Origin of the sequence: Aeromonas sp. NJAU223, from assembly GCF_051125555.1 — a bacterium.
Taxonomy (GTDB): domain Bacteria; phylum Pseudomonadota; class Gammaproteobacteria; order Enterobacterales; family Aeromonadaceae; genus Aeromonas; species Aeromonas veronii_G.
The window spans coordinates 1,637,532-1,752,874 of record NZ_CP144204.1; the positions used below are offsets into that span (position 1 = coordinate 1,637,532).

General features: G+C 61.2%; 90 protein-coding genes, 4 tRNA genes, 2 pseudogenes and 1 riboswitch (2 of these 97 cut by a window edge). Of the genes and pseudogenes, 48 read left to right on the top strand and 48 right to left on the bottom strand.

Going from position 1 to position 115,343, the window contains the following annotated elements; all coding sequences use genetic code 11:
- The 3 genes in view from rsxC to rsxA are tightly spaced (at most 4 nt apart) and all read right to left on the bottom strand, a layout consistent with a single transcriptional unit that may run on beyond the window.
- Nucleotides 1-1,142, bottom strand: the 5' portion of a protein-coding gene (rsxC, locus tag VZC39_RS07650; protein ID WP_434667198.1) for an electron transport complex subunit RsxC. Its footprint begins 1,354 nt before the window's first position; only the first 1,142 of its 2,496 coding nucleotides appear in the window; its start codon is at nucleotides 1,140-1,142; the stop codon falls past the left edge of the window.
- Nucleotides 1,143-1,144: 2 nt separating this feature from the next.
- Nucleotides 1,145-1,711 carry an electron transport complex subunit RsxB gene (rsxB, locus tag VZC39_RS07655; protein WP_434667201.1) on the bottom strand — a complete coding sequence of 189 codons (567 nt, stop codon included), beginning with the start codon at nucleotides 1,709-1,711 and terminating at the stop codon, nucleotides 1,145-1,147.
- Between the two features lie 4 nt (nucleotides 1,712-1,715).
- A complete protein-coding gene (gene rsxA, locus VZC39_RS07660; protein WP_349921806.1) occupies nucleotides 1,716-2,297 on the bottom strand; it encodes an electron transport complex subunit RsxA in 582 nt (193 codons plus the stop codon).
- 112 nt (nucleotides 2,298-2,409) lie between these two features.
- Between rsxA and VZC39_RS07665 the strand changes: the two genes are divergently transcribed.
- Both VZC39_RS07665 and VZC39_RS07670 read left to right on the top strand, forming a co-directional pair.
- Nucleotides 2,410-3,306 carry a DMT family transporter gene (locus tag VZC39_RS07665; RefSeq protein ID WP_434667205.1) on the top strand — a complete coding sequence of 299 codons (897 nt, stop codon included), beginning with the start codon at nucleotides 2,410-2,412 and terminating at the stop codon, nucleotides 3,304-3,306.
- Nucleotides 3,307-3,359: 53 nt separating this feature from the next.
- On the top strand, nucleotides 3,360-3,557 hold the full coding sequence (locus tag VZC39_RS07670; protein WP_349921808.1) for a hypothetical protein: 198 nt from the start codon (nucleotides 3,360-3,362) through the stop codon (nucleotides 3,555-3,557).
- A 69-nt stretch (nucleotides 3,558-3,626) separates the two neighbouring features.
- Here VZC39_RS07670 and VZC39_RS07675 read toward each other — a convergent pair whose 3' ends face one another.
- Nucleotides 3,627-4,925 (bottom strand): methyl-accepting chemotaxis protein, encoded by a 1,299-nt coding sequence (locus tag VZC39_RS07675; RefSeq protein ID WP_349921809.1) that lies wholly within the window; start codon nucleotides 4,923-4,925, stop codon nucleotides 3,627-3,629.
- A gap of 264 nt (nucleotides 4,926-5,189) precedes the next feature.
- A complete protein-coding gene (locus VZC39_RS07680) occupies nucleotides 5,190-6,242 on the bottom strand; it encodes a helix-turn-helix domain-containing protein (RefSeq protein ID WP_434667209.1) in 1,053 nt (350 codons plus the stop codon).
- Nucleotides 6,243-6,565: 323 nt separating this feature from the next.
- Here VZC39_RS07680 and VZC39_RS07685 point away from each other — a divergent pair, with 323 nt between their 5' ends.
- Nucleotides 6,566-8,986 carry a beta-glucosidase gene (locus VZC39_RS07685; protein WP_434667212.1) on the top strand — a complete coding sequence of 807 codons (2,421 nt, stop codon included), beginning with the start codon at nucleotides 6,566-6,568 and terminating at the stop codon, nucleotides 8,984-8,986.
- 80 nt (nucleotides 8,987-9,066) lie between these two features.
- Here VZC39_RS07685 and VZC39_RS07690 read toward each other — a convergent pair whose 3' ends face one another.
- Complete coding sequence (locus VZC39_RS07690; protein ID WP_434667215.1) at nucleotides 9,067-9,519, bottom strand: DUF4124 domain-containing protein; 453 nt, start codon at nucleotides 9,517-9,519, stop codon at nucleotides 9,067-9,069.
- A 466-nt stretch (nucleotides 9,520-9,985) separates the two neighbouring features.
- Between VZC39_RS07690 and fabV the strand changes: the two genes are divergently transcribed.
- Nucleotides 9,986-11,179 carry an enoyl-ACP reductase FabV gene (fabV, locus tag VZC39_RS07695; RefSeq protein WP_349921813.1) on the top strand — a complete coding sequence of 398 codons (1,194 nt, stop codon included), beginning with the start codon at nucleotides 9,986-9,988 and terminating at the stop codon, nucleotides 11,177-11,179.
- Nucleotides 11,180-11,337: 158 nt separating this feature from the next.
- Nucleotides 11,338-12,813, top strand: coding sequence for a YfcC family protein (locus VZC39_RS07700; RefSeq protein WP_434667220.1), 1,476 nt, complete (start codon nucleotides 11,338-11,340; stop codon nucleotides 12,811-12,813).
- A gap of 61 nt (nucleotides 12,814-12,874) precedes the next feature.
- Here VZC39_RS07700 and VZC39_RS07705 read toward each other — a convergent pair whose 3' ends face one another.
- On the bottom strand, nucleotides 12,875-14,089 hold the full coding sequence (locus VZC39_RS07705) for a pyridoxal phosphate-dependent aminotransferase (RefSeq protein WP_349921815.1): 1,215 nt from the start codon (nucleotides 14,087-14,089) through the stop codon (nucleotides 12,875-12,877).
- 344 nt (nucleotides 14,090-14,433) lie between these two features.
- On the opposite strand from VZC39_RS07705, the gene VZC39_RS07710 reads away from it, so the two are divergent.
- Nucleotides 14,434-14,643, top strand: a complete 210-nt coding sequence (locus VZC39_RS07710) for a DUF1653 domain-containing protein (RefSeq protein WP_434667224.1) — start codon at nucleotides 14,434-14,436, stop codon at nucleotides 14,641-14,643.
- 62 nt (nucleotides 14,644-14,705) lie between these two features.
- Here the strand turns inward: VZC39_RS07710 and VZC39_RS07715 are convergent, their stop codons facing one another.
- The 5 genes from VZC39_RS07715 to VZC39_RS07735 form a co-directional block, all read right to left on the bottom strand.
- Nucleotides 14,706-14,963 (bottom strand): GrxA family glutaredoxin, encoded by a 258-nt coding sequence (locus tag VZC39_RS07715; RefSeq protein ID WP_349921817.1) that lies wholly within the window; start codon nucleotides 14,961-14,963, stop codon nucleotides 14,706-14,708.
- 144 nt (nucleotides 14,964-15,107) lie between these two features.
- Nucleotides 15,108-16,553: a D-alanyl-D-alanine carboxypeptidase/D-alanyl-D-alanine endopeptidase gene (dacB, locus tag VZC39_RS07720; RefSeq protein WP_434667227.1), complete on the bottom strand. Its 1,446-nt coding sequence runs from the start codon at nucleotides 16,551-16,553 to the stop codon at nucleotides 15,108-15,110.
- Nucleotides 16,554-16,636: 83 nt separating this feature from the next.
- A complete protein-coding gene (locus VZC39_RS07725) occupies nucleotides 16,637-18,397 on the bottom strand; it encodes a DEAD/DEAH box helicase (protein ID WP_434667230.1) in 1,761 nt (586 codons plus the stop codon).
- A 132-nt stretch (nucleotides 18,398-18,529) separates the two neighbouring features.
- Nucleotides 18,530-19,567 (bottom strand): HlyD family secretion protein, encoded by a 1,038-nt coding sequence (locus VZC39_RS07730; protein ID WP_349921820.1) that lies wholly within the window; start codon nucleotides 19,565-19,567, stop codon nucleotides 18,530-18,532.
- Between the two features lie 10 nt (nucleotides 19,568-19,577).
- Complete coding sequence (locus tag VZC39_RS07735; RefSeq protein ID WP_349921821.1) at nucleotides 19,578-19,910, bottom strand: DUF3302 domain-containing protein; 333 nt, start codon at nucleotides 19,908-19,910, stop codon at nucleotides 19,578-19,580.
- A 222-nt stretch (nucleotides 19,911-20,132) separates the two neighbouring features.
- Here VZC39_RS07735 and VZC39_RS07740 point away from each other — a divergent pair, with 222 nt between their 5' ends.
- Nucleotides 20,133-21,803, top strand: coding sequence for a mechanosensitive ion channel family protein (locus VZC39_RS07740; protein ID WP_434667234.1), 1,671 nt, complete (start codon nucleotides 20,133-20,135; stop codon nucleotides 21,801-21,803).
- A 62-nt stretch (nucleotides 21,804-21,865) separates the two neighbouring features.
- On the opposite strand, the gene VZC39_RS07745 is transcribed toward VZC39_RS07740, so the two are convergent.
- The 5 genes from VZC39_RS07745 to adhE form a co-directional block, all read right to left on the bottom strand.
- Nucleotides 21,866-23,290: a carbon starvation CstA family protein gene (locus VZC39_RS07745; protein ID WP_349921823.1), complete on the bottom strand. Its 1,425-nt coding sequence runs from the start codon at nucleotides 23,288-23,290 to the stop codon at nucleotides 21,866-21,868.
- A 143-nt stretch (nucleotides 23,291-23,433) separates the two neighbouring features.
- Complete coding sequence (btsR, locus tag VZC39_RS07750) at nucleotides 23,434-24,138, bottom strand: two-component system response regulator BtsR (RefSeq protein ID WP_434667238.1); 705 nt, start codon at nucleotides 24,136-24,138, stop codon at nucleotides 23,434-23,436.
- On the bottom strand, nucleotides 24,135-25,826 hold the full coding sequence (locus VZC39_RS07755; RefSeq protein WP_434667241.1) for a LytS/YhcK type 5TM receptor domain-containing protein: 1,692 nt from the start codon (nucleotides 25,824-25,826) through the stop codon (nucleotides 24,135-24,137). Before VZC39_RS07755 ends, btsR begins: the two co-directional genes overlap by 4 nt.
- 352 nt (nucleotides 25,827-26,178) lie before the next feature.
- The gene (locus tag VZC39_RS07760; protein WP_434667245.1) at nucleotides 26,179-27,411 is read right to left on the bottom strand and encodes an HD-GYP domain-containing protein; all 1,233 of its coding nucleotides are present in this window, start codon (nucleotides 27,409-27,411) and stop codon (nucleotides 26,179-26,181) included.
- A 110-nt stretch (nucleotides 27,412-27,521) separates the two neighbouring features.
- Nucleotides 27,522-30,197, bottom strand: a complete 2,676-nt coding sequence (adhE, locus tag VZC39_RS07765; protein WP_349921827.1) for a bifunctional acetaldehyde-CoA/alcohol dehydrogenase — start codon at nucleotides 30,195-30,197, stop codon at nucleotides 27,522-27,524.
- 1,009 nt (nucleotides 30,198-31,206) lie between these two features.
- Here adhE and VZC39_RS07770 point away from each other — a divergent pair.
- The 7 genes from VZC39_RS07770 (at nucleotide 31,207) to VZC39_RS07800 (ending at nucleotide 38,964) form a co-directional block, all read left to right on the top strand.
- Nucleotides 31,207-31,842: a YchE family NAAT transporter gene (locus tag VZC39_RS07770; protein ID WP_349921828.1), complete on the top strand. Its 636-nt coding sequence runs from the start codon at nucleotides 31,207-31,209 to the stop codon at nucleotides 31,840-31,842.
- 280 nt (nucleotides 31,843-32,122) lie between these two features.
- Nucleotides 32,123-33,742: an ABC transporter substrate-binding protein gene (locus VZC39_RS07775; protein ID WP_434667249.1), complete on the top strand. Its 1,620-nt coding sequence runs from the start codon at nucleotides 32,123-32,125 to the stop codon at nucleotides 33,740-33,742.
- 97 nt (nucleotides 33,743-33,839) lie between these two features.
- Nucleotides 33,840-34,760 carry an oligopeptide ABC transporter permease OppB gene (gene oppB / locus VZC39_RS07780; RefSeq protein ID WP_434667252.1) on the top strand — a complete coding sequence of 307 codons (921 nt, stop codon included), beginning with the start codon at nucleotides 33,840-33,842 and terminating at the stop codon, nucleotides 34,758-34,760.
- 14 nt (nucleotides 34,761-34,774) lie between these two features.
- Entirely contained in the window at nucleotides 34,775-35,686 is a 912-nt protein-coding gene (gene oppC, locus VZC39_RS07785) for an oligopeptide ABC transporter permease OppC (RefSeq protein ID WP_434667255.1), read from the top strand.
- Between the two features lie 54 nt (nucleotides 35,687-35,740).
- Nucleotides 35,741-36,721 carry an ABC transporter ATP-binding protein gene (locus tag VZC39_RS07790; protein ID WP_434667258.1) on the top strand — a complete coding sequence of 327 codons (981 nt, stop codon included), beginning with the start codon at nucleotides 35,741-35,743 and terminating at the stop codon, nucleotides 36,719-36,721.
- Nucleotides 36,722-37,717 (top strand): murein tripeptide/oligopeptide ABC transporter ATP binding protein OppF, encoded by a 996-nt coding sequence (gene oppF, locus VZC39_RS07795; RefSeq protein ID WP_434667261.1) that lies wholly within the window; start codon nucleotides 36,722-36,724, stop codon nucleotides 37,715-37,717.
- Between the two features lie 290 nt (nucleotides 37,718-38,007).
- Nucleotides 38,008-38,964 (top strand): TerC family protein, encoded by a 957-nt coding sequence (locus VZC39_RS07800; RefSeq protein WP_349921834.1) that lies wholly within the window; start codon nucleotides 38,008-38,010, stop codon nucleotides 38,962-38,964.
- 56 nt (nucleotides 38,965-39,020) lie between these two features.
- Here VZC39_RS07800 and alr read toward each other — a convergent pair whose 3' ends face one another.
- Nucleotides 39,021-40,247, bottom strand: coding sequence for an alanine racemase (alr, locus tag VZC39_RS07805; RefSeq protein WP_349921835.1), 1,227 nt, complete (start codon nucleotides 40,245-40,247; stop codon nucleotides 39,021-39,023).
- 172 nt (nucleotides 40,248-40,419) lie between these two features.
- Here alr and VZC39_RS07810 point away from each other — a divergent pair, with 172 nt between their 5' ends.
- Nucleotides 40,420-40,866 (top strand): methyltransferase family protein, encoded by a 447-nt coding sequence (locus tag VZC39_RS07810; RefSeq protein WP_434667265.1) that lies wholly within the window; start codon nucleotides 40,420-40,422, stop codon nucleotides 40,864-40,866.
- A 56-nt stretch (nucleotides 40,867-40,922) separates the two neighbouring features.
- On the opposite strand, the gene VZC39_RS07815 is transcribed toward VZC39_RS07810, so the two are convergent.
- From VZC39_RS07815 to VZC39_RS07830, 4 genes are all read right to left on the bottom strand, one after another.
- On the bottom strand, nucleotides 40,923-42,188 hold the full coding sequence (locus VZC39_RS07815) for a dicarboxylate/amino acid:cation symporter (protein ID WP_434667268.1): 1,266 nt from the start codon (nucleotides 42,186-42,188) through the stop codon (nucleotides 40,923-40,925).
- Between the two features lie 203 nt (nucleotides 42,189-42,391).
- The gene (locus VZC39_RS07820; RefSeq protein ID WP_434667271.1) at nucleotides 42,392-42,868 is read right to left on the bottom strand and encodes a CC0125/CC1285 family lipoprotein; all 477 of its coding nucleotides are present in this window, start codon (nucleotides 42,866-42,868) and stop codon (nucleotides 42,392-42,394) included.
- A 125-nt stretch (nucleotides 42,869-42,993) separates the two neighbouring features.
- Nucleotides 42,994-43,070 (bottom strand) — tRNA-Pro (locus VZC39_RS07825).
- A gap of 351 nt (nucleotides 43,071-43,421) precedes the next feature.
- On the bottom strand, nucleotides 43,422-44,765 hold the full coding sequence (locus VZC39_RS07830; protein WP_434667274.1) for a dihydroorotase: 1,344 nt from the start codon (nucleotides 44,763-44,765) through the stop codon (nucleotides 43,422-43,424).
- A 79-nt stretch (nucleotides 44,766-44,844) separates the two neighbouring features.
- Here VZC39_RS07830 and VZC39_RS07835 point away from each other — a divergent pair, with 79 nt between their 5' ends.
- On the top strand, nucleotides 44,845-45,720 hold the full coding sequence (locus VZC39_RS07835) for a 6-carboxytetrahydropterin synthase (RefSeq protein ID WP_434667277.1): 876 nt from the start codon (nucleotides 44,845-44,847) through the stop codon (nucleotides 45,718-45,720).
- Between the two features lie 74 nt (nucleotides 45,721-45,794).
- Here VZC39_RS07835 and VZC39_RS07840 read toward each other — a convergent pair whose 3' ends face one another.
- Nucleotides 45,795-46,427 carry a LysE family translocator gene (locus VZC39_RS07840; protein ID WP_434667280.1) on the bottom strand — a complete coding sequence of 211 codons (633 nt, stop codon included), beginning with the start codon at nucleotides 46,425-46,427 and terminating at the stop codon, nucleotides 45,795-45,797.
- Nucleotides 46,428-46,585: 158 nt separating this feature from the next.
- Nucleotides 46,586-48,598 carry a methyl-accepting chemotaxis protein gene (locus tag VZC39_RS07845; RefSeq protein WP_349921842.1) on the bottom strand — a complete coding sequence of 671 codons (2,013 nt, stop codon included), beginning with the start codon at nucleotides 48,596-48,598 and terminating at the stop codon, nucleotides 46,586-46,588.
- Between the two features lie 254 nt (nucleotides 48,599-48,852).
- On the opposite strand from VZC39_RS07845, the gene hinT reads away from it, so the two are divergent.
- The 9 genes from hinT (at nucleotide 48,853) to secF (ending at nucleotide 57,023) form a co-directional block, all read left to right on the top strand.
- Entirely contained in the window at nucleotides 48,853-49,203 is a 351-nt protein-coding gene (gene hinT / locus VZC39_RS07850) for a purine nucleoside phosphoramidase (RefSeq protein ID WP_042883127.1), read from the top strand.
- A 44-nt stretch (nucleotides 49,204-49,247) separates the two neighbouring features.
- Nucleotides 49,248-50,624 carry a COG3014 family protein gene (locus VZC39_RS07855; RefSeq protein ID WP_434668412.1) on the top strand — a complete coding sequence of 459 codons (1,377 nt, stop codon included), beginning with the start codon at nucleotides 49,248-49,250 and terminating at the stop codon, nucleotides 50,622-50,624.
- A 70-nt stretch (nucleotides 50,625-50,694) separates the two neighbouring features.
- Nucleotides 50,695-51,096: a YcfL family protein gene (locus VZC39_RS07860; protein ID WP_349921843.1), complete on the top strand. Its 402-nt coding sequence runs from the start codon at nucleotides 50,695-50,697 to the stop codon at nucleotides 51,094-51,096.
- On the top strand, nucleotides 51,096-51,692 hold the full coding sequence (lpoB, locus tag VZC39_RS07865; RefSeq protein ID WP_434667286.1) for a penicillin-binding protein activator LpoB: 597 nt from the start codon (nucleotides 51,096-51,098) through the stop codon (nucleotides 51,690-51,692). The genes VZC39_RS07860 and lpoB overlap by 1 nt, the downstream gene beginning before the upstream one ends.
- Before the next feature lie 52 nt (nucleotides 51,693-51,744).
- On the top strand, nucleotides 51,745-52,581 hold the full coding sequence (locus VZC39_RS07870; protein WP_434668415.1) for a phosphotransferase: 837 nt from the start codon (nucleotides 51,745-51,747) through the stop codon (nucleotides 52,579-52,581).
- Between the two features lie 80 nt (nucleotides 52,582-52,661).
- Nucleotides 52,662-53,522, top strand: a complete 861-nt coding sequence (locus tag VZC39_RS07875) for a DUF6279 family lipoprotein (protein WP_434667289.1) — start codon at nucleotides 52,662-52,664, stop codon at nucleotides 53,520-53,522.
- 108 nt (nucleotides 53,523-53,630) lie between these two features.
- Entirely contained in the window at nucleotides 53,631-54,059 is a 429-nt protein-coding gene (locus VZC39_RS07880) for a hypothetical protein (protein WP_434667292.1), read from the top strand.
- A 146-nt stretch (nucleotides 54,060-54,205) separates the two neighbouring features.
- Entirely contained in the window at nucleotides 54,206-56,008 is a 1,803-nt protein-coding gene (secD, locus tag VZC39_RS07885; RefSeq protein ID WP_434667295.1) for a protein translocase subunit SecD, read from the top strand.
- A 97-nt stretch (nucleotides 56,009-56,105) separates the two neighbouring features.
- Nucleotides 56,106-57,023 (top strand): protein translocase subunit SecF, encoded by a 918-nt coding sequence (secF, locus tag VZC39_RS07890; RefSeq protein WP_349921848.1) that lies wholly within the window; start codon nucleotides 56,106-56,108, stop codon nucleotides 57,021-57,023.
- A gap of 58 nt (nucleotides 57,024-57,081) precedes the next feature.
- Here the strand turns inward: secF and VZC39_RS07895 are convergent, their stop codons facing one another.
- Entirely contained in the window at nucleotides 57,082-57,684 is a 603-nt protein-coding gene (locus tag VZC39_RS07895; RefSeq protein WP_434667298.1) for a DUF924 family protein, read from the bottom strand.
- Between the two features lie 210 nt (nucleotides 57,685-57,894).
- On the opposite strand from VZC39_RS07895, the gene VZC39_RS07900 reads away from it, so the two are divergent.
- The 6 genes from VZC39_RS07900 (at nucleotide 57,895) to VZC39_RS07925 (ending at nucleotide 65,551) form a co-directional block, all read left to right on the top strand.
- Nucleotides 57,895-58,806 (top strand): DUF808 domain-containing protein, encoded by a 912-nt coding sequence (locus tag VZC39_RS07900; RefSeq protein WP_434667301.1) that lies wholly within the window; start codon nucleotides 57,895-57,897, stop codon nucleotides 58,804-58,806.
- 136 nt (nucleotides 58,807-58,942) lie between these two features.
- Entirely contained in the window at nucleotides 58,943-60,721 is a 1,779-nt protein-coding gene (locus tag VZC39_RS07905; RefSeq protein ID WP_434667304.1) for a M3 family oligoendopeptidase, read from the top strand.
- 152 nt (nucleotides 60,722-60,873) lie between these two features.
- Entirely contained in the window at nucleotides 60,874-62,682 is a 1,809-nt protein-coding gene (locus VZC39_RS07910; protein ID WP_434667307.1) for a M3 family oligoendopeptidase, read from the top strand.
- 216 nt (nucleotides 62,683-62,898) lie between these two features.
- Nucleotides 62,899-63,438, top strand: a complete 540-nt coding sequence (gene ycfP / locus VZC39_RS07915; protein ID WP_349921853.1) for an alpha/beta hydrolase YcfP — start codon at nucleotides 62,899-62,901, stop codon at nucleotides 63,436-63,438.
- Between the two features lie 81 nt (nucleotides 63,439-63,519).
- Nucleotides 63,520-64,812: an NAD(P)/FAD-dependent oxidoreductase gene (locus VZC39_RS07920; protein WP_349921854.1), complete on the top strand. Its 1,293-nt coding sequence runs from the start codon at nucleotides 63,520-63,522 to the stop codon at nucleotides 64,810-64,812.
- A gap of 64 nt (nucleotides 64,813-64,876) precedes the next feature.
- Nucleotides 64,877-65,551 (top strand): hypothetical protein, encoded by a 675-nt coding sequence (locus VZC39_RS07925; protein WP_434667312.1) that lies wholly within the window; start codon nucleotides 64,877-64,879, stop codon nucleotides 65,549-65,551.
- Nucleotides 65,552-65,590: 39 nt separating this feature from the next.
- Here the strand turns inward: VZC39_RS07925 and VZC39_RS07930 are convergent, their stop codons facing one another.
- Nucleotides 65,591-66,799 carry an OmpP1/FadL family transporter gene (locus VZC39_RS07930; RefSeq protein WP_434667315.1) on the bottom strand — a complete coding sequence of 403 codons (1,209 nt, stop codon included), beginning with the start codon at nucleotides 66,797-66,799 and terminating at the stop codon, nucleotides 65,591-65,593.
- Nucleotides 66,800-66,982: 183 nt separating this feature from the next.
- Between VZC39_RS07930 and VZC39_RS07935 the strand changes: the two genes are divergently transcribed.
- Both VZC39_RS07935 and VZC39_RS07940 read left to right on the top strand, forming a co-directional pair.
- Complete coding sequence (locus tag VZC39_RS07935) at nucleotides 66,983-67,300, top strand: heavy metal-binding domain-containing protein (RefSeq protein ID WP_349921857.1); 318 nt, start codon at nucleotides 66,983-66,985, stop codon at nucleotides 67,298-67,300.
- A 335-nt stretch (nucleotides 67,301-67,635) separates the two neighbouring features.
- On the top strand, nucleotides 67,636-68,646 hold the full coding sequence (locus VZC39_RS07940; protein ID WP_434667318.1) for a S66 family peptidase: 1,011 nt from the start codon (nucleotides 67,636-67,638) through the stop codon (nucleotides 68,644-68,646).
- A 202-nt stretch (nucleotides 68,647-68,848) separates the two neighbouring features.
- Here the strand turns inward: VZC39_RS07940 and VZC39_RS07945 are convergent, their stop codons facing one another.
- Nucleotides 68,849-71,113, bottom strand: coding sequence for an LTA synthase family protein (locus tag VZC39_RS07945; RefSeq protein ID WP_434667321.1), 2,265 nt, complete (start codon nucleotides 71,111-71,113; stop codon nucleotides 68,849-68,851).
- A gap of 251 nt (nucleotides 71,114-71,364) precedes the next feature.
- On the opposite strand from VZC39_RS07945, the gene VZC39_RS07950 reads away from it, so the two are divergent.
- Nucleotides 71,365-72,450 (top strand): hypothetical protein, encoded by a 1,086-nt coding sequence (locus VZC39_RS07950; RefSeq protein WP_434667324.1) that lies wholly within the window; start codon nucleotides 71,365-71,367, stop codon nucleotides 72,448-72,450.
- A gap of 100 nt (nucleotides 72,451-72,550) precedes the next feature.
- Here the strand turns inward: VZC39_RS07950 and lysC are convergent, their stop codons facing one another.
- Both lysC and argA read right to left on the bottom strand, forming a co-directional pair.
- Entirely contained in the window at nucleotides 72,551-73,903 is a 1,353-nt protein-coding gene (gene lysC, locus VZC39_RS07955; protein ID WP_434667327.1) for a lysine-sensitive aspartokinase 3, read from the bottom strand.
- Between the two features lie 86 nt (nucleotides 73,904-73,989).
- Nucleotides 73,990-74,211, bottom strand: a riboswitch (Lysine riboswitch).
- 131 nt (nucleotides 74,212-74,342) lie between these two features.
- Nucleotides 74,343-75,671 (bottom strand): amino-acid N-acetyltransferase, encoded by a 1,329-nt coding sequence (argA, locus tag VZC39_RS07960; RefSeq protein ID WP_349921861.1) that lies wholly within the window; start codon nucleotides 75,669-75,671, stop codon nucleotides 74,343-74,345.
- A gap of 248 nt (nucleotides 75,672-75,919) precedes the next feature.
- Between argA and msrA the strand changes: the two genes are divergently transcribed.
- Nucleotides 75,920-76,552 carry a peptide-methionine (S)-S-oxide reductase MsrA gene (gene msrA, locus VZC39_RS07965; RefSeq protein WP_434667330.1) on the top strand — a complete coding sequence of 211 codons (633 nt, stop codon included), beginning with the start codon at nucleotides 75,920-75,922 and terminating at the stop codon, nucleotides 76,550-76,552.
- A 352-nt stretch (nucleotides 76,553-76,904) separates the two neighbouring features.
- Here msrA and VZC39_RS07970 read toward each other — a convergent pair whose 3' ends face one another.
- From VZC39_RS07970 to VZC39_RS07980, 3 genes and pseudogenes are all read right to left on the bottom strand, one after another.
- Nucleotides 76,905-77,240, bottom strand: coding sequence for a DUF3802 family protein (locus VZC39_RS07970; RefSeq protein ID WP_349922424.1), 336 nt, complete (start codon nucleotides 77,238-77,240; stop codon nucleotides 76,905-76,907).
- 48 nt (nucleotides 77,241-77,288) lie between these two features.
- Nucleotides 77,289-77,840 carry a GNAT family N-acetyltransferase gene (locus VZC39_RS07975; protein ID WP_434667333.1) on the bottom strand — a complete coding sequence of 184 codons (552 nt, stop codon included), beginning with the start codon at nucleotides 77,838-77,840 and terminating at the stop codon, nucleotides 77,289-77,291.
- 8 nt (nucleotides 77,841-77,848) lie between these two features.
- Nucleotides 77,849-78,004, bottom strand: a pseudogene (locus tag VZC39_RS07980) (MmcQ/YjbR family DNA-binding protein); the annotation flags it as partial.
- 239 nt (nucleotides 78,005-78,243) lie between these two features.
- On the opposite strand from VZC39_RS07980, the gene VZC39_RS07985 reads away from it, so the two are divergent.
- Complete coding sequence (locus tag VZC39_RS07985; RefSeq protein WP_434667336.1) at nucleotides 78,244-79,278, top strand: hypothetical protein; 1,035 nt, start codon at nucleotides 78,244-78,246, stop codon at nucleotides 79,276-79,278.
- A 23-nt stretch (nucleotides 79,279-79,301) separates the two neighbouring features.
- On the opposite strand, the pseudogene VZC39_RS07990 reads toward VZC39_RS07985, so the two are convergent.
- Nucleotides 79,302-79,526, bottom strand: a pseudogene (locus tag VZC39_RS07990) (MmcQ/YjbR family DNA-binding protein); the annotation flags it as partial.
- A gap of 109 nt (nucleotides 79,527-79,635) precedes the next feature.
- On the opposite strand from VZC39_RS07990, the gene VZC39_RS07995 reads away from it, so the two are divergent.
- On the top strand, nucleotides 79,636-80,424 hold the full coding sequence (locus VZC39_RS07995; RefSeq protein ID WP_434667339.1) for an alpha/beta fold hydrolase: 789 nt from the start codon (nucleotides 79,636-79,638) through the stop codon (nucleotides 80,422-80,424).
- A 26-nt stretch (nucleotides 80,425-80,450) separates the two neighbouring features.
- Here VZC39_RS07995 and VZC39_RS08000 read toward each other — a convergent pair whose 3' ends face one another.
- The 4 genes from VZC39_RS08000 to VZC39_RS08015 all read right to left on the bottom strand — a co-directional run bounded on the left by VZC39_RS08000 (nucleotide 80,451) and on the right by VZC39_RS08015 (nucleotide 85,899).
- A complete protein-coding gene (locus tag VZC39_RS08000) occupies nucleotides 80,451-81,404 on the bottom strand; it encodes a hypothetical protein (protein ID WP_434667342.1) in 954 nt (317 codons plus the stop codon).
- Between the two features lie 269 nt (nucleotides 81,405-81,673).
- Nucleotides 81,674-82,774, bottom strand: a complete 1,101-nt coding sequence (locus VZC39_RS08005) for a lipocalin-like domain-containing protein (protein WP_434667345.1) — start codon at nucleotides 82,772-82,774, stop codon at nucleotides 81,674-81,676.
- On the bottom strand, nucleotides 82,771-85,173 hold the full coding sequence (locus tag VZC39_RS08010; RefSeq protein WP_434667348.1) for an ABC transporter permease: 2,403 nt from the start codon (nucleotides 85,171-85,173) through the stop codon (nucleotides 82,771-82,773). Before VZC39_RS08010 ends, VZC39_RS08005 begins: the two co-directional genes overlap by 4 nt.
- A gap of 45 nt (nucleotides 85,174-85,218) precedes the next feature.
- A complete protein-coding gene (locus tag VZC39_RS08015; RefSeq protein ID WP_434667351.1) occupies nucleotides 85,219-85,899 on the bottom strand; it encodes an ABC transporter ATP-binding protein in 681 nt (226 codons plus the stop codon).
- A 152-nt stretch (nucleotides 85,900-86,051) separates the two neighbouring features.
- Here VZC39_RS08015 and VZC39_RS08020 point away from each other — a divergent pair, with 152 nt between their 5' ends.
- Entirely contained in the window at nucleotides 86,052-86,519 is a 468-nt protein-coding gene (locus VZC39_RS08020; RefSeq protein WP_349921869.1) for a DUF4357 domain-containing protein, read from the top strand.
- 204 nt (nucleotides 86,520-86,723) lie between these two features.
- Here VZC39_RS08020 and VZC39_RS08025 read toward each other — a convergent pair whose 3' ends face one another.
- From VZC39_RS08025 to VZC39_RS08065, 9 genes are all read right to left on the bottom strand, one after another.
- Entirely contained in the window at nucleotides 86,724-87,923 is a 1,200-nt protein-coding gene (locus VZC39_RS08025) for a Bcr/CflA family multidrug efflux MFS transporter (protein WP_349921870.1), read from the bottom strand.
- A 148-nt stretch (nucleotides 87,924-88,071) separates the two neighbouring features.
- On the bottom strand, nucleotides 88,072-89,739 hold the full coding sequence (locus VZC39_RS08030) for a hypothetical protein (RefSeq protein ID WP_434667355.1): 1,668 nt from the start codon (nucleotides 89,737-89,739) through the stop codon (nucleotides 88,072-88,074).
- 96 nt (nucleotides 89,740-89,835) lie between these two features.
- A complete protein-coding gene (locus VZC39_RS08035) occupies nucleotides 89,836-91,101 on the bottom strand; it encodes a hypothetical protein (protein ID WP_434668418.1) in 1,266 nt (421 codons plus the stop codon).
- A 122-nt stretch (nucleotides 91,102-91,223) separates the two neighbouring features.
- Nucleotides 91,224-91,781: a hypothetical protein gene (locus VZC39_RS08040; RefSeq protein WP_434667358.1), complete on the bottom strand. Its 558-nt coding sequence runs from the start codon at nucleotides 91,779-91,781 to the stop codon at nucleotides 91,224-91,226.
- Nucleotides 91,782-91,895: 114 nt separating this feature from the next.
- On the bottom strand, nucleotides 91,896-93,320 hold the full coding sequence (locus tag VZC39_RS08045) for an FAD-dependent oxidoreductase (protein ID WP_434667361.1): 1,425 nt from the start codon (nucleotides 93,318-93,320) through the stop codon (nucleotides 91,896-91,898).
- A 63-nt stretch (nucleotides 93,321-93,383) separates the two neighbouring features.
- Complete coding sequence (locus VZC39_RS08050; protein WP_434667364.1) at nucleotides 93,384-94,220, bottom strand: FTR1 family iron permease; 837 nt, start codon at nucleotides 94,218-94,220, stop codon at nucleotides 93,384-93,386.
- Nucleotides 94,220-97,228: a YncE family protein gene (locus VZC39_RS08055; protein ID WP_434667367.1), complete on the bottom strand. Its 3,009-nt coding sequence runs from the start codon at nucleotides 97,226-97,228 to the stop codon at nucleotides 94,220-94,222. Before VZC39_RS08055 ends, VZC39_RS08050 begins: the two co-directional genes overlap by 1 nt.
- Nucleotides 97,229-97,231: 3 nt before the next feature.
- The gene (locus VZC39_RS08060) at nucleotides 97,232-97,681 is read right to left on the bottom strand and encodes a hypothetical protein (RefSeq protein ID WP_349921876.1); all 450 of its coding nucleotides are present in this window, start codon (nucleotides 97,679-97,681) and stop codon (nucleotides 97,232-97,234) included.
- Between the two features lie 117 nt (nucleotides 97,682-97,798).
- On the bottom strand, nucleotides 97,799-98,284 hold the full coding sequence (locus tag VZC39_RS08065) for a YqhA family protein (RefSeq protein WP_349921877.1): 486 nt from the start codon (nucleotides 98,282-98,284) through the stop codon (nucleotides 97,799-97,801).
- 933 nt (nucleotides 98,285-99,217) lie between these two features.
- On the opposite strand from VZC39_RS08065, the gene VZC39_RS08070 reads away from it, so the two are divergent.
- Entirely contained in the window at nucleotides 99,218-101,149 is a 1,932-nt protein-coding gene (locus VZC39_RS08070) for a Cache 3/Cache 2 fusion domain-containing protein (protein ID WP_434667371.1), read from the top strand.
- A gap of 97 nt (nucleotides 101,150-101,246) precedes the next feature.
- On the opposite strand, the gene VZC39_RS08075 is transcribed toward VZC39_RS08070, so the two are convergent.
- Nucleotides 101,247-101,322 (bottom strand) — tRNA-Asn (locus tag VZC39_RS08075).
- 2 nt (nucleotides 101,323-101,324) lie between these two features.
- Nucleotides 101,325-101,400: transfer RNA gene (locus VZC39_RS08080), tRNA-Asn, on the bottom strand.
- Between the two features lie 514 nt (nucleotides 101,401-101,914).
- On the opposite strand from VZC39_RS08080, the gene dauA reads away from it, so the two are divergent.
- From dauA to VZC39_RS08125, 9 genes are all read left to right on the top strand, one after another.
- Complete coding sequence (gene dauA, locus VZC39_RS08085) at nucleotides 101,915-103,651, top strand: C4-dicarboxylic acid transporter DauA (protein WP_434667374.1); 1,737 nt, start codon at nucleotides 101,915-101,917, stop codon at nucleotides 103,649-103,651.
- A 182-nt stretch (nucleotides 103,652-103,833) separates the two neighbouring features.
- Nucleotides 103,834-103,921: transfer RNA gene (locus VZC39_RS08090), tRNA-Ser, on the top strand.
- An 827-nt stretch (nucleotides 103,922-104,748) separates the two neighbouring features.
- Nucleotides 104,749-105,267, top strand: coding sequence for a type VI secretion system effector Hcp1 (gene hcp1 / locus VZC39_RS08095; protein ID WP_349921309.1), 519 nt, complete (start codon nucleotides 104,749-104,751; stop codon nucleotides 105,265-105,267).
- Nucleotides 105,268-105,552: 285 nt separating this feature from the next.
- Nucleotides 105,553-107,598: a type VI secretion system tip protein TssI/VgrG gene (gene tssI / locus VZC39_RS08100; protein ID WP_434667377.1), complete on the top strand. Its 2,046-nt coding sequence runs from the start codon at nucleotides 105,553-105,555 to the stop codon at nucleotides 107,596-107,598.
- On the top strand, nucleotides 107,588-108,319 hold the full coding sequence (locus VZC39_RS08105; RefSeq protein WP_349921886.1) for a DUF4123 domain-containing protein: 732 nt from the start codon (nucleotides 107,588-107,590) through the stop codon (nucleotides 108,317-108,319). Before tssI ends, VZC39_RS08105 begins: the two co-directional genes overlap by 11 nt.
- Nucleotides 108,316-113,175 (top strand): RHS repeat-associated core domain-containing protein, encoded by a 4,860-nt coding sequence (locus VZC39_RS08110; protein ID WP_434667380.1) that lies wholly within the window; start codon nucleotides 108,316-108,318, stop codon nucleotides 113,173-113,175. The genes VZC39_RS08105 and VZC39_RS08110 overlap by 4 nt, the downstream gene beginning before the upstream one ends.
- 1 nt (nucleotide 113,176) lies before the next feature.
- Nucleotides 113,177-113,395, top strand: coding sequence for a hypothetical protein (locus tag VZC39_RS08115; protein ID WP_100861745.1), 219 nt, complete (start codon nucleotides 113,177-113,179; stop codon nucleotides 113,393-113,395).
- A gap of 236 nt (nucleotides 113,396-113,631) precedes the next feature.
- On the top strand, nucleotides 113,632-114,006 hold the full coding sequence (locus tag VZC39_RS08120; protein ID WP_349921888.1) for a hypothetical protein: 375 nt from the start codon (nucleotides 113,632-113,634) through the stop codon (nucleotides 114,004-114,006).
- A 524-nt stretch (nucleotides 114,007-114,530) separates the two neighbouring features.
- Nucleotides 114,531-115,343: the 5' portion of a tetratricopeptide repeat protein gene (locus tag VZC39_RS08125; protein ID WP_349921889.1), read on the top strand. Its footprint extends 558 nt past the window's final position; only the first 813 of its 1,371 coding nucleotides appear in the window; its start codon is at nucleotides 114,531-114,533; the stop codon falls past the right edge of the window.

Here is a 115,343-nt window from a genome sequence, read left to right on the forward strand (position 1 = left end):
CTGCAACGGATGCAGGCCTGCTCGGGGCCGGGTGGCGGCAGCTCGGCCCGGGTGGGGGAGAGCAGGCAGTTGGTGGCCTTGACCACGGGTACCATGGCGTGGGGCAGGGTGAAGCCCATCATGGGGCCCCCCATGATGACCCGCTGATCCGCCTCCGGCTGCAGTTCGAAGCGCTGCAACAGCCAGCGTACCGGGGTGCCGAGGCGCACCCAGGCATTGCCCGGTTGCTTGAAGGCATCGCCGGTGAGGGTAACGATGCGCTCGATCAAGGGCTCACCGTCGATGATGGCGCGCTTGATGGCAAACACGGTGGCGACATTGAGCACCATGATGCCCATGTCCACGGCGCGCCCGCCCTTGGGCACCTGGCGACCGGTGAGCAGCTCTATGGTTTGCTTGGCGCCGCCGGAGGGGTATTTGGTGGGCACCGACTTGACCAGCACGTCCTCATCGGTGGCGTGCGATGTCAAGGCTGCGATGGCGGCGGGCTTGTTGTCCTCCACCCCGATCAGGGTGAGTTTGGGCTTGAGCAGGTGCTTGAGCACCCGGATACCGTCCAGGATCTCGTCCGCGTACTCCTGCATCAGCCGGTCATCGGTGGTGATGTAGGGCTCACACTCCAGGCCGTTGACGATGAGGATCTCGGTGAGCTGACCGCGGCCATCGAGCTTGCTGTGGGTCGGGAACACGGCGCCGCCGAGGCCCGCGATGCCGGCCTGCTGGATGCGCTCGAGCAACTCGCCACGCTCCAGGTTCCAGTAATCGGGACGCCCGTCCCGTGGCCCCCAGGCATCCTCGCCATCCGGGGTGAGCAGCACGCAAAGATCGTCGAGCCCCGAGGGGTGCGCCACCGTATGGGGTTCGATGGCGGTGACGGTCCCCGAGGTGGAGGCGTGCACCGGCACGATGCGGCCCTTGTCATAACGGGTCAGGGGCTGGCCCTTCTTGACCCTGTCACCCACCTTGACCAGCAGATCGCCGGCGGGGCCCGCGTGCTGGCGCACCGGTATGATGAGCTGGGGCGGCAGGCCCGCCTGGACCACAGGGGTCAGGCTGGACTGGTGTTTGTTCTCGGGAGGATGAATGCCGCCGTGAAAATCCCAGAGGGAACCGGCTTTGATACGTTCGAGCAAGGAATGCATGGTTACTCCACTATCTTGACCGGAATGGTGACCTTGGCCAGATCCCATTTCCAGTTATCGACCGTGGTCGGAACCGGGATCATTTCGATACAGTCGGTCGGGCAGGGGTCGACGCAGAGATCGCAACCCGTGCACTCGCTGGTGATGACGGTGTGCATCGCCTTGGTGGCGCCGAGGATGGCGTCGACCGGGCAGGCCTGGATGCACTTGGTGCAACCGATGCACATGTCCTCGTGAATGAAGGCAACCTTCTTGACGGGCACGGCGGCCTCGTCACCGCCGCCAAGGGGTAGGGGCTCGACCCCCATCAGATCCGCTATCTTGCGCATGGTGGCATCGCCACCAGGCACGCACTTGTTGATCTGATCGCCGTTCGCCAGTGCCTCGGCGTAGGGCTTGCAGCCCGGGTAGCCACACTGGCCGCACTGGGTCTGGGGCAGCAGGGCATCGAGCTGATCGACGATGGGATCGGCTTCCACATGAAACTTGACGGCGGCAAATCCCAGAATGATGCCGAAGGCCAGGGCCAGCAGGGCCAGCACCAGAATGGCAAAGAGTATATGAGTCATAGGGCTAGATCTTGATGAGGCCGGTAAAGCCCATGAAGGCAAGCGACATCAGGCCGGCGGTGACCATGGCGATGGAGACGCCGCGAAATGGGGCCGGCACGTCGGCGGCCACCAGGCGCTCACGCATGGCGGCAAACAGGATCAATACCAGGGAGAAGCCGCAGGCGGCGCCGAAGCCGTAGATGATGCTCTGCATGAAGTTGTGGTGTTCGTTGATGCTGAGCAGGGCCACGCCGAGGACGGCGCAGTTGGTGGTGATGAGGGGCAGGAAGATGCCGAGCAGGCGATAGAGGGTGGGGCTGCTCTTGCGGATAACCATCTCGGTGAACTGCACCACCACGGCGATCACCAGGATGAAACCCAGGGTACGCAGATAGGCGATATTCAGCGGGATCAGGATATAGTGCTCCATCAGATAGGAGCAGGCGCTGGCCAGCGTCATGACGAAGGTGGTGGCCAGACCCATGCCGATGGCGGTTTCCAGTTTGCCAGAGACCCCCATGAAGGGGCAGAGGCCGAGAAACTTCACCAGCACGAAGTTGTTGATCAGCACGGTGCCGACCAGTAAAAGCAGGTACTCAGTCATTGAAGATGGGTTATCCGGTGTGAAGGCGGCCGTATTATCTGATTTTAGGTGCCTTTAGACAACCGCAAGGCGGCATGGTTATTATTCAAAATGCCAGTTCATGGAGGAAGTGGTGCGTCCTTTACCTATTTTTGCCCTGACCCTGGCCATGTTGCTCTGGTCCAGTTCCTTCATCGCGCTCAAGCATGTGCTGGAGGTCTGGTCATTCGGCCAGGTGTTGTTCATGCGGATGCTGGTGGCCGCCTGCTGCTGGCTCCTGTGCTACCGCTGGCTCGGTGATTTTCATTATCAAAAAGGGGATTGGCGCTGGCTGGCGCTGATGGGGGCGCTCGAACCCTGCCTTTATTTCTTGCTGGAGGTCAATGCTTTGCGCTACACCAGCGCCGGTCAGGCGGGCATGGTGTGCGCCCTCCTGCCACTGATGGTGGCTCTGGTGGCGTTCGTGCTGCTCAAAGAGCGGGTGAGTCGGCGCCAGTTGCTCGGCTTTGGCATCGCCATCTTCGGCATCGCCCTGCTGGGGCTGGGCGGTGAAGCAGATGAATTTGCTGCCAATGCCTTGCTCGGCAACAGTCTTGAGATGGGAGCCATGCTCTGCGCCGCCACTTATTCTGTGGTGTTCAAGAAACTCTCCAGCCGTTACGGCGTCATGACGCTCACCGCCCTGCAGGCCTTCGTCGGTACCCTCTTCTTCGCGCCCTTCGCCTTTTCTGCCCCCTGGCCCGCCGACTGGGCCTGGCAGGGCATGGCGGTGATCCTCTTCCTCGGCGCCTTCGTGACGCTCGGCGCCTATCTGCTCTACAACTGGTCGGTGACCCAGGTGAAAGTGACCCTGGCGGCGGCTTACGTGAACCTCATCCCGGTCTTCACCCTGCTGCTCGCCTACCTGTTGCTGGGGGAGACCCTGAACGCCCTGCAATGGGTCGCCTGCGCCGCCGTGCTGGTCGGCATCGGGGTGGGCCAGCTACCGGTACGGCGTCCTCAAGGGGCTGTGGTCACCACAGATCCCTGAGCGCTGACATCGGCTACAGTCTGAGGCAGGCGCTGATCTGTGAGGAGTCGATGATGAGCGAGATGAGGTTACTGGCGAGGGCACAGGCGCTGCTCGGCCACCATCCCTTCACCTTGGCCGATGCCAGAGCGCTGGAGGCATTGGAAGAGGAGGCCGTGGGGGAGGAGGGGCTCTGCATCGCCGGGCTGTGGGACGCCGCCTTGCAACAGGCCGATGAGGAGGCCAGGCACTATCTGTCGGGGGAGGATTGAGCGTTCTTCGCCATCTGCATGAAAAAGAGACGGGGCCAGGCCCCGTCTCTTTTTTAAAAGGCCAGCCCCTTAGATGGAGAGGCTCTTGACGGTGTCGGAGACAGAGTTGGCATCCTCGATGATCTCCTTGATGACCGAGGAGATGATGTTGGCCTGATCCTGCCCCGCCACCGCCTTGTCGGAGACGATGGAGACGGTCTGGGTGATGCGGGAGGTGATCTCGGAGTTGTGCTTGATGACGGAGACGATCTCGTTGGTGGAGCTGGAAGTTCTGGCGGCAAGCTGCCGCACTTCGTCCGCCACCACCGCAAAGCCGCGGCCCTGCTCGCCAGCCCGGGCCGCCTCGATGGCGGCGTTCAGCGCCAGCAGGTTGGTCTGATCCGCGATGCCGCTGATGGTGGAGATGATGGACTCTATGCTGCGGGATTGCTGGTTGAGCTGTTCTATCTGCTGGCTGACTTCCCCCACCGAGGTGTTGATGTGGCGGGAGGTCTCCAGCACCTTGTCGATCACCTCCCGCCCCTTGGCGGCGCTCGACACGGTTTCACTGGCAATGGCACATGCCTTCTGGGCCGCGGCCCGGGTAGAGATGGACTTCTCGATCCGCTCGGTGATGTCGCTCGCCAGCTTGATGATTTTGACCACCTTGCCCTCGTGATTGAAGATGGGGTTGTAGGTCGCCTCCAGCCAGATCTTCTCGCCCCGATGACCGATGCGCATGAAGAGGCCGGACTTGATGTCCCCTGACCCGAGATCCCGCCAGAAGTTGGGGTTCTTCTGATAAAACTCGGGCTCGCAGAACTGGCGGTGATGCTGGCCGACCACCTCTTCCAGCCGGTAGCCGAAGCAGCGCAGGAAGTTCTGGTTGGCGGTGATGACGGTGCCGTCCGGCTGGAAATCGATGACGGCGAGGGACTTGTCGAGCGCCGCCAGCAGGGCCTGGGTCCGTTCGAGGGAGGATTGCTGCTGGGTCACATCAGAGGCCACCTTGGCGACCCGGATGACCCGTCCCTCGACGACGATGGGAAAGTAGGTCGCCTCCAGCCAGACGGCCTTGCCCGACTTGGATTGGCGGATGAAGCGGCCACTGCGAAACGCGCCACCGCGCAGATCCTGCCACAACTTCTCATATTCGGGCGTCTTGACGTCCTCGGGGAAGCAGAGGGCGCTGTGATGCTTGCCGATCACCTCCTCACGGTTGAATCCCACTATCTGCAGGAAGAGGTCGTTGACGAAGGTGACGATGCCCGCCGGGGTAAACTGGATATAGGGTACCTGAGACTGGATGGCATGCTCGAAGGCGCTCAACTCCGCCATCTTCGCCACCTGTTCACTCGCCTCTTTGCTTGTCTTGCGATTCCAGAACATATGGAACTCCTCCATGAGATCCTTGAATGGGGTCATAACGGTTATTTGAGCTTGTTAACAATAGCGGCAATCTTCGGGAAAGCTGAATATGCCGTGAATGAAACTTTTGTGTATTGCCCTGATTAATCGGTGATTAATTGCATGGTGTGCTGCATTCCCCCTCGTTTGTATCCAAACGAGATCGTTGTTGTGGTCGTTGTGCCACCTGTCGCCGTCTCATGGATAACACGCCGGGAGGCGATGCACCATTCCCCGGATAGCGGTTCAGACCTTGGCTTCACTCCCTCGCCCGGCGCGGAGCTGTCGATAGTGGCGGGGGGAGGCCCCCAGGTGGGTGGAGAAGAAACGGGAGAAGACAGACAGCGAGGAGAAGCGCAGAAGATCGCTTATCTCCTGCACGCTCATGCGGCTGTCGGCCAGGAGGGCGCAGGCCTGCTCGATACGCACCCGCAGCAATACCTTGCTGAAGGTTTGCCCCTCCTGCTGGAGGCGGGTGTTGAGGGTCCAGCGGCTCATGTTCATGACGGCGCAGAGGTGATCCAGGCAGCTCGACTCATCTCCCATCTTCTCGTTGCAAAGTGCCTCCCCCAGCAGGCTCGCCACCATGGCGGCGAAGCCCTGCTCCTGCTGGAGTGCTCGTACCCGCTGAGCTATCTGCTGGCGTTGCTGCCTGTGCAGCAGGGGAAGATGCGTCTCGGCTGACAGGGCGAGATCGGCGTGCCGCAGGCCAAGGACGTTGGCCGGCTGACCGAACTGGCAGTGGCAGCCGAAGAGATCGTCCAGGGCCTTGTGTTCGGGGCCGACCTCCCCGCACAGACTCACCGTCAACTGCGCCCGGGGGGCATAGAGGCGTACCAGCTCCCGCAGCATCATGAAGTTGCCGATGGCCGACTGGCTTTGACCGGGTGCATTGAGTTCGTCGAGGTAGGTGATGAAGAGGTGCTCCCCGTCCCCTTGCAGACGGTAGTCATCGCAGTTGCCGATGATGATCCGGTTGTGGATGTAGCTGTTCACGGCTTCCCCGGCGGTGGGCTGGTTGAGGCAAAACCCCACCAGCTCGGGAAACAGGGCATAGGCGCCGTCGATGATCCTGTCGGGAGCCTCTGTGTGCAGCATGCGCTCGCGCCACAGAAAGTCGAAGGAGGAGACCGTCTGGATGAAACGTTGATGTTGCCTACCGGTGATGCGGCCATCGGGCTTGTCCAGCTCGTACTGGCTGAGCTGGCAGCGGGCCTGGATGGCGCGGGTATCCACGCCGCTCTCGCGCAGGAAGGCGAGGGTCGTGCGGGCGATGGTGTTTGACACATGCTTTCTCATGAACACTCCCTTTTCATGGCGGCAGCGGATGGCAAGGCGGGCAGCATCCTGCTGCACCGCGCTATTAAGACAGCCCGGCGGCCTGCCGTCTGCGCGCGGGATCAAGCGCCACGAAACCTAAGGTTGTGCCAGGTAACCAAATGTAACGCTGTGACGGCGGTAGGAATATGGTACCTCGCCACCCCCATGCAAAGTCGTCACTCCCCCATGCAAAGCAGACCCCCGTTCCCCAGCGATAAGCTGCCCTGGCTTGTCTGGTTATGTCTCTAAAAACAGCAGTCTAAAAACAATTGCTCTCAACACATGGAACGAAAGGGGATCCGATGAAACATCACACTCAGCATCCAGGCTGGAGCGGACTGGCCATCGCCATCGCGCTGGCTCTCGCCACCCAGGGGTGCAACGACAACAGCTCCGAGGCGCCCAAGGAAACCGTCAAGGACAACTCCTACTACCGCAGCCTCGCCGAGGGCATGGTGGCCAGGATGACCCACGACGAGCAGTTGGGCATGCTGGTGGGCCCGGGCTATGTGTTTGCCAACGGCGCCTTCGAGATCAACAGCGAGGCCCTCAATAACCTCAAGGGAGATGTACCGGGCAGCGTGGGCTACATCAACGGGGTGTTCAATGCCGAGTCCGGTCTCGACATCGCCGCCAGCAAGATGGCGGACGGGGCCGCCGGGGTGCGCATCTCGCCGACCCGGGAGGGGGAGGGCGGCACCTTCCATGGCACTGCCTTCCCGGTCGGTACCTTGCTGGCCTCGACCTGGGACAGGGATCTGGTCAAGCAGGTGGGGGCCGCCATCGGCAACGAGGTGAAGGAGTATGGGCTGGACGTCTGGCTCGCACCGGGGATGAACATCCAGCGCGACCCCCTCAATGGTCGCGGCTTTGAGTATTTCTCCGAAGATCCCCTGGTCTCCGGGGTGATGGGGGCCGCCGAAGTGGAGGGAGCCCAGGCCCAGGGGGTGGGCACCACCATCAAGCACTTCATCGCCAACAACGCCGAGACCTCCCGCTCCATCGTCGACAACATCATCTCCCCCCGCGCCATCCGGGAGATCTACCTGCGGGGCTTCCAGTATGCCGAAGAGCACGCCAACCCCTGGGCGGTGATGACCGCCATGAACAAGGTCAATGGCACCTACACCGGCCAGTGGGCGGACCTCAATACAAAGGTGCTGCGGGACGAGTGGGGGTTCGAAGGCTTCGTGGTGAGTGACTGGTGGTCAGGGGATGGCCACTATGCGGACATGATCAAGTCCGGCAACGATCTCATCGAACCCGGTGGCCCGGCGCTGCCCTATGGCTACGGCGATGCCCTGACCGGGTTGCAGGAGGCCTATGCGGCCGGTGATTTGAGCGCGGAGGAGATCAAGCAGGGGGCGACGCGGATCCTGACCCAGGTGCTGAAGATGCCCTCCAATCAGGGGGATGTGGCCAGCAATGCGCCGGATCTGGCGGGCCATGCCAGGTTGTCGCGCCAGGCGGCCAGCGATGGCATGGTGCTGCTCAAAAACGAGCAGGGCAGCCTGCCCCTGGCGCAGGGCAGCAAGCTGGCCAGCTTCGGCATTACCCAGGTCAATACCCTGAAGGGCGGAGCCGGCAGCGGAGACGTGAACGCGGCCTATACCGTCAATCTGGTGGACGGGCTGGGCCAGCAGTTCAGCGTCGATGCCGGGCTGGCCGATTTCTATCGCACCTTCTTCGAGCAGAACAAGACGTCGAGCGATTTTGGCGGCATCTCCACCGTAGTGAGCTGCCCGGAACCCGCGCTGGATGCGAGCGAGATCGCGGCCTATGCCGCCAGCAACGAGGCGGCCGTCATCACCCTGGGACGCAACTCGATGCAGGGGCAGGACAGGGCGAATGCCAAGGGGGATTACCTGCTCTCCGACACGGAGCTGGCGCTCATCGATGAGGTCAGTGCCGCCTTCCACGGCCTGGGCAAGAAGGTGGTGGTGGTACTCAATACCGGCGGCGTCATGGACACCAGCGCCTGGCAGGACAAGGTCGATGCCATCCTGCTGGCCTATATGCCGGGGCAGGAGGCGGGCCATGCCATCGCCGATCTGTTGTCGGGGGCGGTCAACCCGAGCGGCAAGCTGACCCAGACCTTCCCGGCCAGCTACCAGGATGTGCCCTCATCAGCTGGTTTCCCGGGCACGGACACCGACGGGGATGGCACCATCGATACCCATTACTACAACGAGGGGATCTATGTGGGGTATCGCTACTACGCGACCTTCGGCAAGGGGGTGAATTACCCCTTCGGCTATGGGCTCTCCTATACCCAGTTTGACTATAAAAACGCCGCCATACAGAGCAATACACTGCCAGATTCGAACGGGAAAGTGACCCTGACTGCCACCGTCTACAACAGCGGGGCCGTGGCGGGGCGTGAAGTGGCCCAGGTCTATGTGGCGGCGCCGGCCGGCGCTCTCAGCAAACCCGCCATCGAGCTCAAGGCGTTTGCCAAGACCCGGTTGCTGGCTGCGGGGGCGAGCGAGACCCTGAGCTTCGAGATCCCGGCGAGCTGGCTGGCGAGCTTTGACGGCGCCACCAACGAATGGGTGATGGAGCCCGGCGCCTACAAGGTGTATGTGGTCCCCTCATCGGATGTGACGGGCATCGCGCCGCTGACCTTCAATCTGGCCAGCCGGCTGGTGGTCGGCAAGACGACACCGGGGGCGCTGGCACTGCCTGCCGGGGTGACGGAGGCTTCCTTCGAAACGCAATATTGATGGGGCTGGCGGTACGGTGTCGGGGGAGCTTGGCTCCCCCTTTTTCGTATCACCGCAATGCGGAACAGGAGTAGGGCAGGTTATTTTTGCTGCTGCAGGGTGGTTATCTGCTTGTTCAGGGCCTCCATCTCGCTCTGATGGCGGCGGCTCATGTCCCGGATCTCGGCGGCGGAGCGCCGCGCACCGCCGTTATCGCCCTGGGGGGCTGTCGTCTCCGTCGGCTGTGCGTTGTAGCGGGTGATCTCGCCGTTCATCTTCTGGGTCTTGGCCTCCATCTCGGCGCGCAGGGTCGCCAGCTGGCGCTGCTTCTGGCTGGCGGCGAGATCTTTCTCGATCGCTTCGGTCTGCTTGCTGGCCTGGGCCACCGCCTCGGCTGGCGGGGTGTAGATGCGCAAGTCCATGGGTTTGGCATTGCCGGCGCAGGGAATGTCGCTGAAGGTGACTTGGCCGTTGACGGTGCACTGGTAGACGGCGGCCTGCACCAGCGGCGACGCGAGCAGGCCGACGAGACAGATGACCAGAGTGCGTGACATGAACTCCTCCTTGCGTGTTGGCTCCGGCAGGGCCCGGGCGGGCCGTTTGCCTCTTCCTGAAACAGTAGTCGTTTAAGCGGCTCGCTTCCTGATGGGCCAGCCGGTCTGTGTTGACGCACTCATGGCAGGAGGGCGCCTGCGTTGGCAATCATGGGGCTGGCCGCCAGCATGGCACCCCCTGTTCAACAGGATGGAGCCCATGCACGACGCCTTGGGGCGAAGACAGGTGGCGTATCGCAGTGTTCAACCCCAGCGGAGGGCGTGCAGGCATCAGGCATCGGCCGGTGCGGGTCATGGTGGCCATCTGGCTCGCCATGCACCCGCTGAAAGGGCGGCATCGTGGCCAGGATGGTCAGGGCCCATGGACACAAAATGGCGGTGGTTCAACACATCAGAGCACCTAATCGCGGCAAGATGAGGTATCTTATGCCCCGATTTCATCCATCAAACGGATAAGAGACAACACATGATCATCAAACCCAAGGTTCGTGGCTTTATCTGCACCACCACCCACCCGGTTGGCTGTGAGGCCAATGTCCGTCGCCAGATCGCCTACACCCAGGCACAGGGCACCATCGAAAATGGTCCCAAGAAGGTACTGGTGATCGGCGCGTCCACCGGTTATGGCCTGGCTTCCCGCATCGCCACCGCCTTTGGCTCCGGCGCCGCCACCATTGGCGTCTTCTTCGAAAAAGCGGGCACCGAGACCAAGCCCGCCACCGCCGGCTGGTACAACTCCGCCGCCTTTGACAAGGCCGCCAAGGAAGCCGGTCTGTACGCGAAAAGCGTCAACGGTGATGCCTTCTCCAATGAGTGCCGCGACACCGTCATCAATCTCATCAAGCAGGATCTCGGTCAAATTGATCTGGTGGTCTACTCCCTGGCCTCGCCGGTGCGCAAGCTGCCGGATACCGGCGAAGTAGTCCGTTCCGCCTTGAAACCCATCGGCGAGACCTACACCACCACCGCCATCGACACCAACAAGGATCAGATCATCACCGCCACCGTCGAGCCGGCGAATGAGGAAGAGATCGCGAACACCATCACCGTCATGGGTGGTCAGGACTGGGAGCTGTGGATGTCGGCCCTGCGCGATGCAGGTGTGCTGGCTGACGGCGCCAAGTCCGTGGCTTACTCCTACATCGGTACCGACTTGACCTGGCCCATCTACTGGCATGGCACCCTGGGCCGCGCCAAGGAAGACCTGGATCGCGCCGCCAGCGCCATCCGCGGGGATCTGGCCGCCAAGGGCGGCACCGCCCACGTGGCCGTGCTCAAGTCCGTGGTGACCCAGGCTTCCTCCGCCATTCCGGTGATGCCGCTCTACATCTCCATGGCCTTCAAGATCATGAAGGAGAAGGGCATCCACGAGGGCTGCATGGAGCAGGTCTATCGCATGATGCGCACCCGTCTGTACGGCGCCGATCTGGCCCTGGACGAGCAGGCCCGCATCCGCATGGATGACTGGGAATTGCGTGACGACGTACAGCAGACCTGCCGGGATCTGTGGCCCTCCATCACCACCGAGAATCTGTCCGAGCTGACCGACTACACCGGTTACAAGCAGGAGTTCCTGCGCCTGTTCGGTTTCGGTCTGGACGAGGTGGACTACGAGGCGGACGTGAACCCGGACGTCAAGTTCGATGTGGTCGAGCTCTGAGCCTGACACCGATGAAGAGGGGCCCTGCGGGGCCCTTTTTTATGGAAAATCATCGTGTTTCACCGATTTTTATTATTCTCGATCACCTTTTGGGTTCATCAAACCCGCTAGTCTTGCGCTGATCGGATCACTGACGGCCCAGCCGAGGAAAGGAAACTATGACCAGCCCCCAAGCGGCGCGATCGAGGCGCCAGCTCCCCACCGTTTATACCCTGCTTTTCATCATCATTGTCCTGATGGCGGCCCTCACCTGGGTGTTGCCGGCGGGCAAATATGACTATGTCACCGCCGACAGCAAGCAGCCGATCGCGGCGGCCGCCGTGGCGGATTACAGCGGCGGTGAGCGCCTGCTGCCGGTGCCCGGCAGTTACACCGAGCTACCCGCCCACCCGCAGGGGGTGTTCGAGGTGCTCAAGGCCCCCATCCAGGGCTTTCACAAGGCCGCGGACGTGGCGCTGTTCGTGCTCATCATCGGCGGTTTTCTCGCGGTGACTATGCAAAGCGGCGCCCTGGATGCCGGGGTTGGCGCCATCGTGCGTGCCTTCGCCGGTCGTGAGCGGCTGCTCATCCCGGTGCTCATCGCCCTGTTTGCCCTCGGCGGCTCCACCTTCGGCATGGCGGAGGAGACGGTGGCCTTCTGGGCGCTCATCGTGCCGGTGATGATGGCGGCGGGCTTCGATCGTATGGTGGCGGCGGGGATCATCCTGCTCGGCTCCGGGGTCGGGGTACTGGCGTCCACCGTCAACCCCTTTGCCACCGGTATCGCGTCGGGCTTTGCCGGCATTCCCATCGGGGATGGCATCGGCCTTCGCGTCATCTTGTGGCTGCTGCTGGTGATCTTCGCCTCCTGGTTCGTGATGCGCTACGCCAAGCGGGTGCAGCAGGACAAGGGCAGCTCCGTGCTCGCCGACATTCACTACGACGACGAGTTCGCCCAGATGAAGAGCGGGGACGGGCTCTTCAGCGGCAAGCAGAAGCTCACCATGGCGGTGTTCTTCGCCACCTTCCTGCTGATGATCTATGCGGTGGTGCCCTGGTCGGATCTGGGCATTGTCTGGTTGCCGACCCTGGGCTGGTGGTTTGACGAACTCTCCACCCTGTTCTTCAGCGCCTCCATCCTGATCGCGCTCATCAACCGGATGCCGGAGTCCAGCTATGTGGCGACCTTCCTGAACGGGGCGCGGGATCTCATCGGGGTGGCGCTGGTGGTGGCGGTGGCCCGGGGCATCTATGTGGTGATGGAGCAGGGGGTCATCATCGACACCATATTGCACTGGGCTGAGGGGCTGGTGAGCGGCCTGTCATCGTCGGTGTTCATCCTGGTGGCCTATCTGGTGCACATCATCCTGAGCTTCTTCATCCCCTCCACCTCGGGGCTGGCCACCGTCTCCATGCCGCTGATGGGGCCGCTCGCGGACTTTTCCGGCATCTCCCGGGATCTGGTGATCACCGCCTATCAGTCCGCCTCCGGCTGGATCAACCTGTTCGCTCCCACCGCCGCCCACCTGGTGGCCGGGCTGGCGCTCGCCAAAATCCCCTACGATCGCTTCGTGCGCTGGGTGCTGCCCTTCATCGTCGGGGTGGCCCTCATCACCATGGGGGTGCTGGTGGCCGGTGCCCTGCTGCACGGCTGATGGCTTGGCCAGCGACAGATAGCAAAAAGGCTCCCGCGGGAGCCTTTTTCGTGAACCGAGCTTACTGTTTGTAGCCCTTGAGGAAGCGGGCGAAGCGGCCGATGGCCTCTTCCAGCTCCTCTTCCCGGGGCAGGAACACCAGCCGGAAGTGATCCGGTGCGGGCCAGTTGAAGCCAGTTCCCTGCACCAGCAGCAGTTTCTCCTGCTGCAGCAGGTCGAACACCATCTTCTGGTCATCGCGGATGTCGTACACCTTGGGATCCAGGCGCGGGAACATGTAGAGCGCCCCCTTGGGCTTGACGCAGGAGACCCCGGGGATCTCGTTCAAGAGTTCCCAGGCCTTGTCCCGCTGGCGGCGCAGACGTCCCCCCGGCAGGATCAGCTCGTTGATGCTCTGGTAGCCGCCAAGGGCCGCCTGGATGGCGTGCTGCATGGGTACGTTGGAGCACAGCCGCATGGAGGCCAGCATCTCCAGCCCCTCGATGTAGCCCTTGGCGCGCCCCTTGGGCCCGGTGATGACCATCCAGCCCTGGCGGAAGCCACAGGCGCGATAGGCCTTGGAGAGGCCGTTGAAGGTCACCACCATCACATCGTCACACAGGGTGCAGACGCTGGTGTGGGAGATGTCGTCGTAGAGGATCTTGTCGTAGATCTCGTCGGCGAAGATGATGAGATTGTGCTGGCGGGCGATCTCGATCAGCTCCAGCAGGAACTCGCTGCCGTAGACGGCGCCAGTGGGGTTGTTCGGGTTGATCAGCACCAGGCCGCGGGTACGCGGGGTGATGCGGGCGCGGATATCGTCCAGATCCGGATACCAGTCGGCCCCTTCGTCGCATCGATAGTGCACCGCATGGCCGCCGGAGAGGGTCACCGCCGCGGTCCAGAGCGGATAGTCGGGGGAGGGCACCAGCATCTCGTCGCCGTTGTTGAGCAGCGCCTGCATGGCCATGACGATGAGTTCGCTCGCACCGTTGCCGATGTAGATGTCATCGATGTCGACCTTGCGCATCCCCTTCTGCTGGTAGTACTGCATCACCGCCTTGCGGGCGGAGAAGAGCCCCTTGGAGTCGCAGTAACCCTGGCTCTGGGGCATGTTGAGGATCACATCCTTGATGAGCTCCTCCGGCGCCTCGAAACCGAAAGAGGCCAGGTTGCCGATGTTGAGCTTGAGAATGCGGTGGCCTTCGTCTTCGAGACGGCGAGCTTCTTTATGCACCGGGCCGCGGATGTCATAGCAGACATCGTCGAGCTTGTGCGACTTGTCGATCGTGAACATGGTGAGCGTGATTCCTTCCCCTGGGGGCGCGTTGGCAGAAAGCGTTTTTTAGTATCAAATATTTCTACCTCTATTCTTCACAGAATTGAATGCTAGAACAATCTAATTTATGGAATAAATCCCTGATATCGGGCCTCTAAACAGGGTTGCTGATCCGTTAAATTCAGCAGGATCTTTTGCCGGTTTCCCCACAAGGCAGTGAAAGATGGGGAATGACCCCATAAAGCCAAGGCGGTGTATTGAAATAAACGCGCTATCTGGCACGATTGGCTGGTCTGAAAAAGGGCCTTGGTGCCCTGTCGCCCCGTGGACGGGGCTCTCTCATCCTTCACCGAGGCATTCTCATGCAAGCACCCGCACCCGGCCGTTATCGTCACTTCAAGGGGGGCCTCTATCGGGTGCTCACCCTGGCCCGGCACACCGAGACCGGGGAGTCTCTGGTCATCTATCAGTCCGAGCAGGATGGGGAGGTCTATGCCAGGCCCGTCCCCATGTTCATGGAGTGGATTGAGCATCAGGGACAGGTGGTGAGCCGCTTTACCCCCCTGGCGTGAATTCCCCCAGTTTTGACCATGAAAAAGGCGCCATCAGGCGCCTTTTGTGTGCAGTCTCGGGATCAGAGCCCCAGGTTGGCACGGGCGTAGGCTTCAAAATCGGTGCAGCCACCGATGTGCTGCTCGTCCAGGAAGATCTGCGGCACCGTGGTGACGGGCTTGCCCGCCTTGGCGGCCAGATCGTCCTTGGTGAGCCCTTCGGCGTTGATGTCCACGTAGCGGAACTCGAAGTCATCGCGATCCTCGGTCAGTTGCTCGGCGATCTGCTTGGCGCGAACACAATAGGGGCAACCGGGGCGACCAAAAATTTCTACAAACATCGTTTCTCTCCGTTAAATTCGCCGCTAAGACGAGGTTTGCCACAGCATAGCCTCGCCCTTGGGCCAGTCAAAGTGGAAATTGCCGATACGGTCATTCGCCGTATTCGATAGAGGCCACCCCGCGCGCAAGGCGGCCGTTTGCATTTATTGCGCGGCAATCTGGATGGGTTGCTGCTGGTAGATGCTCTCCAGAATGCCCTTCTCGAACACGGTCCAAGGCCAGGGGGCCTTGCTGGCACGGTAACGCTCATGGGTGGCCGGATCCTGGGAGAGGCCGCGCTGGAACACCACGAAGGCCTTGCGCTGACCACCGGCGGTGTCGATGAAGCCCGCCAGGTTGGAGGTGCCGGTGATGGTGCCGGTTTTGGCGTGGACCTTGTTCTTCATCATGGGGGCGGTGACGCTGCGGCGCCAGGCCAGGGTACCGTCCACCTGGGAGCTCGGCAGCAGCTTGATGAAGTCGAGCTGGGCGTCGTTCTTCTGGATGAAGTTCAGCACCGAGAGCATCTGGCGGGCGCTGATGAGATTGTGGGCGGAGAGGCCGGAGCCGTCAGCCAGGGTGGCGTTGCCCAGATCGATGCCGTTCTTGGTCAGGATGGCGCGTACCGCCATGGTGCCACTGCGATAGCTGCCTGGCTTGTTGTAGTAGTGGCGGCCGACGGTTTTCAAGAAGGTATCGGCATAGAGGTTGTCGGATTTTTTCAGCATCTTGGCGAGCATGACCGGCAGGGAGACCGAGTAGTGGGTGGCCAGCGTCGCTGCGCCCACGGGCGCCTGATGGGTGACGCGCAGCAGGCCGTCGTGGCTGATGCCGGCCCGGTTCATGGCCCAGCGGATGTTGTCCCAGCCCCAGGCTTCCACATCGTGGATGGCAAAGCGCAGCCCCTGGGGTTCCTTGTTCGGGGTGATGCAGCCCTTGAGCTCATAGAAGTTGCCCTTGGCCATGTCCACTTCCAGAGCGCAGAACTGACGCGCCATGTCGCCATAGCTCATCACTTCCACGTTGTCGGCGCCGATGCCGATGGGCACGCCGGTGGCGACGTTACCGACCGCGGGCTTGCCAATCTGGGTGGCGGTGACGGTGCCGTAGGCGCAGTTCTTGTCGATGATGACCGAGGAGACGGGGGCCGCAAAGCAGAGGGTCTGATCCCCCCATGACCAGCCGTTGCCGCGCTCGTAGCCGTTGTAGGCCCCGGTGTTGACGTAGACATTGCCCTTGATGCGGGTCACGCCGAGCTGTTTGAACAGGGCGACCAGGTCCATGCGGGACAAGGTGGGATCACCGACGAAGTTGATCCAGATGTCGCCGTTGATGGCATCCCCCTGCTTGGCGCCGGCCTGGGCCTGGATATCGGTGGCGAAGCGGAAATCGGCGCCGAGTTCGAGGCGGGCGGCCAGGGCGGTGAGCACCTTCATGGTGGAGGCGGGGGCTATCATGTCATCGGCGTGGCTTGCGAACTCCACCCCGCTGTTGCCCTGCACGATGACGGCATACTGGCCCCCCTTGGGAGGCGTGAGCGGAGCGGCGGGTGCCACAGTGGAAAATAGCGTGGAAACGAGAGCACATAAACCAATCAACTGCCGCTGCATAAGATCCTCAAACTGAACGAAGGGGGCGGCATTTTGTACCATCCCCGATAATCAAAATCGGCATTTCATCTGCCAGGGTGCCATCATCCCAGGGTATCTGCGGTGCGATAGCGGCCCTGGTAGTCAAAAATCTTCTCTTTTATCTGCCAGAAACGACCGGACTTGCGGGCGATGACGAAGTCCGGGTGGCGAAACCGGGTTTCGGCGGCCAGCACGCTCTCCAGAGTGGCAAATTCGGGTTCGAGTCCCGGAGCGGGCCAATGATGACGCACAAAGCGCTGTTGAAACAAGCGCCGTGCACCGCTTGAGTGAAAGCCGAAGTACTCCATCAGGGTCAGACCGTCCTCATCGTGGTAGGTCACCTCCAGCCGCTCACCTTGCTTGCCCAGGCCGCTGGCGAGGCTCAGCCCGGCGCAGCGGATCACCATGCAGTCCTTGAGATTGAGGGCTTCCTTGAGTTTGTCATCCGGATCCACCAGCAGCTGATCGCAGCGCTGGCAGCGGCGGGCGGCGATGTCGTTCTCGGCACCGCAAGCGGGACAACTCTTGGCGCGAAAGCGGTAGTCGCACTCCTCGCGGTGCCCTTCGTCGTCTTCGAACAACCCCTGGCAGCGACGGCCGTAGTGCTCTATCACCTTGCCGTCTTCATCGGTCTTGCCCCAGAAGGTGTTGGCAAAGCCGCAGGCGGGGCAGGGGACCTGCACCGGCTCCGTACCGGCATGGGGCCTGGGCTCGCCCACCTCGGGGGCAAACAGGTTGAAGTTGTTGCCCGCATAGTCGAGCACCAGGCAATCTTCCTTGCCGGGCGACAGGCGCAGACCCCGGCCGACGATCTGCTGATACAGCGATACCGACTCGGTGGGGCGCAGCATCACGATGAGATCCACGTGGGGGGCGTCAAAGCCCGTGGTGAGCACCGCCACGTTGACCAGATACTTGAGTTGCCGCTCCTTGAAGGCCTGGATCAGGGCATCGCGCTCCGGCCCCGGAGTTTCCCCCGTGATAAGGGCGGCCTTTTCTCCTTTGCTGCCGAGCAGGCCGTGAATTTCCTGGGCGTGCTCCACGGTGGCGGCAAAGATCATCACGCCTTGCCGCTCCCGGGCATATTCCAGCACCTGGCTGATGATATGGGGGGTGACCCGCTGCTGGCGCTTGAGCTCGCCGTTGAGCTGCGCCTCGCTGAACAGGCCGTTCTCCCGGGGAACCAGTCGGCTGAAGTCGTAGTGGACGATAGGGGCATCCACCAGTCTGGGCGGCGTCAGATAACCGTTCTTGACCATGAAGCGCAGGGGCAGCTCGAACACGCAATCCCCGAACAAGCGCTCTCCGTGGCTCTTGACCATGCCGTGATAGTGGCGCCGGTAGATCCAGCCCAGCCCCAGCCGATAGGGGGTGGCGGTGAGCCCCAGGATCTTGAGCGCCGGATTGGCGCTCTTCAGATGGTCGATCACCTGATGGTACTGGCTGTCATCATCGAGGGAGACCCGGTGGCACTCGTCGATGATGAGCAGGGAGAAGGCACCGTCGAAGGCATCGAGATTGCGGGCCACCGACTGCACCGAGCCGAACACCACCTGGGCACTTGCCTCTTTTCGGGCAAGGCCGGCGGCGAAGATGTCTGCCTTAAGATCCCAGGCCTCGTACTTGGCGTGGTTCTGCTCCACCAGCTCCTTGACATGGGCCAGCACCAGCACCCGGCCACGGGCCTTGCGGGCCAGCTCGGCGATGACCAGACTCTTGCCTGCGCCGGTGGGCAGCACCACCACGGCGGGATCCGGGTGCTTTCGAAAGTGCTGGATGACGGCGTTGACGGCGTCGGTCTGATAGGGTCTGAGGACGAACATGGGGCAACGTGCTGATGCGAGGTGGCGCCATTATAGGGGGGTTGCGTTCAAAATGCAGGGGCTGGCAGAGAGGGGCTGCCAGATATGCAACGGGCCAGCAAAGGCTGGCCCGTTGTCGCTGTGTATCGCAGCTTAGTGGAAGGGGAACAGGTAGTTGAGCCAGCTACCCATGCGCATCAGGATCTTGCGCATGATGGCCACGTGGTGGACATGCTCGGTGTAGATGGCTGCCTGGCCGCTGGAGCCCGCGATCACCTGATACTTGGCCCACTCGGGGTCGGTAATCTCGAGGACGATGGGCAATCGACCCGGCACCTGGGCCGAAGTCTGGTCGATGAGACCGGCCTGGGCCTGGATGTTGCCCGGCGCCATGGCGGGGATCACCGACTGCACCCTGGCCTTGAAGATGCGACCCGGAATGCCGTCCAGCACCACTTCGGCCTCATCCCCCGCCTTCAGGCGCTGCATGCTGTTCTGCCAGAACCAGCCGACGTAGGAGTTGGCATCCTCGTTGATGAAGGTCATCACCGGGCGGTACATGAAGGGGGCGGCGATCATGCCAGGGCGCAGGGCCAGCTGCACCACGTGACCGTCGGTAGGGGCATAGACCACGGTCTGCTCGAGCTCGTATTTGGCGATGTTGAGCTGGGCGGTGAGATCATCCAGCGACGCCTTCTGCTGGTCGATCTGGGCGACGATGTCGTCCACGTTGGCCTGGGTCACGTCCAGATCACGCTGCTTGCCGATGCCGCGACGCACCAGCTCCAGGGCGCGATCCCGGTCGAGGCTGGCAGAGCGCAGCCGGGCGTCCAGGGACTTCAGGAAGTCCTTGTTGGAGGCAAGGCGTGCGGTCAGGCTGGCGACGCGCTCCTGGAAGGGAACCGCATCGAGACGAAACAGCACGTCCCCCTTCTTGACCGGCTGGTTGGCCTTGACCGGCACCTCGCTGACGCGACCCTTGACCAGCGGCACTATGGGGGTGGAGACGTAGTAGTTGCGTGCCAGCTCCGAATAGGGGTGGTTGTAGTTCATCAGGGTGATGAGGGCCCCGATGATGAAGACGCCGCCGAGCACGGCGGTCGGCACGGTCCACTTGTTGAGCGGGATCTTGAAGATCTTGAAAATGCCTATACAGATGGCGGTATAGGTGAGGATCAGTAGCAGGTCCATGGAGAGTTACCTATTTGTCAGTCTGTTCGAGCGTGTTCATGCGGGCTTGCAAGGCGGCAAGCTCTTGTTTGAGGGTTTTGATCTCGTCTTCATCCTTGTCCAGACGATGATTGAAGCCCCAGCCCCGATCCGGACGGTAGACCGTGGCCCAGATCCAGAGGAATGGCCAGAGCACGTGCAAGGTGAACAGGCTCACCCAGCCGGCCACATGAATGGCGTCCTGGTGGGGGTGGTTGCGGTGCTTGGCAATTTCGTACGGAATATCGTGAATGACGATGACCCCGTAAAACATGACCAAGACGACAAACACCAGAATGCCCAGGGCTATGTAGTCAAGTACCATCGATTTCTCCCATCTGAGTCGCAATTAATGCCTTGTTTTCTCTCGGCAAGACACCCGGCCATGATGACAGCATATTACGCCAGTGCAAGACTGCAATCAGAGAGTTGATGAACTCGTACAGTCGTGGTTCATTGGTTGCTCATTTATCGCACAAATTTGATTTGGTTAGATAAAATCAAACAGCAATGGATGCCCGAGGGGGCGAAGGGAGAGGTGAGCCGGATGGAAAGATGGGGCTGGAGTGAGGGATGGCGGCTTGGCCTGGTGCTGATGGTGTTGCTGCTATCCCGCGTTGGCTGGGCGGCCGAACCCAGGATGGAACCGAACGACCAGGAACGGGCCCAGACCCTGATCCTGCTCCATGAACCCATCGTCATGTTGCCGGCCAAATATGGCAGCCTGGACGGGGCGGCCAGGGTGCGGCTGGCCCATGAACGGATCCAGCGGATGGAGCCCGCGGATCTCGCCTTGCCGGTGACGGTGGCGCAGGGCACCCGGCACGGTCAGGACAGCCGGGAGTTTCTGGTCAACGGCAAGCGCATCCTGGTGCTGCTGGCAGGGGATCTGGATGAATTCGATGAACTGACCCTGGATCAGGCGGCCGAACGCGTCAAAGTCCGGCTCGACGGGGTGCGTACCAAGTATCTCGAGTTGCACTCGACCTCCTATCTGCTCAAATCCGTCGGCAAGACGCTGCTGGTCAGCCTGCTCTTCTTCGCCCTGGTCTGGCTGCTGCAAAGGGGGCTTCGGCGCGTCAAGAAGTGGCTCGCCAACCGGTTGTTGCTGCAAAAGGGGCTGATCCCCCACCAGTGGCGACAGGTCGCGGGCAACGTGGAGGCCCGGCTGCTGAGTCTGCTGGCCCTGCTGGTGATCTTCATGCTGACCTATGGCTGGCTTACCTATGTGCTCGGGCTCTTCCCCCAGACCCGGGCCTGGAGCGAGCGGCTCGGGGACTCCCTGTTCGCCCTCTGCGCGGACATGCTGGAAGGGATCATCGCCGCCATGCCGGGGCTGGTGACCGTACTGCTCATCATCGTCATCACCCGCTTCTTCATCCGCATGCTGGCCATCTTGTTTGATCGCATCGAGCGGGGCCAGTTCAGGCTGCAAGGGCTGCATGCGGAGACCATTGGCGCCACCCGGCGGCTGCTCTCCGTGGTGATCTGGCTGTTTGCCCTGGCGGTGGCCTACCCCTATCTGCCGGGGGCGGATTCCGATGCCTTCAAGGGGATCAGCGTCTTCTTCGGATTGATGGTGACCCTCGGCTCCGCCGGTGTGATGAACCACGCCATGAGCGGCCTGGTGCTCATCTATTCCCGCGCCCTGCGGCCGGGGGATCTGGTGCAGATAGGGGACGTGGAGGGCATGGTGACCGAACTCAACGCCCTCTCCACCAAGCTGGTCACCCGTCAGGAGCACGAGGTGACCCTGCCCAATGCGGTGGTGGTTGGCGGCCGGGTGACCAACCTCACACGGTTGGCGGGCAGCAAGGGGGTGGCGCTCCTGACCAAGGTGACCATCGGCTATGACACGCCCTGGCGTCAGGTACACGCCATGCTGGAGCTGGCGGCCAGGCGCTGCAAGCTCATCAATCAGGATGAACCGCCTCTGGTGCGCCAGCTCAACCTGCAGGACTGGTATGTGGAGTACGAACTGCAGGTTCGGATGAAGGGGGATCTGCTGCCGGCGCCGGTCAAGACCGAGTTGCACGGCCATATCCAGGATGTGTTCAACGAGTTCGGGGTACAGATCATGTCCCCCAACTTCATCGCCCAGCCGGATCAGGCGGTACTGGTGGCAAAAGAGCACTGGTATCAGGCCCCGGCGCAGACACCCACCGACGAGTCCGTCCAGGCGTCAGCGTCCGGATTGGATGAGGGCAGGCAGGGATAGGGAAGGCAGAAACGAAGAGGCCCGGCAGTGATGCCGGGCCTCTTGTTTTTCAGGGGGAAGACTTATCCGCGCTCTTCGGCCTGGGTCAGACGGGAGGGTCTGAACTTGACCAGGAAGGCCAGGGTGATGAGGGCGGTCGCCACCAGACCGATGATGGTGGAGGTGTCCATCGCCAGCCCGAAACCGATGGGGGCATTGGCCAGGTAGGTGATCACCACCGCCGTCATGAAGATGGCGGGAATGGTGCAGACCCAGTGCAGCTTGCCTTCCTTGATGAGGTAGGCGGCCGCCGCCCACAGCATGATGACCGCCGTGGTCTGGTTGGCCCAGCCGAAATAGCGCCAGATCACCCCGAATTCCGCCTTGGAGATGATGAAGCCAAGGATGAACATGGGGATGGCGATGAGCAGACGCTTGGCCATGGGCTTCTGGGTCAGCTTCAGGAAGTCGGCGATGATGAGGCGGGCACTGCGAAACGCGGTGTCACCGGAGGTGATGGGCAGGATCACCACACCGAGGATGGCCAGGATGCCGCCGACGGTGCCAAGCAGGCTGGTGGAGACCTCGTGCACCACGGCTGCCGGGCCGCCGCTCGCCAGGGTGGCGTTGAGGGCTTCGGTGCTGTCGTAGAAGGAGAGACCCAGGGTGCACCAGATGAGGGCGATGATGCCTTCACCTATCATGGCGCCGTAGAAGATGAAGCGGCCGGACTTCTCGTTCTGCATGCAGCGAGCCATCAGCGGGGACTGGGTGGCGTGGAAGCCGGAGACGGCGCCACAGGCGATGGTGATGAACAACAGCGGCCACAGCGGCAGATCGGTCGGGTGCAGGTTGGAGAAGTCCATCCCGGTGTTGTAGAAGCCTTTGCCGGACACCATGAGGCCGATGATGAGGCCGACCGACATGAACACCAGCAGGGCGCCGAAGATGGGGTAGAAACGACCGATGATCTTATCGATGGGGACGATGGTTGCCAGAATATAGTAGGCAAAAATCGCCATGATCCAGTAGACCAGATCGGTGGCGGTGAGGTTGGCCAGCAGACCCGCCGGGCTCAGCACGAACACCACGCCCACCAGCATCAGCAGCACCACGGCGAACAGGTTCATGAAGTGCTTGGCGGCGGTGCCGAGGTGCTCACCGACCACGGTCGGCACGGAGGCACCCTTGGCGCGTACCGACAGCATGCCGGAGAAGTAGTCATGGACGGCGCCGGCGAAGATGCAGCCAAACACAATCCAGAGCATGGCGACCGGGCCGTAGAGGGCGCCCAGGATGGGGCCGAAGATGGGGCCGACCCCGGCGATGTTGAGCAGTTGCACCAGGTAGACCTTCTTGTCCGACATGGGCACATAGTCCACGCCGTCGGCCATGGTGATGGCGGGCGTTGCCAGTTCGGGTTTGGGGCCGAACAGCCGCTCGATGAATTTGCCATAGGTAAAATAGCCTGCCACCAGCAGGCCGACACAGAGGAAGAACCAGATCATTGTTACGCTCCAGCATTGTTATTTTATGGTGTGCGCCGGCAGTGTAAGTGGGGAGCTTCTGTTAACGGCAGGTAAAGGTCGTGAGCGGCGCCATGGCGAAGCGAGCGGCGAACCATTGTGATCCGGCGCACAGTCAGGGCGTGCTATTCGAGGCCCAGTTCCTCCCGCAATGTCTTGAGGTAGCGACGGCTGACCGGCACACGCGCCCCGCTCGGGGTGACTATCTCGGCCAGCTGGTTGTCCAGCAGCTGGATCTCAAAGATGGCGGTGGGCGCCACCAGATACTGGCGGTGGCAGCGCAGCAGCGGTGTCTTCTCTTCTAGGGATTTCAAGGTGAGCTGGGTATGGAACAGCTCCCCCTGACAGGCCACATGGACGCCGCCGAGATCGGAGAAGGCGTATTCCACCTGCGAGGTAGGCAGCAGTCTGACCCTGTTGTGCAGGTAGCCCGGGATGTGGCGTATGGCGGGCGCCAGAGTCGTCATGGGCAGGGGGCTGAGATCCTGCCTGAGTCGCCCCAGGGTCTTGGTGAGGCGGGCGGGTTCCACCGGTTTGAGCAGGTAGTCGAAGGCGTTCTCCTCGAACGCCTGGATGGCGTAATCATCGAAGGCGGTGACGAAGACGATGCGGGGCAGGGGATCGAGCATGGCCACCAGATCCATGCCGCTGAGCTTGGGCATCTGGATATCGAGGAAGACCACGTCCGGTTTGAGTGACTGGATGAGGGGCAGTGCCTCGATGGCATTGGCCGCCGTGCCCAGGATCTCGATGTCGGCCTCGGGGGCGAGCAGTTCCGCCAGCTCGGCGCGGGCATAGGGTTCGTCATCGACGAGGATCACGCGGATCATGTCATCTCCTTGGTGAGGGGGCCGGGGGGCTTGGGCAGGGTGAAGCTGACTCGGGTCCACTGCTCCGGCTCGCAGGTTACCTGAATGCCGAAGCGTTCGCCGAAGGCGCTCTTGAGGCGCCTGTCGACGATGCTCATGCCGAGTCCATCTCCGCCGGTACCGGTCTGCCAGGCACCGGCGTTGTCTTCCACGCAGAGCATGACCTCGTGCGCCTGCTCCTGGGCGAAGAGGCGAATGCACCCTTGCTCCAGGAGGGAGCAGATGCCGTGCTTGATGGCATTCTCGATGAGGGGTTGCAGGGTGAAGCTCGGCAGTATCAGCTCCCCCAGATGGGGCGGGATCTCATTTTGCACGCGCAGCCGCTCCCCGAAGCGCGCCTGCTCTATCTCCAGATAGGATTGGCAGTGATCCAGCTCCTCTTGCAGGGTGACCAGCCCATCCTGGCGCTTGAGGTTCTTGCGAAAGAAGCGGGAGAGGTGCAGCAGCAGCTGGCGGGCACGTTCGGGCTCGCGCCGCGTGATGGCACTGATGGTGTTGAGGGTGTTGAACAGGAAGTGGGGATTGATCTGGGCCTGGATGAGCTTGAGCTCGGACTGCACCAGCAGCCGCTGTTGCTGCTCCAGCCGTCCGCTCAGCAGTTGCTGTGACAACAGATTGGCGATCCCTTCCCCAAGGGTGTGATTGATCTTGAGAAACAGCCGCTTCTTGGGTTCATAGAGCTTGATGGTACCGATCACCCCCTCGTCCCCCTGCAACGGGATCACCAGCACGGAGCCGAGCTGGCAGTGGCTTGAGATACTGCAGCGATAGGGTTGACGGTTGCCATCGGCAAACAGCACCCGGTTCTGGGCGATGGCCTGCTGGGTGATAGCCGAGGTGATGGGGGTGCCCGGTTTGTGGTGATCCTCGCCGGTGCCGATGAAGGCGAGGATCTTCTGGGTATCGGTGATGGCGACGGCACCGACGCCGGTCTCCTCCTGCACGATGTGGGCGATTTTCTGGCTCGCCTCGACGGTGAAACCCTGGGTCATGATGCCGACGGTGCGGTTGGCGATGGTGAGTGCCTTGGCGGAGAAGACCCGAGAGAACTTCTCATACATCCGTTGCTGGTCGCGGATCATGCTGATGAACAGCGCGGCGCCGCAGGAGTTGGCGAGGATCATGGGGGTGGCGATGGTGCGCACCAGCAGCAGGGATTTGTCGAACGGGGTGGCGACCAGGAGGATGATGACCATCTGCAGCATCTCGGCATACAGGGTGGTGAAGAAGGCGATGCGCGGCTTGAACAAGTCCTCCACCCGGTTGGCCCGCATCAGTCGCCAGTGCACCAGGCCCCCCAGCAGGCCTTCGCAGGTCGTGGAGATGGCGCAGGCGAGATCCGTGAAACCGCCGAGGGTATAGCGGTGCAGGCCACCGGTCAGCCCAACCAGAAAGCCCACCAGAGGTCCCCCCAGCAAACCACCCAGTACGGCACCGACGGCGCGGGTATTGGCGATGGCGTCGTCGATGTCGAGCCCCACATAGGTGCCGAGGATGCAGAAGGAGGAGAAGATGACGTAGATCAGCACCTTGTGGGGCAGTCTGACGGAGTAGTTGGCGAGGGGGCGCAGCAGTGGACTCTTGGAGAAGAGGTAGGCGATGACCAGGCTGACGCTCATCTGCTGGAGCAGGGAGAGGACTAACTGCATGAAAAACGTTCCTTAAAGCCGGATTGGACTGCCAGGCCCCGCTGGGGTTTTGTGATCCCGATCCCGCATTGTTTGGCGTCTCGGCTGCGCAGCGCGGCGCAGTGTGCCAGAAATGAAAAATAAAACCACATTAAATCAGCATGTTAAATTGATATTTGTGTAATCGGCACGGGATTGATATTGCTGGTGAGTGCATGAATGTATCCGCAGGATACGCCACACGGAGGTGGCATGCTCCGCCCGGCTTTTAGCTGGGCGTTTTTTATTCAGCCCCGATAGGGAACGATTTTAAGGGGCAGCTGGCAATTATTCAGGTTTGTCCAATGAGTTATCCCCAGCTTCTGGGGATAACTCAGAAGGCGAAATAGTAACAGAAGCGCCGGGTCAGGTTGAAGAAGGTGCGTTGCCCCTCGTCGAGGTCCTCCTGGCGCAGGGTGGCGACGATGCTGCGCTCATCTTCCCGCAGGTCGAGCATGGCGACCGCCTCCGGGCGCTGGGCCCTGACATAGGGTAACACCTTGGGCTTGAGGGGCATGGTGGGCTCGGTGGAGAGCACCAGGGCGACGGAGTCGTCGTCCAGCCGCACCAGAGAGCCCGGGGGATACACCCCGAGCACCTTGATGAGCAGCCTGACCAAGTCCTGGTCGAATTTCTTCTGGGAGAGTTTGTAGAGCTGGGCGATGGCCTGGCTCGGCGCCGCCGGGTTGGTGCTGCTGCGAGGATGCAGCAGCTCGTCATAGTAATCCACCAGTCCGATGAGGCGGGCGAGGGGGGGGATCTCTCCTCCCTTGATGCCGAGGGGAAAGCCGCTGCCGTCGAGGCGTTCGTGATGCAGGTGGGCCACCTCGCGGATCCGGGGTTCAAAGGCCTGCAACTGGTTGAGCATCTCCAGGCCGTACTGGGGGTGCATGTTGAGAAAGTTCTGCTCGGCGCGGCTGAGCTCCCCCCGTTTCTGGGTGATCTGCCCCGGGATCCTGAGCTCGCCTATGTCGTGAATGAGCCCGGCCAGCCCCGCCTCCTCGATCTCGATGGGGCTCATCTCCAGCTCCCGGGCCATCAGCATGGCGATGAAGGCCACGTTCAGGCTGTGCTGCAACAGGCTATCGGTGTGCTGGCTGCGGATAAGGTGCAGGCCGAGGGGCCCCTGGTGCTCGGCGAGACGGGCGGCGGCGTTGCGCACTATCTGCATGGTGTTGGCCAGCCCCTCATCGGGTTTGAGATTGAGGGCGCCGAGGGCATCGCGCAGCTCGGAGAGGGATTGACCAAACGCCTTGTCGGCGGCGCGAAGGGATTTACGAAATGCCTTCTCATCGAAGAGTGGGGTGTCAGGAAGAGACTGATCCTGCTCGGGTTCGCTTGGTGTCGTATGGGTATGTTCGGCGCGAAGCAGGGGCTCTATGGGCAGATCACTCTTGTCGGGATCCACCATCAACAAGGTGAGCTCGAGATGGAGCAGGATGTCGAGTTGTTGCTGATCGCGGATCTTGAAGGCATTGAACATGAAAGGGTGGCTGGTCCATCCCGTGGGGAGATGGATGTAGTGGCCGACTCTTAACTGTTCGATGGAGGCTTGGATCAGCGCCATATGCTCGCTCTGGTATCGTGTTTGCCTACCAATAAGCTAGCAAAATTAAACAGATAGACAAATAAAAAAGCCCGCGCAGGTGCGCGGACTTTTGTCATCAGGCTGGATTATCAGGCCTTGGATTTCTTCTTGGTCTCAACCTTGGCTTCAACTTTGGCAGCGACCGGCGCGGCGGCGGGGGCTTCCTCGATGAAGGGACGACCGTAGTAGGTATCCATCAGAATGGCTTTGAGCTCGGTGATCAGCGGGTAGCGCGGGTTGGCGCCGGTGCACTGGTCATCGAAGGCTTCCAGGGCCAGCTGGTCAACCTTGGCCAGGAAGTCGGCTTCGTTGACGCCAGCTTCACGGATGGAGGCCGGGATACCCAGGGTCGCCTTGAGTTCATCCAGCCAGGTCAGCAGCTTCTCGATCTTGGCTGCGGTGCGGTCGCTGGCATTGGTCAGACCCAGGTGGTCAGCCACTTCGGCGTAACGACGACGGGCCTGCGGACGGTCGTACTGGGAGAACGCGGTCTGCTTGGTCGGGTTGTCGTTCGCGTTGTAGCGGATGACGTTGCTGATCAGCAGGGCGTTGGCCAGACCGTGCGGGATGTGGAACTCGGCACCCAGTTTGTGCGCCATGGAGTGGCAGACACCCAGGAAGGCGTTGGCAAAGGCGACACCGGCGATGGTGGCGGCATTGTGTACCTTCTCGCGGGCAACCGGGTCGTTGGCACCGTTGATGTAGCTGGACGGCAGGTACTCTTTGAGCAGTTTCAGGGCTTGCAGCGCCTGACCGTCGGAGTACTCGTTGGCCAGTACGGAGACATAGGCTTCCATGGCGTGGGTGACCGCATCGATACCGCCGAAGGCGCACAGGGACTTGGGCATGCCCATGACCAGGTTGGCGTCGACGATGGCCATGTTCGGGGTCAGCTCGTAGTCGGCCAGCGGGTATTTCATGCCGGTGGCGTCGTCGGTCACGACCGCAAACGGGGTCACTTCAGAACCGGTGCCCGAGGTGGTGGTGATACAGACCAGTTCGGCCTTCACGCCCATTTTCGGGAACTTGTAGATACGCTTGCGGATGTCCATGAAGCGCATGGCCAGGTCTTCGAACGCGGTGTTCGGGTGCTCGTACATGACCCACATGATCTTGGCCGCATCCATGGGTGAACCACCGCCCAGGGCGACGATCACGTCCGGCTTGAAGGAGTGCGCCATCTCGGCGCCCTTGCGTACCACGGACAGAGTCGGGTCAGCTTCCACTTCGTAGAACACTTCCACTTCCATGTTCAGCTTCTTGAGCAGGCGTACCACTTCATCGGCATAGCCGTTGTTGAACAGGAAACGGTCGGTCACAACCAGGGCGCGCTTCTTGCCTTCCAGGTCGCCCAGGGCGATCGGCAGGGAACCACGACGGAAGTAGATGGATTTCGGAAGTTTGTGCCACAGCATATTTTCTGCCCGTTTTGCGACTGTCTTCTTGTTGATCAAGTGCTTGGGACCGACGTTCTCGGAGATGGAGTTACCACTCCAGGAGCCGCAACCCAGAGTCAGGGACGGGGCGAGCGCGAAGTTGTACAGGTCACCGATACCACCCTGGGTAGACGGGGTGTTGATCAGGATACGCGCGGTCTTCATCTTGTCGCCGAAGTACTTGATGCGGTCGGCGTTGCGATCCTGGTCGGTGTACAGACCTGAGGTGTGGCCGATACCACCGATGTTGACCATGTCACAGGCCATCTCGACGGCTTCTTCAAAGTTCTTGGCGCGGAACATACCCAGGGTCGGGGAGAGCTTCTCGTGGGCGAATTCGTCTTCGGCACACAGCTCCAGACCTTCACCGATGAGGATCTTGGTGGTCGGGGGGACGGTCACGCCCGCCATGGCGGCGATCTTGGTGGCCGGCTGGCCCACGATGTCGGCATTCAGGGCGCCGTTGATCAGCAGCACTTTACGCACCTTGTCGGCTTCGTCCTTGGAGAGGATGTAACCGGCGTGGGTGGAGAAACGCTCCTTGACCTGGTTGTAGATGGAGTCCACCACGATGACGGCTTGCTCGGACGCACAGACCACACCGTTGTCGAAGGTCTTGGACATCAGGATGGAGGCGACGGCACGCTTCACATCGGCAGTTTCGTCGATGACGATGGGCACGTTGCCTGCACCCACGCCGATGGCGGGCTTGCCGGAGGAGTAGGCGGCTTTCACCATGCCCGGGCCACCGGTGGCCAGGATCAGGTTGATGTCGTCGTGACGCATCAGTGCGTTGGAGAGCTCAACGGACGGTTGATCGATCCAGCCGATGATGTCTTTCGGTGCACCGGCGGCAATGGCGGCATCCAGTACCAGCTTGGCAGCGGTATTGGTGGAGTTCTTGGCGCGGGGGTGCGGGGAGAAGATGATGGCGTTGCGGGTCTTCAGGGAGATGAGGGCCTTGAAGATGGCGGTCGAGGTCGGGTTGGTGGTCGGAACGATACCGCAGATGATACCTACCGGCTCGGCGATGGTGATGGTGCCCATCTCGTCATCCTGGCTCAGGATGCCGCAGGTCTTCTCGTCTTTATAGGCGTTGTAGATGTATTCGGAGGCGAAGTGGTTCTTGATAACCTTGTCTTCGATGATACCCATACCGGACTCGGCCACGGCCATCTGGGCCAGGGGAATACGGGCGTTGCTGGCGGCCAGGGCGGCGGCACGGAAAACCTTGTCTACCTGCTCTTGCGAGAAGCTGGCGAATTCACGCTGTGCTTCTTTGACGCGGGCAACCAGTGCATCCAGTTCAGCCAAATTGGTTACTGCCATGTTTATCTCCTGATGATTTTGAAAACTGTTTAGTAAGACCTTGGCAATGCCCGGCAATTATAGATGCCTTGTCAAGGAAGGAATCACCATAACGGGGTATTTACATGTCTTAGTAAACTGTTCTCTGGCTCGATTATGAGCGGGGTCTCGCCAGAAAAACTTGATCTGGATCATATGTAACAAAAGAACAAAAGAAATTTTGTTTCACAGATGTAGGGGCAGGGCGGCAGGGGGTGAGCGAGGCGTCGCATCGAGGAACATGGTTGAAGAGCATGCAGGATAATTAATTATATTTCATGTGGTTATCGATTGATTGCCCACCGTATTCGAGGCGGTGGCAGCGGCTGTCATGACGCCATGAGGTGGCCTCGGGAGGGGGCTGAACAAGGCCAAACGTCAGACTGAGGGGCGGATCCCGTTGCTTTCAATCAGAAAATGTCGGACAGACTGATCGCTGACCACCCTGGATGCCGGGACTGGCTATCAATGACGAGGTGGAGCCTGCTTGCGTGCAGGCCGCAGTTTCATGATGCAAGGGGGAGAGGGCCATTGCCGCTCGCTGCGACCCGGTTTGACCGAGCTCGGAGCCTCTCGCCAGGCGCCGGGAGGCGGAAGGGGATGCAAGAGGCATACGGGTACGGTGGTTTTGCCAGAATGGGGAGTGTGGCCATAGTGTTGACGCCGGGCCGGTCGGGCAGTGAGTGATCGTGAATGCTTTGTTATCGACTCCGGTTTCCGTCCGGAAATGGTGGTTTCAGTGAAGGGAAATGTCGCAGGAGTGGATGCTGGCAGTATAATGCGCCAATAGGCATCGTTGGAATGTTAATTTTACTTTCGCGGCGTTAACAACTTGATATGTTGATTTTTGTCGATACATTAGAGGAACTAACTGAAAAGCCACGGAAAGGGTGAGATTATTTGATTGGTGAAGGGAAAAACCATGGTGTAAATTTACGTCCAGTTTTGTTGGGATGGCCCCTGTGGCCCGATTTGGTTCTGGATGACGCCTATGGCAGCAATTGACTTCTCTTTATACCTGAAATTTTTCGTTGGTCTGTTCGCCATCATCAACCCGCTGGGCCTGTTGCCGGTGTTCGTCAGCCTGACTGGCCACATGCAGCCGGATGAGCGCCGCAAGACCAATACCACGGCCCATATCGCCGTGATGGTCATCCTGATGGTCTCCATGTGCATGGGGCAGTTGATCCTCGATGGTTTTGGCATCTCGCTGGCGTCGTTTCGCATCGCCGGCGGCTCGCTCATTACCCTGATCGCCTGGTCCATGCTGCAGGGCAAGCTCGGGGAGGTGAAACACAACAAGCAGGAGAAAGGAGAGCTGGCGGCGCGTGAATCCATCGCCGTGGTACCCCTGGCCCTGCCGCTGATGGCCGGTCCCGGCGCCATCTCCTCTTCGATTGTCTACGCCAGCCAGAAGACGCTGCCGCAGATGGCGGGCATGTTCCTGGTGGTGGTGGCGTTTGCCTATTGCTCCTGGCTCATCTTCCGCGCCGCCCCCTTGCTGTTCAAGCTGATGGGCAATACCGGCATCAACGTGGTCACCCGGATCATGGGTCTCATCATGATGTCTCTTGGCATCGAGATCATGGTGGCTGGTATCAAGGGAGTCTTCCCTGGCTTGATGTGATTCAGCTCCGCTTTGTTAAAGCCGGTCCTTGCGACCGGCTTTTTTTGTTTCTTTTTTGTGAGTCATTTTCTAGAATCGAGCGGCTTTGTACGAAAAACGCCCATTGAATAGTATTTAAATGCTGATAAATGGGGGCAAAGCTGTTTTTTTAACCATTATGAAGCGGTTCCCCTGATGATATCTATTGCATTATCAGAAATCACAGGGAATTATGCTGGCTGCGAGGTTTTTTAGCTCGCGGATGGACAAATGCATGGAATGTTCTTGTTGGAGTATGGAAATGACTCATAAAAAAACAATTATTAATACCCTCTTGGTGGCAGCATTGTTTGGTGGCATCAATGCGGCACAAGCCGCCGATGTACCCGCAGGTACCAAGCTGGCAGACGTTCAGCAACTGGTGAAGGGCAATGGATCCGAGCCCGCAACCCTGGATCCGCACAAGACCGAAGGAACGGTAGAATCCAATATTCTGCGCGACCTGTTCGAAGGTCTCGTTACCTCCGGCCCCAAGGGTGAAACCCTGCCTGGTGTCGCCGAGTCCTGGGAAACCAAGGACAACAAACACTACGTGTTCCACCTGCGCAAAGATGCCAAGTGGTCCAACGGGGATCCGGTCACCGCCCACGATTTCGAATTCGCCTTCAAGCGCGCGGTGGATCCCAAGACTGCCTCTCCCTACTCCTGGTACATGGAGATCCCGACCATCGTCAACGCCACCGACATCATCGCTGGCAAGAAGCCATCTGACACCCTGGGTGTGAAGGCGGTGGATGACTATACCTTCGAGGTACAGCTGGAGAAGGCGGTTCCCTATTTCGTCAGCATGCTCTCCCACACCACCACCTACCCGGTTCCGAAGAAGGTGATCGAGAAGTTTGGTGACAAGTGGACCCAGCCGGCCAACATGGTTTCCAACGGCGCCTATGTGCTGAAGGACTGGGTAGTCAACGAGCGGGTCGACGTCGAGCGCAACCCCAACTACTGGAACAACGCCAAGACCGTCATCAACAAGGTGACCTATCTGCCGATCCAGTCCACCAACGCCGAGCTGAACCGCTACCTGGCCGGGGAAGTGGATCTCACCTACAACATGCCCATCGAGCGCTTCAAGCAGATGAAGAAAGAGCTGCCCAAAGAGGTGCAGGTCAGCGGCTACGTAGGGACTTACTACTACCAGTACAACTTCAAGCACAAGCCGTTTGACGACGTGCGGGTGCGTACCGCGCTCTCCTACGCCATCGATCGCAACGTGATCGCCGACAAGGTGATGGGCAAGGGCGAGACCCCGGGTTACGCCCTGGTGCCTGATTTTGTCGACGGCTTCAAACCGGTAGCACCGGCCTGGTCCAAGCTGACCCAGGCCGAGCGTGACGCCAAGGCGAAAGAGCTGTTGACCGAAGCCGGTTACGGCCCGGGCAAGCCGCTCAAGTTCGAGCTGCTCTACAACACCGACGACAACCACAAGAAGGTGGCCGTGGCCGTTGCCTCCATGTGGAAGAAGCTCGGCGTGCAGGTTAGCCTGGTGAACCAGGAGTGGAAGACTTATCTGGAAACCAAGAAGCAGGGTAACTTCGATGTGGGTCGTGCCGGCTGGATCGCGGATTACAACGAAGCCTCTTCCATGCTGGATCTGATGCAGACCACCCACGGCAACAACGACGGCAAGTACTCCAACCCCGCGTTCGACAAGCTGATGGCCGAGTCTCGCAACCAGGTGGATGCCGAGGCGCGCAACAAGCTGTATGTCCAGGCCGAAGACATTCTGGCCAAAGACATGCCCATTGCCCCCATCTACCAGTACGTGACCTCCCGCATGGTCAAACCCTATGTAGGCGGCTACCCGGCCAACCCGCTGGACAACCTCTACAGCAAAGACATGTACATCATTGCTCACTGAGTAAAGAAACAAGTCGCATAACAAGCAGGCCCGCCGGATGGCGGGCCTTATATTACAACCGCGACCCTTTGGAAGCAGTACAGGACAGGAAATGTCTATGTTGAAATTTATCCTTAAACGTCTACTGGAAGCGATCCCGACTCTACTGGTCTTGATCACCGTCTCCTTCTTCATGATGCGTTTCGCCCCGGGCAACCCCTTCACCAGCGAACGCGCCCTGCCACCGGAAGTCTTGGCCAACATCGAGGCCAAATATGGTCTGGACAAGCCCATCGGTGTGCAATATCTGACCTATCTGGGCAACCTGGTACAAGGTGACCTGGGCCCCTCCTTCAAATACAAGGATTTCACCGTCAACGATCTGGTGAGCCAGGCACTGCCGGTCTCCGCCAAGATTGGCGCCGTCGCCTTCCTGCTGGCGGTGACCCTGGGGGTGACTTTTGGCACCATAGCCGCCCTCAAGCAGAACACCCTCATCGACTATCTATTGATGTCGTCGGCCATGGCCGGGGTGGTGATCCCGGGCTTCGTGCTGGCACCCTTGCTGGTGCTCTTCTTCAGTATCTATCTCGGCTGGTTCCCGGCCGGTGGATGGCAGGGGGGCGGGGCCCAGTTCATGGTGCTGCCGGTGTTTGGCATGATGATGTACTACATCTCGGCCATCTCGCGCATCATGCGTGGCAGCATGATCGAGACCATGAACTCCAACTTCATCCGCACCGCCCGCGCCAAGGGGCTGCCCCTGCGTCACATCATTCTCAAACACGCCCTGCGCCCGGCCATGCTGCCGGTGGTCTCCTACCTGGGGCCGGCGTTTGTGGGGATCATCACCGGCTCCGTGGTCATCGAGACCATCTTCGGCCTGCCGGGCATTGGTCAGCTGTTCGTCAACGGTGCCCTCAACCGTGATTACTCCATGGTGCTCGGTCTGACCATTCTGGTCGGTGCCCTCACCATCACCTTTAACGCCGTGGTCGATATTCTCTATGCCGTCATCGATCCCAAGATCCGTTACTAAGTCGGGAGTACATCATGGTAGTCACAACTGAAAAACGCGAAGCCGTCGAGGCGTTCGCCCAGAAAGTGGAAGTGGTGGAAGGACGCTCCCTGTGGAAGGATGCCCGTCGCCGTTTCCTGCGCAACAAGGCGGCCCTCACCAGTCTCATCATCCTCTCCATCATCGGATTGGCGGTGATCTTGGGGCCCCATCTGTCCCAATACACCTTCGATGATCCGGACTGGGGCGCCATGCAAAGCGCACCGGACATGGAAACCGGCCACTGGTTCGGCACCGACAGCCTGGGGCGTGATCTGTTCGTGCGCACCCTGCTCGGCGGTCGCATTTCGCTCATGGTCGGCATCATGGGAGCCCTGGTGGCCGTCGTCATCGGCACCCTCTACGGCGCGGCCTCCGGCTTTATCGGCGGTCGGGTCGATAGCCTGATGATGCGGGTCCTCGAGATCCTCAACGCCTTCCCCTTCATGTTCTTCGTGATCATGCTGGTGACCTTCTTTGGCAGAAACCTGGCGCTCATCTTCCTCGCCATCGGCGCGGTGAGCTGGCTCGACATGGCGCGGATCGTGCGCGGCCAGACCCTGAGCCTCAAGAGCAAGGAGTTCATCGAGGCGGCCCACGTCTGTGGCGTCTCCAAGTGGAAGATCATTACCCGTCACATCGTGCCGAACGTGCTCGGGATCGTGGCCGTCTACGCCACCTTGCTGGTGCCGGGCATGATCATGTTCGAATCCTTCCTGAGTTTCCTCGGACTCGGCGTACAGGAACCCATGACCAGCTGGGGTGCCCTGCTGGATGAAGGCTCCAAAGCGATGGAAGTGGCCATCTGGCAACTCTTGTTCCCCGCCGGTTTCATGGTGGTGACCCTGTTTTGCTTCAACTTCCTCGGGGATGGTCTGCGCGACGCTCTCGATCCGAAAGATCGATAAAACAGTCCCACAGGATCGTTTTAAAGAGCCGCGAAAGACGGATAAGGAGTCTTTATGAAATTACTGGATGTGAAAGATCTGCGGGTCGAGTTCAAGACCCCGGATGGCAATGTGGTGGCCGTTAACGACCTCAACTTTTCTCTGTCCGCGGGCGAGACCCTCGGCATCGTCGGCGAATCTGGCTCCGGCAAGTCCCAGACCGCGTTCGCCATCATGGGTCTGCTCGCCAAGAACGGCGTTATCACCGGTTCCGCCAAGTTTCAGGGTGACGAGATCCTGAACCTGCCGGAGTCCAAGCTCAACCGTATCCGCTCCGAGAAGATCGCCATGATCTTCCAGGACCCCATGACCTCGCTGAACCCCTACATGAAGGTGAAGGATCAGCTGATGGAAGTGCTGATGTTGCACAAGGGGATGAGCAAGGCGGCGGCCTTCGAGGAGTCGGTGCGCATGCTGGACGCGGTGAAGATCCCCGAGTCGCGCAAGCGGATGAACATGTACCCCCACGAGTTCTCCGGCGGCATGCGCCAGCGGGTGATGATCGCCATGGCGCTCTTGTGCCGCCCGCAACTGCTCATCGCCGACGAACCGACCACGGCCCTGGACGTGACGGTACAGGCCCAGATCATGACCCTGATGAACGAGCTCAAGCGCGAGTTCAACACCGCCATCATCATGATCACCCATGACCTCGGTGTCGTCGCCGGTATCTGCGACAAGGTGCTGGTGATGTATGCCGGCCGGACCATGGAGTACGGCAAGGTCAACGACATCTTCTATCGCCCGAGCCACCCCTACACCGAGGGCCTGCTGCGCGCCATCCCCCGCCTCGACACCGAGGGGGAGGTGCTGCCCACCATCCCGGGCAACCCGCCCAACCTGCTGCGTCTGCCCACCGGCTGCCCCTTCCAGGAGCGTTGCCACAGGGTGAGCGAGATCTGCGGCAAGCAGTCCCCCATACTGACGCCGTTCAACGACGGTCGCGAGCGGGCCTGCCACTGGGTATCGGATGCCATGAGCAAGGGAGGCAACTAAATGGGTACTGACAAGAAACTGCTGCTGGAAGTGTCCGACCTCAAGGTCCACTTCAGCATCAAGAGTGACAAGGCCTGGCCCTGGGCCAAACCCTCCGCCCTGAAGGCGGTGGACGGGGTGACCCTGCGCCTGTACGAGGGGGAGACCCTGGGCGTCGTGGGGGAGTCCGGCTGTGGCAAATCCACCTTCGCCCGGGCCCTCATCGGCCTGGTGCCCGCCACCGATGGCAAGGTGGTGTGGCTTGGGCAGGATTTGACCAAGCTCGAGCAGGGGGCGCTGCGCGAAAAGCGCAAGGAGATCCAGATGATCTTCCAAGACCCGCTGGCCTCCCTCAACCCGCGCATGACCATCGGCGACATCATCGCCGAGCCTCTCATCACCTTCTATCCCAAGCTCTCAAAGGATGAGGTGAAGGAGAAGGTGCGAGCCATGATGACCAAGGTCGGTCTGCTGCCCAACCTGGTGAACCGCTACCCGCACGAGTTCTCCGGCGGCCAGTGCCAGCGGATTGGCATCGCCCGGGCGCTCATCCTGGAGCCCAAGATGATCATCTGCGACGAGCCGGTCTCGGCGCTGGATGTCTCCATCCAGGCGCAGGTGGTGAACCTGCTCAAATCCCTGCAAAAGGAGATGGGGCTGTCGCTCATCTTCATCGCCCACGACCTGTCCGTGGTCAAACACATCTCGGATCGGGTGCTGGTGATGTATCTGGGCAACGCGGTGGAGCTGGGTACCCGCCAGGAGATCTTCGCGAACCCCCTGCACCCCTATACCAAGGCGCTGATGTCGGCGGTGCCCATTCCGGACCCGGATCTCGAGCGCAGCAAGGTCATCCAGATCCTGGAAGGGGACTTGCCGTCCCCCATGAACCCGCCGTCCGGCTGCGTGTTCCGCACCCGCTGCCCGGTGGCGGGGCCGGAGTGTGCCAAGACCCGGCCCATGCTGGAGGGGAACTTCGATCACGCTGTCTCCTGCCTCAAGGTGGATCCGCTCTGACGCGAGCATGAGAAAGAGGGCGCCCGGGTGGCGCCCTCTTTATTTTTGTGCGGTCAAGAAGATGCCTCTTGGCGTTATCTTTCGGGGCTGCTACTATCCGCGCAACAAGGGGAGTAACTTCTCGCCGGTTTGTCGTCATTACGGTGCGCGCGATAGCAGTGGACCCGGCAGCCGGGCAGCGGATTGAGTCTGCTGTAAGTGAGACCTTGCCGAGAGGCAAGGTGTATCTGCTCCAAACGCAAACCCACGCCTCTCGGTCGTGGGTTTTGTCGTTTTTGGAGGAGTGAAAAATGGGTGAATGGTGGATGTGGACCGGTTTCTTCAGCATAGTGCTGGTCCTGTTATGGATTGACATACGCTTCGTCGGCGGTGGCAAGGCGCACAAGGTCTCCCTGAAAGAGGCGGGGATCTGGTCTCTCATCTGGGTGAGCGTGGCCTTGCTGTTCAACCTGGCCATCTGGCTCTGGCTGGACCACAGTGCAGGCCGTGAAATCGCCAACCAGAAGGGGCTGGAGTTCCTCACCGGCTACCTCATCGAGAAGGCGCTGGCGGTGGACAACGTCTTCGTCTGGCTGATGCTGTTCGGCTACTTTGCCATTCCGGCCGAGCTGCAGCGCCGGGTGCTGCTCTACGGGGTACTGGGTGCCATCGTGATGCGGGCCGGCATGGTGTTCGCCGGCAGCTGGCTCATCGAGCAGTTCCACTGGATCCTCTACCTGTTCGGCGCCTTCTTGCTGCTGACCGGGGTCAAGATGCTGTGGGCCGCCGACAAGGAGCCGGACTTGGCCAACAACCCGCTGCTGGGCTGGATGCGCCGTCGCTTTAAGGTGACCGAGAACCTGGAAGGGGAGAACTTCTTCGTCTGGCGTGATGGTGTGCGCTACGCGACGCCGCTCCTGCTCATCCTGGTGCTGGTGGAGGTGAGCGATCTCATCTTCGCGGTGGACAGTATCCCGGCCATCTTCGCGGTGACCACGGATCCTTTCATCGTGCTGACCTCCAACATCTTCGCCATCATGGGCCTGCGCGCCATGTACTTCCTGCTGGCGGGTGTGGCGGAGCGCTTTGCCCTGCTCAAATACGGTCTGGCGCTGATCCTGATGTTCATCGGGGTCAAGATGCTGCTGCTGGATGTGTTCAAGATCCCGACCGGTATCGCTTTGGGTGTGGTAGCCCTGATCCTGCTGGCCTCCATGGGGCTGAGTCTCTGGGTGACCCGCAAGAAAGACGGTGTGAAAACGGTCTGATTTCCAAATAAGTAAAAAGGGCTCCCGCGGGAGCCCTTTTTTATGTCTGATGGTTATCAGCGCTTGATCTTCTTGGGGTTGGTGTAGCCCCAGATGGTGTACATGTCCGCCAGCAGGGCGCCATTGTACTCTTCCAGATCCGCCTGTTTCACCTCGGCCTCACCCTGGCGACCGAACAGCACCACCTCATCACCGGGTTTGACCCCTTTGAGATCGGTCACGTCCACCATGATGGTGTTCATGGAGGTCTTGCCGACGACCGGCACCTTCTGGCCCTGGATCAGCACATAGGCCTTGTTGCTGAGCGCGCGGCGATAGCCGTCGGAGTAGCCGAGCGGCAGGTTCGCCAGCAGGGAATCGCGCTTGAGGGTGAAGGTGCGGTCATAGCCGACGGTGTTGCCAGCCGGGTAGTGGTTGACCGAGGCGACCTGGGTCTTGAACGCCATGACGCGCTTGTACTCGGTGTAGGAGGGGATGGAGTCGCCGTACAGCAGGCCGCCCGGGCGCACCATGTCGAAGTAGGCGTCAGGCACTTCCAGGGTGGCGAAAGAGTTGGCGGCATGGATGGTGATCTTGCTGCGATCCAGCTTGCCGGCTTCCAGCAGCCACTGGCTGTCCAGCTTGAACTGGGCCAGACCGAGCTTGACGTCCTCTTTCTCCTCCACCGGGAAGTGGGTCATGATGCCGACCGGGGTGATGCCCTGGAGCTTGAGCATGGCCAGGGCTTCGTCCTTGGCACCGGACTGGCGCAGGTCGATGCCGTTGCGGCTCATGCCGGCGGAGTTCAGGCCGATGTGCACCGGGATCTTGGTGTTGTGGCGCAGGGCGATGTCGGAGATGCCCTTGGCACTCTCCAGGCTGCCGATGAGCTCTTCGAGCTTGTAGGGCAGGGCTTGTTCCACCTCGTTCGGGGTGGCAGCCCGCACCCGCATCAATCGGCCTTCGAAGCCCTTCTCGCGAGCGACGCGCGCCTCTTCGTTGCTGGCGATGCCGATGCAGGGGATGCCTGCCTTGACCACGGAAGGTACCAGCAGATCGATGCCGTGACCGTAGGCGTCCGCTTTCATGATGGCGCAGATCTGCGGCCCCTTGTCACCGAGGCGATCCTTGAGGGTCTGGATGTTGTGTTCGAATGCGCCCAGATCCACTTCCAGCCAGGCATTGGTGGCAGTCTGCTCCTGGCCGTTGCGGGTATCGCTGGCCAGCGGCAGGTAGGGGGCGGCGACCGCCTGACCGGCGAGCAAGCCGAACACCAGGGTGGCGAGCAGGGTTTTCTTGTGCATGGGATGTAACCTTCTTATTGTTGAGGTTGAAAGCGTCCGGGTATGGACGCGGACGTCAGTCGCTTGGGAAATTATTCGTATGTGGATGATATTTATCCATTTTTTTCAATGCGACGACTGCGGGAGTGTATCTCATTGGCGCCATTCGTGGCACAGGTTGCAGGAAGAAAAAATGCGTTTCGAGCCGCGGATCCCACCCTTGTTGCTGTTTGTCATCATCGTGCTCGCCATGGGGTTGGGCGCGGGGGAGGGCGGCGGTCTGGGGGGCTGGTCGATCATCGCGATGATCCTGGCCTTGGTGGGAGCCGCGCTCGGTCTGGGGGCGCTCACGCAGTTCGCCCGCCAGCGCACTACGGTCAATCCCATCCGCCTGCAGCAGAGTCGGGCGCTGGTGACGCTGGGGGTCTATCGCATCAGCCGCAACCCCATGTATCTGGGGCTGTTGTGCTGGTTGATGGCGCTGGCCTGCCATCTTGGCGGTTTGTATGTCTGGCTCGGCCCGCTGGTGTTTTTCGGCTGGATGACCCGTGTCCAGATCCCGGCGGAGGAGCGGGCCCTGCGCGCCCGCTTCGGGGTCGCTTATCTGCACTACTGCCGACGAGTGCGGCGCTGGTGCTGAGGCGCATATCAACAAAAAGACCCGCCGTGGCGGGTCTTTTTTCATGGGGCATCGTCTCACGCCTTGGCGAGTTCGGCCTTTGCCTCTTGCAGGGGCTGGCCTTCCCCCAGGCTGTCTTCGGTCTTGGCCACCACGCTGGCGGCGATGGCGTTGCCCAGCACGTTGGTGGCGGAGCGGCCCATGTCCAGGAAGTGGTCGATGCCGAGCAGCAGCAGTATGCCCGCTTCCGGGATGTGGAACTGGTTGAGGGTGGCGGCGATCACCACCAGGGAGGCGCGCGGAACCCCGGCCATCCCCTTGGAGGTGACCATCAACAGCAGCAGCATGGTGATCTGCTGGGCCATGGAGAGCTCGATGCCATAGGCCTGGGCGATGAACATGACCGCGAAGGTGCAGTACATCATGGAGCCGTCCAGGTTGAAGGAGTAGCCCATGGGCAGCACGAAGCTGGCGATGCGCTTGTCACAGCCAAACTTCTCCAGCCTGTCCAGGGTCTTGGGGTAGGCGGCCTCGGAGCTGGCGGTGGAGAAGGCGAGCAGTATGGGTTCGCGGATCATGGCGAGCAGAGTCAGTATGCGGCGGCGAATGAACAGACTGCCCATCAGGATCAGCAGCAGCCAGAGGCAGGCCAGGGCCAGGTAGAACTGGGCCATGAAGCTGCCGTAGGTCACCAGGATGCCGAGCCCTTCCTTGGCCACCATGGCGGAGATGGCGCCGAACACGGCGAAGGGGGCGAAGTTCATCACGTAGCCGGTCACTTTGAGCATGATCTCGGCGGTGCTGGCCATCAGGGTGACCACGGGGCGTGCCAGATCGCCGAGGGCGGCGGCGGCCAGGCCGAAGAAGAGGGAGAACACCACGATCTGCAGGATCTCGTTGGTGGCCATGGCCTCGATGACGCTTTTCGGGATGGCGTGGGTGACGAAGTCCTTGAGGCTGAGTGCGCTGGCGGCCACCCCCGAGGTGGCGGTGTCATCGGGCAGGGAGAGGGAGAGGCCCACACCCGGTTGCATCAGGGTGACCATCACCAGCCCCAGGGTCAGTGACATCAGCGAGGCCAGCATGAACCAGCCCAGGGTCTTGGCGCCGATGCGACCCACGGTGCGAGTGTCCCCCATCTTGGCGATCCCGACCACCAGGGTGGTGAACACCAGGGGGGCAATGATCATCTTGATGAGGCGCAGGAAGATGTCGGTCAAGATGGTGATGTTGCCGGCAAAATCGGCGGCCTCTGCCGGTGCCAGCAGGCGATAACCCTGGCCGGTGGCAATGCCGAGCAGCATCGCGATCAGAATGGCGACGGTCAATTTGTTCATTTTCATGGGGGGATCCCAGTCTCTGTGTGCTGTCGTGTGTAGGGGGCGAAGGGCGCCACCTTAGTCCTTTTTTGTGATCCGGACCATGGAATCCTGGTCGCCGGTGTGCTGGCAGAATGCCTAATCGCACCAAGGAAATCCAGCGGCTTATGGTGGGTTTTTTAGATGATGTTAGATGTATGTGATATGGATCTTGCGATTGACTGATATTAATCACTGTTTGTTTTCATTTTTGCGAGATAAGACGCTTCCAGGCTCCGATCGTTCAAGGGGTGGTCCCCGAGGGAGAAGGTCAGCAGGGCCGAGGTGCGGTGCTCGACGTGCATCTCGTCCATGAAGGTATCGGGTTCGTACTCATCGAAACCGAACTGGGGGCGAGTGGGGCTGACCCTGACCGGATCCCGCGCCAGGGTCAGCTCTTGCACGTTGACCCAGGCATGGCCCCGTGCCAGCGCCATCTCTCCCGCCCGCTTGAGCACATACTTGCGGGCCAGTTCCCTGTCCACCAGATCGTTGCCGACGAACTCCAGCTGCCATTTGTTGGGCCCAAGCTGGGTCTGGGAGAAACCCGTCTGGCCGTTCCAGAAGGACTTCTCGCTGTCATAGGGGGTGGCGCAGCCAGCGAGCTGAACAAGCAACAGGGCGCACAGGGCGAGGCGCGGAAGAGGAGAGCGGGGGAGCGACATCTGGGCAATCCGGGCAGAAGAGAGTGCCTCACTACAGCACAACGGGCGGAGGGAGACAATGAGGGCGGCCCGGCGCCATAAAAAGAAAAGGCCTTGTCGTCTGACAAGGCCTTTCTCGGGGAATTTGGTCGGTGTGAGAGGATTCGAACCTCCGACCCTCTACACCCCATGCAGATGCGCTACCTGGCTGCGCTACACACCGACGAGGTCAGCTCGGCTGACGGGGGCTGAGTTTATGGAGATGGGCAGGTCCTGTCAACAGGGTAAATAGCACGCCGAGACTGTTCGCCTGCTTTGCGAGCAACTTTGGATCAAAGTGCGACCAGTCGCTCAATCTGACGCCATCATTCCGTCTCGCCGGCCAAAAAAACGGCCACCCCGTGGGTGGCCGTCTGGCGCAGTGAGCGCATACCTTGCGTGAAGGTGGCTCAGCGGTTGAAGGTCAGTCGCTTGCCCAGCACCTTGTCGGTGACCTGACCGTTCTGCCAGGCGATCTGGCCGTTGACCAGGGTCATCTCAACGATGGCGCTCTGGAAGCGGTTAACCTCTCATATCAGCGGTTGAAAGTCAGTCGCTTGCCCAATACCTTGTCGGTGACCTGACCGTTCTGCCAGGCGATCTGGCCGTTGACCAGGGTCATTTCGATGGTGCTCTGGAAGCGATAACCGTTGAACGGCGACCAGCCGCAGAGATAGAGCAGGTTGCTGTCGTTGACCACGTAGGGCTTGCCGAGATCCAGCAGCACCAGATCGGCGAAGTAACCCTCGCGGATGTAGCCGCGATCCTGCACCTGGAAGCGCTCGGCCACCGCGTGGGAGGTCTTCTTGACGATGGTCTCCAGGGAGAACACGCCGTTGTGGTAGAGCTCCAGCAGGGCTTGCAGGGAGTGCTGCACCAGGGGCACGCCGGACGGTGCCTTGAAGTAGCTGTTCTGCTTCTCTTCCCAGGTGTGGGGCGCGTGGTCGGTTGCGATGATGTCCAGCACGTCGTTGCGCACCGCATCCAGCAGGGCGTGTTGATCCGCCGCGCTCTTCACCGCCGGGTTGCACTTGATCTGGCTGCCCAGGGTGTCGTAGTCCGCCTCGTTGAAGAAGAGGTGATGCACGCACACCTCGGCGGTGATGTTCTTGTCCTTGAGATCCTTCAGGTCCGGGGTGGCGGTGAAGAGCGACAGCTCCTTCGCCGTGGTCAGGTGCAGCACGTGCAGCTTGGCGCCATATTGCTTCGCCAGTCCCACCGCCATGCTGGAGGACTTGTAGCAGGCATCGGCGCTGCGGATGCGGCCGTGTTCGCGCATGGGCACATCCTCGCCCCACTTGGCGCGAGCCTCGTCTTCCAGCACCTTGATGGAGGGGGTGTCCTCGCAGTGGGTGACGATCATCACCGGGCTTTCGCGGAAGATGGCCGCCAGGGTCTCCTGATTGTCCACCAGCATGTTGCCGGTGGAGGCTCCCATGAAGATCTTGATGCCGCAGGACTGCTTGGGGTCGAGCTTCTTGATCTCTTCCAGGTTGTCGTTGGTGGCACCCAGGTAGAAGCTGTAGTTGGCGGCGGCGGAGTTGGCGGCTATCTGGTATTTGGCTTCGAGGACATCGATGGTGGTGGTCTGGGGATTGACGTTGGGCATTTCCATGAAGCTGGTGGTACCACCGGCCACGGCGGCCCGGGATTCACTGGCGATGGTGCCCTTGTGGGTCAGGCCGGGCTCGCGGAAGTGGACCTGGTCGTCGATCATCCCGGGGATGAGGTGACGACCCGCGGCATCGATCACCACCGCATCCGGGGCGCTGATATCGGGGGCGATGCGGGCTATCCTTTCCCCCTCGATCAACACGTCGGAAGCATAGATGCGGCCTTCGTTGACCAGGGTGGCGTTCTTGATAAGCAATTTGTTCATGGGGGGTTCCAGTTCCTTTGCCGATAATCCGGGGTCATAATATCCCAAACTGCACTTTCTCTGTAGCAAGGTCTGAGTGATGAAGTTATTTGTAAGAGATTTGACCGTTATCGACTCCAGCTATCTGTGTGAACGCCGTGGCATGGTGGGGGAGAGCTGGCTGGTCGATATCGAAATGAGCGGTGAGCTCAACGAGATGAGCATGCTGCTGGACTTTGGCCGGGTGAAGAAGCTCATCAAGTCCATCATCGACGATGAGGTGGATCACAAGCTGCTGGTTCCCACCGGCAGCGCCCTGGTACAGATGGCCGAGCTGGACAATGGCGAGTGCACCGTGGATCTGCTGCGTCCCCACCGCTCCATCCATCTGCGCTGCCCGGCCCAGGCGTTCGCCTTCATCCCCGCTCCCCAGGTGGACAAGGAGTCGGTGACCCACTACCTGCTGGGCGTGCTGGCGACCCGTTTGCCGGGCAACATCAAGGATTTGTCGCTGACCTTGCGCTCGGAGCGCATCGATGGCGCCTTCTACCACTACAGCCATGGCCTGAAGAAGCACGACGGCAACTGTCAGCGCATCGCCCACGGTCACCGCTCTCCTGTCGAAATCCTGGTGGATGGGGAACGGGACGAGGAGCTGGAGCTGAACTGGGCCGAGCGCTGGAGTGATATCTACCTCGGTACCGAAGAGGACAAGGTGTTCCTGTCCGAACTCGATTTGAGTGAACAGGCCAAGGCCCAGCTGGGTGAGCATCACCTGGGCTTCAGGTACGTGGCGCCCCAGGGACTGTTCCAGCTCGCCATGCCGGCGGCGGAGGTGGAGATGATCGACACCGACACCACCATAGAGCTGCTGGCCCACTACATCGCCCGCGAAGTGAAAAAGCAGGTGGGTGACAAGTTCGTGAAGATCGTCGCCTATGAAGGGGTGGGCAAGGGCGCCATCGCCTACGCCTGATCGGGCACCCAGCACGTATCAAGCAAGGCTCCCGATGGGAGCCTTTTTATTGCCTGTGTGCTGGCGGCCAGAAATTAACTGCGACCTTGTGCCAGCAGACGGACCGCGAGCAGGCCCAGTACGGTGGCCATCAGATAACGCTGCACCGCGAGCCAGAGCCGGTTACGGGCAAACCAGCCAGCAATATGGGCGGCAGAAAGCGCGACTCCCAGGTTGACTGCGGCGCTGATGAGCAGCTGCACCGCGCCGAGCTGCAGGCTCTGGCCGAGCACGGATCCCGCCTCGGGGCTGATGAACTGGGGCAGCACGGAGAGATAGAAGATGGCCACCTTGGGGTTGAGCACGCTGGTGAGCAGCCCCATCAGAAACAGCCGGCCGGGGGAGTGGGCCGGCAGGGCCGAGGGCTCGAACGGCGAGCGGGAGCCGGGCCGAATGCCCTGCCAGGCCATCCACAGCAGGTAGAGGGCACCGGCGACTTTGAGCAGTTCATAGCCCATGGGGATCGCCATGAAGAGCGCGGTCAGGCCGACGGCGGCGCACAGCATGTGGACGCTGAAACCGAGCACCACGCCCCCCCAGGACATGATGCCCGCCACGCGCCCCTGACAGAGGGAGCGGGAGAGCAGGTAAATCATGTTGGGGCCCGGGGTCAGGGCCATCAGCAGGGAGGCACCGGCAAACAGCAGCAGCTGGCTGAGGGAGATCATGAGGACATCCTGAGGGCAAACGGGCCAGAAGGCAGGGTCATCTGGCTATGCTGACGCAGGGGCGGGCCGCTGTCCGTGACCGGGCGCAGGCTTTCAGTGTTTACTGGCGGGGGAGAATGAAACAGGGGCCCGCAGGCCCCTGATGTCGCATGCGCGATTCAGGCACTGAGCCGGAAGCGCTGCACCAGTCCTTCCTGCTGCTCGGCCAGGGAGTCGAGCTGCTGGCTGGTCTCGGCCACCTTCTCGATGCCCTGATAGTTGAGATCCGAGATGTCCGAGATGCGGTTGAGGTTGGTGGCGATGTCGGCGCTGGTGGCCTGCTGCTGCTCGGCGGCGGAGGCTATCTGGCTCGACATGTCGCTGATGAGCACGACGATGCCCTGCACCTCTTCCATGGCGTTGTTGGCCTGGGAGCTCTGATCCATGCAGCTGTCCATCTCGCGGGAGCACTCCTGCATGACGTTGACCGCCCGGGCGACCCCCTGTTGCAGGTTCTCGATCATCTGCTGGATCTCGCTGGTGGACTGGGCGGTACGGCCCGCCAGGTTGCGCACTTCATCCGCCACCACCGCGAAGCCGCGACCCTGCTCGCCGGCACGGGCCGCCTCGATGGCTGCGTTGAGGGCCAGCAGATTGGTCTGTTCGGCAATGCCGCGAATGACGTCCAGAATATTGCCGATCTGGCCGCTCATGGCGCTCACGTCGCCGATCACGGCGCCGGTTTGCTGCAGCTTGCCCGCCAGCTGGTGGGTGGTGGTGATGTTGCCAGCCATCACCTTGCGGCCCATTTCGGAGGCCTTTTCCACGTCCTGAACCCGTTCCAGGGTCTGGTTGGCGGCCTGGGCCACTTCCCGCACCGAGGCTTCCATCTGGGTCATGGCGGCGGCGACCGAGGCGGTCTCCTGGCGCTGTTTCTCGAGATCGGCGCGCACGGATTCCGTGGTGTGGCGGTTGTCGTGGGCGGCGCTGTTGAGCTGATTGGAGGCTTGGGAGAGCTGCTTGAGCACATCCCCCATCTGCTGGATCAGCAGGTTGACCTGGCTGCCGAGCTGACCAAACTCGTTCTGACTCTTGAAGCCGACCCGCTGGGTCATGTCGCCCTGGGTCACCTCGGTCAGCACCCGCAGCAGCTCCTTGAGAGGGCGGCGGATGGCCTTGCCGAGGGTGTAGGCCACCAGAATGGCCACCAGGATGGCGATGACGATGCTGATGGTCTGGGTAAGGGTGCTCTGGGTCTGCACCCGATCCGAGGCCTGGATGCTGGCGTTCATCAACTGCTGGCTCTGGGTGGTGATCCCCTCCAGCTTGTTCTGGATGGCAACGATGAGCTGGCTCGCCTGCTTGCTCTGTTCGCGCATGGCCTGCTGCTGCTTCATCAGCGCCAGGTATTGGGCGAGTACCCCTTCGTTGCCCGTGGTGTCGCGCACGAACCCATGGACGTAGTGGCCCATGTTGTTGTCGAAGTCCTGGAGCTCACCCTGCAGATCCTTGATGGTGCTGTTGAAGCTCTCGATCTGCATCTTGTTGCGCTTGAGTGCGCTCTCGATGGGGGCCGGGATGCTCTGGTTCAGGGCATCCATGGTGGAGAGTTCGATGGCGGAGAGCTTGGTGGTCAGGGTCTCGGAGAGCATCTTGATGAAGCTGTCGTCGATGGAGACCATCATGTCACCCAGGTTCTTCTTGAACTGGGGCAGGCTGACTTGAAATTGCCCCTTGGCCTGATTCACCTTGTGCAGCCGGGTGAGCAGAGCCTCGTGTTCGGTGGGCAGGGTCTGGGTCAGCTGCAGGTAGTCGGCAACCAGCTTGGTCAGGGCCGTCATCTCCCCTTGCAGCTCCGGATGGGCTGCCACCTGGGCCTTGAGGGTCGCCAGCATCTGGTCGACCTGGGCCTGGGCCTGTTGCAGCTCGGCCACTTCTCCGGGCAACAGCTTGGGATCCTGCTCGGTCAGCACGTCGGTGAGCCACTTGTTGGCGCTGAGGAGGCTGATCTGGGTCTGGCTGCTGGCGATCACCAGCGGCATGGATTGCTGGGTGACCTGACTCAGGGCCCCATTGAGCTCGCTCTGGCTGCGAAAGGTCAGTGCTGCGCTGGCGACCATGACGGCGACCAGGATGGCAAAGCCCAAATAGACTCTCTGTAAAATGGAGAGGTCTGACATTGTTTGTTTCATTATTGTCCCGCTGTCGATGCAAAAGTCCCTTGCCTGAGTACCCCGTCCTTTTGGTACCCTGCATGCCCTGTGGTCATGCCTCTGGTACGGAGGACGTCTCCTTGGCTATCGGTATTTTTAACAATAACTGAAGGGATTTGGACAACGGCTGTGTCAAATATCGGCTTGTGTCACACTTGGCGAGCCTCGGCGGCATTTTTGGGATTCGCTTGGGGTTCGTGTAGAATTTTCTTTTTCATATAAAGGAGTTACCCATGGCGCAAGAAACCATTTTCAGCAAAATCATCCGCAAGGAAATCCCCGCCGACATCCTTTATCAAGACGATCTGGTGACCGCGTTTCGCGACATCCAGCCCAAGGCCAAGACCCACATCCTGATCATCCCCAATGTGCTGATCCCCACGGTCAACGACGTGGAACCCGATCATGAGCTGGCCCTTGGCCGGATGTTCACCGTGGCCCGCAAGCTGGCGAGCGACGCCGGGATTGCCGAGGACGGCTATCGCCTCATCATGAACTGCAACCGTCATGGCGGGCAGGAGGTGTACCACATCCACCTGCACCTGGTCGGTGGTCAGCCCCTGGGACCCCTGCTCAGCCTGTGATCCGTGCCGTCTCCACTGCCGGCCTGTTGTTGGCCGGCCTGTTGATGGGGGGCTGCGCCTCCCACTGGCAGGATCTTTTCGTCTCCTATTCCGATCAGATGGTGCCCCAGCGCAACCTGCTGCTGCAGGGCAAGGCCGCTGATGCCTTGTCCGAGGTGCGTGACTCCACCCTGGGGGATGACACCTATGTGCTGGATCGGCTGGAGCAGGGGCGTATCGCCTGGCTCGCCAGCCAGGATGCGGCCAGCAAGCAGGCCTTCGCCGCCGCCGACAGCCGTCTCGCCTGGGAAGATAACCAGGCCCGCTACCGGCTGAGCCGTGGCCTGGCCCAGGCGGGCAGCCTGCTCACCAATGATCAGACCCTGGGATATCTGGCGCCGGATTATGAGCGCACCATGCTGCATCACTATCTGGCCCTCAACTACCTGCAGCGGGGGGAGCTGGAAGGTGCCCAGGTGGAGGTGCGCCGGGCCAATCAGGTGCAGGAGCAGGCCCTCAAGAGTCGGGCCGACGAGGTGCGTGCGGTCAAGAAGGAGGCGACGGCGGCGGGGGATGAGGCGCAGATGCGCCAGCTCATGTCGCGGGGGGCTCCGAGTCTCGACCGGCTCATCGGTCAGGTGAAGAACGGTTTCCAGAATGCCTATACCTTCTATCTCTCCGGGGTGCTCTACGAGGCGAGCGGGGATCTCAACGACGCCTGGGTGGATTACCAGCGGGGCTATCAGATAGCGCCGGACAACCAGAGTCTGCAGGATGCCCTGCTGCGTCTGGCCCGGCTGCGGGGCTCCCCGGACGAGATCCGCGACACCGAGAAGCGAGTGGGCCGCAAGGCCCCGCCGCTCGTCAAGGATCAGGGCCAGCTGGTGGTGTTGTTTGAAGATGGCCTGATCCCGGCGCGGCGGGAGCTGTTCCTGCCGCTGCCCATCGCCACCTCGGGCGGGGATTTTCGTACCTTTACCGTGGCGGTTCCCTATTACGACAATAGGAGCGCCAGTACCGGCCCCCTGGCGGTGAGCCTTGGCAATCGTCACCAGCAGACCAGCTCCCTGGTGCGGCTAGAGGCCCTGGCCGCCAAGGATCTGCAGGAGCGGTTGCCCGGCATGTTGACCCGCCAGGCCCTGCGACTGCTGGCCAAGGAGCAGCTCAGACGTTCCGCCGCCAAAGAGGGGGGGGATGTGGGCAACATTCTGGTCGGCATCTTCAATACCCTGTCCGAGCGGGCCGATACCCGCAGCTGGCTGACCCTGCCGGCGGAGGCAGGCAGCTGGCAGGCCATGGTGCCGGCGGGGGAGGTGAGTCTCACCCTGGGGGCGGGCAGCGCCCTGCGCACCCTGCCACTCAGGGTGCACAGCGGGCGCACCACTCTGGTGTGGGTGCAGCGCCTCGGTGCCGGTTTGACGACCCGGGTGATGCCCATCTAGCGGGGGCTGCCCCGCCACGGGATAACGAATGCTCCCCTCGGGGAGCGATACACAGCGTGAGGTGATGATGATGAAAGCCCCGATGGCTGCCCTGGCCCTGACACTGCTGCTGTCGGCCTGCAGCACCAATACCTCCGGCGTGGCGCTCTATGCGCCGGCAGGGGGCGCGGCGACCCTGGAGACCCATAACGGCTCCCTGGACGCGACCCTGACCGAACAGAGCCGGCGTCAGCAGAACGGCCTGTTGCAGGTCAACGTGATCCTGACCAACACCCAGTCCGGGGACAACCATCTGCAATACCTGTTCTACTGGTACGATGGCAGCGGCCAGGAGGTGGCCAGCGATGGTCGCGGCTGGACCCCCATCAAGCTCCACGGCCACCAGAGCCGAACCCTGTCTGCCCTGGCACCCAATGGGAGCGCCCAGGGTTACAGGGTCTATGTACGCGAAGTGATTGAGGAATCGAACTGATGAAAATGAATCATGCCCTGCTGATCCTGAGTGGCGTCCTGTTGCTCGGCGGTTGTTCCAGCACCACCGTCAGCTATGGCGATCCGACCGAAACCGAGACGGTGACCGTGGATTACGGCTCAAGCGACCTGCAGGCCATCGCCGACAAGATGGCGGATTCCATGCTGAGCTCGCCGGCCACCAGCGAGATCACCGCAGGGGGGCGCCCCGTGATGTTCATGGACTCCATTCGCAACAAGACGTCGGAGCACATCGACACCGAGGCCATCACCGATACCCTGCGCACCAAGCTGCTGCGCTCCGGCAAGTTCCGCTTCGTCGACATGAGCAAGGTGGCGGCGGTCAAGCAGCAGCTGGAATACCAACAGGGCAGCGGCATGGTGGATCCCGCGACCATGGTGCGCATTGGCAAGCAGACCGGTGCCCGTTACATGGTCTATGGCAACCTCGCCAGCATCGTCAAGGACAACGGCAAGGTGAAGGATGTCTACTACCAGATGACCATGAACCTGATGGATCTGGAAAACGGCGAGCTGCTTTGGGCCGATCAGAAAGAGATCCGCAAGCAGGCGAAGACCTCCACCTTTGGCTGGTAAGCCAGCTGGGGGAAACGGGGCCGCGCAGGCTCAGCGCGGCGATCTCGCCGAGCTGGCCCTGCTCGCCAGCCTGCCCGATCCCTGGCGTGAGGGACGCCTCGCGCCCCTGGGGGAGGGGCTGACCAACTGCAACTATCGGCTGACACTCCCCTCGGGGCAGTGCGGTTTCTTGCGCTGCGGTCACCCGGACCCGGTGCGCCTTGGCATCGACCGTGCCACCGAGTGGCAGCTCTATCAGGGGGCCATGGGGCAGGGGATCGCCTTGCCCTGTCATCACAGCGATCCGGCCACGGGCCTGATGCTGCTGGCCTGGTGCGAGGAGCCGAACTGGCTGCTGGCCCCGCCGCCGCCGGACGAGCAACCCCGGCTGCTGGCCGAGGTGCTCGGCCGCATGCACCGTTTGCCGGTGCCCAGGGTGGTGATGGCGGTACGGGCCCACGCCAGGGGGTATCGTGATCGGCTGCTCCGGGTGCCGGAGTGGCTGCCCGCCCTTGAGCGAGCCCTGCTCGCGAGCCGGGAGCCGGACGATTGCTGGCTCCCTTGTCATCACGATCTCAATCCGGCTAACTTGTTGGGGCGAAAGCCCTGGGTCATCGACTGGGAGTATGGTGCCGCCGGTCACCCGGGTTTCGAGCTTGCCAGCATAGTGCGCACTCACCACTGGAACGAAGAACAGCAGCGCCAGTTGGAGAGCTGCTATCTTGAAGGCATAGGGCTTGAGGGCGCGGGAGAAGGGCATAAGCTGCTCAATGGCAAGGGATTTCAGGCCGAGGCCTTCCTGCCATGGGTCGATTACATCGGGCTGCTGTGGGGGCTCTTGATGGCCGAGCAGCAGCCAGGGCCCGACTATCAGGCGCTGATCGACAAGAACCGCCGCCGCCTGGAATAGGGGGAGCGAACTTGCCGAACAAGGGGCTCACCGCTGACTCACCCGACACGACGCTAGTATCTCAACGATTGGAGGCATGCATGCGAACCACCTTCTCATGGCGTCACCCCCGCAGCTGGAGCCTGCTGCTGCTCTGCCTGCTGCTGACGGGTTGCGCCACCCGGGTCATCTACTACTGGCTCGACTCCGCCATCGTCTGGCAGCTCGATGACTACTTCTCTCTGGATCGCAGCCAGAAGAAGCTGCTGGATACCGAGGTGAAGGGGCTGATGGCCTGGCACCGCCAGCATGAGCTGCCCATCTACGCCAGGGATCTCGACGCCCTGGCCAAGGCGGTGGCGAGCCCCATGACCCCGGAGCAGGTCTCCCTGCATCTGGACAAGACCCAGGCCAGCCTGGCCCGCACCCTGGAGAACGCCATTCCCCGCACCGTGCGCCTCGCCCGTACCCTGACCGATGCCCAGGTGGCCCACTTCATGGGGGACAGGGTGAAGCGCCAGCAGGAGCGCCAGCACGATTTTGCCACCGAGTCGAAGGCCGAGATGCTCAAGGGCTTTCGGGAGAAGATGAGCGAGCGGCTGGTGTTCTGGATTGGCAAGGTCAAGCCGGCCCAGGAGCCGCTGATCGCCCAGTGGGCCGAGTGGCAATACGAGATGATGGGCCCCTGGCTCGAGTTTCAGGGAGCCTGGACCCAGGAGCTGGACAGGTTGATGAAGCAGCGCCAGAGCCCGGACTTTGGCAAGGAGCTGACCCGCTTGCTGCAACAGGGAGACGGCCTGATGGACGGCCGCTTCACCGGCTATACCGATCAGTCCCGCCAGCGCACCGTCCAGTGGCTGAGCGATCTCAGCCAGTCGATGGATCTCTCCCAGCGGGCGCACCTCTACACCCTGCTCAAGGACTACGCCGAAGACTTCGAGGAGATGACGCGGGGGCGCTGAGGATCCCGTGTCCGCACCGCGAGGGCGGCAGGCTGCAAGGCCTGCCGCCCTTGTCCTTGTCAGGCCCCTGTGATAGCTTGCCCCCTCTGTTACTCGGGAATTAACTGTTTGAGTCGCCTGGATAAAGTGAAACTGGCCGCGATGACGCTGCTCATTGCGCTGACCCTGCTGTTCTCTGCCTTGCCGGCGGGGGGCGTCGCCGTATCCGCGGCGCAGCAGGGGGCTGAGCAGACCCAGGCCTTGCACCTTGTCAGCCAGAGCGACGACGGCGTGGTCAAGTTTGTCGGCTCCAACCAGACACATCTGCTGCGCCTCGAGCACTCTCTGCGCAATGACAATGGCCCCGGCAAGGTGGTCTACGAGCTGGTGCAGAGCTGGTCCCAGCAGGCGATCCTCTTGCTGCTGTGCGGCCTGCTGTTCCATCTCGCCCTTCATTATCCCAGGCAGAGTTTCCGGCATCACTTCGCGACGCTGCACAGCCGGCGTCTGCAGCGTCGACACCTGCAATACCGCTTCACCCAGAGTTTCCTCATCTGACTCCGATGGGGCCAGCCTGCCATCTGTTGCCTCATCGTCTCTCCGTAGCTGTTTAGTTTTACTAAACGGTTTGGCTGTCTTGTTTCGTTTTTTTACGCGATGTGCGCCGTCACATCCGTCGCTTTCGCCTGACAGAGGCCGATTTCATGAGAAAAAAGAGTCATCTCATCCTGAACCGCATGAGTCTGTGGCAGTACGCCCTGTTGCTGCTCATGCTGCTCACCTTCACGTTTTATTCCCTGCCCACCTTCTTCGGTGAGCAGCCCTCCCTCGGCCTGCATGGCCAGTCTAGCCTGACCGAGGCCCAGCGCACCCTGTTCGCCGAGCACCAGATCTCCCTGCAAAAAGAGGTACAGCAGGGGGAGCGGGTGGAACTGGTGTTCGACAGCCAGGCCAGCCAGCAGCGGGCCAAGCAGCTGCTGGAGCAGCAGGGCTTCGAGAGCGCGGCCCTGACCCTGGAGTTCCACTCCAACGCCCCGACCTGGATAAGCCAGCTCGGCGCCGCCCCCATCAAGCTCGGGCTGGACTTGCGCGGCGGCTCCCAACTGCTCATCGGGGTGGATCTCGATTTTGTCATCGACAACCAGACCCGCAACCTGGTGGACATGTTGCGCACCCAGTTTCGCGAGGCGCACCTGAGGGGGGCCAACGTGGCGCGGGTGTCGGCCGGGGAGGTGAGGGTCATTCTGCCTGAGGGGGTGGAGCAGGGGCCCTGGCTCACCATCATCCGGGACAGCGCCGGCACCCGCCTGGATCAGTGGCGCCAGCAGCGCAGCGGCAATGAGCTGCGGCTGGTGATGACCGAGGCCGAGCGCACCCTGCTGGCCAACAACGCTGTGACCCAGAACCTGTCAATCCTCAAAAAGCGGATCAACGAGCTCGGCATCGTCGAAGCCTCGGTCCAGCGTCAGGGGCAAGACGGTATCCGCATCGAACTGCCGGGGGTGCACAATCCCAAGCAGGCCAAGGAGGTGATCGGGGCGACCGCCTCCCTGGCCTTCTACGAGGCGCAGGCCGACAGCCATTTCTTCATGGCGGATCGCAGCGGCCAGGCGGTGGGGCTGGCCCGCAAGCCGGTGCTGACCGGTGAGCACATCGTCGACGCCCGCGCCGGCATGGGGGAGATGGGCCAACCCCAGGTGAGCATAGTGCTCGACAGCCTGGGGGGCAGCAAGATGAACCAGTTCAGCCGCCAGCACGTGGGCAAGCCCATGGCCACCGTCTTCACCGAGTACAAGACCAATGCCCAGGGCAAGCTGCGGGCCCAGAGTGAAGTGATCAACGTCGCTACCATCCAGACCGCGCTCGGCAACCAGTTCCGCATCACCGGGCTCGCCAGCGTGCCCGAGGCGCAAGAGCTCGCCATGCTGCTGCGGGCCGGCGCCCTGACCGCGCCGCTGAAGATCCTGGAGGAACGCAGCATAGGCCCGACCCTGGGCTTGCAGAACATCGAGGCGGGTTTCACCGCCCTGGCGTTCGGCATGGCTGGCATGATGCTGTTCATGATGGCCTGGTATCGCAAGTTCGGCTGGGTCGCCATCACCGCGCTCATCGGCAACTTGCTGATGCAGGTGGGCATGCTGGCGGTGCTGCCGGGGGCCGTGCTGACCCTGCCGGGGATCGCCGGCCTGGTGCTCACCGTCGGCATGGCGGTGGATACCCATGTGCTCATCTTCGAGCGGATCAAGGACAGGTTGCGGGAAGGGGGGAGCCTGGCCAATGCCATCGACTTTGGCTATCGCTCGGCGTTTCGGACCATCTTCGACGCCAACCTCACCACCTTGATCTGCGCCGTGGTGCTCTACTCCATCGGCTCTGGGCCGCTGCAGGGCTTCTCCATCACCCTGATCCTCGGCCTCATCTCCAGCATGGTGACCGGGATCTGGGGCACCCGCGCCATCATCAACCCCCTGTGGGGCGCGAGCCGCGCCAAGTTGTTGAGGGTCTGATCATGAGCAGACATCGCGAGCTGTACTCTGGCGCCGCAGGTTGCGCCCATCGCCTCCCGCAGGAGATCCTGCCTTATCCGCTTTCGAGGGTAGAACAATGCTGAGAATGATCATCGCCATGGGGCTGACCCGCTGGCGTTATATCGGATTGTGGTTGTCCGTGCTGCTGACCATCGCCAGCATCGCCGTGCTGGCCGTCAAGGGGCTCTCCCTCGGTCTCGATTTTACCGGCGGGATCCTGCTGGAGTTCCGGATCCAGACCCTGAAGGAGGCTCATGAACTCAACGCCCTGCTCGTCGCCCCCCTGGCCGGTGTGGTGGAGCTGAGTTCGGCCGGTGTGCCCGGCGAGTGGCTCATCAAGCTGCCCCCCCACGAGTTGCCCTGGCCGGCGGAGGAGCTGGCGGCCCTGCTGGGTCAGCAGCTCTCCCTGCCGGTGGAGCTGCTGCGCACCACCATCGTCGGGCCCCAGGTCGGTGCCGAGCTGTTCCAGCAGGGGATGCTGGCGGTGCTGGTGGCCTCCCTGGCCATCTCCGCCTACCTGGCGGTGCGCTTCGAGTGGCGCCAGGCCATCGGCATCCTGGTGTCGGTGCTGCACGACGGCCTGGTGGCTATCGGGTTGTTGGCGCTGTTTGACATCGAGTTCGATCTCAACGTGATCGCTGGCCTGATGGCGGTCATCGGTTACTCCTTGAACGACAGCATCGTCATCTCGGATCGGTTGCGGGATTTGCTCGGTTCGCGCACCCAGATGGGGATCCATGAGTGCTCGGACGTGGCCATCAAGGCCACCTTCAGTCGCACCATGATCACCTCGGGCACCACATTGTTCACCGTGGGGGCCTTGCTGCTGTTCGGTGGTGATGCCCTCTACGGCTTCTCCTTCACCCTGTTCGCCGGCATCCTGGTGGGGACCCTCTCCTCCATCACGGTGGCGTCCACGGTGCAGGAGCTGCTGGGTCTCTCTCCCGAGGCCTATCAGAAGAAAGAGGAGAACCCGCTGGCGGAGGTGGCCTGACGCCCGCGTGATTGCCATAAAAAAACGGGCCAGCTGGCCCGTTTTTTTATTGGGTGGCTCAGAACCCCGAGCCGGGCTGGGTCAGGAACACTGCCTCTTCCCCCTCATCGGCGCGCCCCAGGATGGCGTTGCGATGGGGGAAGCGGCCGAAGCGATCGACGATCACCCGGTGGCGGCGAGCAAAATCGGCGAAGCCCTCGAAGGTGTCTCTGGCCTCGCCGCCCGCCTGCTCCGCCGCCAACGCCTCGAACAGGGCCACGCTTCGGGCTTGCTGCTCGGCGGATTCCGCATGCTCAAGGGGCAGGTAGAAGAAGACCCGGCCAAGGGGCGAGAGCGACTTGTCCGCCCCCAGCACCAGCCCCTTGAGGCAGAGATCCCGCGCCTTGGCGTCCTGGGTGAAGGCCGTCGGCGTGCCTCTGTGGATGTTGCGCGGCACTTGATCGAGCAGCAGGATCAGCGCGAGGCGTCCGGCGGGCACCTCGGCCCAGCCAGTCAAGGTGCCGCTGGCGGCAGCCTCGGCCAGAGCGCCGAAGCGATGCAGGATGAGGGCATCGGTCTCGCTGCTTTTGCCCCACCAGAGGGGGGCTTGGCGCCGGGCGCGGGTGACATCGTCGGCGTCATCGCCAAACCAGAAATCGAGCAGAGATTGCCAGGGCTGCATGGAAACTCCTTGGGCCAGAAGGGCTTGCGGGTGAAACAAGGCCAACTGGCCCTGTCATGGGGGCTGCCGAAACGGCGGCTTCTCGCTACACTGTGCCATCTTTTGCCCGAAATGAGGAAGCCCTCATCGGCGCGTCCGGTCGAGCCCCCCGTGCTCAGACAGGCCTTCGCGATGACCGCTTGTTCGTTACCCAGATGAGGAATAGACGATATGGCCGGAGCCAGTTTGCTGACCCTGCTCGATGACATTGCCAGCGTGCTCGATGACGTGGCGTTGATGACCAAGGTGGCGGCGAAGAAGACCGCCGGGGTACTCGGGGACGATCTCGCCCTCAACGCCGAACAGGTCTCCGGGGTGCGGGCGGAGCGGGAGCTGCCGGTGGTGTGGGCCGTGGCCAAGGGATCGTTTCGCAACAAGCTCATCCTGGTGCCCGCCGCCATTGCCATCAGTGCCCTGGTGCCCTGGCTCATCACCCCGCTGCTGATGCTGGGGGGCGCCTACCTCTGTTTCGAGGGGGCGGAGAAGCTGGTCCACAAGTTTCTGCCCCATGACGATGCCGCCGAGCCCAGCGGCCCGGTCCCGGACGATCTGGTGGCCTACGAGCAGCAGAAGGTGAAGGGGGCCATCCGCACCGATTTCATCCTCTCCGCCGAGATCATCGTCATCGCCCTTGGCACCGTGCAGGGGTCTAGCCTCGGTCTGCAAATCGCCGTGGTGGCGGGCATCGCCCTGCTGATGACGGTGGGGGTCTACGGCCTGGTGGGGTTCATCGTCAAGCTCGATGACATCGGCCTGCACCTGTTGCAAAAGCCGGATGGCGGCACCCTGCGCCGCGCCGTCGGTCGGGGCCTGCTGGTGTCGGCTCCCAAACTGATGCATCTACTGGCCCTGGTCGGCACCATCGCCATGTTCATGGTGGGTGGCGGCATCCTGGTCCACGGCTGGCCCTTTGCCCATCACCTCATCGAGGGGGCGGCCGCGAGCCTGGCTCCCCTCGCCGGCGTGGGGGCCGTGCTGGCCGCCGTGACACCGACCCTGCTCAACGCCCTGGTGGGGGTGCTGGCGGGTCTGGTGCTGGTCGTGGCCATGACGCTGGTGAGCCGACTCAAGCCCGCCAAATAGGCACTGATCCTACTGACCTTGCCGGTGTGACCCGGGTGGGGGCTAGGCAATCGCCAGCCCCCTTCGTACTATCGGGTGGCGACTGCCCACCAGAGGCGGCGCCACCTGATTTGGACGCAAACCAACAAGGACAGTTATGACTCCACTCGTCTGGCAGGATGATCACATCTTCGCCGCCCCCGACTGCCCGGCCGTTGACGCCGGTTTCATGAACGCCGCCAAGACCCTTGCCTCCCTCGATGAGCTGCTTGCCAGACTGCCGGATACCCGGGATCCCAACGCCCTGCGCCACCTGTTGCGGGCCATTCGGGAACAAGGCAACGCGGTCAAGCGCTTTGCCCTCAACGCCTGGATCTACGGCTATAACCGGCTCAGCCAGAATGGCCGTGACGAGGCCGCCAAGGCGCTCTACTCCCGGGCCCAGCAGTTGCAGGCGACCCTGGCCCAGTGCCTCAAGCCGATGGCTCTGTTCTGGGTGACGGTGCCCGAGGCGCAATTGCGGCAGTTGCTGCAAGATCCCGAGCTGTTCGAGCTGGCCTATGACATTCGCCATGCCCGTCGGTTGCAGGATCAGTGCCTCTCGCTCGAGTCAGAGCAACTGATAGAGGGGCTGGCGGTGGACGGCCTGCTGGCCTGGGGAGATCTCTACGACAACCTGGTGGGCAGGCTCAGCCCCCGGGTGGAAGGAGAGGCCATGGGGCTGGCTCAGGCGGACAATTTGCTCTCGCACCCGGACAGGGCGCGCCGCGCCCACGCCTGGCACGGCATCCAGGCCGCCTGGGGCGCAGAGCAGGAGACGGTGGCGGCCGTCCTCAACGCCATCAATGGCTGGCGCAACGAGCTCGCCGCCCAGCGCGGCAGGCTGCGCTTGCTCGATGCGCTGGATCTCTCCTGCCACCAGGGGCACCTCGAGCGCCGCACCCTGGCGACCCTGATGGGGGAGGCGGATACCCACAAGGAACTCGGCAGGCGGGCCCTGCGCGCCATGGGCAGTGCCCTTGGCATCGTGGACTTCGCCCCCTGGGATCTCTATGCCCCGCCCCCCGCGACGAGTCCGGTCGCCATCAGCCTGGCAGAGGCCCTGCGCCTGGTGGCGGATGCCTTCGAAAGCTTCGACCCCGAAATGGGGCGTTTCGTGCACCTGATGGCCGAGCGAGGCTGGATTGATGCCAACCCGAGTGAGAACCGCCGCAGCGGTGCCTACTGCACCGAGTATGCCGAGCCCGCCGAGCCACGGGTGTTCATGACCTTCGAGGGCACCCTGGACAACGTCATCACGCTCGCCCACGAGCTCGGCCACGCCTGGCACAGCTGGCTGCTGCGGGATCTACCGCTGGAGCAGCGGGAGTATCCCAAGACGCTGGCCGAGACGGCGTCCCTGTTTGCCGAGGCTTTGGTGCGAGAAGCGCTCTATGCGCGGATGGAGACCCGGGAGCAGCGGCTGGACATCGCCTGGATGGACGGCGAGCGGGCTGCCAGCATGCTGCTGGATGTTCCGTCCCGTTTTGATTTCGAACGGGCCCTGGTGGCGGCACGGGGACAGGGCTATGTGGGCGCGAGCCAGCTCAGGGCCATGATGAAATCCGCCAAGGAGCAATGGTATGGTGACAGTCTTGGCCAGTACGACGAGCTGTTCTGGGCCAGCAAGGGTCACTTCTCCATCGCCGATCTCGGGTTTTACAACTACCCCTATCTGTTTGGCTACCTGTTCAGCCTGGGGCTCTATGCCCAGAAGGAGCGGGCTGGTAGCGACTTTGTCGACGCCTACCGGGCGCTGCTCACCGACACCGGGCGGATGAGCGCCGAGGCGCTGGTGGAGAAGCACCTCGGCGTCGATATTCGCGAGCCCGCCTTCTGGCAGGAGAGTCTGCGTTATGTCGAGGAGGCGGTGAGCCGCCTCGAGCGGCTGGTGTGATCCAGCCGCTCCGGCAGGCCAGGGGGCCTGCACCGCACTGAAAGGGGAGAGTGCTGCGCGCCATGTGCGTGAGCCGCCCCAGGCATCCTTTATCCGTGGTCCGCTGCGCCGGGCCACGCCATTTTTTGATAACGAATCAACACGAGTCAACGATGCAACCCATTCAATATCCCCAGCAGTGGCAAAACCAGCATATCTATCCCTCCCTCGACAGCAGCGTGCTGGAGGCGGACATGAGCCTGGCCCGTGCCAGCCTGGCGGAACTCGATGCCTTCATCGGCCAGCTGGCCGGCGTGCGGGACAACGGGGAGGCCCTGCAGGATTTCCTGCGCGAGGTGCGCCTGCGGGCGCAGCGCATTCGCAACATCGGCTGGAACGTGGCGGTACTGGCGGCCTCGAAGGGCAGTCAGGATGCCCTGGATCCCTTGGCCAAGCAGCTGGCCTCCCGGGCACGCGCCCTCAACGCCGATCTCTTCAAGGCCCTGGCACCGGTGGAGGATCTGATGCTGGGCTTGTCTGCGGCCGAGTTCGAACACCTGATGCAAGACTCCTTGCTCGGGGAGGAGGATTATCGCCTGCGCCACGAGCGGCGACTGCAGGATCAGCGCCTGCCGGTGGCGGCGGAGCAGCTGGTGATAGGGCTTGGCACCGATGGCCTGCACGGCTGGGGCAACCTCTACAACGATCTGGTGGGTAAAATTCGCCTCTCCATCGGTGGCCGCGAGATGGGGCTGGCAGAGGCGAGCAATCTGCTGTCGAGCCCGGACAGGGCTCTGCGCAAGGAGGCGTTCGATGCCATCAGCGATGGCTGGGCGGGGGAGCAGGAGACGGTGGCCGCCATCTTGAATGCCCTCAACGGCTGGCGTCTCGAGCTGGCTCGCCAGCGTGGCAAGACGCGGCTGCTCGATGCCCTGGACCTCTCCTGTCACCAGAGCCACATCGATCGTGCTACCCTGGATACCCTGATGGCCGAGACCTATCAGGCACGGGGGCTGGGCCAGCGGGCGCTGACCCTGATGGCCGGCAAGCTCGGCATTGCGGTGCCGGGGCCGGAGGATTTGTTTGCGCCGCCCCCTGCGGTCAGCAACCGGGCCATCCCCTTCGAGGAGGCCATCGCGCTTATCGCCCAGGCCTTCACCGCCTTCGATCCCGAGATGGGGGCGTTCGCCCGCATGATGGCCGAGCGGGGCTGGATTGACGCCGCCCCTACCCCGAACCGGCGCACCGGCGCCTACTGCACCAAGTTCGCCTCCCCGGTGGAGCCGCGAGTCTTCATCACTTACGCGGGTACCATGGACAACGTCATCACCCTCGCCCACGAACTCGGCCATGCCTGGCACAACTGGCTCATCCGGGACTTGCCCATGAGCCAGCGCAGCTACCCCATGACGCTGGCCGAGACTGCTTCCATCTTCGCCGAGACCCTAGTGCGTCGCGCCCTGTTCGAGCAGGCGCAGACGTCAGAGGAGCGGCTGGCCATCGCCTGGGCCGAGGCCGACGGGGCCGCCACCTTCCTGGTCAACATCCCGGCCCGCTTCGACTTCGAGCAGGCCCTGGTGGCGGAGCGAAAGGGAGGCTATGTGTCGGCCGCAAGACTCAGCGCCCTGACCGACGAGGCCTGGGGGCGCTGGTACGAGGAGAGTCTGGCGCGTTACCACCCGCTGTTCTGGGCCGCCAAGGCGCACTTCTCCATCGCGGGCTTCGGGTTCTACAACTACCCCTATCTGTTCGGCTACCTGTTCAGTCTCGGGGTCTATCACCAGCTGATGGCCCGCAAGGCCGCAGGTGAAACGAACGTGGCCCAGGCCTATCGCGCCCTGCTGCAAGACACCGGTCGCATGAGCGCCGAGGCGCTGGTGGAAAAACACCTGGGGCAGGATATCCGCGAGGCGGCGTTCTGGCAGGGGAGTCTGGCCCTGGTGGCACAGGCGGTCGATCGCTTCGAGCAGGCGCTCGACTGACTGAGCTCCCGTCGCCTCTCGCGGCGGGATCTTCGACTGGGCAGAGGGGGCTGGGCGGCGCTTTGTTGCACGTTCTCTGCTCAATTCGGGAGGAAAAAGGTTTTTCCGGCGGCAACCGGCGTGATCCAAAGCAAGAAAGTTGGATGTTTTGGTGGCGCGCGGCCCCGCCGCTGGAGTAGTTTCGATAGAACCGACACAGTTTCCGAGGTCTTACCCATGATCATCTACCTGCATGGCTTCGATGCCACCAGCCCGGGCAATCATGAGAAAGTGCTGCAATTGCAGTTTATCGATGATGATGTGCGCTTCGTGCACTACAGCACGGTTCATCCCCGTCACGACATGAGTCACCTGCTCAAGGAAGTGAAGAAGCAGCTCGACATGAGCACGGACCCCAAGCCCCTCATCTGCGGCGTCGGTCTCGGCGGCTACTGGAGCGAGCGGATCGGTTTTCTGTGCGGCATCAAGCAGGTGATCTTCAACCCCAATCTCGACCCGGCGCACAGCATGCAGGGCAAGATAGACAGGCCGGAAGAGTACGAGGATATCGGCACCAAGTGTGTAACCGAATTTCGTAATAAAAATTCAGGAAACTGCCTGTGCATCCTTTCCGTTCAGGATGAAATCCGCGATAATCGGGCCACTGAGCGTGAACTGAAGAACTATTACGACATCGTATGGGATGAGCGCGAGACCCATAAATTCAAGAACATCTCGCACCATCTGCAACGGATGAAGGCCTTCAAAGAAGCCTGAGCCTGCGCTATCACGTCGACCAATTTCGTTTCAGGGAGCCAATGGCTCCCTTTCGTTTTGAGGAACTAAGGGAAAATCATCATGATGAATATTGTCGTTGTTGGCGGCGGCGCCGGCGGTCTCGAGCTCGCGACCAGTCTGGGCCGCAAGCTGGGCAAGAAGAACAAGGCCAAGGTGACCCTGGTGGATCGCAACCGCACCCACCTGTGGAAACCTTTGCTGCACGAAGTGGCCACCGGCTCCATGGACGCGGGCATCGATGCCCTGAGCTACCAGTCCCACGCCAAGAATCACGGCTTCGAGTTCCAGCTCGGCAGCCTGACCGACATCAAGCGCGACGACAAACGCATCGTGCTGGCCCCCATTCACGACGAGAATGGTGAGCTGGTGGTGCACGAGCGCGAGCTCCCCTACGACTACCTGGTGATGGCCATTGGTTCGGTCTCCAACGATTTCAACACCAAGGGCATCAAGGATCACTGCATCTTCCTGGACAGTCCCTCCCAGGCCCATCGCTTCTACAACAGCATGATGAACCGCTTCCTGCAGTTCGCCACCGAATACCAGCCCGGCGACAAAGTGAAGATCGCCATCGTTGGCGGCGGCGCCACCGGGGTGGAGCTCTCCGCCGAGCTCTACAATGCGGTAGAACAGCTCTACGCCTACGGCTTCAAGAACCTCACCACCGAGAGCCTCAAGGTGACGCTGGTGGAGGCGGGTCCCCGCATCCTGCCGGCGCTGCCGGAGCGCATCAGCGGCGCCGCTCACCAGGAGCTGGTGAAACTCGGGGTGGATGTACGCACCGCCACCATGATCACCGAAGCCACCAGCGATGGGCTGCACACCAAGGATGGCGAGCTGATTGAAGCAGATCTCATGGTGTGGGCCGCCGGCATCAAGGCACCGGATTTCATGAAGGACATCGCGGGTCTTGAGACCAACCGCATCAACCAGCTGGTGGTGAAAGAGACCCTGCAGACCACCCGTGACGATCACATCTTCGTCATCGGTGACTGCGCTGCCTGCCCGCAACCGGATGGCAAGTTCGTGCCGCCGCGTGCCCAGTCTGCCCACCAGATGGCGACCCAGGCGTTCAAGAACATCCTGGCGATGATGAACGGCGGCGAGCTCAAGCCCTACCTCTACCACGACCACGGCTCTCTGGTATCGCTGAGCCGCTTCTCCACCGTGGGCAGCCTGATGGGCAACCTGATGCGCGGCTCCATGATGGTGGAAGGCTATATCGCCCGCATGGTCTATATCAGCCTGTATCGCATGCACCAGGTGGCCCTGCACGGCTACATCAAGACCGGCCTCATCATGCTGGTGGGCCGCATCAACCGGGTGCTGCGCCCGAGCATGAAGCTGCACTGATACCGCTCAGGGCCCGCCTCTCCCGGCGGGCCTTTCACTTTCCCGATATCGACGAGATCCCATCGTGAATCCAACGTCTTGCGAGGAGCAATGCCCGGCCGGAGTCGCCGAACCCCTGAAAACCCTCCTGCTGGCGGCCTGCGACATCCTGTCCCTGCTGCTGCTCACCCTGATCCCGACCCTCACTGTCGCCCTCGATCTGCGCTGGCTCCACAACGGGGTGGGGGAGATCTCCATCACCGAACTGCTGCAGGAAGGGGTCCTGCTCGCCATCGTCGTCGGCCTCTACTGGAAGGGACGGCGCCTGCCCGAGGTGCGCGCCTTCCTCTGGTTGCTTGCCGGTTTCTTCGGCTGCCTGCTGATCCGCGAGCTGGACGTCTTCTTCGACAAGATCCGGCACGGCTTCTGGCTCTATCCGGCCCTGTTGCTGGCCATGACAACCCTGCTCTACAGCTGGCGCCAGGGCTGGCAGACGCTGCTGCACGGGGCCGCTCGCTTCGCACAGCACCGCAGCGCCCTCTTCACGCTCTTTGGCTTGCTGCTGGTGGCGGTGTTCAGCCGCATGTTTGGCAGCGGCTCCCTGCTGTGGAACGAGATCCTGGGGGTGCAGATGGCCTTCGAGTTCAAGACGCCATTGCAGGAAGGGATAGAGCTGCTGGGCTACATCTATGTGGCCTACGGCATCCTGACCCAGGGCGGCTACCTGCGCCAAGAGCCGCCGGCGTCAGTTCACCGATAAAAAAACCGCTCTCGTGAGCGGTTTTTTTTGCGCAGGGGGTCAGAAACGCCTGTGGTAGTTGACGGCGAAGAAGTAGAAGTTCGGGTCGGGGTAGTGGCCGGAGAGGCCACCGAGATCGACGCTTGAGCCATCCATGTGCAGGTATTCGAATGCCACGCCGAGGCTGTCTTGCGGGTTGAAGGCGTAGCGGGCGCCGGTGCCAAGGCGCACGGCCGCGCCGCTTGGCACCGTCAGTGAGGTGTTCTGCTGATCCTCGTAGGCGCTGCTGTCATAGGCGATGCCGCCGTTGAGGGTCCACTGGGGCGTCAGGGTGTGCTGAACCCCCAGCGCCAGGTGGTAGGTGTCCTTGTACATCCCCTTGTCGGTGATGACGCGCCCGGGCAGGGTGACCTCGTTACTGTTGTATTTGCTCCAGTCCTGCCAGCCGAGGTTGCCCATGATGGCCCAGTCGTGGGTGAGCTGGTGGTAGGCGCTCAGCATCAATTGCTGGGGGCTGTTGACCAGACCGGTGACCGAGAGGCGGGCGCTTTCACCGGGCAGGCTGGGCAGGGGAATATCGCGGTCGATGTTGAAGTGATACTTCACCTCGCTGGTGTAACCCAGGCCAATGCGGGTCCCTTGATTGAATTCATAGAGTACCCCCAGCTTGCCGTTGAGGGCCCAGTCGCTGTCATCCTCCTTGTTCTCCCCGTTATTCGTGTCGCGGGTGAGAGCGAACAGGCCGTAGTTGACGCCAAGGGCCGCGCCGAGGGACCAGTGCTCATCGATGCGATAGGCCAGAGAGGGCTGCATGGTGAGGGCGAGCAGGGTAGCCTCCTTGATCTGCTGTTTGCCCGCCCAGTCTCCGTAGTCCAGCCCCAGTCCGAAGTTGCCATAGGTGGCAAAGCCGACGGACCAACGCTCGTCGAGCTGCTGGCTGTAGTAGAAGGAGGCGGCGGGGAACCAGCCGATGACGGTATCGACGTCCGACTGGGCGGGATCGTCCAGATCGTAGGGGGCGTCCCCGTAGAGCAGCTGGCCGCCGACGGTGAGCTGGCGTCCCTCCAGATGGCTCAAGCCCGCCGGGTTCATCAGCTGGACGCTGGGATCCTGGGCACGGGCGGCCATGCCCGCGGTGGCAAGCCCCAGATCGTCGGTGCCGGTTTCGTACAGATAGAGGCCGCCTGCCTGGCTTGGGGCTGCGGTGAAGAGGGCGAGGGGCAGCATTAGCCGGGGGATGAGGGGGCTTCTGGCATCAAGGCTGGTCATCTTGGTCACGCTCCTGTGATAAAGGGGTTGTTCGCACGTGGGGAGTATAGATGGCATTTGACTGTCAAATCATGTGCTTGCCATCTCCTCACATGGTAGGAGCCGGCTTATGCTATCGCGGCAGACCTGCTAACCTGACGCTGACGGCGCATCGGCGCACACAATGACCCCATAGGAGACCCCATGATCCTCTCAACGACCCCCACTCTGGAAGGCAAACCCATTCGTGAATATCGCGGCATCGTCGTGGGCGAGGCCATCCTCGGCGCCAACGTGTTCAAGGACCTGTTCGCCGGCATTCGCGACATCATCGGCGGCCGCTCCGGCGCCTATGAAAAGGAACTGGCCCGCGCCCGGGAGATCGCCTTCGGGGAGCTCAAAGAGCGGGCTGCGGCCCTCGGCGCCAACGCCGTGGTCGGTATCGACATGGATTACGAAGTGGTGGGCCAGAACGGCAGCATGCTGATGGTCAGCATCAGCGGCACCGCCGTGGTGATCTAGTCACTCCCCTGGCTACAGACCGCCCAGTTGTGAGAGCCGATCCCTGGATCGGCTTTTTTGTGCCTCGGCGCTCGTCATTGTCGGGGCGGGATCGGCGCTGCGGGGCAGCACGCTGGTCTGATGAGCACCGGCAGGATGAGGTCGCGCGTCACGGATCGACAGAAATGTTCAATTTTTCTTCACCAATTGATGAGCTTGTTTGATTTATCTAAACAAAAAGCGCCTGCTGGCAGGGGCTTTCACCCTTGTCGGCGGGGAAAACAGTGGATTAGGATGAGGCCCACTCAGAATTGCGCCGATCCCGGCGCAGAGGCCAACAGGACGGAGGCTTTCCCATGCCATTGCTCAAGCCCGCCGGGCTAAAACCCGGCGATACCATCGGTTTCTTCTCCCCCTCCAGCGCGGCCACCGCCTGGGCGCCGCACCGGTTCGAGCGTGCCAAGGCCTATCTGACGGCGCAGGGCTTCAAGCTGAGGGCTGGCAGCCTGACCGGCGTGCAGGACCACTGGCGCTCCGGCGCTATCGCCGCCCGGGCCGATGAGCTCAATGCCCTCATCCGCGATCCCAAGGTGCGCGCCATCATGTCGGTCATCGGCGGCAGCAATTCCAACTCCCTGCTGCCCTATCTCGATTACGAGGCACTGAAACGGGATCCCAAGATCCTCATCGGTTATTCGGATGTGACGGCCCTGCTGCTCGGCATCCACGCCAAGACGGGCCTGGTTACCTTCTACGGTCCGGCGCTGGTGGCGTCGTTTGGCGAGTTGCCGCCCCTGGTAGACGAGACGCTGGCCGGTTTTAAGCAAGTCTGCATGGCCGAGGGGGCCGCCGTCCCCCATGTCTTGCCGACACCGGCACAATGGAGTGACGAGCGGCTCGATTGGGAGCACCAGACCCGGGCCAAGGCGTGCCAGCCGAATCGGCTGATCTCGGTGGGGTCGGGCAAGGTGCGGGGGCGGCTTATCGGCGGCAACCTCAACACTCTGGCAGGCGTCTGGGGCTCCCCCTATATGCCGCAAATTGAGTCTGGCGATCTTCTGCTGCTGGAGGACAGCCTCAAGACGGCGGAGACGGTGGAGCGCGCCTTCACCCACCTCAAGCTGTGCGGGGTGTTCGATCGCATCGGTGGCCTCATTCTCGGCAAGCACGAGTTGTTCGACAGTCAGGGCAGCGGCAAGCGGCCGCTCGACATCCTGCTGGAGGTGGTGGGGGAGCCGCGTTTCCCCATACTGGCGGAGTTCGACTGCGCCCACACTCATCCCATGCTGACCCTGCCACTCGGTATCCAGGCCGAGCTGGACGTCGATGAGCAGCGGCTGACCTTGCTGGAATCCTGGTTGTGCTAGTGGAAGACAGATCAGGGGAACGACTGGCAGGGGAATAAAAAGAGGCCGCAGTGGCGGCCTCTTTTACATTCTGGTCGGGGGATCAAGGCAGGGCATCGGCCTTGAAGGTCATGGTCAGGATCTGCGCTTTCGCATCATGGTTTCAAGGCAGGGCATCGGCTCTGAAGGTCATGGTCAGGATCTGCGCTTTCGCGTCATGGCTTCAAGGCAGGGCATCGGCTTTGAAGCTCGCCCGGATCTGGGGAACCAGGGGGGAGGGATCGAACCCCTTCTCTTCCCCGAGCACGGGGTGGAGCAGGGGCAGATCCGGGATGGGGGCGAGATCGCCGGCCAGCAGGGCGCGGGTAGCCTGTCCCATCTGATAGAGCTGGCGCACCGGGGCGAACTGGCGCTCGAGTGCTATTCCGCTATCGCGGCGGGTGAAGGCCATCATGGGGATCTGGTAGGCGGCATCCCGGGGCGGCTTGGCGCCGTGAATGCCCTTGCCCGCCGACATCAAAAACGGCTGGTGATCCCCGAAGGCCACCACCAGGTAGCGTTTGCCTGAGTTGTCCAGGCTCTTGAGCAGCCGCTCCAGGGAGGCCATGGCATCCACCACCCCGGTGTAGTAGGTGTTGAGCAGTTGCTGGTCTGCCGCGCTCTGATCCGGGCAGGCACCGCCTCGCTGCTGGGCCTGGTAGCGATCCCCGTCGAAGGGGCCATGGCCCTGCATGGTGACCGCATAGGCGAACAGCGGCTTGTCATCCTGCTCGCTGCGCTTGAGCAGGTGATCGATGAGGGCGTCGTCGGAGATGTAGAGCCCCTTGTGCTCCAGGCTGCTGAAGCGGGTATCGAACCAGCGCTCCTGATAGCCGAGCGCCGGAATGGCCTTGGCGCGGCCCCAGAACTTCTCCACATAGGGGTGAACGAACAGGGTCTGATAGCCGCTCTGCCTGGCGCTCTGGGCCAGTCCCGGCACCTGCTCCGAGAGGTAGTAGTAGGGCACCACCCCCTGTTTGAGCAGCCCCACCGGCAAGCCGGTATTCATCTCGAACTCCGCCAGCACCGTCATGCCCCCCGTGGTGGGGGAGTGGATGGTCTTGTGCCATTGCTGCACGCCGGCGGGCAGGCTCAGGGTGGGGGCCGGGGCGCAGATCCTGCCCTGCCAGTCGAGCCAGAGCGATTCGTATTGCAGCACGATCACCAGATCGAAGCGTGGGGGCTGGGAGGCCAGGAGAGAGCCGGGCCGGGCGAGCTCGGGGGTGCGATCGTTGATCTGCAAGGGGTAGCGAAAGACGTTGCCGCTTTGCAGCATCTCGTCCACCAGGTTGAAGACGTAGAGGCCGGGGCCGGCGCGGATGATGTCCCTGTGGTAGTTCACCGCCCTGTCCACGTAGCGTACGTTGGCCCCGAGCAGCTTGTTGCTGGTCTGGGTCGCGAACACGCAGAGGGCGAAGAAGGCGACGGTGGCGGCGCTGGCGCGCAGGATCCAGCGGGAGAGGGCGAAGCGCCAGCACAGGTAGAGCAGCCCCAGGGCGCCGAGCACCGGCAACACGGGGTGCTGATCGAGCAGGATATGAACGAGCGCCAGCAGGTTGCCGAGATCGTCCCCGCCAAGGGGCACCCCGTAGATGGCTATCTTCATGAAGTTGGCGAGCAGACCGATGCCGGAGAGCGCCGTGAACACCAGCCCCATATAGAGATTGAAGCCCGCCAGGGCACACAGGCTCCAGCCCAGCACCATACTGCCCCAGGCGAGGTAGTAGTGCTCCGGCCGAAAGCCTGACCAGAGCAGAAACTCCCCGAGCTTGAACACCACGAAGCCGTGCAGCAGCACGAAGGTGAGGTTGCCGAGCAGCAGGCTGCCCAGCACCCGTGACGCCGGGCTCTGGCGCAGGCGTGGCAGCAGCACCCGCAGCACGGCGGCGCTCACCAGCAGCACCAGCAGCAGGCTGGTCATCAGATAGACGAGGTTGAAGCCACGCTCCGGCAGGGTCTGCAGGATCTGGCTGTACTCACCGCTCTCGGGTCTCTCCTTGAGCAGCAGGCCGATGCGCAGCTGATAGCGGCTGTCGAGGGCATCATCCGGCGCCCGCAGGGTGCTGTTGAGATCCAGGGTGCAGCGCTCCTTGCGACACTTCTGACGCTTGTCCACCGCCTGACTCAACTGATCGATGCGCACCCCCTTGTCGTTGAGCAGCTCCACCCGCACCTTGTCCCCCGGCTGCAGGGGCTTGAGCAACTGCCACTGACTGCTCACCACCAGATAGAGGCCGCGGCTGTCGCTCTTGTAGAGCAGGGAGTGGCGGTTGAGGGTGGCGATGGGTTGATCGGCGGGCCCCAGGATGAGCGGCTCGGCTCGCCCGAGCCAGCCGACGGGATTGAGCAGGGGCAGGGCCAGGGTCAGCAGCAAGAGTGCACTGAGCAGGCCAAACAGCAGCCTGGAGAGACGGGAGGGGGGGCTGTGACCGAACTGGGGGGCATTCATAAAAAGCTCATCCTTGGAGCGGGGTTCGCAGCCATGGCTGCATCTATTTTGACCCGATGGTGCTGGGTGGGTTCCTTGATGTCAATTTAATGACCGAAAGATGAATATTGTGTGACTGTATTGACTTGCAAATTGTGATCCCGATCCAGAGGCCGGATTGATTCTGTGATGAAAACGGCATCATGAGCGTTTGCCGCTGGTTTGCCTCTGTCTTGCTGCTTAGTCTCTCAATAACGGTCGGAGGTACATGTATGAATCCTAAGGTTGCGGCACGTCAGGCAAGGCTGCTCCAGATGCTGGAGCGCAAAGAGGAGATCCGGATCGGGCGTGAACGCGACTGTCCCCAGCCATTGGCCCAATTGCTCAAGCTGACCGAGGATCACCCTGATGTGCTCAGGGTCTATCGCCATGGCCTCACCGCCGAAGTGTTTCACCTGAAAGTCGAGGGTCATCACTGGTGCCTCAAGCGGCGCAGGGCCGATTCCCTGGTGGCCAATGTGGATGGCCAGACCGCCTTCTTGACCGAGCTGGAGCGGCGCCGGGAGATTGAAACCCTACGAGAGTTGCACCCCACCATCCTTTCTCACGTGGTCTGCACCTGCTTTGGTTCGGCCCGGGCCGGGGTGCTGGTCTCCCCCTGGCTCAGGGGGGATCCCGTCAAGACGCTGAACCGGCGCAATCTGGCGCAGATGCTGGCGGTGCAGGCCGAGCTGGCCCGCTGGGGCTGGTTTGACTGGGATCCGAGCCCGGGCAACCTGCTCGATGACGGCCAGCAGATCTCGGTGTTCGACTTTGGTTACATGTGGCCCTTCGATCCCCGCCACGAATTCAACTCCAACGGCCTGTCCGATCCCGAGTTTCACGTGCCCGAGCGGCTGGAAACTCGTACCCTCTCCGGTCTCTGGCTGGACGAGGCGGATCCCCTGCCGCTGTTTCACCACTGGCGCACCCTCTGCCTCGCCTGGGCCACGGACGAGTTGCAATACTTGCACCGGGAAGGGGCCAATCCCGCCGTGCTGGCCCGGATGCAGGCCCTGCAGGCGCGCTGGCGCACCGCCCTCGAGAGTGACGCGGCGCTGGCGGCCAACTGGTGGCAGGACATGTATCGCAGCCATCGGCTCGATATCGACGACGATCTCGGCGGCAAGAGCTGCGGCCCCCTCACGTTGCGTCGTCTCGACTGGCTGGAGAGGGCGGTGCGGGATCACTATCCATCCCTCGCAGCCAGCCTGAGCGACGAAGAGGCCGGGCTCGGTCAGCAGGGCTTGCTCGCGCGGCTCGCGGCTTTGCGCGACCCCATCAGGGAGCATCTGCTGCCACAGGCCGTCCAGGCGTAGTCGCGACAAGCGGCGACGCCACGGTGGATTGCCGATACGAAAACAAGAAGAGGGGCCTGTGGCCCCTCTTCTTGTTGATGGAGGATTGTCGTCATTGGGCTCAGTCGAGCAGCTCCTGATGGAGACGGTTGACGATGTGGCCCGCCTCGCTCTCTTTGACCAGGAAGCAGAGGTTATGGGCGCTGGCGCCGTAGCAGATCATGCGGATATTGTGCTCGCGGATGGCATCAAATACCCGGCTGCCGACCCCGGCTGCCTCACTCATGCGGTTGCCGATGAGGGCCACCAGTGCAAGATCCGTTTCCACTTCGACCTTGCACAACTGCCCCAGCTCAGCCAGCACCTTGTCGCCGAGGATGGGTTCGCCGTTGCTCTGGCTGCCGGTGTGATCCAGGGTGAGTGACACGCTCACCTCGGAGGTGGTGATGAGATCCACCGAGATGCGATGGCGCGCCAGGATGCCGAACACTTCGGCCAAAAAGCCGTAGGCGTGGAACATGTTGAGGCTGTGCAGGGTGACCAGCACCTGGGAGCGGCGCAGGGCCACGGCCCGGAACAGCGGGTTGGTGGTGGTGCTGGCGCGGATCCAGGTGCCGCCTGCAGCCGGATCCTTGGCGGAGCCGACGAAGACCGGAATGTCCTGGCGCAGGGCCGGCTGCAGGGTGGCCGGATGCAGTACCTTGGCGCCGAAGGTGGCCATCTCGGCCGCCTCCACGAAGCTGATTTCGGGAATGGGACGGGCCCGGGTGACGAGGCGCGGATCCGTGGTGTAGATGCCGGGCACGTCGGTCCAGATCTCGATGCTGCTGGCATCCAGCGCCTCGGCCAGCAGGGCCGCGCTGTAGTCGGAGCCCCCGCGTCCCAGGGTAGTGGTACGGCCATCGCCGTCGGCGCCGATGAAGCCCTGGGTGATGACCAGGCTGTCGCCAAGCAGGGGGCCCAGGCTGGCCTGGCAGAGGGTGCGGGTGGCGGCGAGATCCACGCTCGCCTTGCCAAAGCGGCTGTCGGTGCGCATCAGCTGGCGCGCATCCTGCCACTGGGCCTTGACGCCGCGCTGGTGCAGCAGCTCGGTAAAGAGGCGGGTCGACATCAGTTCACCGCAGGCGATGAGCCTGTCGGCGAGTTCAGCGTCCGTGTGCAACTGGGCCTGACGGGCCATGGTACGGATCTCGGCGAGCTGAGCGTGGATGATGGCGCTCACATCGCCAGGTTCCCCCAGCGCCGTCAGTATGGCCTGCTGAATGTCGGCGAGCCGGGCGAGCTGGGCATCCTGACCCGCCTCGTCCAGTTCCCCTTGCGCCAGACTCACCAGCAGGTTGGTGACGCCGGCGCTGGCACTCAGCACCACCACCCGGGTCGCCGGATTGGCCAGTACCACGTCGGCACAATGGTTCATGGCCGCGGCATCGGCGACACTGGTTCCGCCGAACTTGGCGACGTTGATCTGGCTCATAACATACTCCTGTCTCAAGGTGAAAATCCGGTTTCAGCAGGCAAAAGAGAGGAGGAGGCGATAAATGGCAGGAAAACACGAGGGTCCCGGCCAGAAGCACTCCATCCGCGGTGCCCATCCCACAGACATCCTGATGGATGCCTGTGGGATGCACACGACCGATGACAACCCGGGGGATTCAGCCCCCGCAGCCGACGTGGTGGTCTCCAGCGACCCGCCTCGTCTCGGCGCTGCTCCCCCTGACCCAAGTTCACCGGACGCTGGCGTCCTCCCTTGGGCTGCCTGGGCAGCGCTCCTCTTCTGGTGCCACCCTGAGGTGGCGTGCATGTAGAAATACCCTGCACTGGAATGCACTGTCAATCGAGTTTGCAAAAAAATCAACAATCGACAGGAACCAGACACAAGATCAATCAGTTAGCTAAATGCTTCGTACAAAGAGTTACGCGATAGTCTTGGACAATACCTTGGATCTGCGCTGCCAGTTGTAGAAGCGCTGGCGCGCCACTGGCAAGTCTTCCACCTCCAGCGGCTCGAAGCCCCGTTCCCGGAACCAGTGAATGGAGCGGGTGGTGAGCACGAACAGACGCTCGATACCGAGCCGTTTGGCCCGCTCGGCCACCTTGGCGATCAGCTGATCCCCACGGTTGGAGTTGCGGTAATCCGGGTGGATGGCGACGCAGGCCATCTCGGCCATGGCCTCCTCCATGAAGCAGTAGAGGGCGGCGCAGCCGATGATGAGACCGTCCCGCTCGATGATGGTGAACTTGTCGATCTCCATCTCCAGTTGCTCGCGGGAGCGGCGCACCAGTATGCCTTCCTCTTCCAGCGGGCGGATGAGGTCCAGGATGCCGCCGATGTCTTCGATGGCGGCGGCCCGCGCCCGCTCGGCACTTTCGCGCACTATCTGGGTGCCGAGGCCGTCGCGGCTGAACAGCTCCTGCAACATGGCGCCGTCATCCTGATAGCTCACCAGGTGGGAGCGGGGCACGCCGCCGCGACACGAAGCGATGGCCGCGCGCAGGTAACGGGCGGTGCCGGACATCTCTTCCCCTGCCTGCTCCAGCTCCACCAGGAGCTCTTCGGCCTGCTCGGGGAAGAGCTCGGAGATGGCCTCGCCGTGCCTGTCCATGACCCCCTGGGTGCTACTGAAACAGATGAGCTTGTCCGCTTTCAGATCCACCGCCACCCGCCGTGCCACCTCTTCCGAGCTCAGGTTGAAGCTCTCGCCGGTGACCGAGCAGCCGATGGGGGAGATGAGCACCATGGCCTGCTGATCCAGCTGGCGACGGATCCCCTCCACATCGATGCGGCGCACCCGGCCGCTGTGGCAGTAGTCGACGCCATCCTCCACCCCGAGCGGCTGGGCGGTGACGAAGTTGCCACTCACCACGCTCAGGCGTGCCCCCTGCATGGGGGTGTTGGCGATCCCCATGGAGAGCTGGGCCGTGATGTCGTACTGCAGCCCGCCACACACCTGTTTGATGAGGTCGAAGCTCTGATCGTCGGTGACCCGGATGCGCTTGTGGTACTGCGCCTCGATGCCGGCCCGGGCCAGCGCCTCGTCGTTCTGCGGGCGGGAGCCGAACACCAGTACCAGCCGGATGCCGAGGGTCTGCAACAGGGCGATGTCGGTGACGATGTTGGCAAAGTTGGGGTGGCAGATGGCTTCGCCCCCCATCATCAGCACGAAGGTGGCGCCTCTGTGCACGTTGACATAGGGGGTGGATTGCCGAAAGGCATAGACCAGGCTGGGTTCGCGTTCACGCACTTGAGACTTCTTCCATAAAAAAACAGCAATTTGCCCAATATATGAAAATAAATTCACAAATCAAGACTAAATATTGATTTGGTGGCTGTTGCTGCCATTTATCTCCTCCAGGGGGAGGGGAGAGGACGGGAAACTGGCGTGGGTCAGGCGGCGTCCGGCCAAGTTGATCCCATGCCATAACCTGTTATCTTCGATACTCCTTTTCGTCAGTCGCGGCATTTCGCGAGTTTTATACAAGGACAGGGCATATGGAGCAGATTATTTCACCGGCAGAGGCGCTGCCGGGTCGACGTGAGGCGCTGGTGATTGGCCAGCAGCACGCGGTCAATGGCCATCCGACTCAGGGACCCTGGCCCGAGGGGCTGGAGTCCGCCTGGTTTGGTATGGGTTGCTTCTGGGGCGTGGAGCGCCTGTTCTGGCAGCAGCCTGGCGTCTATTCCACCGCCGCCGGTTATCAGGGGGGGCTGACTCCGAACCCCACATACAAGGAGGTGTGCAGCGGTCTGACCGGTCATGCGGAGACGGTGCAGGTGATCTTCGATCCCAAGGTCATCAGCTACGGCGCCCTGCTCAAGCTGTTCTGGGAGCAGCACGATCCGGCCCAGGGCATGCGCCAGGGCGGGGATGTGGGCACCCAGTATCGCTCGGTGATCTTCGTCGGGGACGAGAGCCAGGAAGCCATCGCCCAGCAGAGCCTGGCCGCCTTCCAGCAGGCCATGGCGGCGAGCGGTGACGGGCGTACCATCACCACCCGCATCCTGCCGCTGGCTCCCTTCTACTATGCCGAGGATTACCACCAGCAATATCTGGAGAAGAATCCGGAAGGCTATTGTGGCCTCGGGGGAATCGGGGTCTGTCTGCCCCCCAGCCTGAATCGCTGAGTGCAAAACATGCTAAAAAGGGGCCGTTCAGGCCCCTTTTTAATGGCTAGACGAGAGAAACACAAAGAAACGAGTGAAACGGAAAGAAAATTGAAAAAAATCTGTCACGGCGGGGAACTTAACTGAACTGGCGCTGACTAAACAGGTAGCTACCAAGGACGGCAGCCAAGACCAGACACATTTTTCTTGCCTCGAGATTCATTCAACTTAGACAAGCGCGATGAATTGAAAATGATAGCAAGCAGGGCTGCCCCAGAGGCGGCCCTTTTCATGTCTGCTGCATGTCTGCTGCATTGTATCGCGGAGCAATCAGCGGGTTGACGAGGAACCGTGCAGGACGTGCCAATCAGCGTTAGCGGATGGCGCTGTCGAACAGGTTCTTGATGAGATCGATGAATTCATCGAGGAAGGCTTGCTGGGCCGGCGTGGGGGCGCGCAGCCAGACCGCGGAGAGCACCTCTTCCAGATCGGCGACCACGGCGTCGGCCTCCTGCATGATGAGAAAACGCACCTTGGCGTCGAGCTGGGGGTTTTGCTCGCAGATGGTCATCAGGTTGTCGGCTACCCGGCCGCTCACCAGATCCTCGATGGTCTGGCTGCCCGTGCCCGCCTGCTGGCTCTCGAACAGGGCCAGACTCTCGACCAGATACTCGATCAGCGCAATGTACCCTTCGCTCTCTACCACCATGCTGGCTGCCTTCATTCAATCTGTGGAAAGTGGGCCGTATTTTAGTGGCTACCCCTGGCTTGGCAAGCGACAGTGCAGGCGATGACGGATAAAACTGACTCCGCCTCGTTCAACGGTTTCCAATCCGGTCTGCTCAAAGCCGTGGCGCAAGAATAGCCCCAGGCTGAAGGCGCTCGCCTCCGTGGTGAGCAGAGGCAGGCTGCGGCGCCGGGCAAATTGCATGGCGGTCTCCAGCAGACGGCCGCCGAGCCCCTGTCGCTGATGATGTGGGCTCACATAGAGCAGGCTCAGGTGGCCGTCATCGCTCAGGGTCACAAAGCCAAGGGGAGCGGGCTCGACGGTCTCTTTTCCTGCCATGTGCCCCTCACCTTGCGGTTTTGCGCGTGTGATGACCCAGCCGTGGTGCTCACGCAACTGGGCCGCAAGACCAGGATGGCTGGCCCCTTGAGCCCACTGCTCCACTTGTTCGGGACTGTAGTGCTCGGGGCCTGTTTGGCGCACCGACTGCTCGAACAGGGCGAGCAGGGCCGGGATATGACCCTCGTCCAGGGGAACGACTTGGTAGGTGGCTGGGTTTTGGGATTGAGAGGCGTCAGACATGGGGTGGCTCATGGTTTGGGATGGATGGTCGGGGCCTGGGGGCGTTTGGCCTTGGGCAGACCCGCCACCACCCGCTCATAGGAGTGGACTATCCAACCCTGCCACAGCTCGGCGTCGAGACCGCCCTCCAGGGTGACCGTGTTCCAGTGCTGCTTGTTAGAGTGTAAAGACACGAACTCAAGATAACTGATTGTATCTAAAGGAAAATTACAATCATTTGCTGTGACAATTATACACGACATAAATTAATGCTCATTTTTTGTTCTCTCCAGCTGTTTTTAGTCTTCTAAGGCATCAACATGCAAACGATTATTAGTATCGGTTGATGGTATAACGTTATTGTTGATGAACCTATTACCGTATGTCATTGTACTCGCTATGAGTCCTTATAGAGAGACACCTGATGAAAATATATGAAGTGCCAAGCGAGAGACGTTATTGGGTTGTTAGAGCTGATAGTGGTCGCTTCTATGATCATTTTTGTACCCATGGTGTCATTGCATTGGCACATCTCAACCAGTTGTTCATTGAAGATCAAAAAAACTTCTTTCCAAACCAAGTTGATTTATTTGAACGAGTAGTAAAATTCAATACCGATAAGGTAAAAAAAAGAACTATATCTTCGCATTTAGCCCAAATTAGATCTTTCATTTATGATATTAAAATTGGCGATTGGGTTCTTACCGTTGGTGACCGCGGAGTACGATATGGTCGAGTCATTGGTAACCCTTATATTTCAAAGGAGAAATTGAGGGTTATATATGACCATGAAACTCAACGTTATTCTGATATGGATATGCATCTACGAAGAAATGTTCAATGGGGACCTGTAATTCATAGGGAAAAATTACCCTATGGACTAATAAGAGCACTTAAAGCGAATCAAACAGTGTTCAACTTGGATAAAAATTGGGATGCTTTGTATCACTCGATTTATCCAGCATTCACCTGTGAGGATAGGCTTTATTTATCATTAAAAATCACATCTAAAGATGAGATCAAGAACTATAGTGTCACATCCCTTTTCAATATACTTAATGATGTTGAAGTTATAGGTAAAGAAATTTCTCGGCACGGTGATGTAGATACTGCGTATTTAGACAATGTGTTAGCAGACTACGTTGAAAATGATGAACTTACTATAACAACCAAAGCTCAGTTTCACTCACCAGGGGATATTTGGAACGTAATCTCTGGCGGATTGGGGAATCTAGATAACTGGATGACGTATATCGTTGTAGCCTATTCCATGTTATTTGGTAATCAGAAGCTTGGCTTTGACGGATTTATTGATCTCCAAACACGGCAGAAAATATGGGATATTGTTCTGGAACGAATGAAAAGTAAGCATGCCCAAAAATCTCTAGAGTCATTAAAAATACAGTTACCAGATGCTGATACTAGTAAGCTGGAAGATAACAGCAACGATCAGCAGTAAGTACGTGTGAATTTGCACTGTAACTTGTTCATGTGCCAGCCCGGTTTCACCTCGGGGTGGATCTCTCGCAGCAAGAGCGCCAGTTCCGGCTCGCATTTGAGATTGATGGTAAGGGGCGCGGCCTGCCAGTCCACCAGGGCGAACATCTTGCCGGCGATGCGATAGACCAGGATCTCGGGGCCGAACGGCGTATCTTCGGTGGCGCCGGGCTGGCTTAGCAGAAATTCACGCAAGGATATGAGCGTCATACGATACTCCATGCTGGTCCAATGATGAGCAGCAGCATATTCATCGGGCGCGCCCCATCTGTTAATATGTCGACCGAGTATATCCCCCAACCACCCGGGAGCCCATAAGATGTTGTACCACAAGACTTTCGAGCTGGGTCCCGAGCGGGATTGGGTGGTGTTCGTGCACGGCGCAGGCGGCAGCTCCTCCATCTGGTTCAAGCAACTGCGCGCCTATCGGGAGCACTTCAATGTGTTGCTGCTGGACTTGCGCGGCCACGGCCAGTCCAACCAGTTGCAGCAGGTGGTGCAGGGTCACTACAGCTTTCGGGCGGTGACCGAGGACATACTGCGCCTGCTCGATCACCTGCGCATCCCCCGCGCCCATTTTGTCGGCATATCCCTTGGCACCATCCTCATTCGCCACCTGGCTGAGCTCTGCCCGGAGCGGGTCAAGAGCATGGTGCTCGGCGGCGCCATCCTGCGCCTCGACATCCGCTCCCGGGTGCTGGTGCAGCTCGGCCGCCTCGGCCAGCACTTTTTGCCCTACATGTGGCTCTACCGATTGTTCGCCTTCATCATCATGCCGCGCCAGCGCCATCAGGAGTCCCGCAACCTCTTCGTGCGCGAGGCCCGCAAGCTCTGCCAGAAGGAGTTCAAACGCTGGTTCCGCCTCGCCACCGAGGTCAACCCATTGATGCGCTACTTCCGTGAGCGGGCGCTGCCGATCCCGACCCTTTATTTGATGGGGGAAGAGGATCATATGTTTATCGCCCCGGTGCGCGAGCAGGTCGCCCGCGATCCCTACAGCCAGCTCGCCGTCATCGAAAACTGCGGCCATGTCTGCAACGTGGAGCAGCCGGAGCACTTTAACCGGCAGTCGCTGGCGTTTATATCCAGCCAAACGATCGTGGCTTAAGCCATTTAATCGAACCAATGGAATATTTAAGCAAAAAGATCCCCTTGTGAATCTCTTAGTTTCTTTGTATGCAAGTATCTCTTCCCCTGCATAGTTTCGCTAACATCAGAACCGTCAGAAATTTCAAGAACTGTAGAAACAGCATATCCCGTAATTTTAATGTCACCAACTTCATCAAGCTCTCTACCTATACGAAGAACACAAGTGATTGTGGAACCATGTTTGAAAGCTACTTTTTCTAAGAGTACATCCTCTTTGAATTGCGCATCTAGCATATCAAAAGTTATAGTTGTTTCTTCATATATACCTTTCCATTTGTAGCGACCCTCTTTTAAGACTGGCGATACAATCTCTATTACTGCAGATTCATCAATTTCGGAGTTAAGCTTGTTGGAGGATAGTATGAATTTTTTGAAATTCACTCTATCAATTACTCTCTCACTTTCAAGTGGTGCAAAATTATTATCGAGAATATTGAAGCCTATTTTCTGAACTTTATGATATCCAGTTAGATGGGAGTATAGGTTCGAACGACGTTTAACAAATTTAAGGCTTTTGTCTACATAGCTTGCAGCCTTTCTGATAACTGTTTGATCAATTTTTTCTACTGGTTTCTCTTGCAGTTCAAGTTTGAGCTTTTGAATATTTAATTTTTTCTCTTCTATTGTAAGTTGTTTTATCTCTTTTTCTAAAGCCTCTATCTCTGGGTCACTAATCGGAATGCGAGATAAAAGTATTGATACAATGGCTAATAATATGGTTATTTGATTTCCGTGAGAGCCAAGAAGTTTCCAAAATTCTCGAAAACCGCCTTCTGCATAAGCTTCGCTGTTAACAGTTACATCCATGTTTAATATGTCAGCGGCTTCAATTAAAATAGCCAGAATTTCCGCTTCACAACGATTGCGTATGATTGCATCTATATTATGGCTGTCATCTGTAAAATAATAATGGAGTTCTAGTTTGTCTGCATGTTCCATGTGGTATTCTCGTCAATATTGTCTCAGATGAAGGGGGCGAGTTAAATCTATGGCTGTTTATAACTATTCGATAGATTTTATTAGCAAAGCAAAATCGAACTTGTACACGGATTTTCTCATCTTGTAGTCGATGACATAAATCTTATGTAAAAAGCAATAAAGGGCCCATCTGAGGATGGTATCAAGCACCCTCCAATATGTTGAGTGAAGATCTATCTAATGCATGGAATTTGAACGATTTTTTGAAGTCGATCAGATTTTCAAGGTGCTCAATACCCCGTCATCTCCAGATAGCCGAGCCCTTTGGCATCTCCCTCTACCGTGACGGCTCCCTCCCAGTAGTCGAAACGGCCCGTCATGGCCTGATTGGGCTGGCGGGCACGGATGGTGAGATTCAGATCGGCAGCTTTTAGTTGCCACTCGATGGGGTAGGGCTGACCCTTGGGGCCGCGCCAAGTCTTGCCTGGGGTGAGGATGATGGAATCCGGGGACAGCACTCGGCTGCTGCCATCTTTGCCTATCAGGATACCGTAGCGGTTTTCGGGATTGGCGCGCCCAGCCTTGGTGCGCAGGCGAAACAGCATCAGCTCGCGGCCGTCAACAAATTGCAGCGAGAACCAGTCCCAGCCCGCCTGCCAATCTGCTAGCACCGAGCTGCTCCACTCGTGATCGAACCAGCCCTGGCCGCTGACTTTGCGGGTCTCCCCATCCAGGGTCAAAGTGCCGGTAAGCGCCAAGCGGGGGAAGGAGTAGTAAAACGAGGCATTGCCCGGGCTCTTCTCGCTGTAACCCGATTTACCCTGCAGCACGGCGGGTTTGCGATTGCTCACTCGAAGATCCAGCTGAGCGATGGCGCTATCGACGTTGAGGTGCGCCGGGAAGAGCGCAGCGCCCTCGGATTTGAGTGTCCATTCCCTTAGCCAATACTCGCCCTTGCTGGCGCCCGCCAAGCCCGGCCCCTGGCGGCTGGTGCGCTCGTCCTGCAGATGCTTGCCGGTGGCGAGATCCGTGATGGCAAATTGCGCCAGCCAGAGCTGGGGGGTGAGCCAGGGATTGACGAGCGGTTGCTCTCGAGCCGCGCCTTTCTTATCAGCTTCTTGCCACTCAACTCCCTGGCGAAACAGGGTCCACTGCAGGCCGTATTCGCGCCCCTGCTCGTCTTTGAGGTTACCGGTGAGATACCACCATTCGGATCGGTAGTCCGGGTGGGCCGCGTGATCCGTGGGCCAGTTTATTGTCTGTCCCGGTTGTGCCTTTTTAAACTGTTCGCCACCGCTGCCGAGCACGGCACCGAGATCCTGGGCTTGAGCGTTGGCGCCCAGCAGGGCGATCAGAGCGGCCAGCAGCTTGGCCCGTAGTGAATGCTTCATACCACTCTCCTCGCGGCAAACCAGGAGGCAAGAGCCCCGCACACCGGCGCCAGCAATAGCGCCGTGATGGCGTGAGCGGGGGCGGCTTCGAATGCCAGCCGCCAGCCGAAGGCGCGGGGGTTGACCACCTCAATGAGCACCCAGGCCAGGCCATAGCCCACCGGCAGGGCGAGCAGGGCGGTGAGCAGCCCCAATCCGGCGCCTTGCCATACCAGCAACTGGCGGCAGCGGTGGGGACTTAAGCCCAGACTCTGCAAGGTCTGCAGCTCGGCTTTTCGGGCGAGCCCCAGCACCATAAAGGCGGAGCCGATGCCGACAAAGGCAATCCCCAGGATCAGCAATTTCAGCAGCTCGGTCACCACAAAGGTCTGATCGAACACCTTGAGCGCCGCGGCGTGGATGGCGGGGGCGGGCAAGAGGTTCACCTTCTCTCCAAAGCGCGCCCGCAGCCCATCGGCGAGCCGCTCCGGCTGTGGGCTAAAGAGCGCCAGGGACTGTACGGGCCCGGTTTCAAAGCTGTGCAGGACCTGCCCCTTGTCGCTGCCGTAATCCTGATAGACGCCGGTGACCTGCACCGATCGCGGACCCGACTCACTCGTGATCACAAGCGTCTGGCCGACCTTGACCCCGAGGCGCACCGTCAGCGGCTCGCTCGCCAGCACCTCGCCCGGCCCTGTTGGCCAGCGACCGCTCAGCAGGGGATAGGCGGCTTTGAGCTCGGGGATTGCGTCCATCTGGGCCCATTCGATGGGCTGCCCCTGCCAGCGGGCGGGCTGCACCGAGCGGCGGGAGGCGGCGCCGACGTCTGGGTTCGCGAATATGGCGTCCAGAGTCGGCTTGTCGAGCGTGCCCCGGCTGCCCGCCGCGCCCCTGGGGGCGCTCACATAGAGATCGGCGGCGAGGCGCTGGCCCAGCCAGATCTCCACGCTGGTGCGAAAGCTCGACACCATGACGCCGATGCCGATGGCCGCGGCAATGGCGAGCTGCAGCGCCATCACGGCGATGGCGGTGCGATCCAGATGGTATTGGGTCTCGGCGACGGCCAGCCTCAAGGTGAGACCGCCGCGCCGGCGCCGCAATAGACCCAGCACCCAGCGCAGGGCATCCGGCAGCCATAGGGCCATGGCCAGCAGCCAGCCGCCGGCGATCAGCAGGGCGCCGATGAGCCCCGTTTGGGGCAGTGCGAGGCAAATGGCACAAAGCAGCAGGATGGCGAGCGCCAGCAGGCGTCGGCGCCAGGGATGGGCGCTTACGCGCACCTGGCCTTCACGCAGTTGCAGCGGCGATTGGCGCAGCAGTGCCCACCAGCCGGGCAGGTTGGCGGCGAGGGTCCCAAGCAGGCCCAAGGCTGTGGCCTTGACGAGGCTAATGGGGGCGAGGCGCAGGAGATCGATGGGGTTGGGGCCGTAGAGATCGGCCAGCGCCTGGGTCAGCTGACCCATCAGCGCCTTGGCGAGCAAGACTCCGAGCACCAGACCCAGCAGGGTGCCGAGGCTGGCGAGTAAGCCAAGTTCCAGCCCTAGCCAGCCCAGCACCCGGCGCGGCGACATCCCCAGGATTATCAGTTGGGCGAGCTGGGGGCGGCGCACGCTCTGCACGAAGCGCTGGGCGTTGAACACCAGGAACAGCCCCACCGCCATGGCGAGCAGGGAGAGGGCGCTGAGGTTGAGCCCCAGCGCATCGCCGAGCAGGCTGGCATCGAGCGCCGGGCTGATGGGCTCTAGCCACAGCGGTTTGGGCAGTTTGGCTTGCAGTGCCGTGGCTTCTGCCTCGCTTAGCTTGAACAGGATGCGATCCAGCCGCCCGCTCTTGCCAAGCAGGGGCTGGGCTATGCCGAGATCGGTGAGCAGCAGCCGCTCCATGGGCACGGCGCCGGGCTCGAAGGTACCCGCGAGCGTCAGTTGGAGTGACCGCTCACCCTGCAAAAAGTAGCGGGTCTCACCGACGGCCCAGCCGAGCCGCTCGGCCTCGGGGGTGGCGAGCCAGACGCCATCGGCCCGCGCGAGTGTGAAGCTTTGGTTCTTATCGCCGCCTTGTTTGTCCGAGCCGAGCAATGGGCTCAGTGGGCCCGGGTTCGAGAGATCGATGCCGAGTAGCTGGAAGCTGCGCCCCTGGGGGTCTTTGAGCCAGGCGTGCACCTGGGGCAGGGCCGCGAGGGCGCGCTCGTTTCGCACCAGTTTGACGTAGAGTTGCTCGTCCAGGCCGCCGCCTGGGGCTAGCCGGTAGTTTGCCTCCCCGGCGAGCTGGCTGCGGGCGGCGACGAAATTGGTCTTGGCGCTCTGGTTGAGCAGCTCGATGGCGACCACCAGTGAGACCCCCAGCATCAGGCCGGTGAGGCTCATCAGCAGCAGCCAGGGGTGGGCACGGTAGAGGCGCAGCAGCGCCTTCAGGGGCAGCACGGCTCGGCTCCTTGGGCGGGATCAGGGGTTCGATTCACCGCCAGATCAGCCATGGGCAGCGCCCTTGAGTTCCACCAGCCGCCCGCCTTCGAGGCGCAGCACCCGATCCGCCAGGGCGCCATAGGCGGGGTTGTGGCTCACTAGCAGAAGCCCGGCCCCCGTCTCTTTGACCGCCGCCATCATGAGCGCCATCACCTGCGCGGCGTTGTGCTCATCCAGACTGCCGGTGGGTTCGTCGGCGAGCAACCACTGGGGCTGGTGGATGAGGGCCCGGGCCAGGGCGACCCGCTGGCGCTGGCCACCTGAGAGCTGCTCCGGCCAGGCGTGGCGTTTGTCCGCTATCCCAAGGCGAGTGAACAGGGCCTCCAGCCGTGCAGGCTCGCGGGGCAGGCCGTTGATATCGAGCGGCAGGCAGCAATTTTCCTCCACCGTCAGGGTCGGCAGCAGGTTGAAGTCTTGATAGACGATACCAAGGTGGCGACCACGAAGCCTCGCTCGCTCGCCGCTCGGCTGGTTGTCGAAGCGGGTCTCATCGAGCCAGATCTCCCCCTCATCGGGGGGAATCAGCCCGGCGATAAGGTTGAGCAGGGTGGACTTGCCCGAGCCGCTCTGCCCCAGCAGCAGGCAGGCTTCACCGGCGTGAAGACGCAGATCCAGCCCCGCAAACAGGGGGGGAGAGGCGGCGTCAGTGTCGAAGGACTTGCTCAGGTTTTTCAGGCTCAGCATGGGATAACCGGTTGATGGTCAATGGCTTTCACAATGTCTGCCACTATGCCAGTTAGTGATCCCGGCTGCAAAAGGGATGAGGATCCTCGCTGGATCCCGCTCGCCAGAGGTGGTTAGAATAGGGGCCTCCATGGGTCACAGGATGAGCAAGGATGTTACACAAGCAAGTCAGTTTTATCGTCGACAGCAAGGGCACCAAGCAGGCTGCCGTGGTTCCCATCGACATCTACAACGAGCTGATGACCCTGCAAAAGGCGCTCTCCGACAACAAGCCCGGGGAGCGCGAGCTCTACCACTTCAACGGCAAGGGGGCCGAGGCTCATGGCTACCCGGTGGGCAAGCGGCAGAACCCCGGTTTCATGGTGCAGGCGGGATCCACCGCCAACGGAGAGGATGCGGCATCCCTGCGTGAGGCGGTGATCGAGCTGCGTCTGGAATTGCTGGACAAGGGGGTGCTGAGCCCGCGGGCCGAAGGGGGCTTCGTGTTCGTGGCCGATCAGCTGTTCAACAGCCCGAGCCTGGCCGCCAGCCTGGTGGCGGGCAACAATCGAAGCGGTCTGGACGCCTGGCAAAACAGCGCCGGTTATACCCTCAAGCAGTCCGGTTTTGGCAAGAAATAGGCGCAAAGCCATTAGCTGTGCTAATGAAAAGGCGATATTGATAAGAATTTTTCAGAACTTGTGACCCAAAGAGCCCGCTGAGAGGCCGGTTTGTCCCTCCTGTTGGCTCAATGCACGCGGCCCCGGCGCCCCTCATATCGACATCGGTTCGATGAGAGGGCGCCGGGGCCGCGTTTTTTTATGGCGAATTGCGAACGCCTGGGCTCAGCGTGACTGCTTCTTGCCGGTCAGTGACCAGTAGCAGATCGCCGAGCCGAAGCCGCAGCTGGCGATGGCGATGGCCATGGGCAGGGGGGATTCGGGTGGATTGAGGTTGACCAGGATCCCCACCAGGGCGCCGATGCCAAAGCGCAGGGTGCCGGCGAGCGCGGAGGCGGTGCCCGCCGATTGGGGGAAGTGGCCCATCAGGCCGGTCATGGCGTTGGCCCCCACCAGGCTGATGTGACCGACGAACAAGACCACCGGAATGACGATGCCCCACAGGCCCCCGGTCTGGCTCCAGGCGTTGTAGATGAGCAGGGCCCCCGCGAGCGGCAACATGATGAGGCCGTATTGCAGCATGCGCTCGGCCCCCACCCCTTTCACCAAGCGGCTGTTGGCGAAGGTGACCACCATCATCAGCAGGATGTTGAGGCCAAACAGCCAGCCGTAGTGTTCGGTCGGCACGTGGAAATACTCGATGTAGACGTAGGGCGAGGCGCTCAGGAAGGCGAACATGCCCGAACTCGACAGCGCCCCGCACAGCACATAGCCCATGGCACCGCGATGGGAGAGCACCCCCCAGTAGTTGCGCAGTACCTGGCCGAGCTTGAGGGGCTGCTTGTGCTCGGGTTTGAGGGTCTCGGGGATCTTCCACTGCAGCACCAGGCAGATGAAGAGGCTGATCCCCACCAGCAGCCAGAAGATCACCCGCCAGTCGCTGTGGGCGCTGATGTAGCCCCCCACCACGGGCGCCACCAGAGGCGCCAGCGTCATCACCAGGATCACGAACGACATGGCCCGCGAAAACGCATCTTTTTCAAACAAGTCCCGCAGCAGGGCATTGACCACCACGGAGCCGGCGGCGCCGCCGGCGGCCTGCAGCATGCGCCAGGCCAGCAGCTCCGGCAGGGAGTCCGCCATGGCGCAGCCCACGGAGGCGATGGCAAACATGGAGAGTCCCGCCAGGATCACCGGCTTGCGGCCGAAGCTGTCGGCGAGCGGCCCGTAGAACAGCTGGCCGATGGCAAAGCCGCCGAGGAAGGCGCTGATGGTGAGCTGCGCCCCGTCGATGGTGCTGGCCAAGTCCCGGGCGATGCTCGGGATAGCGGGCAGATACATGTCGACTGCGAGCGGCGTGAGACCCGCTAGGGCGCCGAGCAGGATGAACAGGAAACGGGGTGAAAGGGTCGAGGCTTGAGGCATAGGCTATCCGTGTCGTGGGGAAGGCGGCAAAGGGCAAGTGTTGAGTCTATCAGCTTTGGTGCCTCGGAGCAGACTTAACCTGCGCTGGGCCGGGGCCGTTTGGCTGTTCAATCAGGGCGCCATGACGGCGCCCTGTGGGGTAGCCCTGCTAGCACCGGTCCTGAGGGATTGCCACCTGGGGCTGGCGGCGGGCGGCGCGGGCGGCGAGCACAAGCCAGACAAACAGTCCCCCCAAGGCGAGGCCGTTGCCGATACGCTCCGGCCAGCGAGCCTCAAGGGTCAGGCTGAGTTGATGGCGGCCCGCCGGCACCCACACCTGCAACAATCCCTGGTGATTGGCGCTGACCGTGAGGGCCAGGGCGTCGTCCAGTCTGGCCTGCCAGCCGGGGTAGTCGTATTGGTGCAGCACCAGTCGGGTGGGGGCGCTGGCGCTCACCTCCAGCACGATCCTGCGGGGTTGCCAGGTCAGTACCTCCCAGCTGGCCCCCGCTTGATCCGTGCTGATCGGGGGCAGGAACTCCTCCTTCCAGGCGAGCAGGCTGGGGGCGAACAGGCCTCCCGGCACCTGCCTGGGTCTGTACTCCCGGGCGCTGCGCTTGCTGTCAAATTCGGCGCCGATGGCGAAGCGATCCGGTGCCTGGGTGAGGGGAGCGTGGCGCACATAGAGGAAGGCGCTGATGAGGGTCAGCAGCAGCAGGCCCCACCATAGCCCTTGCCAATGGCGCTGGGCCGGGGTGCCGAGGGCCACCACGGCCACCGTCGCCAGGGTGAGGATGAGGTTCAGCCGCCAGGGAAACTGCACCCGCTGCAAGGGGGGCAGCAGCTGCCAGATGGGCTGACTTGGGGGCAGCATCATCAGGAAGGCGGCCACGCCGATGGCGCCCCAGCAGAGCAGCTCGGGGTGATAGGGCTCGCGGGTGGCGGCCCAGGCCGCCAGCAGCAGGGCCATGGTCAGCACGCTCTGCCAGGCGAGGTGGCCGCGAAAGCGCCAGTCATCCAGCCCCGTGGGCAGGCGATCGAGGAAGTTGCGCCGAAAGTCGAACATGCCGCCACGCATCAGCTCCATGGAGATGGCCCCCTGATCCAGCAGGGCGGGCAGCAGCAGGGCACCCGCCATGGCGAGCCCGAGCAGGATGGCGCCGAGGGTGAGCCCGCAGGGGACGAGGGAGTGGCCCCGCCAGGAGTGCCAGAGGGCGCGCAGGCTGATGAGCCCCAGCATCAACAGCAGGCTGGGCAGGTGGGAGTAGGCCAGCAGCGCCAGGGCCAGCGTCAGCAGGGGCAGACCACCGCGCAGGCGCCGGGTGGCGAGATCCTGCCCAAGCAAGATGAGCGGGGCCCAGACGAAGGCCCAGAATTCGGCCAGCGCGAAACGAGCGTAGAGATCCATGGCCAGGTGATAGGGCAGAGCCAGGTAGAGCAGGCTGACCGCGAGCGCCCGGCCGGGGGCGGTGAAGCTGCGCAGCCAGAGATAGGCAAAGACGCCGGAGAGCAGCAGTGCGACGCTGGCGCTGGCGAGCAGGGGGTAGACCGCCTGATGGGGCAGGGCGGCGGGGCCGGCAAAGAGGGCGCTGACGTAATAGGGGAGCGGGGGGTAGAAGAAGAAGGTGGGGCTGCCGAAGCCGCCGTTCATGGCCATCAGCCAGCGGGGATAGAGCTCCCCCTGCCAGAGCTGCTTGGCAAAGTAGTGGCCGGAGAGCAGGTGATGGAAGAGATCGTGCCCCTGGGTCCCCCCCTGTTGCCAGAGTGGCAGCAGCAAGAGTGCACAGGCAACCAGCAACACCGGCAGGGCGAGCGCCCACTCCCTTGTTCCCTTCATCGTCAACCACTCCCTTGGCGAATGCGCAGTGAGTTTAGTCGAGTCGAGTGAGGGAGCCTATAGGGTCTACCATCCCCATATGGTGGGAGGGGCTATTCACGGCTTGCGTGGTATGGCGAGCCAGAGGCCGGGTTCGGCGCCAAAGCGGGGGGCAAACCAGCTCGCTTCAAAGGGGTAGGGCAGGGCATCGGCGGCCAGAGGGCGGCGACTCAGGCGACAGGCGCCCAGGTGCTGGGCAAGACGGGCATCCCCGCTGTACCAGCCATCGGTGACGGGCAGCGGAGTGGTCTCGCGCAGCAGGCGCACGCCCCACTGGGTCACCAGGGCCGGGCAGTGCTGCTCGGCGACCAGTGTCGCCCGCGCCATCGCGGGCAGACGAGGCGGCGTCAGGGTGGCGATAAACAGCACGAGGGCCCCCAGCATGGCGGTATTCACGACACGTTTCGCCGCAGGCAGCCAGCCTGAGAGCAGGATCAGCCCGAGGTAGGTGAGAGGGGCCAGATGGCGGGGGTTGTCCGGATTCTGGCCGAGCAGGGTCCAGAGCAGAAGGGCCAGCCAGCCGAGGAACCAGCTTCTGTCGAGCCGTGTTGGCCAGGTCTTGGACCAGAGCGGCCAGATCAGCAGCCCCATCAAGAACGGCCAGAGCGGGCTGAGCTGGTTGTTCAGGGTTTGGCCCCAGCTCAGCAGCCTGGAACCGTGGGCGGCCGCCGTGTTGCCCCAGAGGGTGAAGTGACCGTCGGTAAAGCGCCGCCCCTCGGCAAAATAGGCCCAGCCATCCGCCTGCCAGACGAACAGCAGGCAGGCGAGCCCGAGTAGGGCGATGGGCGCGAGGAAGGCTGGCCGCTGCCCCCTGTGTTGCCATCCCAGCCAGAGTGGCAGCAGGGCCAGCACCAAATAAGACGGGCGAAGGGCCAGCAAGAGCCCCACCAATAGACCTGCCAGGGCCAGCTTGCGGTATTGCAGTGCCAGCAGGGCTGCGAGCCAGGCGGCCAGCGCCGGTCCGTCGGAGAGGCCGGAGAGTGCCAGGGTCGGGGTGAGCGGCAGTGCCATGACGCCGAGCCAGAGTGGCACCAGCAAGGCGGGACGCCGCCAGAGTCGCGCCGCCAGCCAGGCCGACAAGGGGGGAATGAGGGCGCTGCCGAGCAGACTGGCCCAATGCACCGCGCTGGCGGGATCGTCGGCCAGCAGGTTGATCAGCCGGGCCAGCCAGATAAAGGCGGGGTAGCCGGGAAAATGGGGGGAAAACTCCAGCACGCTGAAACGCACCACCCCGTGGGCGAAGTTCAGGGCATCGTCGGAATCGAGCGCCACCGGGAAGGCAAACAGCCAGCCCATCCAGACCCCTTGCAGCAGGAGCAGCAGCCAGTTGGAGGGCGAGTATATGGGCTCCCAAGGTCGGGGCGTCTTCCTCATCTCCAACCCTTCTCCCGCCGGGGGAGAAGGGGGCATATCGGCCTCCTTGCTCACTTATCGACGGACGGCGATCAGAGGGGAGCCAGCACGGTCATCAGCTCCTGCTCGGCGGCCTTGAAGGCCTCGGGATCGGCTGTCTTGGCACCCACCCCGAACACCCCGGGGTTGCCGATGGCCTCCAGCACCTTGGCCAGCGCCCCATCGGCGGCCTTGCGGTCCGCTTCACTCAAGGCCGGGAGGATCAAGTCCAGGAAGCGCTTGCTCTTGACCACCAGCACCTTGGCGGTCTGGTAGTCGCCAAGGTTCTGGCCGGCGCCCTCGAGACGGCGTTCAATCTCGGCCTTGTAGGCGCGGTTGAGCAGGGTCTGGGTGGCCGCCACGTCCTTGGCCTTGATGGCCTCGGCGAGCGGTGCCTGCAGCACCACCTTGTGATGCTGCTCGAGGTAGCCGAGCTCCTCGGTGAGGCCGGCCAGCACGGCGCTGGCATCCTGGCCTTCGCTCGCGGCGGTCAATAGCTGTTCGCGGGCGTCGATCAGGGGTTCCTTGCCCGCCGCCGCATAGGAGTAGGCCTGGGCCTGCCCCATGGTGGTCAGCAACAAAAGGGCGACAAGCGTGCTGCGACAGATCATCCAGTTCTCCTTTATCGAGCGTTGTGTCAGGCCACGCTCTGGGTTTCGATCACGGTGTTTTCGTTGCGGTGGTTGAAGGTGACAAGGCGTCTGTCCTCTTCATTTGCCGCCATGTCAGGCCACGCTCTGGGTTTCGATCACGGTGTTTTCGTTGCGATGATTGAAGATGGCGTGCCGTCTGTCTACCCCGTCGATCACCATGTCCGCGGCCATCAACCCCATCTCCATGGCGGTGTCGGTGAAGATGTAGCGGAAGGTCCCCTGGCGGCCGCTCATGATGAGGTTGCCAATCGGCATGAGCTGCTGGATGGCGGCATCCCGCCGCTCCTGATAACCGAGATCCATCAGGGGGTAGGCATATTCGCTGCGGGCCTCGAAGGTCTCATCCCCCAGCTTGTTGGTATCGACGCCGAGGCTCGCCAGATCCTGGCTGACCCGCTCGCGCAGGGTGGCAAGGGGGGCCTGCCAGGTGGCATCCCCCGGATTGCAGGGCACCTCCAGCATGACCGAGGTCTTGCCCGCAGGGGCCATGAAGGGGCTGCGCCGGCGCGGCTCCTGCAGCCGGGTGGCGAGGATGTGCGGATCCGAGAGGTACTGCCAGGTGTTGTCCGACAGGTTCTCTTGGTTGAGCGGCATGTTGATAAAGCGCAGGGCGCGGTAATGCAGGTCGCAGGGCAGGCCGAGGTGCGCGCAGGTGAGCGGCAGGGGCAGGGTGGAGATCACCTGCTCAAAGTGCTCCTCATGCTCGCTACCATCCTGTTGCCAGTGTACCCGCTGGATGCGGCCATCAGCCTCGGCGAGGCGGGTGATGGTGGCCCCCGTCCTGAGCTCGACCCCCTCTGCGATCAGCCGCTCACCCAGGGTGGTGAAGATCTGGCCGAAGCCGTGTTTGGGGTAGCGGTACTTGCGGGCATAGGTGCGCACCGAGAGGTTGCCCTTGCGTCTTGGCAGCAGGCGGCGGGCCACGTCTTTCAAATCGATGAGACTGATGCGCTGGCCGGCCCAGTCGGCGGAGAGCCTGTCCGGGTTGATGCCCCACAGCTTGGCCGTGTAACCCTCGAAGAACTGGCGATAGAGGGTGCGGCCGAAATGGCTCTGGATCCACTCGGCAAAGCTCGCCTTGGCAAAATCGGCGGGCTTGCTCGCAAAGGGGAGCAGCAGCAGATCCTTCACCGCCCCCGCCATCAGGGAGAGGGGCGCGGTCTTGAGGAGGTTCGGCAGGTTGAGGGGGTAGTCGTAGGTGCGTCCGCCGAAGCGGATGACGCTCTTGCGCTCCGCGTGCAGCAGATCGTCCCCCATCAGCTCGTCGATGAAGGCGAGCAGCTCGGGGTTCTTGGTGATGAAGCGGTGGCCGCCGTAGTCGAAGCGGTAGTCTCCGTCCCGGCCCGCGAAGCGTTGGGTAGCGCACATGCCCCCGACCACGGTCTCCTGCTCGAACAGGGTGACCGCAAAGCCCGCACTGCGCAGGCGCCAGGCGGCCATCAGACCGGCAGGCCCTGCGCCCAGCACGGCAATCTTCTTACTGCTGTTATCGCCCATCAATCTCTATCCACGGCTCAAGGAGAAAAGGGGGCCCGCAGGCCCCGTGACTGAAAAAAGGAATTACCCCTGTTTGATCTGGCTCGGCTTGGGTTGGTAGTTGCGATACCAGATGGTCACGAAGACCGCCAGATAGGCCAGCCAGGTCGCCAGTTGCAGGCCGGCCGGGGAGGCATTGTAGCCGAACAGGGCCCTCAGGAAGGTGCCGAACACGCCCCTGTCGTCGAGAATGTGACTGATGTTGAACACGGGCGTGGTCCAAAGGGTGATGACCCCCGCCGCCTGCAGCATGTTGATGGCAGAGGAGAGCAGACCTGCGGCGATGATGATGATGAGCAGACCGGTCCAGCGGAAGAAGGGGGCCAGGGCCACCTTGCGGGTGGAGCGCAGCAGCCCCCACACCAGCACCACGGAGAGGGCCAGCCCGGCCAGGGCACCGACGAGCCCCTCATGCAGGCTCACCCCTTGTCCCGAGTAGAGCAGGGCCGAGAAGAAGAGCACGGTCTCGAAGCCTTCACGCATCACCGCCAGGAAGGCGAGCAGCACCAGGCCAAACAGGTTGCCGCCGTCGATGGCCGCATCGATGCGTGCCGTCATGGCCCCCACGTGGGACTTGCCCTGCTTCTGCATCCAGACCGCCATGTAGGTGAGCACCAGGGTGGCGAAGATAAGGATCCCCGCCATCAGCAGGTGGTTATAGCGCTCGCTCTCGAACTGGCTGACCACCACCTGGAACAGGAAGGCCACCCCCAGGGAGGCAATGAGGCCCAATACGACACCCAGATAGATGAGTTTGTTGTAACGGCTCGCCCCCAGCTTGGCGAGGTAGGAGAGGCAGATGCCGACCAGCAGGAAGGCTTCCAGCCCCTCACGCAGGGTAATGAGGAAACTTGCGAACATCAGGGATGTGGCTCCAGGTTGAGGGCATGTAGGGTGGTTCGGGCCTGCGACGACGGGGCTGCCGATGGCAGATCCCGCAGTTGCAGGTGGTTGAGGGTCACGATGGGGGGCTCTGGCAGATCCGGTTCGCCTTTGCGCACTATGTCGTTGACCCATTTGGGATAAGTTCTGAAATTGAGTTTGATGTCGGCGCTAAAGGGCCCCTTGGCATCCGCTGGCAGTGGCCAGGTTTCGTCACGCCAGCCATCGGCCGGAATGCGGGTGTCTTCCAGGAGCTTGGCGTAGCGCCAGAACTTGAGCCCCACCGGTTTGCCTTGCGCATCGCCGAACACCTTCCTGAACAGCCGCGCATCTTCAGGGACGGCGCCATTGACCGGCTGGCCGCTTTGCAGCACCACCTGGCCACTGGCATCGGTGAGGGTCAGCTCCAGCCAGAGCTCGCGGAAATCGGCGACGCCGGTGGGCAGGGCGTGACCGGCGCCGACGTTGGTCACGCGTACCACCAGCGTCGGTTGTCCATGCTGCGCGTCGATACGGGCAGAAAGGGTGGCGCTGGATTTGAGCAGCGCCAGGCTCTCCTGTTCGAGTCCTGAATTGCGCAGTCCCACCAGCTGGTGCTGGGCACCGGTGAAATTGTGGCGATAGAGGCGTGCTTTCAGGGGGCCATTTTCGGTGGAGCGACCCGCCACGGGGGCGCCGCCATTGCCGGGCTCCGGGTTCATGTGGCAGTCGATGCAGGTGCGCCGCGTCGCCGGATCTGCTGATGTGGCAAAGCTCGAGTTCTGCCACTCATCCCAGGTGTTGACGATGTTGGCGCCCGTGCCCGGGGCGAATTCGTTGTGGCAGGACTTGCACAGGGCCGCGTCCTGGTAGAAATCCTTCTGATAGGAGGCCTTGTGCATGGCCGGGCGGGCGTTGATCTGGCGCTCAGCCAGCCAGTGGCGCGCGCTGCCGCCGGGGGCATCCTCGAACACATAGCTCTCGCGATCCTTGAGGTTCACGGTGAAGGCGCTGTTGCCACCGGCGTCCTCCAGCCGGGTGATGCGATGGCACAGCAGGCAGCCGGTGCCCTCTTCCACCACGGATTCCCCCGCCTGATGGGCCTTGATGAGGGAGGCGCCCCCTCGCTCCAGCATGTGGGAGCCCTTGGGCAGGTCGGTCTGGCCGGTCAGCACCTGCTGGGGCATGTGGCAGCCCTGACACCACTGGCCGAAGGCTTCCCCCTCGGTCTCGCGGGCAAGTGCCTGCACCGCCTTGTAGTAGGGGTGAGAGTTGCCCATCAGTCGGTGATTGCTGTCGCTCCAGTCCGCAAACGCCTGTTGGTGACAGTTCTGGCAGGAGGCGGAGCTGAGCCACTCCTTCGGATGGGTGACGGGGGCCTTGGCCGGATCCGTGCGCGGCGCGTCGAGACGCAGCCAGTTGGCGAGATAGGGGAGGTTGCCATCGGCGGTCACGAAGGCGTGCAAGTCCTCCATCATGGCCTTGACCTCGGGCTGGGGCCTGGCGGGATCCACCGGCTCGGCGCCATCGCGGCCGTCATGGCCCATGCCGCCCTGGGTCTGCTGGATCATGCGCAGGTACTCGCCGACAAAATCCCCCGCCACCATGTTGGCGAGGTTGGCGTGACCGTTGATGGCATTGTCCCGGCTCTTCTGGCGGTGAGCCTGCATCAGGAACTTGTTGGTGAAGTTGAACCCGTCCAGATGGCAGGAGTTGCAGCTCATCCAGTTGTCCCCCGCCATGGGGAAGCGGCCGTTGGCACTGCTGCTGCCGAGCGTGTTACCAAGATTGAACAGCCGCTCGCCGCGAATGAGGGCGGCAGGGCGGGGGTCGGATTCCACCAGTTTGGCGAAATGTGGACTGTCTACCGTCACCCGGGCGAAGGGGCCGCTGCCGCCAGCCGAGAGGCGGGTCAGATCCTGGCCCATGGCGTTGTGCACCAGGATGTGATCGCCATCGATGAGCAGGTCCTGAGGATTCTGACCCGGCAGGTGGCGCAGCAGTTGGGTCGCCTTCGCCCCCCCCTGGAATTTTTTCCGTCTGTGGCGGTTGCTGTTCTGCTTGCCGCTGCGAGAGAGATCGAACACCAGCAGATCTTCCGAGCCCGCCAGGGTCAGGTAGACCCGCTTGCCGTCGGCGGCGAAGCGGGCGGCGAAGGGGTTGGAGACAATCTGGCTGCGGTTGCCGACGTTGGGCAGATTGATCTGCAAGAACAGCTGCTTGCGCTCATCCACTCGCTCGGTTTCGCTGCCGAGATCGACGATGGAGACAGCCGGGAAGACGGTGCTCTGGAACTGGAAGGGGTGGTCGAAGCTCCAGAGTACATGGGGCAACCAGGCCTCGCTGCCATCGGGGGAGAGGCTGATGCCATCGAGCAGACGCGGCAGCCCTTGGGAGTCGCTCGGCGTGGCGCTGTGGGTCTCTGCCAGGGTGATGAGCTTGGGCTTCTCAATGGCCGCCGCCGTGGGCACCTTGCCCAGTTTTTTCAGGTCGTAGATGGCGAGCTGGCCCGTCATGGCGTGGGTCAGCAGCAGGCGGTCGTCATCGGTGAGCGCCAGCCCGCGCGGGGTCTCGGCGGTCGGGAGATCCAGCAGCAGATCGCCATCCTCGTCATAGGCCTGCAGGCGCGCCGATTCGAACAGGGTGATCCAGAACCAGCGCCGCTTGGGATCGAAGATGACGCCGTAGGGTCTGTGGCCTGTGGGGATGATCTTCCTGAGATCGAGATCCTCATCCAGCAGCAGCAGGCGATCACCGTTGTAGTCGGTGACCAGCAGGGTGCCGTCATCGGCGCGCGCCAGCTGGCGCAGGTCGCCGCCAAGGCGAGCCTCCTTGATCCGCTTGCCGCTGTCTCGCTCGATCAGGGTCACGGAGCCGCCGCTCTGGTTGGCGCTCAACAGGCGCTGTGCCTTGCCCTCGTCATAGGCCTGCAGGGACGAGCCCATCTGCTGGGCCTGCGCCAGCAGGGAGGTGGCGATGAGCAGGCAGGGGAGAAGCCACTTCATCATGGCTCAGGGACGCCACTTGAGCAGGGTCCAGCGCCAGGCATGGCGCAAGACCAGGGGAGTGAGCGCCAGGGCGCTGAGCCAGTGGGCCCAGCTCGCCAGGTTGCCGAGACTGTCCCCCGGCGTGCCGTGCAATACCAGCACCAGGCCGCTGCCGAGGCAGACCAGCAACAGGGCTTCGATGATCTGGCCCGTGGTGCGCAAAAACGGCTTGCGACTGTGGCGCAGCAGACGGCGATGAGAGAGCCAGAAAGCGCCAAACAGCAGGGGGAAGAGGGAGAGGGAGAGCATGACATGGAGGAACAGGTTCCAGCGCGCCAGAGACCAGACGGGGGTCAGGGGCTCCCACAGCAGCAGACCGGAGAAAAACATCAGGTAGAGGCTGCCTTCGGCGGCCTGATGGTGATAGGCCAGCCATCGCCAGAAGTGTCGTGGTGAGAGAGAAAGGCTTGTCATACAGGCTCCAGCACCCGGGCATTCAACCCGGGTGAGCAAGTCTACCTTGGGGTAACCGTAATGAAAAGAGTTATCAATTTCGCTCTTGATGAATAAATCCTGAATGAAAAGGGGGTGCTATTTATGATCCGCCAGCCGCTCGGTGACCGCATAGATGAGGGCCGCGGCGGAGAAGGCGAGGAAGACGATGACCGACCATTTCATCTCCACTTCGTTGCCGACCCCGTCTTCCAGGAAGGCCTTGAGCACCTCTATGCCTGCGATGGTCACCAGGGAGTTGATGACGATGAGCTTCAGGGAGGCAAAGTTTATCTTGCTGAGCCAGTTGTCGCCGAGGGCCTCGCGCTGCTCCTGGGTCTGGATGAACTGCACGAAGCCGCAAACCGCCACCAGGATCAGCATCTGCGCCACCAGCACGAAGTCCACCAGGGTCAGCACACCGGTGATGAGGTCCATATAGGGGATCTCGATGATGTCTCGGCACAGCACATAGAGCTGCATGGCGAACTTCACCATCAGCAGGGCAACGCAGACCAGAATGGCCACGTAAAAGGGAAACATCATCAGCCGGCTGCCGTTGAGCATGAAGTTGAAGCGGCGCATGCAGACTCCTTAACGAATTGAAATTGCGCTGATTATGGCGTGTATCGGCGGGCTTGGGCAGTCACCATGACAAAATGGCTGGCAGGGCTGGGCGCCGACGCATCACCCGGTCGTGCCTCCTCGGGTGGCGGCCTCTATATCAATTGTCCACCAGAGGCCTTTTGGTTCACCAGCCATCGGGAGACGGTGTCAGTAGACAGCCAGCGAGCGGGTGCGACATGCCCGGTGAAGGCAAGCGAGCGAGTTTGTGCAAGGGGGCGGAGAAGATCCCATTGTGCGGAATGATCAGATGCCGGCGTTCAGATCCTGTATCGAATGCTGTATCACCCAGTCCAGCCTTGGTAGTTTTTTATATTGCAAATCACTCGCTTATTGGTTGTATATATCGTCAATTGCCCGATAAATCTCCCTTTTAAGGGGCTCATTAGCCGAGGTCGCGGCCATTTTCCGATGACTCGAGGCACGCTGAAGATCCTCGTGGTGCCGACGTCGGCAGACCCTGCACTACGCTGGCAAAAACAGTATCAGGGGAGGTGTGCACAAGCGGGCCATCTCAGGCGGGCTTGCCAGTCAACGGTTGCGCGCCTCGGACGTTCGTCTCTCCCGCACGTCTCTTCGCATCTCTCTCGACACAGCGCTCAAGACGGCTTCTTCACTGTTTCATCCACAGCCCACCTGGTCGAAGACTCAAATGCAGTCTGAATATTCCATCATTTATGCATTTCTTATGTTCTATTGAAAGCGCCATAAACCCTGTTAAATACAAGGTTGCAGGCGAGTTTCAAATGAAAAGCAAATTGCATAATTAGTGAATGACATGTTGTGTTCGGAAAACAATCAGCTAGGATGTGACGGCTTGAGGATAGGAACATCACTGGCTGATTGATACCAGCCAGCACACAACCCTGCGCAGTTGTTCAAAAAGAGAGAAGCATGATGCTGAAAACCTTGCGTGGTCGAATCACCCTGACCATTGCCAGCCTGTTGTTGCCCATTCTGATCGGTAGCGTGTTGCTGCTGGCCTGGAGCGATCAGAAACAACTGCACCAGGTGGCGAATAGCGATGCGAACAATGCCGTCACCGGGTTGCTCGATCAGATGAGTCTGCTTGATGGCCAGATCAGTCAGCGGGTGGACGCCTCCATGCGACTGCTCAAAGAGCGCAGTGCCGCACTCGGTCAGGCAAGCCAGGGGGCCATGGTGACGGTCAAAGAGCGCCAAGTTCCGCAGTTGCTGCTTGGCCAACGACCACAAGCCAACGAGAGTGAGTTGGTTGATGGCGTCAGCGCGTTGATGGGGGGGACTGCCACCCTGTTCAGCCGCAGCGGCGACGACTTTATCCGGGTGAGCACCACGGTCAAAAAAGAGGGGGTTCGTGCGACGGGATCGCCACTGGATCCCGATGGCCGCGCCATTGCCGCCATCAAACAGAACCTGCCGTTTTATGGTCAGGTGGATATTCTTGGCAACCCCTACCTCACCGGTTATGAGCCGCTTCACGATGCCGGTGGTCAAACCATCGGGATCTGGTACGTCGGCTATCCGGTTGACTTGACTCCGTTGGCCCATGCCGCCAGCCGCATCAAGTTGGCCGACACCGGGTTTGTCGCCGTGCTCGACGATAAGGGCAGGCTTCGCTTTGCCTCGCAAGGGCGTTCACCCGACGACATCAGCGCCTTGATCCAGACGCGTGACACCACGTGGGAGTGGACCGAGCAGCCGTTCAACCAGTGGGGCTTTCGGGTGATTGCCGGCTACCCGCGTGCGGAAATCGATGCGGTGGCCCATGAGCGGGCCATCACCATCATCGGTGGCGGCATTGCCCTGGCTGTCATCGTCCTGATCGTCCTGCTCAGCTTGTTGCAACGCCTGGTGCTCAACCCGCTCGGCGGGGAGCCGGCCGATGCCGTCAAATTGGCCCGTGCCATCGCCGACGTCGATTTGGGTCTTCAGCTTGGCAAGCAAGCACCGACCGACAGTGTGCTGGGCGCCATGCAGCGCATGCAAGGTGTGCTGCGTCAATTGGTCGAGGATGTGCAGCAAGAGGCCAGCGAAGTGTCTGCTTGCGCCGAGCGCTTTAACATCACCTCGCGCCAGATTGCCAGCGGCTCCGAGCGCCAGACCCAGGCTACCCATACCATGGCGGCGGCGCTTGAGCAGATGGCGGCCAGTATTGGCCAGATTGCCGAGCACGCCAAAGAGGCACAAGCAACCACCGATCACTGCGCTCACGAGTCTCGCGAAGGCAACCGGATCATTGCCGAGATGGCCGAGCGGATCAGCCGGGTCGCCAGCGAAGTGGCGCAAAGTGCCAATATGATTGAGACCCTGTCCAGCCAAAGCGAAAACATTGTCAACGTGGTAGCGGTCATCGATGAAGTGGCCAAGCAGACCAATCTGCTGGCACTCAATGCGGCCATCGAAGCCGCTCGCGCCGGTGAACAGGGGCGCGGATTTGCCGTGGTGGCCGATGAGGTGCGCACGCTGGCGATGCGTACCGGCGAGTCCACCAAGGAGATAGCCCGCACCCTCGGCGCCGTGCGCGACAGCGCGGGTGCGACAGTGCTAAGGGTGGAACAGGCCCAAAGTGAGGCGCAAGGCAGCACAGAGCTGGCCCGCTATGCCAGCGAGGCGATGCAGCGTATTGCCAGCACCACCAGCGAAGTGGAGCGTGTCACTGAGTTCATTACCCGTGCACTGGACGAGCAGAGTCTGGCCAGTAACGAAATTGCGGCCAGTGTCGATGAAGTTTCCCGCATGATTGTTCAAAACGAAGCCGCCTCGCACGACGCCGCAGAGGAGGCGGAGCAGATGCACAAAGTCGTCGTCAATCTCAATGCGACAGTGCGTCGTTTCCGTCTGTAGGGCTGTCCAATGCCAGGGCAGGATCACCTGGCTGCGTCAGCCCGCCATGAAGAAGCAGATACGAAAAAGCCCAGCCAAAAGGCTGGGCTTTAGAAGATGGCTCCCTCGACAGGACTTGAACCTGTGACATACGGATTAACAGTCCGCCGTTCTACCGACTGAACTACGAGGGAATTGGCTCCTCCTACTGGACTTGAACCAGTGACATACGGATTAACAGTCCGCCGTTCTACCGACTGAACTAAGGAGGAATTGCCTGTCTCGTCGAGACGGTGCGGATATTAATGGCCTCTGGTCCGGGTGTCAACCCGTAACCCCGGGCAAGAAAGGGGTTTTCGGCCTGTTTGTCCAAAACTTGGTCGCCATGGACTATTTTCAGCACAATCAGCAGCTTGGAAGGGAGAGGGGCTTCTTGCCTGCCATCGGGTTCGGCCCTGCGGGCGATCCGGTACAAGGGACGGGCGACCTCATCACCGTCGGTGATGAGGACGTTGTCGCAGAGTAAAGGACGATAGCCGGTCGGCGATGGTTCTTTTCATGATCTCTTGGCGCAATAGGCGATAAAGATCGGCGATTTGATGCTTATCCACGGCAATAATGCGGGCTAATGGCCATTTCTTGATCCTGCCCATCGAAATATGACGCCGTCTCGGGTATGGTTGCCCTCGATACCATCGCCGCGTCGACAGCTCTGCCGGCCCTTGATGATGATCGGGTGCCGGGTCACGCCGGCCTTTGTCTCCTCCTTCTGGTATTACTCAATACATGCACAATCAAGCTTCCTTACAAGGCGTGAAGCTGGCTATCGCATTGCGCCAATCCTGTATCGACGAACCCTATAGCGCCGCCCGTTTCGGCCGCGATCTCATCGCCGGCATCACGGTGGGCATCATCGCCATTCCGCTCGCCATGGCGCTGGCCATCGCCAGCGGCGTGCCGCCCCAGCATGGCCTCTATACCGCCATCATCGCCGGTATCGTCATCGCGGTGACCGGGGGATCGCGCTTCTCTATCTCGGGGCCGACCGCGGCCTTCGTGGTGATCCTCTACCCGGTGGCCCAGCAGTTTGGGGTAGGGGGCCTGCTGATGGCGACCCTGCTCTCCGGCTTCTTCCTGGTCGCCATGGGAATGGCCAGACTCGGCCGTCTCATCGAGTACATTCCACCTTCAGTGACGCTGGGCTTTACCGGCGGGATCGCCATCGTGATAGCCACCTTGCAGATCAAGGACTTCTTCGGACTGCACGTTGCCGAGATGCCGGAGACCTACATCGGCAAGGTCGAGGCCCTGGCTCAGGCCCTGCCAAGCTGGCAGTGGGGGGATACCCTGGTGGGGGTGGCGACCCTGGCGGTACTGCTGCTCTGGCCCCGGTTGCGACTGCCTGTGCCGGGCCATCTGCCCGCCGTGCTGGTGGGGGTGGGGCTTGGCTTTGGCCTGCACACCATGGGTATCGAGGTCGCGACCATCGGCAGCAAGTTCAGCTATACCCTGGCCGATGGCACCCAGGGGATGGGGATCCCCCCCATAGCGCCAACCCTGATGATGCCCTGGTCATTGCCAGGACCGGACGGTGCCCCGGTGGTCTGGGATCTGGCGGCCATCGAGCGTCTGCTGCCCGCCGCCTTCTCCATGGCCATGCTGGGCGCCATCGAATCCCTGCTCTGTGCCGTGGTGCTGGATGGCATGACGGGGCGCAAGCACAGCTCCAACGGTGAACTGGTGGGGCAGGGGCTTGGCAACATCCTGGCCCCCTTCTTCGGCGGGATCACGGCGACGGCGGCGATTGCCCGCTCCGCCGCCAACGTGCGGGCCGGTGCCACCTCGCCCATCTCCGGCATCATCCATGCGCTGGTGGTGCTGGCCGCCATTTTGGTACTGGCCCCCTGGCTCTCCTGGTTGCCACTGTCCGCCATGGCGGCCCTGCTGCTGCTGGTGGCCTGGAACATGAGCGAAGCCCACAAGGTGGTGGATCTCATCCGCCGCGCCCCGCGCTCCGACGTGTTGGTGCTGCTGGTCTGTCTGTCGCTCACCGTCATCTTCGACATGGTCATCGCCATCACCTTCGGGGTGATCCTGGCTTCCCTGCTGTTTATGCGCGAAATCGCCAAGATGACCCGGCTGCACAACCTGGCCGAGCACAAGCGCTACGCTGGCGAGGTACAGAGCGGAACCCTGGTCTACAAGATCAACGGCCCCCTGTTCTTTGCGGCGGCGGAACGAGTGTTCGGTGAACTGTTGGCCCAGGTGAAGGATCACAAGACGCTGGTGCTGCAGATGGAGGCGGTCTCCATCCTGGATGCGGGTGGTTTGTCTGCCTTCCAGCAATTTGCCAAGCGGATGGCCAAGGTCGGAGTGCGGGTGCGAGTGGCGGAATTGCAGTTCCAGCCGCTCAAGACCCTGGCGCGCGCCAAGGTGCGCCCCATCCCGGGGGAGCTGGAATTTTACGGCTCGCTGGAAGACGCCCTCAGAGGGGAACCCTTGCACGAAGTGGCTGAAAATTGAGTGAAAGGGGTAGGAAACGGCATCTTTTTGGTCACTTGGCTCGGTAATTGAGCAGTTGACTGCAAAAGGTGAAAAATAGCATTGACCGCTCCCGACCTATCCCTTACATTACGCCCCGTTCCAGCGCAACAGCGTAGCGAACGACGTGGTGATTGAACACGTTAAACAGCGGTCGAAAATTTGGTGAGGTGTCCGAGTGGCTGAAGGAGCACGCCTGGAAAGTGTGTATACGGCAACGTATCGAGGGTTCGAATCCCTCCCTCACCGCCAAATAAAGCAAAAGGGCCTGTCGCAAGACAGGCCCTTTTGCTTATCCGACGACGAAGGATTGGGAGCCTGGCTCGACAGGCAATCCAGTCATTCCGGGCTGCCCAAGGCGCGAGCCCCTGGGAGAGAGCCTATCCTTCCCATCTTCAAGGTTGAAAAGCCGCCCTCAGGGGCGCTTTTTGCTATCCGAATGTTATCTGTGCTGATGCTGAAAGGGGCAAGCCTCCTTGCGTTGAGCCACAGAGCTTATCGGGATGAGCATCCGCAGGGCGCCAGCAGGCGTGAGTCCGGTGGGGCTCTCATCTCTTATTGCCTGATGCGGCAGGAAAATTGCCTGTCTGAAGCCCCCCGGTCAGTGCGCAAGGGGAGCACCAACCCCTACCACCATCCATTCCCCATATTGCAAAGCCTACCCCCGGGCCGACTCTCTGTTCTCTGACCCCTTTTTCTGATTGCCGTTCTTCCCCGATGCGTGGCCTGTGGGGTAATGGATTCTTGGGACGACGCTAGATCCCATGGGATGGAATTTTCTGCTACATGTCACCGAGGTGGGGTGTCACGAGTATCGACAGGGCATCCCAAACACTCCGGGTTTGGTGTTATCTACTGACTGGCGCAATCCATTGCTCTTTTTTTGGATGAATAAACTGCCCATGCAATATTTTGTAGTTGTTTTGGTTTTTGGGGCAATGTGTTGCGATATTTACTGCGGTGGATAACGGCGGGGTTTTGGCAAGTCATTGTTTTTAATTGGTAAAATTGTTTGGCATGGACGCTGCTAACGGTTTCGGTTGAGTGTCATTACCGTTTAACCAATCAGGAGCAATTCCATGCCAACTCCATGTTATATCAGCATCGAAGGTAAAACCCAGGGCAACATCACCGCCGGTGCCTTCACCTCCGACTCCGTCGGCAACATCTTCGTGCAGGGCCACGAAGACGAGATGCTGGTGCAAGAGTTCCAGCACATCGTCACCGTGCCGACCGATCCGCAATCCGGCCAGCCGGCGGGTCAGCGCGTCCACAAGCCGTTCAAGTTCACCGTAGCCCTGAACAAGGCTGTGCCGCTGATGTACAACTCCCTGGCTTCCGGCGAGATGCTGCCGAAAGTGACCCTGAAGTGGTACCGCACCTCCGTCGAGGGCAAGCAGGAGCACTTCTTCAGCACCGTGCTGACCGATGCCACCATCGTCGACATCGACTGCCAGATGCCCCACTGCCAGGATCCGGCGAAGGCTGATTTCACCCAGCTGATCCAGGTCTCCCTGGCTTATCGCAAGATTGACTGGGAGCACACCGTCGCCGGTACCTCCGGTGCGGACGACTGGCGCGCGCCGATCGAGGCTTGATGCCTGCAAGGAGCACCCCATGGGTGCTCCTTGTTTTGTGTGCCGCAGAGCCTGATGAAGCTCAAAACCCCGCTCGCTTAACTCCTCATCCCCTGACCCATGCCATGGCTTTCTTCTGCCCGTTTGCCGCGTGAGCGGGCACAACAAAGAACATGACGACGGATCTGCACGCACGCCTTGGGGGCGTGCGGTAGCCATGGCGGCGAAAAAGCGGCGGCCATGGCGGATCTCTCTCCCACCTTGAGGCAGCCGGCAGCGATGCGGGCCGACAGCAGAGGCGCACCGATGGCAGACAGCACAGGATTACAATTTACCGTCAAGGTGGGGGCGCTGCCCGAGAGCACCTTCGTGGTGGCGGAATTTGCGCTGGAGGAGGCGCTGAGCGGCCCCTTCCAACTGAGGCTGGAACTCGCCAGCCCCCAGCCGGATGTCGATTTCGGCGCCGTGCTGGACCAGCCCTGCGAGCTGCTCATCTGGTACAACGGCGAGCTGCAGCGGCGGGTGTGCGGGGTGGTGAGCGATGTTGGCCAAGGGGACAGCGGCTTTCGCCGTACCCGCTATCAGCTGCTGGTGCAGCCTGCCTTGTGGCGGCTGGGCCTTCGCCAGAATTCGCGTATCTTCCAGGCCCAGAAGCCGGACGAAATCCTCTCCATCCTCTTGCAAGAGCACGGCATCACCGACTACGCCTTTGCACTGAAAAACGAGCACGCGAAGCGTGAATACTGCGTCCAGTACCGGGAAACGGACTTGGATTTCCTGAACCGCCTCGCCGCCGAAGAGGGGCTCTTCTACTTCCACGAGTTCGAAGCCGGCAAGCATCGCATCGTCTTTGCCGACGATGCAGCCGCACTGACTCAAGGCCCCGAGCTCTTCTTCAACCTCGGCAACCGCTCGCTGGAGCAGGGCCCTTATGTACGTCAATTCCACTACCGGGAAGCGGTGCGTCCAAGCGATGTGGAGCTCAAAGACTACAGCTTCAAGACCCCGGCCTATGGGCTTTCCCACAAGCAGCGCGGTACCGAGCTCGAGCATCAGCGCGATACCTATCAGCACTTCGACTCCCCGGGTCGCTACAAGCTGGACCCGAGCGGCAAGGCGTTTGCCCAGCACCGGCTCGATGCCCTGCGCAATGACGCCGTCACCGGTCAGGGTAAGTCCAACTGCGCGGCCCTGCTGCCGGGGCAGTATTTCTCCCTCACCGAACACCCGAACGGCGTGCTCAATGCCGACTGGCAGATCGTGCGCATCAGTCACGTGGGCCAGCAACCCCAGGCGCTGGAGGAGGAAGGGGGCAGCGGCCCGACCGTCTATCACAACGAATTCGGGGTAGTGAAGGCGAGTACGACCTGGAGGGCGCGCATCGGCAGCCCACAGGCGCCCTTTAAGCCCATGGTGGATGGGCCGCAGATCGCCACCGTGGTGGGGCCACAAGGGGAAGAGATTTACTGCGACGAGCACGGCCGGGTGAAGTTGCAATTCCCTTGGGACCGCTACGGTTCGAGTAACGATCAGAGTTCCTGCTGGGTGCGGGTCTCTCAGGGTTGGGCGGGCGGTCAATACGGCATGATGACCATCCCGCGCATCGGCCACGAGGTCATCGTGAGCTTCCTGGAAGGGGATCCGGACCAGCCCATCGTCACCGGTCGCACCTACCACGCCACCAACCGGCCGCCCTACGAGTTGCCGGCCAACAAGACCCGCACCGTGCTGCGCACCGAGACCCATCAAGGGGAAGGCTTCAACGAGCTGAGATTCGAAGATCAAGCGGGCAAGGAAGAGATCTACATCCACGGTCAGAAAGACCTGAATCTGCTCATCGAAAACGATGCGGCCTGGCACATCAAACACGACGAGCATCGGGACATCGACAACGAGCGGGTGACCCGCATCAAGGCCAATGACCACCTCACCGTCAACGGCGAGAAGCGGGATCACGTCAAGGCTGATTATTCGCTCACCGTGGATGCCTCGATGCACCAGAAGCTCGGGCAAAGCTGGCTCACCCAGGCGGGGCAGGAGGTACACGTCAAGGCCGGTGCCAAGGTGGTGCTGGAGGCAGGTTCCGAGATCACCGTCAAGGTCGGCGGCTGCTTTATCAAGGTCGATGGCGGTGGCGTCACTCTGGTGGGCCCCACCATCAAGATGAACTCAGGCGGCAGCCCCGGATCCGGCTCTGGCTGGGGCGGTAAATCGCCGATCAATCCCCTGGGGGTCGCAGTTCCCCCGACTCCCAAGGTGCCGCTGAGCCCGGCTCAGCTCGCCACCATGAAGAGCGCGGCGCCGTTCTGCGAAGAGTGCGAGAAGTGCAAGGAGGGTGCTTGTGAGATCTGAGTCCATCCCTTTGGGCGAGTGGATCGCCACGGAGGATCCGTGCCCTCTCTATGCCGTACTGGCGGGAGCGAGCGATGCTGCCCCCTTGCAGCACTACTATCGGTTGGATGGCCGCCATACTCCTCGCGGGCTCTATCTCGGTACCTCTTATGAAGATTGGCACCCCGTCATGCCCTATCTGGTTGAGCTGGAGCGAGGTAGCTCCTTTATCGAATGGGCGGCAACGACGGACTCCCGTGACTGGGGGTTCATCCTGTCGACGGCGCAGCCCATGGCGACCCTCTATGCCCATCTGCAGGGGCTGACCCAGGTATGGCATCAGGGGGAGGCGGTGTTCTTTCGTTACTGGGATGGCGCCTATCTGGTGCCCATCGCAGAGCTGCTAGGGGATAGCTTCACTACCCTGCTGCCGGAACTGAGCGGACTCTGGGTCGCTGGACATGGCTTTCATTGGACCGCATCCGAGGCCAAGGCATCACAACCCTTCCCCTGGTGGAGCCTGCCTGAGGCGCTGACGAGCGCGTTGGCAAAACGGGATCCTACCCCTCTCATCAATAACCTGATGCAACAACTTGCGGATCAAAATGGTCAGCTCTACTGGTCCTTCCCCGAGGCCAATCTACGGCTCAAGGTCGCCCGCTTTGTCGCGCGCAATGCCTTGAGTGACTCCGAATTATTCCCGGCGCTGGAAGCTGCGCTGCTGCAAGAGGTCCAAGCATGAGCAACGCCGGTCAGGCCGTCTTCAACCAGGTGATCGCCGATTATCGCAACGCCCTGAAAGAGTACCGCAAGGATGCCGAGAGCTTCTTTCTGGGGGATCTGCTCAGCATGGACATGGAGCAGACCATCAAGGTGGGTGACAAGAAAGTCACGGCTTCATCAAACAGCAAAAAGGCACAGTCTGTCGTCACCCAGTGCCCACTGAGCGGCACCCTGCGGTTGGTGCATCTGTTCGAATCGGTGCGTTTCATCCCCATCGGCAATACCCCCTACAGGGTGGAAGCGGGCAAGATGGTGCGAGGGCGTTTCGTCAGCGAGTCCGTGGTCAAGGAAGGAACCCTGGATGCCAAGGGCATCGCCGAGGTGGGCAAACTGGTCCCCGGCAAATCCTATCGCGTCACCTTCTATCCCAATGTGAAGAAGGCCGACTTGGATGGGCTCTTTGCCTCCTATGCCCCCGTGCAACAGGATCTCATCGCCTGGCTCACCAAGGAGTGGGGCAGCGAACACAAGGCCGCCTGGGCCCGTTACACCATGAACGGGAGCGGTTTCGGGGCTCATTCCCTCGCCGCCGCCAGCGGGATTGGCAAGGCCCTGGTCGGGGTCTGGGATGATCTCAAAACTATTTACGATCTGCTGGCCGATCCGGTGGGCAATGCCAAGAAGCTGGCGGAGTTCGGGGTCGATGCGGCCGCCATGGCCAGGGCGGGGGCCTCCGAGATGGAGGCCGCCATGCTGGTGCTGCAAGACGAGGCCCTGCTCTATCTCTACGCTTACGCCCTGGTGAGCTGGGTCAAGTTGTTGCCGCCGGACGAGCAGACCGAATTTGGTGCCCAGGTGATCGCCTCAGTGCTTATCGACGTCATCATTGGGGTCGTTCTGACCGGTGGGGCCGGGCTGGCGGTGCGCTATGGCGCCAAGGCCGCCACCGTCGCCAGAAAAAGCGATCGGGTGACCAGGCTGGTCAGTGCACTGGTCAGTCTCTCCAAGAAACACAATCTGGCTCAGCATGCCCAGAGTGCCAAGAAAGTGCTGGTGGCCGGCGCTGCCCGGCTCAATCCAGCCAAGAAGGCGGATCTCAAGCTCATTGATGGTGGCGCCACGACCGAAGTTTTGCAGGGCACCGCCGCCAGACGCAGGTTCGAACCTCATACCGAGATCAAGCAGGGCAACAACACCCCGGATGCCTCCAAGCAGGGCCGGACGCCATCGGATCAGGCGCACCAGCCCGAAGCCCAGACCTGCACCAATGGCTGCCCCGTCTCCATGGTGACGGGGGAAGAGTTGCTGGCATTGGAAGATGCACAGCTGCCGGGCATGCTGCCTTTCACCTTTGGCCGTCTCTACCGCACCTCGGCGGTGGCGCTGGACTGCGGCATGGGGGCTGGCTGGAGTCACTCTCTGGCCCATCGGCTCGAGCGCCACGGCGAGACCCTGATCTGGTGGGATGATGAGTCCCTTGCCATCGAGTTGCCGCTGCCGTCCGGCAGCATGCCCATGGTGACCAACCGGCTGGCGGCGGCGGCCGTCTATCTCGGCGACAGCGATGACGAGGTGATCCTGGCCAAGGCGGGGTCACCTCTCCTGCATTTTCGCTGGCAGGGGAACGAAGGGCGCCTGACCGCACTCTCCGATGCTTACGGCAATCGGCTGACGGTACGCGCCGATGAGCAGGGGCGCCCCAGCTGGCTGGAGAACGAGGGGGGCCTGGCCCTGCGCCTCGTCTATCAGGGGGAGCGCCTCTGCGCCCTCGAGTTGCAACAGTTCGATGGCCTGCACTGGCAGCCACAATCGATCCTGCAACGCTATCACTACGACGAATTCGGTCGGCTTGCCGCCGCCGAGAACGGGGTGGGTGAGCAGGAGCGTTACCGCTACCGGCCCGACGGAGTGATCCTCGAGCGTACTCTCGCCGGTGGCGCCAGCTTCTTCTGGGAGTGGGAAGGGGAGGGGAATAAGGCCCGCGCCACTCGCCACTGGAGCGACGTCGCCCGCTTCGATGTCAGCTACGGCTGGGATGACGACAAGGGAGAGGTGACGGTTGCGAATACCGATGGCAGCCTCGAAGTCTATCGCCATGACAGCAATGCCCGCCTGGTGCGCCAGCAGGATCCGGACGGTGCAATCACCGAATTTGACTACAACAATCAGGGTCAGAAGGTACTGTCCCGCGATGCTTTGGGAGGGGAAACCCGTTATCAATACGACGATGAGGGGTTGTTGTCACTGGAAATAGCACCGGATGGCAGTGAAACCGCCTACAGCTACTGGGATGGTCGGGTTCGCAAGGTGGTGCAAGGAGAGCGGGAGTGGCGCTTCGAGCGCAACGAACAGGGGGATGTCACCGCCAGAGTGGACCCTCTCGGCCGCCAGACCCGTTACGGCTACACGGCGCAAGGCAAGCTCAGCTGGGTGGCGCAGCCCGATGGCAGCCGCATCGAACTGGGTTGGAACCGCCTCGGCCAGCTTATCGAGGAGAAGGGTGCCGATGGCGGCCTCACCCGCTGGCGCTATGACGAGCGGGGCCGCCAGATCCTGCGCCGGGATCCCCGTGGTGCCATCACCCGTTACGAGTGGGATGGGGCCGATCGCCTGCAGGCGGTGCACCTGCCCGGCGGCGGCACCCGCCGGTTTGAATACAACCCCTATGGCAAGGTGACGGCCGAGTGGGATGAACTGGGCCGCGAGACCCGCTATGAGTACCACGATCGCCTTCATCTGCTCAGCCGACGCATCAATCCCGATGGCAGCGCGCTCAAGTACCGCTACGACAACGCCAAGATGTTCCTGAGCGAGATTGAGAACGAGCACGGCGAGCAGCACCGCATCCAGTATTACCCCAACGGACTGGTGGCCCAGGAAACGGGCTTTGACGGGCGCACCATCGCCTATCGCTACGATCTGAACGGTCATCTTTGCAAGAAGGTGGAGTACGGCAAGGAAGAGACCGAACTGGTCACCCGCTATGAGCGCGATGCCATGGGGCGGCTGCTCAGCAAACAGCTGCCTGATGGCCGCGAGATCCAGTTTGCCTATGATGCCTATGGCCAGCTTATCCGGGTTGACGACGGCGCCTGGCCACTGGCTTTTGAATATGACAAGGGCGGCAACCTCACTGCCGAGCATCAGGGATGGGCATCCAGCTACTTCCAGCACGATGCCATGGGGCAGCTTGCGCACTGGCGGTTGCCGGATGGCAATCGCCTCGACTACCAGTATCAGGATGGCGACCTCTGTGGCGTGGATCTCAACGGCACTGAGCTGACGCGCCACCAGGTCGCCGCGGGTCTCGAGATGCGCCGCCGCCAGGGGGCGCTGACCCAGCAGTATGAATACGACGAGCAGGGTCGCCTGAGTGCATTGCGCCTGCAGCGCGGTCAGCAGGTCGCCCGCGAGCGACGCTACGGGTACGACCGTTCTGGCAATTTGCTGAAGGTGGACGACAGTGCCCTGGTGACAGCCGGCAATCCACGAGGGGAGCAACACTATCGCTATGATCCGCTGGATAGGTTGCTGGAGGTGCGCGGTGAGCTGACCGAGCGTTTCATGCACGACCCGGCTGGCAACCTGCTGAGCCAGACCCAGGGCACCTCCTTCGAGGCGGTGCGCACTCAGGGCAACCGGCTGCTGTTTAGCGGTGATCGTCACTTCGACTATGACGAATTCGGCCGGCTGGCCGCCGAGCGCCGTGGCAAGGGGCAACGCCTGCTCACCCGCTATGAATATGACTGCCAGCATCAACTGATCGGTGCCGAGCTGCCGGATGGTCGCCGGGTGCGTTACGACTACGATGTCTTTGGCCGCCGCATTCGCAAGACAGTGAGCGACGGTGCCGACGAGCAGGTGACCGAGTTCCTGTGGCAGGCCAACAACCTCATCGCCGAGAGCCGCAGCGACGGCGCTTATCGCAGCTTCATCTACGAGCCGGGCAGCTTCAAACCCCTGGTACAGCTGGAAGGAGAGGGGGCGCAGGCCGAGGTTTATCACTATCAGCTGGACCATCTGGGCACGCCTTTGGCCCTGACCCATCACGACGGTCATACCGCCTGGCAGGTACGCTATCGTGCCTATGGGAACGTCTGGAAACAGGAGCTGACAGAGGTCGAGACGTCTCTGCGTTTCCAGGGGCAATATTACGATGCCGAGACCGGGCTGCACTATAACCGTCACCGTTATTACCAACCGGACACGGGTAGATTTATCACCCCCGACCCGATAGGCTTGGCCGGTGGACTCAACAACTACCAGTATGCCCCCAACCCCACCGGCTGGGTGGATCCGCTGGGGTTAAGCAATGTGCCGGGGCAGTGCCCGGATAATAGTGATGTTGTTCAACAAAAGCATCAGGAGGGGATGGAAGCGCCGCCGAGCGTTGGTGCGAGTAAACCTGACTTTTATGTTGGCCCAAGTGGCCCTGCATCGACATTGCCAAGCACCGGATATCGATATATGAGATATCTTAATGATGATGGTTCTGTAAATAGATTTGCTCAAAAAGCAATGGATACTGGTGAAGTACGGCTTTCATATTTCGGTTTTGATAAGTTTGATACTGGTGAACAGGTCACTGAGGCCTTCCAAATAAAGGCGCCGAAGCATGTTACGTCTAGTGATACTACAGGGTCATGGAGTGATGGGCGACTTAGGATAAAGTTTGATACGTTACAATTGTTTGATGAATCCGGTAAACTTAAAGTCAAGGTCCCTAATAGCCATGGCGGTGAAGGTCCTGATTTAGAACCGTTCACTGAAGCATATCCACAATATGGTAAGGGGGGGGCTAGACAGTTGGTGCCAAACGATGGTGAAGACATATTTATAAAAGTAGATGAAATAGATATACTGCCGGGGGAATAAAATGGATATTTTGACGTTGAGAGCAGAAACAAAAAAAATGATAGAAAATCATTTGCTAGGCATTGACCCTGAGGCAATAAAGTTGATCCAGATGGTTTTAGATACTAAACGAGCCATACCTATAAAAGCAATTCTTGTACACATGGATGAGTTTAATTTAAAGCAATTTACAAACTTAGAGAAAGAACTCATAGACGAACTTATGTACAGATATGGATAAAGTAATGGCTAATTGTAGTGCAATCTAGTAATGGGACTTTCGGCAGACTCTGGATGTGTTACAGTATATAAAATGACACATCCATATCAATTTTTAGAAAATACCTCTGAATGGTAATTAAGAACTATACAATAATGTCTTTAATATTTTCTAGTGCTCTAGTTAGTTGGGTTTTATATTGCCTAGGGAGTTAACCTGAAAATTAACTCTTTACAGGTTTTAGTAGTAAAATATTTATGGTTGAAGTTATTAACGATAGGGACTTTAAATATACTAAGTGGAATATCGATGACTCGTTGGTCAGGATAGATTATCCCACTACAGGATATGGTGTGTATTCAAATAAGTATGAGTTAATAGTTGTAATGGAGTATGGAAGGGGTAATAGCCTCAATGCTACAGCCTACAATAGGTATGGGTTTGAACTAGGTAAGATAACCCCTTTTGCTGAAGATATAATATATGAATATATATCCATACATCCTAGCTCTGCAAGTGGAGTCGCAATCGTAGGTACTTATAGTAACTTGGTTGATAATTTCCAATATTGGTTTTTTGAAGTTGACTTAGAAAATTTCATTATTGGAAAGCGACTTTCTCCAGCTTACTGAATACCGTTGTAACAACGGTTTGAGAGCGGCGTTTAACATTGCTGTTACGTATGAAGTACTTTTTTATATTTTTATGTGGCTTTTGAATTGGTTTATATGTTCACGCATGAATGATGAGGTGTATTTGTTTTTTGGTTGCTACCTAACATAATTTATAGCCAGCAATGGATATGTTGTGATTATAATTTAGTTTTTTCTACGATACGGACAAAATCCCTACTGAAATAATTTTTTGATGAAGAAATATTTCGTGTTAGTAACTGCATGGATATATCTCCTGCATACTTATGATGGGGTTCGCGTGGTTTATTATAAGACATGTTCGACTATAATAAAAGATGGGTGGGTAGACGGTAGTAGAATTATAATATCGCCATAGATTATGCTCTTTATACTCCACGCGTGGCGTTCTTGTATATTTTTTAGTTTCGCAAGGCACATAATTTTTAAGGGGGGTTAAATATAGCTACACTTAGTTTTATACCCAATCACTGTTCTATTTTTTAAAACTTTGGGAATTATTGATGGTATACCGTGCTTTATTATCGATACTAATATCGAATGTGTTGATTGCCTGCACAACAACGGTCCCACTGACCGAATCCGAACTCTCTCAAGCCGCCCAGCAGGGTCAGGGCAAGGCGCAGTATGAGCTGGCCAATCGCCTGGCGGCCAAGCCGGATTATCCCGAGGCGATGCGCTGGATGAAACAGGCTGCGGTTCAATCAGGACCACTGGCGGCGGATGCGGATGTACGAGGCAAGGCCGCGCTGCAGGTGGGGAGCTGGTATCAATCTGGCCTCGGTGAACCCAAGAATCCAAAGCTGGCTCAGGAGTGGTGGCAGCGCTCGGCCAAGCTGGGCAATGCGGATGCCAGTTATCAGCTGGGGCTGGCGTGCCAGCAGCAACATCAGGGCAAGCAGGCCGATGAGTGTCTCGACTGGTTCGAGCAGGCGGCCAAACGGGATCATGCGGATGCTCAGCTGGTGCTGGGTGAGTGGTATGCCAAGCAGCCCGGTGCCGACGCCGATGCCATCGAGTGGCTGGAGAAGGCGGCCGAGCAGGGTAACCGTGAGGCGCAATATCGGCTCGGCCTGCGCTATGAGCAAGGGAAAGGTGTCGCCAAGCGACCCGATCTCGCCCAGCGCTGGTATGACAAAGCCGCCGCCCAGCATCAACCGGATGCCTTGCTGATCCTGGCCAGACGGGCGAGTGGTGCCGAGGCTCTGCCCCTGTATCAACGCGCCGCCGATGCCGGTGCTCCCGAGGCTCAGCTGTGGTTGGGACAAGCCTATCTGGCGGGGGAGGTGGTGGCTCAGGATCTCGCCCTCGGCCGT

Coding starts and splice junctions, on each gene's coding strand:
- rsxB (WP_434667201.1), bottom strand. CDS start 1,711: ATGACTCATATACTCTTTGCCATTCTGGTGCTGGCCCTGCTGGCCCTG.
- rsxA (WP_349921806.1), bottom strand. CDS start 2,297: ATGACTGAGTACCTGCTTTTACTGGTCGGCACCGTGCTGATCAACAAC.
- VZC39_RS07670 (WP_349921808.1), top strand. CDS start 3,360: ATGAGCGAGATGAGGTTACTGGCGAGGGCACAGGCGCTGCTCGGCCAC.
- VZC39_RS07675 (WP_349921809.1), bottom strand. CDS start 4,925: ATGTTCTGGAATCGCAAGACAAGCAAAGAGGCGAGTGAACAGGTGGCG.
- VZC39_RS07680 (WP_434667209.1), bottom strand. CDS start 6,242: ATGAGAAAGCATGTGTCAAACACCATCGCCCGCACGACCCTCGCCTTC.
- VZC39_RS07685 (WP_434667212.1), top strand. CDS start 6,566: ATGAAACATCACACTCAGCATCCAGGCTGGAGCGGACTGGCCATCGCC.
- VZC39_RS07690 (WP_434667215.1), bottom strand. CDS start 9,519: ATGTCACGCACTCTGGTCATCTGTCTCGTCGGCCTGCTCGCGTCGCCG.
- fabV (WP_349921813.1), top strand. CDS start 9,986: ATGATCATCAAACCCAAGGTTCGTGGCTTTATCTGCACCACCACCCAC.
- VZC39_RS07700 (WP_434667220.1), top strand. CDS start 11,338: ATGACCAGCCCCCAAGCGGCGCGATCGAGGCGCCAGCTCCCCACCGTT.
- VZC39_RS07705 (WP_349921815.1), bottom strand. CDS start 14,089: ATGTTCACGATCGACAAGTCGCACAAGCTCGACGATGTCTGCTATGAC.
- VZC39_RS07710 (WP_434667224.1), top strand. CDS start 14,434: ATGCAAGCACCCGCACCCGGCCGTTATCGTCACTTCAAGGGGGGCCTC.
- VZC39_RS07715 (WP_349921817.1), bottom strand. CDS start 14,963: ATGTTTGTAGAAATTTTTGGTCGCCCCGGTTGCCCCTATTGTGTTCGC.
- dacB (WP_434667227.1), bottom strand. CDS start 16,553: ATGCAGCGGCAGTTGATTGGTTTATGTGCTCTCGTTTCCACGCTATTT.
- VZC39_RS07725 (WP_434667230.1), bottom strand. CDS start 18,397: ATGTTCGTCCTCAGACCCTATCAGACCGACGCCGTCAACGCCGTCATC.
- VZC39_RS07730 (WP_349921820.1), bottom strand. CDS start 19,567: ATGGACCTGCTACTGATCCTCACCTATACCGCCATCTGTATAGGCATT.
- VZC39_RS07735 (WP_349921821.1), bottom strand. CDS start 19,910: ATGGTACTTGACTACATAGCCCTGGGCATTCTGGTGTTTGTCGTCTTG.
- VZC39_RS07740 (WP_434667234.1), top strand. CDS start 20,133: ATGGAAAGATGGGGCTGGAGTGAGGGATGGCGGCTTGGCCTGGTGCTG.
- VZC39_RS07745 (WP_349921823.1), bottom strand. CDS start 23,290: ATGATCTGGTTCTTCCTCTGTGTCGGCCTGCTGGTGGCAGGCTATTTT.
- btsR (WP_434667238.1), bottom strand. CDS start 24,138: ATGATCCGCGTGATCCTCGTCGATGACGAACCCTATGCCCGCGCCGAG.
- VZC39_RS07755 (WP_434667241.1), bottom strand. CDS start 25,826: ATGCAGTTAGTCCTCTCCCTGCTCCAGCAGATGAGCGTCAGCCTGGTC.
- VZC39_RS07760 (WP_434667245.1), bottom strand. CDS start 27,411: ATGGCGCTGATCCAAGCCTCCATCGAACAGTTAAGAGTCGGCCACTAC.
- adhE (WP_349921827.1), bottom strand. CDS start 30,197: ATGGCAGTAACCAATTTGGCTGAACTGGATGCACTGGTTGCCCGCGTC.
- VZC39_RS07770 (WP_349921828.1), top strand. CDS start 31,207: ATGGCAGCAATTGACTTCTCTTTATACCTGAAATTTTTCGTTGGTCTG.
- VZC39_RS07775 (WP_434667249.1), top strand. CDS start 32,123: ATGACTCATAAAAAAACAATTATTAATACCCTCTTGGTGGCAGCATTG.
- oppB (WP_434667252.1), top strand. CDS start 33,840: ATGTTGAAATTTATCCTTAAACGTCTACTGGAAGCGATCCCGACTCTA.
- oppC (WP_434667255.1), top strand. CDS start 34,775: ATGGTAGTCACAACTGAAAAACGCGAAGCCGTCGAGGCGTTCGCCCAG.
- VZC39_RS07790 (WP_434667258.1), top strand. CDS start 35,741: ATGAAATTACTGGATGTGAAAGATCTGCGGGTCGAGTTCAAGACCCCG.
- oppF (WP_434667261.1), top strand. CDS start 36,722: ATGGGTACTGACAAGAAACTGCTGCTGGAAGTGTCCGACCTCAAGGTC.
- VZC39_RS07800 (WP_349921834.1), top strand. CDS start 38,008: ATGGGTGAATGGTGGATGTGGACCGGTTTCTTCAGCATAGTGCTGGTC.
- alr (WP_349921835.1), bottom strand. CDS start 40,247: ATGCACAAGAAAACCCTGCTCGCCACCCTGGTGTTCGGCTTGCTCGCC.
- VZC39_RS07810 (WP_434667265.1), top strand. CDS start 40,420: ATGCGTTTCGAGCCGCGGATCCCACCCTTGTTGCTGTTTGTCATCATC.
- VZC39_RS07815 (WP_434667268.1), bottom strand. CDS start 42,188: ATGAAAATGAACAAATTGACCGTCGCCATTCTGATCGCGATGCTGCTC.
- VZC39_RS07820 (WP_434667271.1), bottom strand. CDS start 42,868: ATGTCGCTCCCCCGCTCTCCTCTTCCGCGCCTCGCCCTGTGCGCCCTG.
- VZC39_RS07830 (WP_434667274.1), bottom strand. CDS start 44,765: ATGAACAAATTGCTTATCAAGAACGCCACCCTGGTCAACGAAGGCCGC.
- VZC39_RS07835 (WP_434667277.1), top strand. CDS start 44,845: ATGAAGTTATTTGTAAGAGATTTGACCGTTATCGACTCCAGCTATCTG.
- VZC39_RS07840 (WP_434667280.1), bottom strand. CDS start 46,427: ATGATCTCCCTCAGCCAGCTGCTGCTGTTTGCCGGTGCCTCCCTGCTG.
- VZC39_RS07845 (WP_349921842.1), bottom strand. CDS start 48,598: ATGAAACAAACAATGTCAGACCTCTCCATTTTACAGAGAGTCTATTTG.
- hinT (WP_042883127.1), top strand. CDS start 48,853: ATGGCGCAAGAAACCATTTTCAGCAAAATCATCCGCAAGGAAATCCCC.
- VZC39_RS07855 (WP_434668412.1), top strand. CDS start 49,248: ATGGGGGGCTGCGCCTCCCACTGGCAGGATCTTTTCGTCTCCTATTCC.
- VZC39_RS07860 (WP_349921843.1), top strand. CDS start 50,695: ATGAAAGCCCCGATGGCTGCCCTGGCCCTGACACTGCTGCTGTCGGCC.
- lpoB (WP_434667286.1), top strand. CDS start 51,096: ATGAAAATGAATCATGCCCTGCTGATCCTGAGTGGCGTCCTGTTGCTC.
- VZC39_RS07875 (WP_434667289.1), top strand. CDS start 52,662: ATGCGAACCACCTTCTCATGGCGTCACCCCCGCAGCTGGAGCCTGCTG.
- secD (WP_434667295.1), top strand. CDS start 54,206: ATGAGAAAAAAGAGTCATCTCATCCTGAACCGCATGAGTCTGTGGCAG.
- secF (WP_349921848.1), top strand. CDS start 56,106: ATGCTGAGAATGATCATCGCCATGGGGCTGACCCGCTGGCGTTATATC.
- VZC39_RS07895 (WP_434667298.1), bottom strand. CDS start 57,684: ATGCAGCCCTGGCAATCTCTGCTCGATTTCTGGTTTGGCGATGACGCC.
- VZC39_RS07900 (WP_434667301.1), top strand. CDS start 57,895: ATGGCCGGAGCCAGTTTGCTGACCCTGCTCGATGACATTGCCAGCGTG.
- VZC39_RS07905 (WP_434667304.1), top strand. CDS start 58,943: ATGACTCCACTCGTCTGGCAGGATGATCACATCTTCGCCGCCCCCGAC.
- VZC39_RS07910 (WP_434667307.1), top strand. CDS start 60,874: ATGCAACCCATTCAATATCCCCAGCAGTGGCAAAACCAGCATATCTAT.
- ycfP (WP_349921853.1), top strand. CDS start 62,899: ATGATCATCTACCTGCATGGCTTCGATGCCACCAGCCCGGGCAATCAT.
- VZC39_RS07920 (WP_349921854.1), top strand. CDS start 63,520: ATGATGAATATTGTCGTTGTTGGCGGCGGCGCCGGCGGTCTCGAGCTC.
- VZC39_RS07930 (WP_434667315.1), bottom strand. CDS start 66,799: ATGACCAGCCTTGATGCCAGAAGCCCCCTCATCCCCCGGCTAATGCTG.
- VZC39_RS07935 (WP_349921857.1), top strand. CDS start 66,983: ATGATCCTCTCAACGACCCCCACTCTGGAAGGCAAACCCATTCGTGAA.
- VZC39_RS07940 (WP_434667318.1), top strand. CDS start 67,636: ATGCCATTGCTCAAGCCCGCCGGGCTAAAACCCGGCGATACCATCGGT.
- VZC39_RS07945 (WP_434667321.1), bottom strand. CDS start 71,113: ATGAATGCCCCCCAGTTCGGTCACAGCCCCCCCTCCCGTCTCTCCAGG.
- VZC39_RS07950 (WP_434667324.1), top strand. CDS start 71,365: ATGAATCCTAAGGTTGCGGCACGTCAGGCAAGGCTGCTCCAGATGCTG.
- lysC (WP_434667327.1), bottom strand. CDS start 73,903: ATGAGCCAGATCAACGTCGCCAAGTTCGGCGGAACCAGTGTCGCCGAT.
- msrA (WP_434667330.1), top strand. CDS start 75,920: ATGGAGCAGATTATTTCACCGGCAGAGGCGCTGCCGGGTCGACGTGAG.
- VZC39_RS07970 (WP_349922424.1), bottom strand. CDS start 77,240: ATGGTGGTAGAGAGCGAAGGGTACATTGCGCTGATCGAGTATCTGGTC.
- VZC39_RS07975 (WP_434667333.1), bottom strand. CDS start 77,840: ATGTCTGACGCCTCTCAATCCCAAAACCCAGCCACCTACCAAGTCGTT.
- VZC39_RS07985 (WP_434667336.1), top strand. CDS start 78,244: ATGAAAATATATGAAGTGCCAAGCGAGAGACGTTATTGGGTTGTTAGA.
- VZC39_RS07995 (WP_434667339.1), top strand. CDS start 79,636: ATGTTGTACCACAAGACTTTCGAGCTGGGTCCCGAGCGGGATTGGGTG.
- VZC39_RS08000 (WP_434667342.1), bottom strand. CDS start 81,404: ATGGAACATGCAGACAAACTAGAACTCCATTATTATTTTACAGATGAC.
- VZC39_RS08005 (WP_434667345.1), bottom strand. CDS start 82,774: ATGAAGCATTCACTACGGGCCAAGCTGCTGGCCGCTCTGATCGCCCTG.
- VZC39_RS08015 (WP_434667351.1), bottom strand. CDS start 85,899: ATGCTGAGCCTGAAAAACCTGAGCAAGTCCTTCGACACTGACGCCGCC.
- VZC39_RS08020 (WP_349921869.1), top strand. CDS start 86,052: ATGTTACACAAGCAAGTCAGTTTTATCGTCGACAGCAAGGGCACCAAG.
- VZC39_RS08025 (WP_349921870.1), bottom strand. CDS start 87,923: ATGCCTCAAGCCTCGACCCTTTCACCCCGTTTCCTGTTCATCCTGCTC.
- VZC39_RS08030 (WP_434667355.1), bottom strand. CDS start 89,739: ATGAAGGGAACAAGGGAGTGGGCGCTCGCCCTGCCGGTGTTGCTGGTT.
- VZC39_RS08040 (WP_434667358.1), bottom strand. CDS start 91,781: ATGATCTGTCGCAGCACGCTTGTCGCCCTTTTGTTGCTGACCACCATG.
- VZC39_RS08045 (WP_434667361.1), bottom strand. CDS start 93,320: ATGGGCGATAACAGCAGTAAGAAGATTGCCGTGCTGGGCGCAGGGCCT.
- VZC39_RS08050 (WP_434667364.1), bottom strand. CDS start 94,220: ATGTTCGCAAGTTTCCTCATTACCCTGCGTGAGGGGCTGGAAGCCTTC.
- VZC39_RS08055 (WP_434667367.1), bottom strand. CDS start 97,228: ATGATGAAGTGGCTTCTCCCCTGCCTGCTCATCGCCACCTCCCTGCTG.
- VZC39_RS08060 (WP_349921876.1), bottom strand. CDS start 97,681: ATGACAAGCCTTTCTCTCTCACCACGACACTTCTGGCGATGGCTGGCC.
- VZC39_RS08065 (WP_349921877.1), bottom strand. CDS start 98,284: ATGCGCCGCTTCAACTTCATGCTCAACGGCAGCCGGCTGATGATGTTT.
- VZC39_RS08070 (WP_434667371.1), top strand. CDS start 99,218: ATGATGCTGAAAACCTTGCGTGGTCGAATCACCCTGACCATTGCCAGC.
- dauA (WP_434667374.1), top strand. CDS start 101,915: ATGCACAATCAAGCTTCCTTACAAGGCGTGAAGCTGGCTATCGCATTG.
- hcp1 (WP_349921309.1), top strand. CDS start 104,749: ATGCCAACTCCATGTTATATCAGCATCGAAGGTAAAACCCAGGGCAAC.
- tssI (WP_434667377.1), top strand. CDS start 105,553: ATGGCAGACAGCACAGGATTACAATTTACCGTCAAGGTGGGGGCGCTG.
- VZC39_RS08110 (WP_434667380.1), top strand. CDS start 108,316: ATGAGCAACGCCGGTCAGGCCGTCTTCAACCAGGTGATCGCCGATTAT.
- VZC39_RS08115 (WP_100861745.1), top strand. CDS start 113,177: ATGGATATTTTGACGTTGAGAGCAGAAACAAAAAAAATGATAGAAAAT.
- VZC39_RS08120 (WP_349921888.1), top strand. CDS start 113,632: ATGGTTGAAGTTATTAACGATAGGGACTTTAAATATACTAAGTGGAAT.